The following is a 115,343-nucleotide window of genomic DNA, read 5'->3' as shown; positions in this document are numbered from 1 at the left end:
GCGAGATCCCGGGCGGCCCGGCGCGCCTCAACAACCTCGTGTTCATGGGCATGGGGGAGCCGCTCGCCAACTACAAGGCCGTGATGGGGACAGTGCGCACGCTCGTCGCCAAGGAGCCCGAGGGGCTCGGCATGTCGGCCCGCAACGTGACGGTGTCGACCGTCGGGCTGGTCCCCGCGATGCGCAAGCTCGCGGACGAGGGCATCCCGGTCACGCTCGCGCTGTCGCTCCACGCGCCCGACGACGAGCTGCGCTCCGAGCTCGTGCCGATCAACACCCGCTGGTCGGTCGACGAGGCGCTCGACGCGGCCCGCCACTACTTCGAGGTGACCGGCCGACGCGTGAGCATCGAGTACGCGCTCATCCGGGACATGAACGACCACGCGTGGCGCGCCGACCTGCTCGGCGACAAGCTCAACGCGCGTGGACGCGGCTGGGTCCACGTCAACCCGATCCCGCTCAACCCGACGCCCGGTTCCATCTGGACCGCGAGCGACCCCGCGGTCGAGGCGGAGTTCGTGGCACGATTGCGCGAGCACGGGATCCCGACGACGATCCGGGACACCCGTGGCAGTGACATCGACGGCGCGTGCGGTCAGCTCGCCGCGGAAGAGGAGTGACGTGTCCAGGTTCAGCACCGTGGGGAAGCTCACCACCGGCTACGACCCCGACGAGGTCGACGACTTCTTCGACTACGCGAGGGCGGTCTACGAGGGCCGGGAGGCCGGGCCGTTCTCGAGCGCGGACATCCAGGCCGTCTCGTTCGAGCTGATCCGGGGCGGGTACGACACCCACGAGGTCGACGCGGCGCTCGACCGGCTCGAGGCGGCGTTCTCCGTCCGGGACCGTGGCGCCTTCGTCGCGCAGCACGGGCCGCAGGCCTGGATGGACCGGATCGCCGAGGACGCGCGCACGCTGTACCCGCGGCTGAACCGTCCGGCGTGCGAGAAGTTCGCGCCGGCCGGTCGGGGCGAGGCCGGCTACGACATGGACGACGTCGACGCGCTGCTCGACCGGCTCGTGGACTACTTCGACCGGCAGGTCCCGATCACGGCGTCGGAGATCCGCGCGGCGACGTTCCGGCGGCGCCGCGGGGCCGACGCGTACGCGGAGGGCCCGGTCGACGCCTATCTGTCGCGGGCCGTCGAGGTGCTGCTCGGCGTCGAGTGACCGCGCACCGGTGAACCACCGCACGACGACGGCGCCGTGGGTGCGTGCGGTCGCGCGCGGCCTGGACGGGGTCAACGCCCGGCACCCGTGGAACCACAACGACCACTTCCACGGCTGGGTGCTGCGGCGCCTGCCGCGACGGCGTCGGGCGGCGCTCGACGTCGGGTGCGGGCACGGCGGGCTGCTCGCGCTCCTGGCCGGCCGGTTCGACCGGGCAGACGGGATCGACGCGGACCCGGCGACCGCCGCCTGGGCGGAGGCCCGGTTCGCCGAGGACGGGCGGGTCCGCGTCCGCGAGCTGACCTTCGCCGACGTGCGGGTCCCCGACGGGCTCGACGGCTACGACGCGGTCACGATGGTCGCGGTGCTGCACCATCTCGACCTCGTCCCCGCGCTCGAGCACGTGCGCGAGCTGCTCGCCCCGGGCGGCCGGCTGCTCGTGGTCGGGCTGGCGCGCCTCGGTTCGCGGCGTGACGTGGCCGTCGATCTCGTCTCGGCGGTCGCCAACCCCCTCGTGGGGATGATCAAGCACCCGCGTGCCGTCCGCACCACGCCCGACGACGTCCCGCCAGGCGACCGTCCGGCCGCCGGCTCGGTCCCGACGATGGTCGTGCGCGACGCCACTGCGACGTTCGACGAGGTCGCGCGGGTCGCCCGCTCCGTGCTGCCGGGCGCACGCCTGCGCCGTCGGCTGTTCTTCCGGTACACGCTCGAGTGGACCGCTCCGCGCTGAGCCCGCCCGCCGAGGGTGACGCTGCGTTCGCCGACGGTGACGTTGACCGTCACCGTCGGCGGGTGCGCCGGAGCCTGGGAGGATGTCGGGTATGGCCGTCAGCACCCGTGCACGCACCGTGACCCTCCTCGGCTCGACCGGGTCGATCGGCACCCAGGCCGTCGACGTGATCGGGCGCAACCCCGAGCGGTTCGTGGTCGAGGCGATCAGCGCGGGCGGCGCCGACCCGGCGCTCGTGATCGACCAGGCGCGGGCGCTCGGCGTCCGCGCCGTCGCGGTCGCGGACCCGGAGGCCGCGCGCGTCGTCCGCGCCGCGCTGGGGTCGGTCGAGGTGCTCGACGGCCCGGGCGCCGCGGCCGAGGTCGCGGGGCGGGGGAGCGACGTCGTCCTCAACGGGATCACCGGCGCGGTCGGGCTGCGCCCCACGCTGGCCGCGCTCGGCGTCGGCTCGACCCTCGCGCTCGCGAACAAGGAGTCCCTCGTCATCGGCGGGCGGCTCGTGACGGGTGCCGTCAGACGGCCGGACCAGGTCGTGCCCGTCGACTCGGAGCACTCCGCGATCGCGCAGTCGCTGCGCTCGGGCGCGCCGGGGAGGTACGCCGCCTCGTCCTCACCGCGTCGGGCGGGCCGTTCCTGCGGCGCTCGCGCGACGAGATGAAGCGGGCGACGCCTGCGGAGGCGCTCAGACACCCGAACTTCGCGATGGGTCGCGTCGTCACGACGAACTCCGCGACGCTCGTCAACAAGGGCCTCGAGGTGATCGAGGCGCACCTGCTCTTCGACGTCCCGTTCGACCGCATCGAGGTCGTCGTGCACCCGCAGCAGATGATCCACTCGATGGTCGAGTTCCACGACGGCTCGACGATCGCCCAGGCCGGGCCGCCGCGCATGCTCGTGCCGATCGCCCTGGGGCTGTCGTGGCCCGACCGGCTCGCCGACGTCGACGTGCCGGTCGACTGGACGCAGGCGGCGACGTGGGAGTTCGCGCCCCTCGACGAGCAACGGTTCCCCGCCGTCGCGCTCGCCCGGCGGGTGGGCACCGAGGGCGGCGTCGCGCCCGCCGTCTACAACGCTGCCAACGAGGTGTGCGTCGACGCGTTCCACGACGGCGCGATCGGGTTCCTCGACATCGTCGACACGATCGCACGGGTGGTCGACGCTCACGTGGGCGCGGACCTCGACGCGTCGAGCGTCGAGGGCGTGCTGCACGCCGACGCGTGGGCTCGTGACGAGGCGCGCGCGGTCCTCGCGCGGCGCTGACGCGCCCCCTCACTGCCGGACGAGCGCGACCTCCGTCCCGACGCGCGTCAGCTTCTCGGGGTTGCGGACGTAGTACATGCTCGTCACCCGCGCGTCCTCGACCCGGAAGGCCAGGACGCCGTCGAGCTCGCCGCCGAGGCTGACCGCCAGAGCGGGGCTGCCGTTGACCTGGGTGGTGACGGCGGTGAACGCACTGTTCCTGCGGAGCTGCCCGATCGCGAAGCGGGCCACCTTGTCGGCGCCGACGATCGGGCGAGGTGCCGCCTGCTTGAGCCCCCGCCGTCCGCCATGAGGACGATGTCGGGCGCGAGCAGGTCGAGCAGGCCCTGCAGGTCGCCGCCCTCGATCGCGCGCCGCAGCGCGTCCACGACGGCGCGCGTCTCGCCCGGCGCGACGGGGACCCGGGGTCGGCGGGCGTCCACGTGGCCGCGAGCGCGGTGCGCGATCTGCCGCACCGCGGCCGGGCTCTTGTCGACGGCGGCAGCGATCTCGTCGTAGCCGACGTCGAAGACCTCCCGCAGCACGAAGACGACCCGCTCGGTAGGCGCCAGGGTCTCGAGCACGAGCATGAGCGCGATCGACACGCTCTCGGCGAGCTCGGCGTCGTCGGCCACGTCGGGCGCCGTGAGCAGCGGCTCGGGCAGCCACGAGCCGACGTACGCCTCCCGGCGGCGCCGGACGGTGCGCAGGCGGTTGAGCGACTGCCGGGTCGTGATCCGGACGAGATAGGCGCGCGGGTCGCGCACCGCCGCCAGGTCGACGTCCACCCACCGCAGCCAGGTCTCCTGCAGGACGTCCTCGGCGTCGGCCGCGGACCCGAGCATCTCGTACGCCACCGTGAACAGCAGGTTGCGGTGGGCGAGGAACGACGCGGTCGCCGGGTCGGTCGTGGGGTGTCCCATGCCTCTAGCGTGCCTGTCCGGACGCGGCCGCGACGTCGTCTCGGCGCGCACGCAGCCGCTCGGTCCGCGTGCGGTCGCCCGCCCAGCGGTGCGAACCGGGCCGGCGGGCCTCGTCGCGCAGCTGCTTGACGATCGACGCGCAGATGTACTCCTTGAGCCGCCCACCGGCCGGGCCCCCGACGTACCACGCCGTCGCGGCGTCGTCCCGGTGGGACACCTGGAAGACGCCGGCTCGTCGGCCGAGGCTGAGGCACTGGCCGAAGAACCCGAGCGCGACGGGCTCCGGCTCGGTGCCCGCGACCCGGTGGAGCACGGTGTCGGCCGCGTGGCAGCCCAACGGGCCTGCGGCCTGGCAGGACATCCGGAACGGCACGCCGGAGGGGGCGGCCGCGTCGCCGGCCGCGACGATCCGCGGGTCGTCGACACTCGTCAGGGTCTCGTCCGTGAGCACGCGGCCCGCGTCGTCGGTGCTGAGACCGCTGCGCCGGGCCAGGTCCGGGACGCTGAACCCCACGGTCCGGACGGTCACGTCGCTCGCCAGCTCGCGCCCGTCGGCGAGGAGCACCGCGTCGCGCGTCACGGCCGTCGCGGTCGCCCCGGGTCCCGCGAGCACTTCTACCCCGAGCCGTGCCAGGCGCCTGGCGACCGCGCGTCGTCCGCGGGCGTGCAGGTAGGGGCCGAGGACGCTGCCGCAGACGAGGGTCACGGCCCGGCCCGCCTCGGCCAGCTCGGCGGCGGTCTCGATCCCGCTCGGGCCCGCCCCGATCACGGTGACGCGCGCCGAGCCCGCGAAGCCGTCCAGGGCCGCCCGGAGCCGCTCCGCCTGCTCCAGGCCGGCGATCGGGTAGGCGCGCTCCGCCGCCCCGGGCAGGTCCGGCTCGGCGCTCCCGCTGCCGACCGCGTAGACGAGATAGTCGTAGGCGAGGGCGCCGCCCGACGCGAGCTCCACCCGGCGTCCAGTCACGTCGATCCGGGCCGCGGAGTCGACGGCGAGCCGGACGTCCTCGGCGAGGACGTCGCGGTACTCGACCACGGCGTCGTCGGTGCCGGCGACGAGCTGGTGCAGCCGGATGCGCTCGACGAACGTCCCGCGCGGGTTGACGAGGGTCACGGCGAGGTCGTCGCGCTGGGTCAGCCGGTCGGCGGCCATGACGCCGGCGTAGCCGCCGCCGAGGACGACGACCTGGGTCTTGTCGGTCACGATGTCTCCTTCTGCTCGCAGGGTCGGCCACAAGACACCGCGTGCCCGACACTTGTGACACCGGCCGTCCGTCCCCAGGACGGCTTCAGCGCTCACCCAGGTGCACCATGCATGCTGGGCGTCCCGTCCGACCCCCTGGAGGCTCGAAGCGCATGGCCGTCGTGATCGCGGTGCTCGTCGTGGTGGTGGGCATCATCGTGTCCATCGCGCTGCACGAGCTGGGCCACATGGTCCCGGCCAAGCTGTTCGGGGTGCGCGTGAGCCAGTACATGATCGGCTTCGGGCCGACCCTGTGGTCGCGGACCCGCGGCGAGACCGAGTACGGGTTCAAGGCGATCCCCGCGGGCGGCTACGTGCGGCTCGTCGGGATGTACGCGCCGGCCCCGGAGGGTCACCGCCCGCGCAAGGGCTGGTTCGGGGAGATGACCTCCGCGGCCCGCGAGGCGTCGGCCGAGGAGATCCTGCCGGGTCAGGAGTTCCGGGCGTTCTACCGGCTGTCCGCGCCCAAGAAGGTCGTGGTCATGCTCGGCGGCCCCGTCATGAACCTCGTCATCGCGTTCGTCCTGACCCTGATCGCCCTCACGGCCATCGGGGTGCAGACGCCCACGACGACGGTGGGTACCGTCCCCGCGTGCGTGCCGACCGCGTCCGACGGCGTGTGTCGGGCGGGCGACCCGGCGGCACCGTCGTCTGCTGCGGGGCTCCAGGCCGGGGACACGGTCGTCAGCTACGGCGGGACCGCCGTCAGCAGCTGGGACGAGCTGGCCGACGCCATCGCGCACGGTGGTACGGACGCGACGACGCTCGTCGTCGACCGCGACGGGCACGACGTCACGCTCGACGTGACGCCCGCCGAGCGGCAGACGCAGTCGACGGCCGACGACGGGACCGTGACGACGACGACCGTGCCCTACGTGGGGATCGAGCCGACGTTCTCGCGCGACCACCAGTCGCCCGCGACGGCCGCGAGCCAGACCTGGGACATCACCACGCAGACCGTCGGGCTGGTCGCCCAGCTCCCCGTCAAGGTCGTCGACGTCGCCCGCGCCACGTTCGGTGACGAGCCGCGCGACGCCGACTCCGTGATGAGCGTCGTGGGCGTCGGCAGGGTCGCGGTCGATGTCGCGGGCGCGGACCAGGCGTCGGTGGTCGCCCGGGTGCAGGCGATGCTCCTGCTGCTCGCGAGCCTCAACGTCGCGCTGTTCGTGTTCAACCTCATCCCGCTCGTCCCGCTCGACGGCGGCCACGTCGTCGGCGCGCTGTACGAGGGCGCGAAGCGCACGGTCGCCCGCGTGCGGCGGCTGCCGCGGCCGGGCCCCGCGGACACCGCCCGCATGATGCCCGTGGCGTACGCCATGTTCGGGCTGCTCACGGTCATGGGCGTGCTGCTCATCTACGCGGACATCGTCGACCCGGTCCGCCTGACCTGAGCCGCCCGGTCCGGTTCACCAGAGCCGCCGCAGCCGCACCGCGCGCGCCCAGAGGTCCGGCTCGCCGCGCCGGCGACGAGGCGGCGCGGCGCGGACCCGCGCGAACCCGGCGGGCTCCGTGACGAGGACCCCTTCGCCCCGCGTCAGACCGGGGAGCGCCCGCTCGAGGTCGGGCACGGCCGACGCCGCGACGCGTCCGCACACCACGGCCGCGGCGCCGGGCCGCGGACGCACGTCCGGGCCGCTCTCGAGCGTCGCCCCCGCGCGGGCGAGGGCGGAGACCACGGCCGGGACGCCGTCGTCGGGCGTCTCGGCCTCGAACCGGACGACGGGCTCGCAGACGCGGGTCCCGGCGGCGCGGAGCGCGTCCGCGAGGACGACGGTCGCCAGGTCGCGGAACGCGCCCGCCGTGGCGCCCGTGCCGTACCGGACGTGGGTGAGCGTCACGCGGGCGTCCGTGACGGGCCAGCCGTAGCGGCCCTGACGCAGGAGGAGGTCACGCACGAGCGCGCCTCGGCCCTCGAGGAGCCCTTCGACGAGCGGGAGGGACGGCTCGTCGTCGAGCACCGTCACGGCGCGCGCGACCTCGGCGACGAAGTCCGCGTGCCCCGGCGTGTCGACGAGGTTCACGGTGAGGTCGCCGATGCGCAGCGTCGCGACGGCCGAGCGGATCGTGATCCCGCGACGACGCTCGAGCTCGAGCGTGTCGGTCTGGGTGTCGCCGGCGTCGACACTGCCGGCGTGGTCGATCGCGCCCGCGCGCAGCAGCAGGCGCTCAGTCAGGGTGGTCTTGCCGGCGTCGACGTGCGCGAGCACGCCGATCGTGACGGTCCTCATGGGGACGGGGGCTCCTCGGGCAGGCGACAGGGACGCGGGGGCGGTCGTCGTCTGCCGCATCGCGGGCCTCCAGCCGCGGGATCGAGGGGTCGTGGACGACGCTATGCGGGGGTCGGACGGCGTGGCACGGGCTTTCCGACCGACCGCCTCACCCGGCCGTCTCCACGAGATCCGACGACGATGTGCGTCGAGCGTCCGCCCCGCCCTGCCCGACGGACGGCCCGAGCGAGGGATACTGGACCCGTGAGCGTCCCGATCAACCTCGGCATGCCCGAGGCTCCCGTACCCGTCCTCGCCCCCCGCCGCAAGACACGCAAGATCCGTGTCGGCAAGGTGGAGGTCGGCGGCGACGCCCCGATCAGCGTCCAGTCCATGACGACGACGCTGACCTCGGACATCAACGCCACCCTCCAGCAGATCGCCGAGCTGACGGCGGCCGGCTGCGACATCGTGCGCGTCGCCGTGCCCAGCGCCGACGACGCCGCCGCGCTGCCCGCGATCGCCACCAAGTCGCAGATCCCCGTCATCGCGGACATCCACTTCCAGCCGAAGTACGTGTTCGCCGCGATCGAGGCCGGTTGCGCGGCCGTCCGCGTCAACCCGGGCAACATCCGCAAGTTCGACGACCAGGTCAAGGAGATCGCCCAGGCCGCGAAGGACCACGGCACGTCGCTCCGGATCGGCGTCAACGCCGGCTCGCTCGACCCGCGCCTGCTCGCCAAGTACGGCCGGGCGACCCCCGAGGCGCTCGTCGAGTCCGCGGTCTGGGAGGCGTCGCTGTTCGAGGAGCACGACTTCCACGACTTCAAGATCTCCGTCAAGCACAACGACCCCGTCGTCATGGTGCGCGCCTACGAGCTCCTGTCCGAGCGCGGCGACTGGCCCCTGCACCTCGGCGTCACCGAGGCCGGGCCGGCGTTCCAGGGCACCATCAAGTCGGCCACGGCGTTCGGCGCGCTGCTCAGCAAGGGCATCGGCGACACGATCCGCGTGTCCCTGTCCGCGCCGCCCGTCGAGGAGGTCAAGGTCGGCATCCAGATCCTCCAGTCCCTCAACCTGCGGCCCCGCAAGCTCGAGATCGTCTCGTGCCCGTCGTGCGGCCGCGCCCAGGTCGACGTCTACTCGCTCGCCGAGCGCGTCACCGCCGGCCTCGAGGGCATGGAGGTGCCGCTGCGCGTCGCCGTCATGGGCTGCGTCGTCAACGGCCCCGGCGAGGCCCGCGAGGCCGACCTCGGCGTCGCGTCCGGCAACGGCAAGGGCCAGATCTTCGTCAAGGGCGAGGTCATCAAGACCGTCCCCGAGGCGATGATCGTCGAGACCCTGATCGAGGAGGCCATGCGCATCGCCGACTCCATGCCGGCCGAGGAGCGCACGCCCTCGGGCCCCGTCGTCACCGTGAGCTGACCGCACCCGCTCGGCACGCCGACGCGCGGGCGCGCCCCGCGCGTCGGCCGCACGCCTGAGCGCGCCCGCCAGCCGCATGGGGGAGAATCGGCGCATGGTCCGCCTCTTCGCCCGCGACGACGCGCACGGACTTCGCGCCGCCCCCGCGCGCGTCCTGGGGAGGCACGAGGTCGCGGCGGCGCTCGCGGTGTGCGCCGTCGACCCCGTGACCGCGGCCCTCGCCGCAGCCCGCGTCGCCGACTGGCCCGAGGCCGACGCACGCGGCGGCGGGAGCGTCTGGGCGTACCCCACCGCGGGCGCGCCGACCGCGATCTGCTGGTCCGGCGCCAACCTGTTCCCCGTGGTCCCCGACACCGGCCCCGAGCGCGAGGCAGCCCTCGACGCCTTCGCCGCCGCCGCGCGGCTCGAGGGCCGCCGCAGCTCCTCGATCGTCGGCGACGCCCCCGTGGCCCTCGGCCTCTGGGAGCGGCTCGCGCCCACCTGGCCCCGGCCCCGGGAGATCCGGGCCAACCAGCCCTCCATGGCCATAGCCCGCGACCCCGACGTCGCCCCCGACCCCGCCGTCCGGCGCGGCCTGAACGAGGAGCTCGGCGCCATCCTCCCCGCCTGCGTGCGGATGTTCGTCGAAGAGGTCGGCTACTCGCCCGTCGTCGGCGGCAGCTCCGCCTACGAACGACGCGTCCGGCAGCTCATCGCGACCGGCCGGTCGTTCGTCCGGATGGAACGCGGCGCCGACGGGAGGCCGTTCGTCGCCTTCAAGGCCGAGCTCGGCGCCGTCACCGACCACGTCGCGCAGATCCAGGGCGTCTGGGTGGACCCCGGGCGCCGCGGGCACCGGCTGTCCGAGGCCGGCGTCGCGGCCGTGGTCGTCGCCACGCGGAGAGAGGTCGCGCCGATCGTGTCGCTGTACGTCAACGACTACAACGCGCCGGCGCTCGCCGCGTACCGGAGGGTCGGGTTCGAACAGGTCGGCACGCTCGCGACCGTGCTGTTCTGATCCTCGGTCCGGTTCGCGCGGCCGGTCGGGTTCGCGAAGCACCCCGCCGGGGGCCCACTTCGCGGGCGGTCAGGCGCGGGACGCCCAGCCCTCGAACGACGCCACGAGGCGGCGGACCGCGCGGTCGAAGCGTGCCGCCGGGTCCGGGAACGACAGCCGGCCCGCGGCCGTGACCAGCGGGAAGCGCTCGTGGTCGAGGCGGCGCTCGCGCTCCGTCAGGTCGTAGCGGGCGTCGCCCGACGCGCGGACCTGGCGGACCGACTGCTCCTCGACGGTCGCGCCGACCGTGAACGCGTACAGGACGGTCGAGACCTCGATCGCGGTGTCGAGGTCCAGGCCGTGGCCCACGAGGCTCGCGAGGAGGGGCTCCTGCGCCTCGAGGACGGTGACGTCCGTGAGGTACGTGCCCGCGAACAGGCGCGCACCGTCGCGGTGGGACAGCAGGGTGGCCCGGAGCGTGCGGGCGAAGGCGACGAGAAGCTCGTCCGGCCGGTCGGCGGGGCAGCGCGCGGGGAGGGCTGCGAGCGTCTCGCGCCAGAGCGCGGTCCCCATCTCGTCGACGAGGTCCGCCTTGCTCCGCACGTGCCAGTAGAGCGCCGCCGCCTTGACGTCGAGCCGTGCGGCGAGCGCCCGCATCGTGAGGTCGTCGAGGCCGACCTCGTCGAGCAGCGCGAGCGCCGCGCGCACCACCTGGTCGCGCGTCAGTCCCTTGCTCACACTCTCCTCCTCGGATCCCGGACGCCACGACCCCTTGCGTCCTTAACGATGTTAAGCCATGCTGGAGCGGTTGGTATTGAACAACGTTAAGGAGGAGTCATGCTCGCCGCCGTCGTCACCGGACCGGGCGCCGCCCCGGTCGCCGAGTCCTTCCCCGAGCCGCCCGTCGCCGAGGGGCGCGAGACCGTCACCCTGGTCGCCGCCGGGCTGCACCCGATCGTGCGTCAGCTCGCCTCGGGCGAGCACTACGGCAGCACCGACGGCTGGCCGTCCGTGCCCGGCGTCGACGCCGTCGCCCGGACCGCCGACGGTTCGCTCGTGTACACGGTCTTCACCGCCCACCCGTACGGCACGTTGGCTGAGCGGCTCGCCGTCCCGATGACCTTCCCGCTGCCCGACGGCACCGACCCGCTGCAGGCGGCCGCAGCGCTCAACCCGGGCATGGCGTCCTGGCTGCCGCTGCGTGAGGCCGCGCGGCGCGGACCGCTCGGCACCGTGCTCGTCGTCGGCGCCACCGGCGTCGCGGGCTCGCTCGCGGTCCAGAACGCGCTCGCGCTCGGGGCCGAGCACGTGGTCGCCGTCGGCCGCGACGCCGCGGCGCTCGACCACGTCGTCGCCGGCGGGCGCGGGGCCGTCACGGCCGTCCCGCTGTCGTCCTTGCACGACGACGACGTCCGCGCCCTCACGGGCGCCCTCGCCGAGCACCGCCCGGACCTCGTCCTCGACTTCGTGTGGGGCGCGCCCGCCGAGGCCGTCCTCGACGCGCTCACACGCTCGGGCCTCGACGAGGACGACCACCGGACCGAGTACGTCGAGATCGGGCAGACGGCCGGTCCGCGCGCGTCGGTGCCCGCCGCCCTGCTCCGTTCGAGCGCCCTCACCCTTCGGGGCTCCGGTGCGGGCTCCGGCTCGGTGCAGGACATCCTCGCCGAGATCCCCGTCTACCTGCAGCGGCTCGCGGACGGCGTCGTCCGCGTCGACGTCGAGGCCTACCCGCTGGACCGGGTCGCCGAGGCGTGGGGCGCGACCCCGCGCGGGCGGCGCGTCGTCGTCACGGGCCCCGCGTACGACGGTTGACGCTGACGCGGGCTCGCGACCCGCCGCCGGGCGGGGGTCAGGCCGCCGTCGTGAGCGAGAAGGTCGTGCGGTACTCGGACGGGCTGACGCCGAGGGTGCGCCGCAGGTGGAGCCGCAGGTTCGCGGGCGTGCCGAGGCCCGCGGCCTGTGCGACGCGGTCGACGCCCCAGTCGGTGATCTCGAGGAGCTCGCGCGCCCGGTCGACGCGCGCGGTCGTGAGCCATCGGAGCGGGGACAGGCCCGTGTCGGTGGCGAACGCGCGGGCGAGCGTGCGCACGGACACGTGCGCGTGCCGCGCGAGGTCGGCGACGGTGAGGGGCTCGTCGAGCCGGCCCAGCGCCCACGCGCGGGTCGCGGCGAGCACGTCCTGGCGGGCGGGCTCGTCTGCCCGCGGCACGAACTGCGCCTGCCCGCCGTCGCGGTGCGGAGCGGCCACGATGGCCCGCGCGACCTCGTTGGCCGCCGCGGCCCCGTGGTCCGTGCGCAGCAGGTGGAGGCACACGTCGATGCCCGACGCGACCCCGGCCGAGGTCACGACGTCGCCCTCGTCGACGTAGAGCACGTCCGGGTCGACCCTCACGCGCGGATAGGCGCGGGCGAGCCGCTCGGCGTGCTGCCAGTGGGTCGTCGCGACCCGGCCGTCGAGCAGCCCGGCCTGCGCGAGGGCGAACGCTCCGGCGCAGATCGACACGAGCCGGGCGCCGCGCGCGTGCGCGGCCCGCAGGGCGTCGAGCACGTCGGACGGCAGCGGCCGGTCGACCTCGTGGAACGCGGGCACGACGACGGTGTCCGCCCGGTGCAGGGCCTCGAGTCCGGCGCCGGCCACGACGGGGAAGCCGCCCGTGGTCGGGACCGGCCCGGGCCGCTCGCCGCAGAGCTCGACGTCGTAGGGGTAGGCGCGCCGCTGCAGCACCTGGAACGGGATCCCGACCTCCAGGGGCAGGGCGTCGGCGAGCGCCAGGACGGCGACCCGGTGGGGCACGGCGGGGGAGGGGCTCATGGCAGAAATCTAGCGCAGAGCGGCATTCCTGCCTCTCGTGCGTCTCGCGGCGCCCCGCGACGCTTGCTCCGTGACCACGACGAACCATCCGTCCCCTCCCGCCTCGCCGGCCGCTCCGCCGCGACCCGGCCCCGCCGTGCGACGTCTCGTGACGGCCCAGGGCCTCGCCGTGCTCGGCACGACCGTCGACCTCACGCTGACGGGCGTCGTCGGCGCGCGGCTCGCGCCGACCCGGGTCCTCGCGACCGTGCCGTTCAGCCTGATCCCCGTCGCGGCGGTCGTCGCGACGTTCGTGTGGTCCCGGGCGATCGGTCGCGCCGGCTACCGGCGGGCGTTCGCCGTCGCGCCCGCGTTCGCCGTCGCCGCCGGGCTCGTGTCGGCGCGCGCGGTGCAGCTCGACCTGTTCTGGCTGTTCTGCGTCGGGACGGCCCTCGTCGGCGTCTACCAGGCGGGCACGGGCTACTACCGCTACGCGGCGGCGGAGTCCTGGCCGGCGGCCCGGGCCCGCGCCGTGAGCACGGTCCTCGCGGGCGGACTGGTGGCGGCGCTCGTCGGGCCGTTCCTCGCGACCGCGCTCGCGCACACGACGGCGACCCCGTACGTGGCCTCCTACCTGCTCGTCGCGGCGGCGGGCCTCGCCGCCCTGGCCTGGAACGCGTTCCTGCCGCGCGGGCTCGCGGGGCTCGGTCGGGCCCCTGCCGCGGTCGCCGTGCCCGACGCCGCCACCGCGGACGTCGCGCGGCCGACCGCGGCCCTGTGGCGTCAGCCCGTCCTCCTCGGCGGCGTCGGCGCGGCCTCGCTCGCGGCGTTCGCGATGATGTCGATGATGACCGCCGGGCCCCTCGCGGGCACGGACATGGGCCACAGCGCCGACCAGGCCGCGCTGGCGGTACAGCTCCACATGGTCGGCATGTACGCGCCGGGCTTCGTCGTGGCCCGCTGGATCGGCCGGTTCGGGGAGCGCCGCGTCGCGCTCCTCGGCACCGCGGTCATCGTGGTCGCTGGTGCGGCCGCCGCCGTGAGCCCGTCGATGCCGGCGTTCCTCGTCGCGATGACCGCCGTCGGGGTGGGGTGGAACCTCGCGTTCAGCGGAGGCAGCGCGATGGTCGCGGCGTCGTACCGGCCCGCCGAGCGGGGTCGCGTCCAGCCCGTCGCCGAGCTCGTCACGACGACCGCCCAGGTCGCGGGCGCGCTCAGTGCGGGCGCGCTCGCGACCCGGTCCGGGTGGCCCGCGCTCGGCCTGGCGGTCGCGCTCGCGTCGCTCGCGGTGGGCTCGGCCCTCTCGCGCTCGGGGCGCCGTCAGCGCAGGAGCCGCGACATCCGCCGGTCCGCGAGCACCTGACCGCCCGTCTGGCACGTGGGGCAGTACTGCAGCGAACGGTCCGCGAACGACACCTCGTGGACCGTGTCGCCGCAGGGCACGCCGTCCCAGCCGGGGCACGGCTCGCCCGTCCGCCCGTGCACGCGCATCCCGCGGCGCTTGGCGTCCTTGAGCTCGGCCGCCGGCCTGCCCGACGACGCAGCCACGGCCTCGCGCAGCACGTCCCGGATCGCGGTGTGCAGGGCGACGACGTCGGCCGACGGCTCGGGGGAGCCGGGCGGCGACGCGTAGGTCTTGGTCAGGCGGAACGGGCTCGTCCGCGCGACGAGCAGGATCTCGTCCGAGTAGGCGTTCCCGATCCCCGCGATCGCGCCCTGGTCGCGCAGCAGCCCCTTGACCTGCTGGTTCTTGCGGGCCAGCAGCTCCGCCAGCACGGCCGGCGTGAACGCGTCCGACATCGGCTCGACGCCGAGCGTCGCGATCTGCGGCACCTCGACGGGGTCGGCCACGACGTAGACCGCCAGCCGCTTGCGCGTCCCCGCCTCCGTGAGGTCGAAGCCCGCGCCGTCGTCGAACCGGACGCGCAGCGCGAGCGTCGGTCGGTTGCCGCCCCCGCCGCCCGCCCGGGGACGCACCGGTGTCGTCGGCGCCTGCTCGGACCAGCGCAGCCAGCCGCCGCGGGCGAGGTGGAAGACCAGGTGCAGCGGGTCGCCGTCGGGCCCGTCCGCCGGCACGGCCACCAGGTCGAGCCACTTGCCGTGCCGGACGACGTCGCCCACCCGTCGCCCGACGAGCGCGTCCAGCGGCGGGGCGTACGTCTTGAGCGCGGAGATCTGCCCCAGCGCGACGGACGTGATCTGGTGCCCGCTCGTCCGGTCCCGCAGGAACCCGACGAGCGCCTCGACCTCGGGCAGCTCGGGCATGGGTCCGATCATGCCCGGACCCGCCCACGGGCGCCGCCCGGCGCCCCGGCCGGTCCCGAGCGGCCGCCCGGGGAGCACGGCCGCGCGTCGGCCCGCCGGTAGGCTGTGCCGCATGTCGCACGACCTGACCTCCTCGTCCCCTGCCGTCCTGCGGATGTCCACGCTCTTCGTCCGGACCCTGCGCGAGGACCCGGTCGACGCCGAGGTCGCGAGCCACCGGCTGCTGGTGCGCGCCGGCTACATCCGCCGCGCCGCCCCGGGCATCTACACGTGGCTGCCGCTGGGCCTGCGCGTGCTCGCGAAGGTCGAGGCGGTCGTGCGCGAGGAGATGCAGGCGGCGGGTGCGCAGGAGGTGCACTTCCCGGCGCTGCTGCCGCGCGAGCCCTACGAGGCGACGGGCCGCTGGACCGAGTACGGCCAGGGCCTGTTCCGGCTCAAGGACCGCAAGGAGGCCGACTACCTGCTCGCGCCCACGCACGAGGAGATGTTCACGCTCCTGGTGAAGGACCTGTACTCCTCGTACAAGGACCTCCCGCTCACGCTCTTCCAGATCCAGACCAAGTACCGCGACGAGGCCCGCCCCCGCGCCGGCCTGATCCGCGGGCGCGAGTTCATCATGAAGGACGCGTACTCGTTCGACGTCGACGACGCCGGCCTCGACACCTCCTATGCCGCGCAGCGCGCCGCGTACCAGCGGATCTTCGAGCGCCTGGGGCTCGAGTACGTGATCGTCGCGGCGACGAGCGGCGCCATGGGCGGCTCGCGCTCGGAGGAGTTCCTCACCCCGACGCCCATCGGCGAGGACACGTTCGTGCGCTCGGCCGGCGGCTACGCGGCCAACGTCGAGGCGGTCGTCACGCCCGTCCCGGACGCGATCCCGTTCGACGACGCCCCGGCGGCCCACGTCGAGGACACCCCCGACACCCCCACGATCGACTCGCTGGTGGCGCTCGCGAACGAGCGCTTCCCGCGCCCCGACCGCGCCTGGACGGCGGCGGACACGCTGAAGAACGTCGTCCTCGCCGCGACGCACCCGGACGGGCGCCGCGAGGTGCTCGTCGTCGGGCTTCCGGGCGACCGCGAGGTCGACCTGAAGCGGCTCGGCGCCTCGCTCGAGCCCGCCGAGGTCGAGCCCGCGGGCGAGGGCGACTTCGCCGCGCACCCCGAGCTCGTCAAGGGCTACATCGGCCCGGGTGCGCTCGGTCCGCAGGGCGCCCAGGTGACCGTCGGAGACGGGCCGGAGGCGTCCACCGTCTCCGCGGTGCGCTACCTGCTCGACCCTCGCGTCGTCGAGGGCACGCGCTGGATCACGGGCGCGAACGAGCCGGGGCGGCACGTGTTCGACCTCGTCGCGGGCCGCGACTTCACCGCCGACGGCACGATCGAGGCGGCCGAGGTCCGCGCCGGCGACGAGGCCCCCGACGGCTCGGGTCCGCTCGAGCTCGCCCGCGGCATCGAGATCGGCCACATCTTCCAGCTCGGCCGCAAGTACGCGCAGGCCCTCGGTCTGACCGTGCTCGACCAGAACGGCAAGCAGGTCGTCGTCACCATGGGCTCGTACGGCGTCGGCGTGACGCGCGTGATGGCGTCGCTCGCCGAAGCCAACCACGACGACAAGGGCCTCGCGTGGCCCGCGCACGTCGCGCCCGCGCACGTCCACGTGGTCGCGACCGGCAAGAGCCAGGACGTGTTCGACGCGGCCGACGCGATCGCCTCCGGGCTCGCCGCGCGCGGCATCGAGGTGCTGTACGACGACCGCCCCAAGGTCTCGCCCGGCGTGAAGTTCGCGGACGCCGAGCTCATCGGTGTGCCGGTCGTCGTCGTCGTGGGCCGCGGGCTCGCGGACGGCGTCGTCGACGTACGTGGCCGCGCGGGCGACGACGCCGAGCAGGTCCCCGTCGCGGACGCCGTCGAGCGCGTGTCGGAGCGGGTCGCCGCCCTGCTCTGAGCCGCTCCACCCCGAGAGGTAGGCCTCCGGGAGGCCTCCCTCGCGGGGAGGCGGGTGGGCGCTACTTCGGGGTGCCGCCCGGGAGCGCGGTGATCGCCGCGCCCGCGTCGACCGCGGCCCGGGCGCTGTCCGTCAGCAGGTCCGCGACGGCGGCACGGCCCTTCGGGTCGAGCGTGTCGAGCAGGGCCGCGTAGCCGGTCGTCAGCCGGGACTCGACGGTGCGGGCGACCGCCTTGGCCGGCAGTGCGTACGCCGTCCGACGCGGGTCGCCGTCCGTGCCGGAGACCCCGGCCGCGTCCGCCCAGTCCTGCGCCCGGGTGCGGTGCACGGCCGCACGTGCGGCGGCCGCCTTGCGCGTCGCGCCCTTCGAGCGCGCGGCGACGACCTCGAGCAGGTAGCCGGCGGCGTCCTCGTCCTCGATCACCGTGGCCGCGACGGTGGCACGCGCGCCCTCGGGGAGCGTGGCCGGGACGGTCACGCGGGCTGCAGCCCCAGCGGGAGGCTTGACGTGGGCGAGGCCGGCGAGCGCCCGCGCGTTCAGGTCCTGCGACGCGCTGACCTGAGCGACGAGCCGCGCGAGGTGCGCGTCGTCGGCGTCGGCCAGGCGTCCGCGCGCGGCGCTCGACGCGGCACCGAGCCGGCGGACGACGGCGGCCGCGGTCGGCTTCGTCGCGGTCGCCGTCGGAGGTGCCGGGGTGGTCGGGCTCGTCGTCGGCGCCGGCCCGTCGTAGACGCCGCCCAGCGCGGTGACCTGAGTGCCGGCCTGCTTCACGATCGCCCGGAGCCGTGTCGCGACCGCCTCCGTCGCGCCGTCGTCGAGCACCGCCTGCGCGAGGTCGCGGACCCCGACGACGTCCTCGACGGTCGCGGCTCGCACGACCTCGTCGGCGGTCGGCGTCAGGGCGGGCGGCGGGTCGGACTCGAGCCGGACGCCGCAGCCGCTCAGCACCAGCGCGAGCACGACGGCGGCTGCCGTGGCGAGGAGCGCGGCGGGCCGGCCGGGCAGGGTGCGGGCGGGGTGCGGGTGGGGGTGCATCGCGCCCGATGATCCCACGACCGTGCTCGGGGCGGTGCCACGGCGCGGCCGCCGCGCCGGGCGTCGGGACGCCGACCGTCCGTCGAGTCGGTAGTCTTGACCCGCACAACAGCACACCGGTCGAGACGATCTCGATCGCTGCCCGGCACACCCGGCTCGCGGTCCTCAGAAGCTCGCGTCCCGCAGGTGGGCCGTGAGAACCGACAGGAGAACGCATGCCCAGGCAGCAACCGGCGGACACGGTCCGCGAGGTCGTCGCGCCGGTGGTCGAAGGCGCGGGTCTGTACCTCGAGGACGTCGTCGTGTCCCGCGCCGGCAGCCGCTCGGTCGTCCGCGTCACGCTCGACCTGCCCGAGGACGTCCTCGGCAGCCTCGACCTCGACGCCGTGGCCGACGTCTCCCGCGAGGTCTCGGACGCGCTCGACGCCGCGTCCGACGTCCTGCCCGGGCAGTACACGCTCGAGGTCTCGACCCCGGGACCTCGCGGCCGCTGACCGAGCCGCGGCACTTCAAGCGTGCGCGCGGGCGCCGCGTCAGTCTCGCGCTGCGTGACGGCCGCACCTACGAGGGCCGGCTGACCGACGTCGAGGGCGACGAGCTCGTCCTGACGGAGGTCCCTGCAGGGCAGCCCGAGCGGGTCGACCGGTCGGACGTCGCGCGCGGAAGCATCGAGGTCGAGCTCTCACGCTCTGCTGGAACCACCGACGACGAGGAGGCCTGATGGACATCGACATGAGCGCTCTGCGCGCGATCGAGCGCGAGCGGGACATCAGCCTGGACGTCCTGGTGGGCGCGATCGAGCAGGCGCTGCTCTCGGCCTACCACCGCAGCACCGGCGCGCAGCCCCACGCGCGCGTCGAGCTGGACCGCACGTCCGGGCGCGCGGCCGTGTGGGCGCGCGAGGAGGTCGTGGACGAGGACGGGGTGCGCAGCTTCGGCCCCGAGTTCGACGACACGCCCGCCGACTTCGGCCGGATCGCCACCGCGACCGCGCGCCAGGTGATCGTCCAGCGTCTGCGCGACGCCGAGGACGACGCGATCCTGGGTCAGTTCCGCGGCAAGGAGGGCGAGGTCATCGCCGGCGTCATCCAGCAGGGCCGCGACCCGCGCGTCGTGCTGGTGGAGGTGGGCGGCGTCGAGGCGGTGCTGCCGCCGCACGAGCAGGTGCCGACGGAGGAGTACGTCCACGGGGAGCGTCTGCGCGCCTACGTCCTCGAGGTGACCCGAGGAATGAAGGGTCCGCAGATCACGTTGAGCCGGACGCACCCGAACCTCGTACGCAAGCTGTTCGAGCTCGAGGTGCCCGAGGTCGCGGACGGCTCGGTCGAGATCGTGGCCCTGGCCCGCGAGGCAGGCCACCGGTCCAAGATGGCCGTTCGTTCGACGGTCTCGGGGCTCAACGCCAAGGGCGCCTGCATCGGCCCGATGGGGGCGCGCGTGCGGGCCGTCATGGCGGAGCTGCACGGCGAGAAGATCGACATCGTCGACTACAGCCCGGACCCGGCGCGCTTCGTCGGCAACGCCCTGTCGCCGGCGAGCGTCAATGAGGTCACGATCGTCGACGAGGACACGCGCTCGGCGCGCGTCGTCGTGCCGGACTACCAGCTCTCGCTCGCCATCGGCAAGGAGGGGCAGAACGCCCGTCTCGCCGCGAAGCTCACGGGCTGGCGCATCGACATCCGGTCCGACGAGGGCGCGCCCGAGGGCGGCTCGACCCGCCCGACGGCGGGGTGACCCGGGGGCGACGGGGTAAGATGTCCGACAACGGGTCTCAGGCCCGGCCGATGCCGCACGTCCTCCCCGCATCCTCGTCACCGAGCGCGCCCCCACGGGCGCCGGTGCGGACGTGCGTCGGCTGCCGGTCCCGTGACCTTCGGTCCGACCTCGTGCGCCTCGTGGCGCGGACGGACGACGACCCGGCGGGTGCCGCCCAGGCGGCGGTGCTCGTGGTGGACGTCCGACGCTCGCTCCCGGGGCGTGGCGCGTGGCTGCACCCGCGGATGCGCTGCCTGGAGCTGGCCGAACGCCGCCACGCGTTCACCCGGGCGCTGCGTCTGCGCAGCGCGCCCGACGCGAGCGGGGTCCGCCAGTTCCTCGTCGGCCTCGGTGCCGAGTGACGACCACGTGCGAGAGCACGACATGCCAGACACGTCTATCAGGAAGCGGGTCAGAAACACATGGGCACGCGATGAGCACCCTGCGATGAGCACCCCTCAGTACTAACGACGGTCCTCCCTGTCCGGGCGGGCCGAGACAGGAGAGTTGTGGCTAAGGTCCGCGTCTACGAGCTCGCCAAGGAGCTCGGTGTCGAGAGCAAGACGATCATGACGAAGCTCACCGAGCTCGGTGAGTTCGTCCGGTCGGCGTCCTCGACGATCGAACCACCCGTCGTGCGCAAGCTGCGCGACGCCTTCCCCGCCCGTTCAGGTGCCGGCGCGTCCGCCGCCGGCAACGGTGGCGCGGCGAAGCCTGCCGCGAAGCCCGCGGCGGCGAAGCCTGCAGCCCCCGCCCCGCCGCGCCCCAGGCGCCGGCCGCGGAGGAGACCCCCGCACCCGCACCCGCTGCCGAGCCTGCGGCGCCGCGCCAGTCCGCGCCGACGCCCGGCCCGAAGCCCGCCGCGGCTCCCAAGCCCGCCACGGGCAACGCGTCGCCCGCTCCGCGTCCCGGCGCCCCGCGCCCGGGCGGCGCCGCGCCGCGCCCCGGCAACAACCCGTTCGCGTCGAGCCAGGGCATGCCCCGGCCTCGCCCGGGCAACAACCCGTTCGCGTCGCAGCAGGGCATGCCCCGGCCGCAGTCGCGTCCCGACCGCGGCGAGGGCTCGGCCGAGCGCTCCGGCGGTCCGCGTCCCGCGGCTCCGCGCCCCGGTGGCGCTCCTCGCCCCGGCGGCGCCGCACCGCGTCCCGGTGGTGCCCGTCCGAACCCCGGCATGATGCCGGGTCGCACGTCGCTCGGCCGGCCCGGTGCCGGTCAGGGTGCCGGCGGCGGGGGTCGCCCGGGTGGTGGCGGCGGCGGTCGTGGCGGCTTCGGCGGCGGTGGCGGTGCCGGTGGCGCCGCGCGTCCCGGCGGTGGCGGCGGCTTCGGTGGTCGCCCCGGTGGCGGCGGCCGTGGCGGTGCCGGTCGTGGCAGCACGCAGGGCGCCTTCGGGCGCGCCGGCGGTCGCCCCGTGCGCGGACGGAAGTCGAAGCGCGCGAAGCGGCAGGAGTTCGAGCAGATGCAGGCGCCGTCGCTCGGCGGCGTCACCGTCCCCCGCGGCGACGGCTCGACCGTCGTGCGTCTGCGCCGTGGCGCGAGCCTGTCCGACTTCGCCGACAAGATCGACGCGAACCCCGCGAGCCTCGTGACCGTCCTCTTCCACCTGGGCGAGATGGCCACGGCCACGCAGTCGCTCGACGAGGACACCTTCGGCACGCTGGGCGCCGAGCTCGGCTACATCATCGAGATGGTGTCGGCGGAGGACGAGGACCGCGAGCTCCTCGGCGCGTTCGACATCGACCTCGAGGGCGAGCTGGAGGCCGAGGGCGACGACGTGCTCGAGCCGCGACCCCCGGTCGTCACCGTCATGGGTCACGTCGACCACGGAAAGACGAAGCTCCTCGACGCGGTCCGTTCCTCGGACGTCGTCGCGGGCGAGGCCGGCGGCATCACCCAGCACATCGGCGCCTACCAGGTGCACCACGAGCACGAGGGCGTCGACCGGGCGATCACGTTCATCGACACCCCGGGTCACGAGGCGTTCACCGCCATGCGTGCCCGCGGTGCGCAGGTCACCGACATCGCGATCCTCGTGGTCGCGGCGGACGACGGCGTGATGCCGCAGACGGTCGAGGCGCTCAACCACGCCCAGGCCGCCGGCGTCCCGATCGTCGTCGCGGTGAACAAGGTGGACAAGGAGGGGGCCAACCCCGCCAAGATCCGCCAGCAGCTCACCGAGTACAACCTGGTGGCCGAGGAGTACGGCGGCGACACCATGTTCGTCGACGTGTCCGCGAAGAACCGGGTCGGCATCGAGGACCTCCTCGACGCCGTCCTGCTCACCGCGGACGCCGCTCTCGACCTGCGCGCCAACCCCGACAAGGACGCGCGCGGCGTCGCCATCGAGGCCAACCTCGACAAGGGCCGCGGCTCCGTCGCGACGGTCCTCGTGCAGTCCGGCACGCTCGCCGTCGGCGACTCGATCGTCGCCGGCACGGCCCACGGCCGCGTCCGCGCGATGTTCGACGAGCACGGCGAGAACCTCGACGTGGCGCTCCCGTCGCGTCCGGTCCAGGTGCTCGGCCTGACCTCGGTGCCCCGCGCCGGCGACACGTTCATCGTGGCGCCCGACGACCGCACCGCACGGCAGATCGCCGAGAAGCGCGAGGCCGCCGAGCGTGCCGCGACGCTGGCCAAGCGCCGCAAGCGCATCAGCCTCGAGGACTTCACGCAGGCGCTCGAGCAGGGCAAGGTCGAGACCCTCAACCTCGTCCTCAAGGGCGACGTGTCCGGTGCCGTCGAGGCGCTCGAGGACGCGCTGCTCAAGATCGACGTCGGCGACGAGGTCGAGCTGCGCATCATCCACCGCGGTGTCGGTGCGATCACGCAGAACGACGTCAACCTGGCGACCGTGGACAACGCGATCATCATCGGCTTCAACGTCAAGCCCGCGGACCGCGTCCGCGACCTGGCCGACCGCGAAGGCGTCGACATCCGCTACTACACGGTCATCTACCAGGCCATCGACGACGTCGAGGCCGCGCTCAAGGGCATGCTCAAGCCCGAGTACGAGGAGGTCCAGCTCGGGACCGCGGAGATCCGCGAGATCTTCCGGTCCTCGAAGGCGGGCAATATCGCGGGAACGATCGTCCGCTCGGGCGTCATCACGCGAAACTCCAAGGCTCGCGTGCTGCGCAACGGCGTGGTCGTCGGGGACAACCTGCAGATCGACTCGCTCAAGCGGTTCAAGGACGACGCCACCGAGGTCCGCGAGGGCTACGAGTGCGGTATCGGGCTCGGGTCGTTCAACGACATCCAGCTCGAGGACGTCATCGAGACCTTCGAGATGCGGGAGAAGCCGCGTTCGTGACTCTCGTCCCGCCGGGGTGACGATCCGTCGTCGCCTCCGCCCTGCCCGTCCGGGAGAGGGGTGGCGGGTCTACCGCGGGCCTGGCGGCCCGTGCCAGACCCACCACGACCCGCCACCCCTCTCCCTCCCGGGCAGGGCTCTTCCGTCGGGTCACCTCAGGGTGAGAGCATCACGTCCGCGTTCTTGTGAGGACACTGGGGATCGCGTCGCGATCCCGGAGATGAGGGTTGATGGCTGAGAGTGTGCGGGCCAGGAAGCTGGCCGAGCGGATCCAGCAGGTCGTCGCGACCATGCTGGACCGGCGGATCAAGGACCCGCGGCTCGGGTACGTCACCGTGACCGACGTGCGCGTCACCGGGGACCTCCAGAACGCCACCGTGTTCTACACGGTGCGCGGGACCGACGAGGAGCGGGCCGGGACCGCCGCCGCGCTCGAGAGCGCCAAGGGGGTCATCCGGTCCGAGGTCGGCAAGCAGACCGGGATCCGGCTCACGCCGACCCTCGAGTTCCAGCTCGACGCGATCCCGGAGAACGCCGCCCACCTCGAGGACGCGCTCCGCGCCGCCCGCGAGAAGGACGCCGAGCTCGCCGCGCTGCGCGAGGGCAAGGACTTCGCGGGCGACGCCGACCCCTACAAGCGTCCCGACGAGGATGACGACGAAGACGAGGCCTGAGGGCGCGTAGCGCACCAGGCCCCGCGCCGAACACGGGCCCGCCGCCCGTCCGGGACACCGGACGGGCGGCGGGCCCGTTCTCGTGGGGCGACGATCCCGTGCTCGACGGCGCCGCCACCGACAGCGGTCAGCGCTCCTTGCCCGTGCTGCGCGGCATGAGGAACGACACGATCGCACCTACCCCCAGGACGGCCGTCCCGACCCAGAGGGCGGGCTCGAGCCCGTCCGCGAAGGCGGCGGGGGTGAACGCACCGCCGGCGGCGAGGAAGACCGCCGTCAGCACGGCGACGCCGAGCGCGACACCGACCTCGCGGATCGTCGCGTTGACGCTGCTCGCCGTGGCGTGGTCCGACTCGGGGACCCCGGCCAGGACCGCGGTGGCGACCGGTGCGAACGTGAGGCCCATGCCGACGCCGGCCAGGACGAACGCGGGCACGAAGCTCGGGTAGTCGACCGTCGGGCCGATGAGTGCCGCGATCCAACCGAGCGCGACGGTCTGGAGAACCAGGCCGCCGGCGACGAACGGGCGCACGCCGAACCGCGGCGCGAGCATCCCGGCGACCGGGGCGACGAGCATCGGGGCGGCCGTCCAGGGCAGGGTCCGCAGCCCCGCGGCGAACGGCGAGTAGCCGCCGCCGATCTGCAGGTACTGGGTGAGCAGGAAGACGGCCCCGAACATCCCGACGGAGAACGCGAGGCTGGCCGCGTTCGACACGGAGAAGCTGCGCGAGCGGAACAGCCGCAGCGGGACGAGCGGGTGGTCGGTCCGGCCCTCGCGCACCACGAACGCCACGAGGAGCAGGACGGCGACGACGAGCATCCCGACGGTTGTCGCGGAGCCCCAGCCGCGGTCGTTGGCGCCGACGATCGCCCACACGCCCAGCAGGACGCCGGCAGCGGACAGGACGAGGCCCGTGACGTCGAGGCTGACCGAGACCCGCTCCGACTCCCGCAGCCCGCGCAGCGCGAGCGGGATCGCGACCGCCGCGACGGGGACATTGAGCCAGAAGATCGCCTGCCACGACAGACCGTCGACGACGGCGCCGCCCACGACCGGGCCGAGCGCGACGCCGAGGCCGGAGACGCCGCCCCAGACGCCGATCGCCATGGCGCGCTTCGCGGCGGGCACCGCTCCGGCGAGCAGCGCGAGCGACAGCGGCATGATGGCCGCGCCGCCGCCGCCCTGGAGCGTGCGGGCCGCGATGAGCTCGGCGGGGGTGCCGGACAGCGCGCTCCCGATCGAGCCGAGCGCGAAGACCGCGATGCCGACGACGAACGTCCGGCGGCGCCCGAGGCGGTCGCCGAGGGTGGCGAGCGGGATCATCAGCGTCGCGAACGCGAGCGTGTACGCGTTCACGAACCACTGGAGCTGTTCCACGCTGGGGGACAGGTGCCGGGAGATGACGGGCAGGGCGCCCGTCATGACGAGGTTGTCGAGCGTCGCCATGAACATCGGCAGGGACGCGGCGACGAGGGCGAGCCAGACGGGCGCCGTGCGCCGCCGCCGGGTGTCGAGGCCGGGTGCCGGCGAGGGCCGACGGGTGGGGACCGCGGTGGACATCAGAACCTCCGGACGAGGTGGGCCGAGGACGGGAGGGCTGCGCGGTGCGCGAGCCGAACACGGGAAGGCATCGACTGATTACTTCGACTCGTCGCACGTTAGTAATCGACTGATAACATGTCAAGCATGAGTACCCGGATGACCGCGGACGAGCGCCGCGAGCAGATCCTGGCCGCCGCGACGACGGCGTTCGCCGAGCACGGCTACGCCGGCACGACGACCGACGAGGTGGCGCGCGCGGCGGGGTGTCGCAGCCGTACGTCGTCCGGCTCTTCGGCTCCAAGCACGACCTGTTCGCCGCGGCGCTCGCGCGGATCTGCGACGCGATCGTCGCGAGCTTCGAGCAGGTCGCGCCCGGCCCGGACGCCGCCCGCGACCTCGGCGACGTGTACGTGCGCCTGCTCGGGGACCGGGACAAGCTCCGCGTGCTGATGCACGGCTTCGTCGCGGGCGCCGACCCGACGTTCGGGCTGCAGGCGCGCCGCACCCTGGTCCGCGCCTTCGAGATCTTCAAGGAGCTGACCGGCGAGGACGACGAGGCCGCGCGCAACTTCGTGGCCTCGGGGATGCTCATCAACGTGCTGCTCGCGGCCGAGGCCCCCGAGCACGCGGACGAGCACGGCGTCGGGCACCTGCTCGTGTGCGCCGTCGGCGCGGACGCCGCCGCCGAGCTGATCACGGACGCCGCGTGAGCCCGGCCACCGGCGCGGACGGTCGCGTCCGCCCGCAGCGCCGCCCCACCGCGCCCGACGGACTGGTCGTCGTCGACAAGCCGCAGGGCTGGACGAGCCACGACGTCGTCGGGCGCATGCGCCGCCTCGCGGGGACGAAGAAGGTCGGCCACGCGGGCACGCTCGACCCGATGGCGACGGGCGTGCTCGTCGTCGGCGTGGGCCGGGCGACGCGGCTGCTGACGTACGTCGTCGGGGCCGAGAAGGAGTACGTCACGACGATCCGGCTCGGCGTCGCGACCACCACGGAGGACGCCGAGGGCGACGTCACGGCGACCACGGGCGCGGGGGACGTCACGGCCGAGGCCGTGCGCGCCGCGGCCGCGGCCCTCACCGGGGACGTGCTGCAGGTGCCGAGCGCGGTGTCCGCGATCAAGGTCGACGGCGAGCGCGCGTACGCCCGTGTCCGCGCGGGGGAGCAGGTCGAGCTGGCCGCCCGCCCGGTCACGATCTCGGCGTTCGAGATCGCGGACGTCCGGCCCGGCCCCGACGTCGCGGCGGACGGCGGCACCGTTCCCACGGTCGACGTCGACGCGCGCGTCGTCTGCTCGTCGGGCACGTACGTGCGTGCGCTCGGCCGCGACCTCGGCGCCGCGCTCGGCGTGGGCGCGCACCTCGTCGCCCTGCGACGCACGCGCGTGGGCGGGTACGACCTCGCGGGCGCAAGCACGCTCGAGCAGCTCGAGGCCCAGGCCGACGCGGACGGCGTCCTCGCGACCCTCCCGCTCGCCGACGCCGCGCGCGCGACGTTCCCGGTCCGCGAGCTCGACGACACCGACGCCGCGGCGCTCGGTCACGGCCGCGCGCTCCCGCCGGCCGGCGAGCCCGGGGTGCACGCCGCGATCGGCCCCGACGGGACGCTCGTCGCGCTCGTCGAGGACGTCCAGGGCAAGGGCGGGCTCCTCGCTCGCCCCGCCGTCGTCTTCGCGGCGGCGGGGTGAGCCCCGCCCCGTGAGCGCCCCGCGACGGGCGCCGATTCCGCGCGTACCCCGACGAGGTGGCAGGCTGGTCCCCGTGCTGCGCTGGACCGACCTCGCCGAGGTGCCCTCCGACTTCGGCCCCACCGTCGTCACCATCGGTAACTTCGACGGGGTCCACCGCGGCCACGTCGCGGTCTGCCGGGCGATCGCGGAACGAGCGCGCGAGGAGAACGCCCGTGCCGTCGCGGTGACGTTCGACCCGCACCCCGTCGCCGTGCACCGGCCGGACGAGGCGCCCGAGCTCCTCACGGGGGTCGCCGACCGGCTGGACCTGCTCGCCGAGACAGGTCTCGACGCCGTGCTCCTGCTGCCCTACACGCTCGAGTTCGCGCAGCAGACGGCCGACGAGTTCGTCCGTCGCTACCTCGTCGAGGGTCTGCGCGCGCGGCGGGTCGTCGTCGGGCGGGACGTGCGCTTCGGCCGCGGCAACGCCGGCACGCTCGACACCATGATCGAGCTGGGGGAGCGGTACGGGTTCGTCGTGGAGGTCGTCGGCGACGTCGGGCAGACCCCGCACGACGGGCACGCGCGCTGGTCCTCGACCTACGTGCGCGAGCTGCTCGCCACGGGCGACGTCGCGGCCGCGGCCGCGGTCCTGGGCCGGCCGCACCGGCTGCGCGGCGTCGTCGTGCACGGGGACGCGCGCGGGCGCGAGCTCGGCTTCCCGACGGCGAACCTCGGCCCCGCCCCCGACGGCACCCCCGTCCAGGGCATGGTCCCCGCCGACGGCGTGTACGCGGGCTGGCTGCGGCGTCCGGGCCGCGAGGCCGACGCCGTGCTCCCGGCCGCCGTCTCGATCGGCACCAACCCGACGTTCGACGGCGCCGAGCGCCGCGTCGAGGCGTACGTCCTCGACCGCACGGACCTCGACCTGTACGGCGAGGAGGTCGTGCTCGAGCTCGTCGAGCGCCTGCGCCCGACGCTGCGCTTCGACGGCCCCGACGCGATCGAGCGCCTCGTCGCGACCATGCACGACGACGTCGCGCGCGCGCGCATGGCGCTCGGCGTCGCGCAGCCCGCGTCGCCCGCCGCCGGCTGAGCGGACCGGCGTGGCCGACGGGCTGAGCACGGGGGAGATGGTCCGCGCGTCGGGGCTGTCGCCTAAGGCGCTGCGGCTGTACGACGCGAACGGGCTGCTCGTCCCGGCGCGCGTGGACCCGGTCACGGGCTACCGGGCGTACGCGCCGGCGCAGGTCGTGCGGGCCCGCGCGATCGGGCTGCTGCGCCGCCTCGACCTGCCGCTCGCGCGGATCGGCGAGCTCCTCGACGGCCCGCCGGACGCGCTCCGGCCCGCGCTGCTCACGTGGTGGGGCGAGCGCCGTCGGACGCTGGAGGACCAGCGCGGCGTCGTGGACCCGCTCGCCGCGGCGGCCGACCCGCTCGCCGCGGGTACCGCCGCCCCGGGCGACCTCCCGGACGCGTCGCGGCTCCGCGCCGCCGTCGGGAGGGCGGAGCGCGAGGCGCGGACCGTCGCGTGCGTGACCGACGTCGTCGAGCAGGCCGCGCTCGTCCCGGCGTTCACGTCGGCCGTGCTGACGATCCGCGAGGAGCTCGCGCGCCAGGGTGCCGCGTTCGGCGCCGAGTTCTGGGTCGTGTTCCACGAGCTCGTGCGCCCCGGGGTCCGCGGCCGGATCGAGACCTGCGTCCCCTACGACGGCGCGGCGCGGCCGGCCGGGGCGATCGTGCTCCGGCTCGAGCCGGCACGGCCCGTCGCGAGCGTCCCGGTGCCCTCGGCGGACTGCCGCTACCCGCCGATCGTCGCCTACTACGACGCCGCCTTCGAGGCCGCCCGGTCCTGGGGCGGTCCCGTCGGCCCGCCGCGCGAGGTGTACCCCGTGCCCTGGTCCGACGACGTCGCCGAGGTGGCACGCGTCGAGATCCCCGTCGCGGGCGCTTGACCCTGCCCCAGGGGCAGGGGTGAGCGTAGGGCGCATGGACATCCTCGACACCCTGGAGAGCCTCGACACCCCGGCGGGCGCCGACGTCGCGCCGCCGAGCCTCGACGACTACGCCACCCAGAGCCCGTTCAGCGACCCGGGCGACCACGCCGGCCTGCTCGACGCCGTCGCCACGGACCCGGAGTCGCTCCACCGGGCCGTGACCCGCACGATCCTGCACTACCGCGGCGAGGCCCACCGGCTCACGGACGCCCAGCTGCGCGATGTCGACTCCCGGTGGGTCGCGACGATCCTCGACCGCGCGACCGAGCGGCAGCCCGGGCCGCTCGACGCGACACGGCCCGACGCCTGCGTCGTCGGCGGGTGCTGCCGCGACCACGCGCTGCTGTCCGTCGCGATCCTGCGCCAGCACGGCGTCCCCGCCCGCACGCGCCTCGGGTTCGCGGGCTACTTCGAGGCGGGCTACTCCCACGACCACGTCGTGGCGGAACGGTGGGACGGCGAGCGTTGGGTGCGGTTCGACCCCGAGCTCGGGCAGGACGACTTCCCGTTCGACGTGCACGACCTCCCGACCGGCGAGGGCGCGCCGTTCGAGACGGCCGCCGAGGCGTGGCTCGCCTACCGCGCGGGCCGCACCGACCTCGCGACCTACGGGGTCGCGCCGGGCGCCGTCGGCCTCGAGGGACCGTCGTTCGTGCAGCGGTACGTGCTCGCGGACGTCGCGCACCGGCACCGCTGCGAGACCCTCCTGTGGGACGGCTGGGGCGCCATGGTGCCGCCCGGCGAGGAGCCGGACGACGCGCAGCTCGCGCTCACCGACGAGCTCGCGGTCCTCACCGCCCGGGCCGACGGGGACCCCGACCCGGTCGGCCCGGCCGCGTCGGCGCTCGCGGCCCGCTGGGCGACGGATCCGCGCGTGAACCCGGGCGGGCGGGTCCTGAGCTTCACCCCGCTCGAGCCTGACGCCGCACCCCGCGAGGTGTCCCTCGACACGCCGTAGGCTCGCGCGCGGTCGTCGACCGGGTTCGGGCACGGACCGTACCTGCTGGTAGGCTTGGGGTGCCGTTTCGACCGGCCGCGGACAAAGAGCGCCCAGGTGGACATGCCCTGGTGCACCGCGCAACGAACATCCAAGGAGAACTGTGCCCCTCGACACCGCCACCAAGCAGCGCATCATTTCCGAGTACGGGACGTCCGAGGGCGACACCGGTTCGCCGGAGGTTCAGGTCGCGCTCCTCACGCAGCGCATCAAGGACCTCACCGAGCACCTCAAGGAGCACAAGCACGACCACCACAGCCGTCGTGGCCTGCTCCTGCTCGTCGGCCAGCGCCGCCGCCTGCTCGGCTACCTGCAGAAGGTCGACATCAACCGCTACCGCAGCCTGATCGAGCGTCTCGGTCTGCGCCGCTGATCCACCCCGGCCCGGCCCGGTCCCTCGCGGACCGGGCCGGTCCGGTATCAGGCCCGCGACCTGCGGGCCACGTCCATCCCGCCGCCCCGACGCCACGTTCGGTCCTCGGTAGTGGGCCCCGGACCCGCCCCGTCCTCGGACGGGCCACCGGCTCCGTGGACCTCGATCGAAGACCGCCTGGCACCGGCCGGGAGGAGGGCGCGCGACGCGCGCCCGTCCGTCCGGCCAGGGGTGGCCTTCGAAGATGAGGAGGGCACCCGTGGAGGGTCCCGAGATCCAGTTCGCCGAGGCCGTCATCGACAACGGCCGCTTCGGCACCCGCACCGTCCGCTTCGAGACCGGGCGCCTCGCCCGCCAGGCCGCGGGCTCCGTGGCCGCGTACCTCGACGGCGAGACGATGATCCTGTCGACCACGACGGCCGGCAAGCACCCCAAGGACCAGTTCGACTTCTTCCCGCTGACGGTCGACGTCGAGGAGCGGCAGTACGCGGCCGGCAAGATCCCCGGCTCGTTCTTCCGTCGCGAGGGCCGCCCGTCCACCGAGGCGATCCTCACGTGCCGCCTGATCGACCGCCCGCTGCGCCCGCTGTTCGTCAAGGGCCTGCGCAACGAGGTCCAGGTCGTCGAGACCGTCCTTGCCGTCCACCCGGACGACCCGTACGACGTCGTCGCGATCAACGCCGCCTCGATCTCGACGCAGATCTCCGGCCTGCCGTTCTCCGGCCCGGTCGGCGCGGTCCGCATCAGCCTGATCGACGGCCAGTGGGTCGCCTTCCCGCGCTACTCGGAGAGCGCGCGCGGCGTGTTCGACATGGTCATCGCGGGCCGCATCGTCACGAACGAGGACGGCGAGTCCGACGTCGCGATCGCGATGATCGAGGCCGAGGCCACCGACGAGTCGTGGAAGCTCATCAAGGAGCAGGGCGCAACGGCGCCGACCGAGCAGGTCGTCGCCGAGGGCATCGAGGCCGCGAAGCCGTTCATCCGCGTCCTCGCGGAGGCCCAGGCCGAGCTCGCGTCGAAGGCCGCCAAGCCGACCGCCGAGTTCCCGCTCTTCCCGGACTACCAGCCCGACGCCTACGCCGCGGTCGAGGCCGCTGCCGCCGCACGCCTGGGCGAGGCCCTGTCGATCGCGGACAAGCAGGACCGCGAGAACCGTCTCGACGAGATCAAGGCCGAGGTCCAGGGCGAGCTCGCCGAGGCCTTCGCCGGCCGCGAGAAGGAGATCTCCGCCGCGTACCGCTCGGTGCAGAAGGCACTGGTCCGCCAGCGCATCCTCACCGACGGCTTCCGCATCGACGGGCGTGGTCTGCGGGACATCCGCACGCTGTCCGCCGAGGTCGAGGTCGTCCCCCGCGTGCACGGCTCGGCGCTGTTCGAGCGCGGCGAGACCCAGATCCTGGGCGTGACCACGCTGAACATGCTGCGCATGGAGCAGCAGATCGACTCGCTCGGGCCGGTCACGCGCAAGCGCTACATGCACAACTACAACTTCCCGCCGTACTCGACCGGCGAGACGGGTCGCGTGGGCTCGCCCAAGCGTCGCGAGATCGGCCACGGCGCGCTCGCGGAGCGGGCCCTCGTGCCGGTGCTGCCGTCGCGCGAGGAGTTCCCCTACGCGATCCGGCAGGTCTCCGAGGCGCTGGGCTCCAACGGCTCGACGTCGATGGGCTCCGTGTGCGCGTCGACCCTGTCGATGCTCAACGCCGGTGTCCCGCTGCGCGCGCCCGTCGCGGGCATCGCGATGGGCCTCGTCTCCGACACCGTCGAGGGCAAGACCCGCTACGCCGCGATGACCGACATCCTGGGCGCCGAGGACGCGTTCGGCGACATGGACTTCAAGGTCGCCGGCACGAGCGAGTTCGTCACGGCGATCCAGCTCGACACGAAGCTCGACGGCATCCCGGCCTCGGTGCTCGCGGACGCGCTGACCCAGGCCCGTGAGGCCCGCCTCACGATCCTCGAGGTCCTCGCCGAGGCGATCGACGTCCCGGACGAGATGTCCCCGAACGCGCCCCGCGTCATCACGGTGAAGGTCCCGACCGACAAGATCGGCGAGGTCATCGGCCCGAAGGGCAAGATGATCAACCAGATCCAGGAGGAGACGGGCGCCGACATCTCGATCGAGGACGACGGCACCGTCTACATCGGCGCGACCGACGGGCCGTCGGCCGAGGCCGCCCGGGCCGCGATCAACGCGATCGCGAACCCGCACGTCCCGGAGATCGGCGAGCGCTTCGTCGGCACGGTCGTCAAGACCACGTCGTTCGGCGCGTTCATCTCGCTCTCCCCGGGCAAGGACGGCCTGCTGCACATCTCGCAGATCCGCAAGCTCGTGGGCGGCAAGCGCGTCGAGGCCGTCGAGGACGTGCTCTCGGTGGGCCAGAAGGTCCAGGTCGAGATCGCCGAGATCGACCCGCGCGGCAAGCTCTCGCTCCACGCGGTGACCGAGGACGAGAAGTCCGAGGGCGACGCGACGTCGGACGACGCCTCTGGGCCCGAGTCCGAGAGCACGAACGACTGACGTGCCGCACGCACTCCCGCTCGTCCCGTCCGGCGCCCCTGGCACGGACGGCGAGCTGATCGCCGGGCAGGACGGCGCGACCATCCGTCGCACCGTCCTGCCCGGCGGCGTGCGCGTCATCTCCGAGCACCTGCCCGGCCAGCGGTCCGCGTCCCTCGGGGCGTGGGTCGGGGTCGGTTCCCGCGACGAGACGGACGGGCACTTCGGCTCCACGCATTTCCTCGAGCACCTGCTGTTCAAGGGCACCGTGCGCCGGACGGCGCTCGACATCGCCGAGGCGTTCGACGCCGTCGGCGGCGAGGCCAACGCGGCCACCGGCAAGGAGCACACCTGCTACTACGCGCGTGTGCTCGACACCGACCTGCCCATGGCGGTCGACGTGATCGCCGACATGGTGACCTCCGCCGCGATCGACGCGGACGAGCTCGAGACCGAGCGCGAGGTCATCCTCGAAGAGCTCGCGATGAACGACGACGACCCGTCGGACGTCGTGCACGAGCGCTTCTCCGAGACGGTCCTCGCCGGTCACCCGCTCGGCCGCCCCATCGGCGGCACCCCCGAGACGATCCGTGCCGTCCCGCGCGACGCCGTCTGGGAGCACTACCGCTGGCACTACCGGCCCGAGACCCTCGTCGTCTCGGCGGCGGGCGGCGTCGACCACGACGCCCTCGTCTCGCAGGTCGCCGACGCGCTGGTCGCGGGCGGCTGGGACCTCGACCCCGCCCTCGCCCCCGCGCCCGCCGGGACGCGAGCGCCGTCGTCGGGGTCGGGACCGAGCCCCACGAGCTCACGGTGCGCCGCGCCGTCGAGCAGGCCAACGTCGTCATCGGGTCGACGGGTATCTCCGCGACCGACGACCGCCGCTTCACGCTGTCCGTGCTCAACGCCGTCCTCGGCGGCGGGATGAGCTCGCGCCTGTTCCAGGAGATCCGCGAGAAGCGGGGCCTGGCGTACTCCACCTATTCGTTCGCCTCCGCGCACGGCGGCCTCGGGACGTTCGGCCTGTACGCGGGCTGCGCGCCCGCGAAGGTCGACCAGGTTACGAAGATCCTGGGCGAGGAGCTCGACCGGTTCGCCGACGGCGGCATCACCGACGCCGAGCTGCAGCGCAGCGTCGGGCAGCTCTCGGGCGGCCTGGTCCTCGGGCTCGAGGACTCGGGCTCGCGCATGAGCCGGCTCGGCAAGGCCGAGCTCGTGTACGGCGAGCTCATGACGCTCGAGGAGTCGCTCGAGCGGATCCGTGCCGTGACTGCCGACGACGTCCGCGAGCTCGCCGCGGACCTCGCGTCCCGCCCGCGATCCGTGGTGCGCGTGGGACCGTTCGGCGACTGAACTTCACAAGACGGGCCCCGACCGTGTCTGTCGAGATGCCCGTCGACACCGACCGGAAGGTGACCGCGTGACCGACCAGGGGACCACCCCGTCCGCGCCGCTGCGTGTGGCGGTGCTCGGTGCCGAGGGCCGCATGGGCCGCACCACGTGCGAGGCCGTCGACGCCGCTCCCGGCCTCGAGCTCGTCGCCCGCGTGACGCGCGGCGACGACGTGGCGCAGGCGCTGGCCGACTCGGGCGCTGACGTCGCCGTCGACTTCACGCGCCCCGGCGTGACCGAGGACAACGTCCATGCCGCGATCGACGCGGGTGTGCACGTCGTCGTCGGGACGACGGGGTGGACCGCCGAACGCCAGGAGCGCGTGCGCGAGCACCTGGCGCGCCGTGCCGCCGAAGGGCTCGACCTCGGGGTGATCGTCGCGCCGAACTTCGGGCTCTCCGCGGTCCTCGCGATGACGTTCGCCGCGAAGGCGGCACGTTACTTCGAGTCCGTCGAGGTGATCGAGCTCCACCATCCCGACAAGCTTGACGCCCCGAGCGGCACCGCCACCCAGACGGCCCGCGCCGTCGCCGCCGCCCGCGCGGCGGCGGGCGTCGCGCCGAGCCCCGACGCGACCGAGTCGGGCTTCGAGGCCCGTGGCGCCGACGTCGACGGGGTGCGTGTGCACGCGGTGCGCCTGCGCGGGCTGGTCGCCCACGAGGAGATCCTGCTCGGCAACGTGGGGGAGCAGCTCGTCATCCGCCAGGACTCGTTCGACCGCGTCTCGTTCATGCCGGGTGTCGTGCTGGCCGTGCGCGAGGTCACCCGGCGGCCGGGGCTGACGGTCGGGCTCGAGCACGTCCTCGACGTGGACTGAGGGGCCGACGTGCGCAAGGGACTGCTCGGGGCGCTGCTCGCGACCGCGGTGCTCGTGATCTACGCGTTCGCGATCGGGCGCGCCGTGGTCGCGCTGCTCGGCTCGGGCGAGGCCGTGGGGATCGCGATCGGGGTGTGCCTGATCGTCGTCCCGTTCCTCGCCCTGTGGTACATCGGGCGGGAGTGGTGGTTCGCGGTGCAGGTGCAGCGCCTCGCGAACGAGCTGCACGCCCAGGGCGGGCTCCCCGTCGACGACCTGCCCCGCTCGCCCGGCGGCCGGATCGACCGCGCCGCGGCGGACGCGCAGTTCGTGCTGCGGCAGGCCGAGGCCGAGGCCGCGCCCGACGACTGGCGGGCCTGGTTCAACCTGGGCTTCGCGTACGACGCGTCGGGGGACCGCCGCCGCGCGCGCGAGTCCCTGCGCCGCGCGGTCAGGCTCCACACCACCACACCGACCTCCCCGACGTAGGCCCCGGGAGGCCTACCTCGCGATCAGGGCATGCCCGCGGCGCGCAGCAGCGCGGCGGTCAGGGCGGCCAGCACGACGACGACGATGAACGGCGCGCGCAGCACGAGCGCCACGGCGGCGACGGCGAGCGCGGGCAGTCGCGCGTCGATCACGAGCTCGCGCCCGGATGCGACGGTCTGGACCGCGACGAGTGCGGCGAGGAGTGCGACGGTCACGAGCGCGGCCGTGCGTGCGACCCGCGGGTGCGCCGCCCACGTCCCGGGCACGACGTGCCCTGCGAGCTTGAGCGCCAGGCACCCGGCGCTCGCGGCGAGGACGGTGACCCAGATCGTCGTCGGGCTCATCGCGCCTCACCGTCCTCGGCGTCGGGATGGGCGTGCTCGCGCGCCGTCCACCACCCGACGACGACGGCCAGCACGGCCGCGACCAGCACGGGCACCCCGCTGGGCACCGCGGGCGTGAGGACCACCGCGACGACGACGGCGCCCGTCGCGACGTACCGCGCGAGCGCCGTGCGCAGGCGGGGCCAGAGCAGAGCGAGGAACGCGGCGGAGGCGGCGGCGTCGAGCCCGTAGCGCTTCGGGTCGCCGAGCGCGTTGCCGGCGAGCGCCCCGGCGAGCACGAACGCGTTCCAGAGCACGAACACCCCGGCACCGGTGAGCCAGAAACCGACGCGTGCGAGGCGCACGGTGGGCTGGGCGGTCGCGACGGCGGTGGACTCGTCGATGGTCAGGTGCGCGGCGAGGACGCGCCGCCACGACCTCACCGCGAGCAGCGGCGAGAGCTGGACGCCGTAGAACCCGTTCCGGACGCCCAACAGGCCGGCCGTCGCGATCGCCGACGCAGCGGAGCCTCCCGTGCCGACGATCCCGACGAGCGCGAACTGCGACCCGCCCGAGAACATGAACAGGCTGAGCACGACGGCCTGCCACACGGAGAGGCCGGCCACCACGGCGAGCGCCCCCAGCGAGATCCCGTACAGCCCCGTCGCGACGGACACCGAGAGCGCCTGCCGGACGACGGCCCGCTCGTCGGGCGTCGTCGTCGGGCGGGCGGAGGGCACGGGTCGAGCCTACCGACGACGGCCCGCTCGTCCGTGTGGGCATCCGTTCGGCTGTTTCGTGGGCCTGAAAACAGCCCAACGCATGGCCACACGGCGAGGCGGGGACGCGCTCAGACCTGGACGGCCGCGTAGACCGTCTCCTGGTACTCCTCGATCCCGGCCTCGCCGCCCTCGCGCCCGAGCCCGGACTGCTTGAGCCCCCGAAGGGTGCGCTCGCGTCGGACACCAGCCCGCGGTTGATGCCGATCATCCCGGCTTCGAGCTCGTCGGTGAGCCGCAGCGCCCGCCCGACGTCGCGCGTGTACGCGTAGGCGACGAGCCCGTATTCGGTGCCGTTGGCGAGCGCGAGCGCCTCGGCGTCGGAGCCGAACCGCGTCACCGGCGCGACGGGCCCGAAGATCTCCTCGCCCAGCATCGCCGCGTCGGCGGGGACGTCGCCGAGCACGGTCGGGGCGTAGAAGAACCCGCGCCCCGCGGGTGCCTCGCCGCCCACGAGGACGTGCGCGCCGTCGTCGACGGCGTCCTGGACGAGCCCGCCGACCTTCTCGACGGCCGCCGCCTCGATGAGCGGCCCGACGTCGACGCCGTCCTCGGTCCCGCGCCCCATCCGGCGCTCCCCGACGGCGGTGGCGAGCCGGGACGCGAACTCGTCGGCGACGTCGTCGTGCACGAGGAACCGGTTGGCAGCCACGCAGCTCTGCCCGGTGTTGCGGAGCTTCGCGACGAGCGCCCCCTCGACGGCCGCGTCGAGGTCGGCGTCGGAGAACACGAGGAACGGCGCGTTCCCGCCGAGCTCCATGGACGTGCGCAGCACCTGCCCCGCGGCGGCCTCGAGCAGCGTCCGACCGACGGCCGTGGACCCCGTGAACGACAGCTTGCGCAGCCGGGGGTCGGAGAGCAGCGGGCCCGTCACGGCCGACGCCGACGACGTCGGGACGACGTTCACGACCCCGACGGGCAGGTCGCGGTCGGCGAGCTCGGAACGCAGGATCTCGGCGAGGGCGAGGGTCGTGAGCGGGGTGAGCCGCGCGGGCTTGATCACCACGGGACACCCGGCCGCGAGGGCCGGCGCGAGCTTGCGGGTGAGCATCGCGATGGGGAAGTTCCAGGGCGTCACGAGCAGCGCCGGCCCGACGGGCCGCCGCGACACGAGCTGCCGTGCGCCGCCCGCGGGCGCCGGCCGGTACAGGCCCTCGAACCGGACGGCCTGCTCGGCGAACCAGCGCAGGAAGTCGGCGCCGTAGTCGACCTCGGCGCGCGACTCGGCGAGCGGCTTGCCGCACTCGGCGGTGATCAGGGCGGCGAAGTCCTCGCGACGGTTGGCGACGCGCTGGTACACCGCGCGCAGCAGCTCCGAGCGCTCGCGCGGCGCGACCGCGCGCCAGGCCGGCCAGGAGTCCCACGCGGCGCCCAGGGCCCGGCCCGCGTCCTCGGGCGTCCCGTCGGCGACGTCGAACAAGACCTCCTCGGTCGCGGGGTCCGCGACCTCGAACGTCTGCCCCGACGACGACGGCCCCCACGCCCCGCCGACGAGCAGCCCGGTCGGGACGTGCGCGGCGACGTCGGGCGGCAGAGGCGGGGAGCCGGCGGGCGGCAGGACGGGTGCGGCGACGGGCATGCGCCCACCTCCTCGACGGGGTTGGCACCTGGGCTTCCAGTATGGGCACGGCCCGTCGGCGTCGGCAGGCCGGGGACGGCGCCGGAGCACGGGCGGAGGGCCTCCTCGCGGTAGGTTGGGCCCATGGCCCCCAGCACCGCCCACGCCGCGCCGCGCCGACCGTTCGGCGCCGTCCTGACCGCGATGGTCACGCCCATGACGCCCGACGGCGCGATCGACCTCGAGGCCGCACAGAGCCTCGCACGCCACCTCGTCGACGAGGGCAACGACGGGCTCGTGCTCAACGGCACCACCGGCGAGGCGCCGACGACGCACGCGCAGGAGAAGGCCGACCTCGTGGCCGCGGTCGTCGAGGCCGTGGGGGACCGGGCGTACGTCGTCGCGGGTGCCGGGTCGAACGACACCGACCACGCCGTCCGGATGGCCGAGCAGGCCGCCGACGCCGGCGCCCACGGGCTCCTGGTCGTGACGCCCTACTACTCTCGCCCCACGCAGGAGGGCCTCTACCAGCACATGGTCAAGGTCGCCGAGGCGACCGACCTGCCGGTCATGGTCTACGACATCCCGGGCCGCGCGGGGCTGCGGATCGCCCCCGCCACGTACGAGCGGCTCGCCGAGCACGAGAGCTTCGTGGCGTCCAAGGACGCCACGGGCGACGTCGCGTCCGCGCTCAAGCTCATCGAGGCGACCGGCTGGGCCTGGTACTCCGGCGACGACGGCCTCCTGCTGCCCTTCCTGTCCGTCGGCGCCTCCGGCATCGTCGGGGTCAGCACGCACGTCGTCGCGCCCGAGTACGCCGCGGCCGTCCGCGCGTTCGACGCCGGCGACCACGCGGCCGCGCTCGACCTCGCCCGCCAGGTCGTGCCCGTCGTCGACGCGCTCAACGGCGCGGGCGCGCAGGCCGTCATGGCCAAGGCCGCCGTCGAGGCCCTCGGGCTCCTCGGCAACCGCCACCTGCGTCTGCCCAACGTCCAGGCCACCGACGCCGAGGCCGCCGCCGTGCGTGCCGCGCTCGAGCAGGCCGGTGTCTTCGACCGCACCGCGCACGCCCGCGACGGCGTGCGCCCCCAGAACACTGCCCAGCCCGAACCGGCCCCGGAGGTCGCCCGATGACACACCTGCACACCGAGCTCGCGCCGCCGCCCCCTGCAGAAGGGGGCGCTGCGGATCGTCGCGCTCGGCGGCCTCGGCGAGGTCGGCCGGAACATGGCCGTCCTCGAGTACGACGGCAAGCTCCTCATCATCGACTGCGGCGTCCTCTTCCCGGAGGACAACCAGCCCGGCGTCGACCTGATCCTGCCCGACTTCGGGTACATCGAGGACCGCCTCCAGGACGTCGAGGCGATCGTCCTCACTCACGGCCACGAGGACCACATCGGCGCCGTGCCCTACCTGCTGCGCCTGCGCCGCGACATCCCGCTCGTCGGCTCCCAGCTCACGCTCGCGTTCGTCGAGGCGAAGCTCAAGGAGCACCGGATCCAGCCCCTGACCCTCGCGGTCAAGGAGGGGCAGGTCGAGCAGCTCGGGGCGTTCCGGTGCGAGTTCGTCGCCGTGAACCACTCCATCCCGGACGCGCTCGCGGTCGCCGTCACCACCGGCGCGGGGACCGTCCTGCACACGGGCGACTTCAAGATGGACCAGCTCCCGCTCGACGGACGCATCACCGACCTGCGTGCGTTCGCGCGGCTGGGGAGCGCGGCGTCGACCTCTTCATGGTCGACTCGACCAACGCCGAGGTCCCCGGCTTCGTCACGCCCGAGCGCGAGATCGGCCCGGTCCTCGACTCGGTCTTCGCGGCCAGCGAGAAACGGATCGTCGTCGCGTCGTTCTCCTCGCACGTGCACCGCGTCCAGCAGGTCCTCGACGCCGCGTACGCGCACGGCCGCAAGGTCGCGCTCGTCGGACGCTCGATGGTCCGGAACATGGGCATCGCCGCCGACCTCGGGTACCTGCGCGTGCCCGAGGGGGTGCTGGTGGACCTCAAGCAGGTCGACCAGCTCCGCGACGACGAGATCGTCCTCATGTGCACCGGTTCGCAGGGCGAGCCCATGGCCGCCCTCTCCCGGATCGCCAACCACGACCACCGCGTCAGCGTCGGCCCCGGCGACACCGTGATCCTCGCGAGCTCGCTCATCCCCGGCAACGAGAACGCCGTGTTCCGTGTCATCAACGGGCTGACCCGCCTGGGTGCGCGCGTCGTGCACAGCGGCAACGCGCGCGTCCACGTGTCCGGCCACTCGGGCGCGGGCGAGCTGCTCTACTGCTACAACATCGTCAAGCCCAAGAACGTCATGCCTGTGCACGGCGAGGTCCGCCACCTCGTCGCGAACGGGGCGCTCGCCGTCAAGACGGGCGTCCCGCCGGAGCGCGTCGTGCTGGCCGAGGACGGCGTGGTCGTGGACCTCGTCGACGGCTTGGCGTCCGTCGTGGGCGCCGTGCCCTGCGGGCTGGTCTTCGTCGACGGGTCGAGCATCGGCGAGATCACCGAGGCCGAGCTCAAGGACCGCCGCATCCTCGGCGAGGAGGGCTTCGTGTCCGTCTTCGCCGTCGTGGACTCGGGCACCGGCAAGGTCATCGCCGGCCCGCAGATCCTCGCGCGCGGGCTCGCGGAGGACGACAAGGTCTTCGACGGGATCCTGCCGCAGGTCTCCAAGGCACTCGAGGAGTCGATCGCGTCCGGCGCGAACGACACGTACCAGCTTCAGCAGGTCATGCGCCGCGTCGTCGGCCGGTGGGCGGGCACGAAGCTGCGCCGTCGGCCGATGATCGTGCCGGTGGTCGTGGAGGCATGAGCCCCCGCTCGCCCGTGCGCGGCGCGCCTGACCGGCGATGACGGACCCGGGGGCTAGCGTGGAGCGCACCATGGCAGCACGTACGCCCTCACCCCGTAGCTCGGCCCGATCGGGCGGTTCGTCAGGCGGACGCCCGACGGCGACACGCGCCACCGGCGCGCCCCCGCGCGCCCGGACCGGCACGTCGTCAGGGCGTGCCTCGTCGTCGAAGTCGTCGTCCTCGCGCGGGACGTCCAAGGCCGCGGCGTCCAAGAGCGCGCCCAAGGGCCGCACCACCACCCGCCGTCCCGCGTCTCGTCAGCCCGCCTGGCCCGTGCGTGCCGTCCGCGGCACGTGGATGGGGATCGCGCACGCTCTCGGGGGATGACGCGCGGGATCTCGCACGGCGCCAAGGACCTCGACCCCGCCCACCGTCGCGACGGGGTCGCGTTCTTCCTCGTCGCGCTCGCCGTGGTCGTCGCCGCGCGCGAGTGGTGGGGATCGCCGGCGGCTTCGGTGACGGTGTGCACGCGGTCGTCGCCGGGACGTTCGGCGTGGTCGGCGTCGCGGTGCCCGTGCTGCTGCTCTGGCTCGCGGTCCGGCTCATGCGTCACCCCGAGCGCGTGCAGGCGAACGGCCGTGTCGCGATCGGTGTCATGTTCGTCGTCGCCGCGGTCTGCGCCCTCGTCGCCATCGCCGACGGCCTCCCGGCCCCGCGCGACGGGTTCGAGGGCGTGCGGGACGCGGGCGGCGTCGTCGGCTACCTCCTCGCGACGCCCGTGGCGACCGCCCTCACGCCCTGGTTCGCCGTCCCGATCTTCGTGCTGCTCGGCCTTTTCGGGCTGCTCGTCGTGACCGCCACGCCGGTCAACGCGATCCCCGAGCGCTTCCGCTCGGCGTACCACATGCTCACCGGTTCCGAGCGGGACGAGGAGGTCTGGGAGCCGGACGACGGGCTCGAGCTCGCCGACGGTGTCTCGCGCCACGACGGCACCGACGACGACGCGCGGCCCGTCCGCAAGAAGCGCGAGACCCGCGCACAGCGCAAGGAGCGTGAGCGCGCAGAGGCCGAGGAGACCGCCCGGCTCGCCGGGTACGCGGGCGACGAGGCGTTCGAGCAGGCCGCCGAGGTCGAGCGCGTGCCCGAGGCCCCCAAGCGGCGTCGAGGCGCCGAGGCACGGGCCGCGGCCGTCGACCCGCACGAGGCGCCCACGCAGGCGATCTCGGCGCTGGCGGCCGACGAGGCCGCCGCCGTTCCACCCCGCCCCCGCGCCGCCGACATCCCGCGGCCCGGTGCCGAAGGGCGAACAGCCCATGTTCGACGGCGAGACGGTCTACCTCCTGCCCAGCGAGGACGTGCTCGTCAAGGGGCCACCCCACAAGACGCGCTCCGCCGCCAACGACCGCGTCGTCGAGTCGCTCACGGGCGTGTTCGAGCAGTTCGACGTCGACGCGCAGGTCACGGGCTTCCAGCGCGGACCCACCGTGACCCGCTACGAGGTCGAGGTCGGCCCCAAGGTCAAGGTCGAGCGCATCACGTCGCTGTCCAACAACATCGCGTACGCGGTGGCGAGCGCGGACGTGCGGATCCTGTCACCGATCCCCGGGAAGTCCGCGATCGGCATCGAGATCCCCAACACCGACCGCGAGACGGTTTCGCTCGGCGACGTGCTGCGCTCGAGCGCCGCCCGCCGCACCGAGCACCCCATGGTCATCGGCGTCGGCAAGGACGTCGAGGGCGGGTACGTCGTCGCGAACCTCGCGAAGATGCCCCACATCCTCGTCGCGGGCGCCACGGGCGCCGGCAAGTCCGTCTTCATCAACGCGATGATCACGTCGATCCTCATGCGGGCCACGCCCGACCAGGTGCGGCTCGTCCTCGTCGACCCCAAGCGCGTCGAGCTGACGATCTACGAGGGCATCCCGCACCTCATCACCCCGATCATCACCAACCCCAAGAAGGCCGCCGAAGCCCTCGACTGGGTGGTGCGGGAGATGGACGCGCGCTACGACGACCTCGCCCTGTTCGGCTACAAGCACGTCGACGACTTCAACGCGGCCGTGCGCGCCGGCAAGGTCAAGCCGCTGCCCGGCTCCGAGCGCAAGATCGCGCCCTACCCGTACCTGCTGGTCGTGGTCGACGAGCTCGCGGACCTCATGATGGTTGCCCCGCGCGACGTCGAGGCGTCCATCCAGCGCATCACCCAGCTCGCGCGCGCCGCCGGCATCCACCTGGTGCTCGCGACGCAGCGGCCGTCCGTCGACGTCGTCACCGGCCTCATCAAGGCCAACGTGCCGTCGCGCCTCGCGTTCGCCACCAGCTCCCTCGCCGACTCGCGCGTCGTGCTCGACCAGCCCGGAGCCGAGAAGCTGATCGGCCAGGGCGACGCGCTGTTCCTCCCGATGGGCTCGGCCAAACCCATGCGCGTGCAGGGCGCCTGGGTGGGCGAGTCCGAGGTCCACGCCGTCGTGGAGCACGTCAAGACGCAGCTCAAGCCCGTCTACCGCGAGGACGTCACCGCCGCCGCGGCGTCCAAGAAGCAGGTCGACGAGGACATCGGCGACGACCTCGAGCTGCTGCTCCAGGCCGCCGAGCTCGTCGTCACCACCCAGTTCGGCTCGACGTCGATGCTGCAGCGCAAGCTGCGCGTCGGGTTCGCGAAGGCGGGGCGGCTCATGGACCTGCTCGAGTCGCGAGAGATCGTCGGACCGTCCGAAGGGTCGAAGGCGCGCGAGGTCCTCGTCACGCCCGACGACCTGCCCGGGACCCTCGCGATGCTGCGTGGCGAACCCGCACCCGGCGGAGGCGTGCACGACCAGGCGGGCGGAGACGCCGTCGAGGCGTCCCGGCCGCCCGTGGCGCACGACTACGGCGACGGGGCGGACGACGCGTCCGACGACGACACCGACGCCTGGTCGTTGACCGGCCGCGGCTGAGGTTCGCGCGACCCGGCCGCTGTGTTCGCCGCCGGTGACGTTGGGTTCGCCGATGGTGACGTTCGCGGGTGGGTGCGGCGAGGTGGTTCGGGCTGTCGTGCTTCGGCCCTGGGGGCCGTGCGCACTCCTTGACGCCCTTCACCACCTTCCCGCACCCACCCGCTCGGCCGTCGTCTCACCTTCCCCGTGTCCCGGCATCCGCGCGGCCGTCGTCTCGCCTTCCGCCTTCGTCGCGAGTCAGCGCGTTTCGTTCGAGTCAGCGCGAAGTTCGCGCTGACTCGGGTGATTCGCGCTGACTCGGCGACGCCTGGTGCACTCGGTGCTGGGACGTGAGCCGTCGTGAGCCGGTCACGACCGACATCGGGCCCGCTCCGAGGCTACCGATCCTGACCTCCCGGGCTGGGGCGACGCCGTCGTCGGTGCGGGCCCGACCTCCGAGCATGCGATCTGCCACCGTCGCCCGCGCCGAACACGGGCTTGTGCACCGATGCGTCGCGGCGGATTCTCGTGGTGGTCGCAACACCGTGATGGTTTAGACGCTGGTCAGTAGATCACGGAGGCGCTCGGCTGGGGTGTCCCAGTCGAGGGTCTTTCGTGGTCTGCCGTTGAGCTCTTGGGCGACGTGCTCGAGATCCTCAGGGCTGTAGATCGACAGGTCGGTGCCCTTGGGGAAGTACTGGTGCAGGAGCGCGTTGGTGTTCTCGTTCGATCCGCGTTGCCAGGGCGAGTGCGGGTCGCAGAAGTAGACCGGGACGTTCGTGGCGATCGTGAACTGCTTGTGGGCGGCCATCTCGGTTCCCTGGTCCCAGGTCAGCGAGGCCCGCAGATGGGCGGGCAGGGCCGCGATCAGCGGGACCAGGACGTCCCGGACCTCTTCAGCGCTGTGCCCGCCCGGCAGGTGCCCGAGCAGGACATACCGGGTGCTGCGCTCGACCAGGGTCACGATCGCGGACTTCGAGGCGGTGCCCACGATCAGGTCACCTTCCCAGTGCCCGGGCACGGCCCGGTCTTCGACCTCCGCGGGCCGTTCGGAGATCATGATCATCTCGTCCACGAACCGGGGCGTGCGCTGGTCCGCTTTCTTGTGGGGTTTGCGGCGGGTGCGTCCGGTGCGCAACGCGTTAGCGACCTCGCGGCGCAGGCCGCCGCGGGCCTGGACGTAGATCGCCTGGTAGATCGTCTCCGTACTCACCCGCATGTCCTCCTGGTCGGGGAACTCCTTGGCAAGAGCATGGCTGATCTGCTCCGGGGACCACCGCTCGGCGAGCTTGCCGGCCACGTACTCGCGTAACGGCCCGTCGGTCGCGAGCTTGGACGCCTTGAACCTGGGCCGGGACGCGGCCCAGGCACGCTGGGCCGCATAGGGCAGGTAGACCCCGTCGGTGCTACGGGCATCGAGCTCGCGTTTGACCGTCGAGGCCGGCCGGCCCAGCTCACGCCCGATCGCCCGCAACGACGCACCGGCGCGGTGCAGGTCCGCGATCAGCTCCCGCTCTGCCAACGTCAAGAACCTGCGGTCCAGGACCGCTTCCACCTCGGCGAGCGACGGATCAACAGGGACATCGACGCGGGCATCGACGAGAGCGGTCACGCCACCAGACTCGTCCCCGCCACGGGCCCGGTCCGGGTAGACCCGACCGGCCCCGACCCAACGCACGCCCCGGTCCCACTCCTGGGCCGTGCGCACATGGATCCCGACCCGCCCCGCCGCCTCGGCTCGCGCGACCCCACCCGCCCGCAAACGCTCGTACTCGGCCCGCCCCGGATGAGGCGCCCGCCGCACCCCGAGCTTGGCACCCGAGGGCCCCCGCCCCCGGATACCCAGCTTCTTCGTCCACGTGAACGCCGTCGCCGGGTGCACCCCGACCTCCCGCGCGGCACCCGTGATATTCCCGTCCAACCGATCAAGCGCAGCGAAGAACGCCTTCTTGACCTCCACCGACACCAACGTCCTCTTCGACCCCAACGCAACTCCCAACAGCCAGAGTGTTGCGGGGACCGCTAGAACCCGCCTCGCTCAACGGGTGCACAACCCCGTGCTCGGCGCCACGTCGGTGCACAGCCCCGTGGTCGGACCGGGTCGACGCCCGGGGCCGAGCACGCGATCGAACATCGGCGGGGGCAGGGCCGGCTTTGGTCGCGCCCGGGGGTGGGTGACCGTCTGTGGAGGTGGGCCGACGGCGAAGTGTGGGGCGGGTGGGGTGCGCGCGGTCGTGGCGGGTCTGGCGGGAGCCGAGCGAGGAACGAGCGAGGCGGATGGAAGACCGCGCGCACCCCACCCGCCCCGCCGACCCGACCACGCGGGCGTCACCCTCGGCGAACGCAGCGTCACCGTCGGCGTTCAGCGGTCAGGGGCTTGTCGAGGTGCTCGTCGGGGTGCTCGTGGAGGTCGGGCTCTTCGTCGGCGAGCCGGGGTGCGCCACGACGACGGGCGGCGGCCCCGTCGGGGCCGTGGGCGCGGTGCGTTCGGTCGCCGCCGTGCCGACGGCCTCCTTGACGCGGAAGAGGCGTGCGGCCAGCTCGGCGTGCGAGAGGTCGCCCACACCGCCCTTGCGGTTCAGGACGTCCGGGATCGCGTAGACGCGGTGCCCGCCGGTGCGGTCGACGGTCAGGGGCGTCCACTCGAAGCCGGTGACCTTCGCGCCGCCGTGCCCGGGCGCGGTCACGGTGAGGGTGATGAGCAGGCCCGAGTCGGTCTGCGCGACGCAGCAGTCGGAGTCCTGGTTGGAGATCATGTTCCCGACGCCGTATGCGACCCACATGCCGCGGCCGCCGACGCCCCCGGCGAGCTTGGCGACGGGCTGGGGCACGTGGGCGTGCGCGCCGATCACGGCGTCGATCTGCCCCGACTTGGCGAGGGCCTTCATGACCTTCTGCTGGTCGGTGGTCGGCGCCGTCACGTACTCGGTGCCGTCGTGGATCGAGGCGATCACGAGGTCGGCGCCCGCGGCCCGGGCGGCCTTGGCCTGCGCGACCAGCGTCGTGGTGTCGATCAGCTCGACGGCCCAGGGCTTGCCCGCGGGCAGGGGAGCCCGTTGAGCCCGAACGTGGCCGACAGGTGGGCCACGGTGATGGTCCGGCCCGCGCGCTCCAGCCGGTACAGCTGGGGGCTCGTGGCCTCCTTCTTGGTGCGGCCGGTCCCCGCGTGCCCGAGGTGGTTCGCGTCGAACGCGGCGAGCGTGGCCTCGATCCCGTCGAACCCGCGGTCCACGGAGTGGTTGGACGCGTTCGAACAGCCGTCCCAGCCCTGCCGGGCGAGGTCGCGGACGATGGCGGCGGGTGCGCCGAAGCGCGGGTATCCGCTGAGCGACGTCCCCTGGGGGGCGACGGGGACCTCCATGTGGCACAGGGCGAGGTCCGCGCCTGCGACCCACGCGTCCAGCCCGGAGAGCTCCTTCGAGAAGTCGTAGGTGCCGGGACCCGTCTTCGCGTCGTCGACCACGTCGCCGTGGGGCAGCACGTCGCCGGCCGCAACGATCGTGAAGGTGGCGTCCTGGGCGGTCGGAGTGGGCGTGGGCGTCGGGGTGACCGTCGCCGACGGCGTCCGCGTGGGCGTCGGGAGGGTCGCTGGGTCGTGGGTGCCCCCGCCGTGGGCCGAGACGGCCAGGGTGACGAGGACGACGGTCGCCAGGACGCCGACGGAGCCGGCGAGGAAGCGCTGTCCGGTGCGAGAGGGGCACGTCGCACATGTCGGGGCACCCGCAGACTCTACCTGGGCGATTCACCCTGGTCCCAGCCGCCTCGGGACGTCTGCACGGCCGGGACGAGCCGCTCGCCTAGGCTGTCGGGGTGAGCAACTCCGTCCGTGCGCAGTGGAACGTGGCGAACGCCATCACCGTCGTGCGGATCCTGCTGGTCCCGGTGTTCGTGCTGCTCCTCGCCACCGGCGGGTCCGGCGCCGACGAGCGTCCCGGCTGGCGGTGGGCGGCGTTCGCCCTGTTCGGGGTCGCGGCGCTCACCGACCGGGTGGACGGGCAGATCGCCCGCGCTCGGGGGCTCGTCACGGAGCTCGGGAAGCTGCTCGACCCGATCGCCGACAAGGCGCTCATGGGTGGGGCGCTCGTGACGCTGTCGGTGCTCGGCGACGTGCCGTGGTGGGTCACGGTCGTGATCCTGGTGCGCGAGGTCGGGATCACGGTCATGCGGTTCGTCGTGATCGACGAGGGCGTCATCCCCGCGTCCCGGGGCGGCAAGATCAAGACGTTCGTGCAGACGGTCGCCATCGGGCTGTTCGTCGCGCCCCTCGACCACCTGCCGTACGCGGTCACGGTGGTGGCGTGGTGCTTCATGGTGGTCGCCCTGGTGCTCACGGTCGTGACGGGCCTCGACTACGTGGTGGGCGTCCGGCGGGCGCACCGTGACGCGCGGGGGAGCGCGCTGTGAGCGACCGGCCCGACGCCGCGCGGGTCCTCGAGCTGTGCCGCGCTCGCGGCTGGACGCTGGGCGTCGCGGAGTCCCTCACCGGCGGCGCGCTGACGAGCGCGTTCGTCGAGGTCCCCGGTGCGTCGCTCGTGCTCCGCGGCGGCGTCGTGGCGTATGCGACGGACCTCAAGGCCCGCCTGCTGGGCGTCGACGGCGAGCTGCTCGGCCGGCTGGGGCCGGTCGCCGGCCCGACGGCCCTCGCGATGGCGTCGGGCGTGCGGCGCGCGACCGGCTCGGACGTGGGGCTCGCGACGACGGGCGTCGCCGGGCCGGACCCCCAGGACGGGCACGTGCCCGGGCTCGTCTTCGTGGCGTTCGTCGCGCCCGGGGCGACCGTGGTGCGCGAGCTGCACCTCGACGGCGGCCGTGCGGTCGTACGGGCGGATGCCACGGCGGCGGCGCTCGCGCTCGCGCTCGACGTGCTCCGCGAGCCGCGGGACGGGGTCGGCGAGCCGGAGATTTCGCCCCCGGCGTAGCGGACACCGGGGGAAAAGCGTGAGCGCCCCGTGTTCGCGGAACAACGGACCACCGCTGTGCGTTAGATTGGCCGTGATCAGTAAGAGGCCGATGAGCAGCAACAGGCCAAAGGGCCGCCCGGTCGCCCCGGTGAGCGTCATCTCCGGGTCGCACGGGCACCAGACGAGAGGGGTCGCCCGATGATCGTTCTCCGCCGTGAGATCGGTGACGTCCTCCGCGACGTCCGGCAGCGTCAGGGCCGAACCCTGCGTGAGGTCTCCTCCGACGCGCGGGTCTCGCTGGGCTACCTCAGCGAGGTCGAGCGTGGCCAGAAGGAGGCCTCGTCCGAGCTCCTCGCGTCGATCTGCGACGCGCTCGACGTGCCCCTGTGGCTCGTCCTGCGCGAGGTCAGCGACCGCGTCGCCGTCGCCGAGGGCTTCTCCATCCCCGACACCGTCCCCGCGGACCTCACGATGTCCGCGCTCACGACGCCCGCCGGGCGCCCCGAGGAGCGCGACGACCTGGTCCGCGAGCTCCTGTCCGACGCCTCGCGCGCGTGCTACGGCGCGCCCGAGGACCTCGCCCCGGTCGGCTGACCGGGCGCCTGGCAGACCGGGCACCAGAACACCGGCCGCTCGAACGGCGGCCGGTTCGCGACCCCACCTGGACGGCCGTGCCGCACACGCGGCACGGCCGTCCTTCGCGTCCGTGGACGTACCGCTCCTGCGCCTGGGGTCCCGTCGCGACCGCCGCGAGCTCGAGGCGCCGGGCGGTCAGCAGGAGGTCGCGGACGCCACCCGGCCCGACGGCACGCGCCGGGGTCCAGGGCCAGAGCCGGTGCGCGAACAGGGTCTCCGCCGTGTAGATGGTGCCGAGCCCCGCGACGCCGTGCTGGCTCAGCAGGAGCTCGGCGAGCGGCGCGCCGTCCGCAGGGTCGTGCTCGCGGCGGAAGCCGCCGGCGCCGTCGGCCGCGAGGATCCGATCGGTCGCGAGGTCGACGCCGGCCCGCCCTCCCGGCCTGCGGGCCTCGGGGGTGCCGTCCGCGAACCCGTCCGCGAGCAGGTCCGGCCCGAGGTCCCCGAGGAGCGTGCGCTCGTCACGCGTCCGGACGACGTCGAGCATGCCGAGATCGGTCCCGACGCACGTCCAGGTCGCGTTCGCCAGCACGGCCCGGACCCGTGGGTCTCGGGCCCGCGCCTGCGGCGTGCCCGTGCGGGCGATCCGCCACGTCCCGTCCATGCGCAGGTGCGTGCGGAGCGTCCGGCCGTCGTCGAACCGGGTCAGCAGGTGCTTGCCGTACGCGGCGACCTCGAGCACCGTCCGCCCGACGCGGTCCACCTCGAAGGCGGTCGGCCAGCGCAGCTCGGCCCGGTCGAGCGGGCGCCCGCGCAGCGCGGTGTCGAGTCGCCGGGCCGTGAGCAGGACGACGTCACCCTCGGGCACCGCGCCCCCGTCCGGGGGACCGGCGCAGCCCGCCGGGCGTGGGTGAGAAGCCGGCTGCGAGGAGTGCGCGCGCCGCGGGGGTGGTGCCCGAGCCGGACGCGACGGCGTCGAGCGCGGGCGCGCCGTCGAGCCGAACGACGGTGAGCCGTCCGAGCCTGCCGTCGTCGGTCGCGGCGGCGAGCTCGCGGGAGGCCGACGTGAGCGCCGCGTCGTCGGACGTGAACGTGAGGACGGACCGGCCGCCGCGCTCGACGTACGCGACGAGCGCGCCCCCGACGAGCACGACGACGGCCCCGGCCTTGCGCCCCGGCCGGGCCCCGGCCGCGCGCCGTCCGCCGTCCGCGGGCGTCGTCGTCGCCGTGATCGTGTCCGGCCACGGCAGCGCGGCGCCGTACGGGTTCGCCGGGTCGGTCGCGGCCAGCAGCAGCGACCGCGCCCGCTCCGGGTGGTCCGCGAAGCCCTCGAGGTCGCTCGCGTGCGCACGCAGGGCGTCGACCGCACCGGGGACCGCGAACTGCGAGCCGCCCAGGTGCTCGACGAAGTACCCCCGGCGAACGCGGCCCAGCGACTCCTGCTCGGCGAGCACCCGGTAGACGCCGCGGAAGTAGTCGACGACGCCCTCGGCGCTCGCGACGCCGCGCGTGAGGACCCCGTACCGGTCGAGCAGGACGGAGGCGAGCGCCGTCGTCCGGCGGGTCGGGTCGGGCTCGCGCGACGGGAGCGCCGCCCACCGCCCGGCGCCGCCGCGCAGCTCGGCCGTGGCCGCCGCCCGCCCACCGGCCGCGCGGCCGCCGAGCGTGCCGATGCCGAACCCGCCGAGGCCCGCGCGCCGGACCGGGCGGGCGCGTCCGGCGGCGCGCGGTGCACGGTGTGCGCCGCCGGCGGGGCCGAGGCGCGAGCGCAGCGCCGCGAGCCCGTCGTTGGTCACCCGCCCCGCCCAGACGAGGTCCCAGAGCGCCTCGAGCACCGCGGACTGCGCCGCCTCGGCGAGCTCGGCGACCCGCCCCAGGAAGAGGCCGCCGGCGTGCTCGAGCACGTCGAGGACCGCCAGATGGAGGAGTGCCGGCGCCCGTCTCGTCGAGCGGCTCGGTCGTGGGCAGCGTGAGGTGCGCGGTCTCGGCGAGGTGCAGGCTCACGAGTCCGTCGCCGCCGCCGGACCCCGGCAGGGCAGCGTGCCCGCACCACAGGACCTCGCCCGACGTCGTCAGCTCGTCGAGCAGCGCGGGGGCGTAGTCCCGGACCCGGGCGGGCAGCACGAGCGTCTCGAGCGCCGACGCCGGCACGGCAGCGCCCGAGAGCTGCTCGACGGCGCGCAGCAGACCGGCGACCCCGCGCAGGGGCCCCGAGCCTCCGGCCGTCCCTGTGCCCGTGGCGCCGGCGCCTCCGGTCACGCCTTGCCAGGCCGGGAGGAACAGCCCGAGCGCCCGTCCGGGCACCGGCTCGACCTCGGCCCGCAGTGCGGCGAGCGAGCGCCGCCGGAGCGTCCGCAGCACGTCGGAGTCGCAGAACTCGTCGCCGACCCCGCCGAGCGACGGGGGCCGCAACCGGCCGCGCACGAGGGCGCCGGTCGCCGCGAGCCGGCTCAGCACCTCGACGACGACCGCGCGCGCGAGGCCGTAGCGCGCCGCGACGTCGCCCGCGGGGAACGGACCGTGCGTGCGCGCGTGGCGCCGCACCAGGTCGCCGAGCGGGTCGGGCACGGGCTCGAGGAACACCTCGGGCAGCCCGACCGGGAGCGCGACGCCCAGCGCGTCCCGCAGCCGGGCGGCGTCCTCGACGACGGCCCACTGGTCCTGCTCGTCGTCCGGCGCCCCCGCGACGCGGACGCGCATGACCCGGCGCGCGGCCTCGAGCCCGGCCAGCCAGGTCGCGGCCTCCGCGCCCCGGTCGGGCACGGTGCGGGCGGCGAGCGCCGACGTCGGGAGCGGCCCGAGCCGGCGCAGCACGTCCCACAAGCCCTCGGCGTCTCGCGCCTGGCGACCGGGCGCGAGCGCCTGCAGCTCGGCCTCGGTCCGCTCGACCTGCTCCGGGTCCAGCAGGTCCGCGAGCTGGCTGGTGCCGTCGCCGCCGAGCAGCTCGGACAGCAGCGCCGGGTCGAGCGCGAGCGCGGCCGCGCGCCGCTCCGCGAGCGGGGCGTCGCCGTCGTACAGGAACTGCGCGGTGTAGCCGAAGAGGAGGGACTGGGCGAACGGCGACGGCGTCGGGGTCGTCACCTCGACGACGCGCACCCGGCGGCCCTGGACCGCGCGCATGAGGTCGGCGAGCGCCGCGGTGTCGAAGTCGTCCTGGAGGCACTCGCGCGCGGCCTCGAGGACGATCGGGAACTGGGGGTAGCCGGACGCGACCGACAGGAGCTGCGCCGAGCGCTGGCGTTGCTGCCACAGCGGCTGCCGCTTGTCGGGCCGGCGGCGCGGCAGCAGGAGCGCGCGGGCTGCGGCCTCGCGGAAGCGCGCCGCGAACAGCACCGAGCCGCCGAGCGCGTCGCGGACCTCCTCGACGACCTCGTCGGGCTCCAGTAGGAGGTCCTCGAGCGTGATCGACGCACCCGAGGCGGCGCCGGACGGCTCGCCGTCGCCGGGCTCGCCGAAGGTGGTGTCGAGCCCCGCGTCCATGTCGGGCAGCCGCAGGACGATCCCGTCGTCGGAGTGCATCGCCGCGACGTCCACGCCGAGCCGCTCGCGCAGACGCCGCGCCACGACCAGGGCCCAGGGCGCGTGCACGCGCGCCCCGAACGGGGAGTGCAGCACGACCCGCCAGTCGCCGAGCTCGTCACGGAACCGCTCGACCACGACGGTCCGGTCGTCGGGCACCGTGCCCGTCGCGGTGCGCTGGTCGGCGAGGTAGGCGAGCAGGTTGTCGGCGGCCCAGCCGTCGAGCCCGGCGTCGCGCAGCCGGGCGTGCGCCGCGTCGGCATCGGTCGCGGCCCCGGCAGCGGTCTCGCGCACCCAGGCGCCGATCGCCGCGCCGAGCTCGGCGGGACGGCCGGGGAGTCGCCCTTCCAGAACGGCAGCCGTCCCGGGAGCCCGGGGGCGGGGGAGACGAGGACCCGGTCGGGCGTGATCTCCTCGATCCGCCACGTGCTCGACCCCAGCGTGAACGTGTCGCCCACGCGTGACTCGTAGACCATCTCCTCGTCGAGCTCGCCCACGCGGCGCGGCGCGCGGCCGGTCCCGCCGCGCGGCCCGGACGGGCCCGTGACGGGGTCACCGAGCTCTTCGGCCGTCGCGTCGTCGCCCGACCCGACGAGGAACACCCCGTACATTCCGCGGTCCGGGATGGTGCCGCCGCTCGTCACCGCGAGGCGCCCGGCGCCCGGCCGCGCGGTGAGCGTGCCCGACGCGCGGTCCCACACCACGCGCGCCCGCAGCTCGGCGAACTCCTCGCTCGGGTAGCGGCCGGCCAGCATGTCGAGGACCGCGGTGAGGGCGCCGTCGGTGAGCTGCTCGAACGGCAGCGCGCGCCGGACCACGGCCGCCAGGTCGTCCACCGTCCACTCGTCCATCGCGACCATCGCGACGACCTGCTGCGCGAGCACGTCGAGGGGTTGCGCAGGACGTGCACCTGCTCGATCTCGCCCGCGAGCATGCGCTGCGCCACGACGGTCGCCGGCACGAGGTCCCCGCGGAACGTCGGGAAGATCACGCCGTGGGACTCGGCGCCGACCTGGTGGCCCGCGCGGCCGAGCCGCTGGAGCCCGCTCGCCACGCTGGGCGGCGAGCCGACCTGCACGACGAGGTCGATCGCGCCCATGTCGATGCCGAGCTCGAGCGAGCTCGTCGCGACGACGGCGGGCAGGCGGCCCTCCTTGAGCTCGGTCTCGGTCCGGGTGCGTTCCGCGCGGCTCATCGACCCGTGGTGGGCGCGCGCGACGACCGGCTCGATCCCCGCGCTCGCGCCCGACTGCGCCTGCACCTGGGCCGCGCGGATCGTCCCGGGGTCGAGCACGTCCTCGCCCTGTCGCTCGGCCCACAGCTCGTTCAGACGGGCCGTGAGGCGCTCCGCGCCCCGGCGCGAGTTCGTGAAGACGAGCGTCGAGCGCTGCACCCGCCCGGCCGCCTGGTGCGCGACCTCGTCCGCCCCGGTGTCTGCCGCGACCAGGTCGACGATCCGCTCCTCGACGTGCGGCCAGATCGAGGAGCGCGGGGACCGCCCCGGCCCCGAGCCCGCCGCGTCGCCGGGCAGGGGGAGCGGGACCGCGGCCGGGCCGGAGAGGTCGGGCTCGCCGTCGGGCAGGGGCGGGAGGCCGCCACCTGCGCCGGCCGGTACCGCGAGCGGGGTCGCGCGCAGGTCGGCGAGGTCCGGCACGGGCACCTCGACGTCGATCCGCAGCCGCTTCGTGGCGGGCGGCTGCACGACGACGACGTCGCGGCCCCCGTCCGCGGGCGACCGGGCGCCCGCGAGGAAGGCGGCGACCGCGTCGACCGGCCGCACGGTCGCCGACAGGCCGACACGCTGCGCGGGCCGGTCCAGCAGCGCGTCGAGCCGCTCGAGCGTGACCGCGAGGTGCGCGCCGCGCTTGGTCCCGGCGAGCGCGTGGATCTCGTCGACGATGATCGTCTCGACGCCTGCGAGCCCCTCCCGCGCGCCCGACGTCAGGACGAGGAACAGCGACTCCGGGGTCGTGACCAGCACGTCGGGCGGCGCCGTGGCAAACGTGCGGCGCTCGCGGGCGGGCGTGTCACCCGTGCGCAGGCCCACGCGGACCTCGCGGACGGCCTCGCCGCGCCGTGCCGCGGCCTGCCGGATGCCCGTCAAGGGCGAGCGCAGGTTGCGCTCGACGTCCGCGGCGAGGGCCTTGAGGGGCGAAACGTAGACGATCCGGCAGCGTCGGGCGGGCTCGGGCTCGTCGTCGGACGCCCGCACCAGGCGGTCGATCGACCAGAGGAACGCGGCGAGCGTCTTGCCCGACCCGGTCGGCGCGACCACCAGCGCGTGCCGGTCGCTCCCGATCGCGTCCCAGGCGCCGGTCTGCGCCGCGGTCGGCGCCTCGAACGCGCCCGCGAACCAGTCGCGCGTCGCCGCGCCGAAGCGGTCGAGCCCCTTCCCGGCGGAGCCGGAACCGGGGTGGCGGAGGAGCGTGGCACCGTCTCATTGTGGTCGGGCCCGCCCACACCCGCCCGGGTGGGCGGCACGTGGCAGGCTGGTGCCGTGCGGTACAGCGAGTTCTGGTCCCTGGTGGACGATGTGTTCGGCGACGCCTACGGGCGCACGCTCGCGGGTGTCCAGGTCCTCACCGAGCTGGACTCGCGCACCGCGGTCCAGGCCCTCGACGACGGCGTCGACCCGCGCGTCGTCTGGCACGCCCTGTGCGACGCGATGGACGTGCCGGACGAGCGGCGCTGGGGCTCGGACCGCCGCCGACCCGCGCCGCCCGCGCGCTGATGGCCGCCGAGCCGGCGCGACCCACGAAGGACCGTGCCTCGCGCGTCGCGGACCTGCGCGAGTCGGTGTGGTCGCTCGTCGCGACGACCGCGGGGCTCGCGGTCGCGCTCCTGGTCGTGCCGGGCGTGTCGGTCTCCTCGCCGTGGGCCGTGCTCGTCGTCGCGCTCGCCGTGGCCGTCGGCGACGCGGTCGTGCGCCCGGCGCTGCGGGTGCTCGCGGCCCGGTTCGGGCCGCTCTCGGCGCTCCTGCTCGGGCTCGCGGCGCAGGTCCTGATCGCGTGGGCGGCCCTCGTGCACGTCCCGGGCGTGCACCTGAGCCACGGCACCGACGTCGTCCCGGTGCTCGTGGTCGCCGCCGTCGTGATGGCCGTGGGCCGCTGGCTGCTGGGCCTGCGGGACAACGACTACGTCCTGGGCGACCTGCGCCGTCGGGCCCGCCGCGGGGCCCGACGCCGCGCGCGTGCGGCGGAGCGCGCGGGCGGGAGGTCGGCGCCCGTGCCCGGTGGCGAGCGGGGCGTGCTGATCGTCCAGCTCGACGGGCTCGCCCAGGGGACGCTCGAGCACGCCGTCCAGGCCGGGCTCGCGCCGACGCTCACGCGGTGGCTGCGCGCCGGCACGCACCGGCTCGAGCCGTGGTGGGCGCAGGTGCCGTCGACGACGCCCGCCTCCCAGGCCGGGCTGCTGCACGGCGCCGCGGACCGCGTCCCCGCGTTCCGCTGGTGGGACCGCGAGCTGGGCCGGCTCCTCGTGACCAACCACCCGCGCGACGCCGCGCTCCTCGAGGAGCGTCTCGTGCAGGCGGGCCCCGGGCTGCTCGCCGGGGGCGGCGCGGCGGTCTCCACGATGTTCAGCGGCGGCGCGGCGACGAGCCTGCTCGTCGTCAGCCGCGCGCGGCGGGGGCTCGGGCCGGGCGCGACCTTCGTCGAGTTCTGCTCGAGTCCCTTCGTGCTCGTACGGGCCCTGCTGCTCACGGTCGGCGAGCTCGTCAAGGAGCTGTACCAGGGCTGGCAGCAGACGGCGCGGCGCGTCGAGCCGCGCGTCTCGCGCCTGGGCGCCTACCCGGCCCTGCGCGCGATCACCAACGTGCTGCTGCGCGACCTCAACACGTCGCTCGTCGCCGAGCAGATGGTGCAGGGGGCGCCCGTGATCTTCGTGGACTTCGTCGACCACGACGAGGTCGCCCACCACGCGGGCCCGCTGCGGCCCGAGTCGCTGCGCTCGCTCGAGGGCCTCGACCGCGTCGTCGGGCTGCTCGAGCAGCTCGGCCGGCAGACCGCGCGGCCCTACGACGTCGTCGTGCTCTCCGACCACGGCCAGTCGCTCGGCGAGCCCTTCGCGAAGACGTACGGGCTGACCCTCGAGGCGCTCGTGCGCCGGCTGTCGCGCTCGGCAGCCGAACCTGGCAGCGCTGCCGACGACGAGCGCCGGGGCCTGCGGCGCGACGTCGCGACGGCCCAGGCGCGCGGTGAGCGCGGCGAGCAGTGGCACGAGGTCGCCGAGGCGCTGCGCGCGCTGTCCGGCACGGCCCGGGGCCGCGACGCCGTCGGGCCCGAGAGCGGGCGCGCCACGGGCGACCGTCCGGCGCGGCGCGACGAGGAGCCCGGTCCCACCACCGAGCACGAGCTCGTCGTCGCGGCGTCCGGGAACTTCGCCGGCGTGTGGGTCACCGGCTCCGACGAGCCGCTGGGGCTCTCGCGCCTCGTCGAGCGCTGGCCCGACCTGGTGCCGGGGCTCGCGGCGCACCCGGGGATCGGGGTGGTCGTGGGCCGCGACGACGACGGCCGGCCCGTCGCCCTCGGTGCGTACGGGCTGCGTCACCTCGCGACTGGCGCGGTCGAGGGCCAGGACCCGACGGCGGTCTACGGGCCCCGCGCGGCGGCCGACCTCGCGCGCGCCGCCGGTCTCGACTCGGCGGCCGACCTGCTGGTGGTCTCGTCCGTCGACGACGCGGGGCTCGTGCACCCGTTCGAGGGGCTCGTCGGGTCCCACGGGGGCCTGGGGGCGAGCAGAACCGTGCGGTGCTGCTGCACCCCGCCGCCTGGGAGGTCGACGACGCGCTGCGGTCCGGGCCCGACGGCGCCCGGCTGCTGGTGGGCGCCGACGCCGTGCACCGTCAGCTCGTGGCGTGGCTCGCTGCGCTCGGGCTCGGGCCGGGGGCCGTGCGCGCTGACGACGCGGGCCCCTCGGCCGAGCGCACGCCCGGCGAGCCCGCGACGGGGCGCACCGAGGAGGTGGCGCCGTGAGCCGTCTGCGCGTGACCTGGCTGGGCCACTCGACCGTCCTCCTGGAGCGCGACGGCGTCCGGGTGCTCACGGACCCCCTGCTGCACCGGCACGCGGGGGTCCTGCGGCGGCGCGGCGGGCGGCCCGCGGAGGTCTGGCGCGACGTCGACGCGGTCCTGATCTCGCACCTGCACCACGACCACGCGGAGCTCGGCTCGCTGCGGCTGCTGGGCGACGTCCCGGTCCTGACCGCGCCGGCCAACGCCCGGTGGCTGCGCGCGCACGGGATCGCCGGGGCGCGCGGGCTCGGGCCCGACGACGTCGTCGAGATCGCGCCCGGCGCGCACGTCCGGCTCACGCCCGCCGTGCACGGGCACCGGCCCATGGCGCACCGTCCGAACGCGGCCAACGGGCACCTGCTCCTCCTCGACGGGGACGCGGCGGGCGACGAGCTGGCGGTCTGGGCGGTCGGCGACACGGAGCTCGCCCCCGCGCTGGCCGGCGTGCCGGGGCTCGCCGGCCGTGCGCCCGACGTCGCGCTCGTGCCGGTGGCGGGGTGGGGGCCACGCCTGTCGGGCGGACACCTGGGGCCCCTGCAGGCGGCCGAGCTGTGCGCCGTCGTCGGGGCGGGGACCGCCGTGCCGGTGCACTGGGGGACCCTCCACGCGCCGGGCGGCCGGCACGTGCCGCCGGGCTGGATGGACCGGCCGGGCGCGCTCTTCGCGCACGAGGTCGCGCGGCACGCCCCGGGCACGCGGGCGGTCGTGCTCGCGCCCGGCGAGACCGCCGAGCTGCCCGTGTCGGCCCCCTGACCTGCATCGACACGCCGGGCGCGGCGTGTCGCGACGACGTGCACGCGATCGAACACCTGTTCGGGTAAGGTGATCCACGTCCTCGCGACCACGGGGTGTCGTGCACAGCCGGGGGACCGGCCGGTGACGATGTCGGTGGCCGCACGTAGCGTCTTCACCGATGGCAACGACGAACACGCGCCGCACGGGCGCGAGAAGCGCAAAGGTGGCTGACATGCCCGCACCTGCAGACCGCGAGAAGGCGCTCGAGGCCGCCCTCGCCCAGATCGACCGAAACTTCGGCAAGGGCTCGGTGATGCGCCTCGGGGAGGAGGGCCGTGCCCCGGTCGACGTCATCCCGACCGGCTCCATCGCGCTCGACGTCGCGCTGGGCATCGGTGGGCTCCCGCGTGGCCGCGTGATCGAGGTCTACGGCCCGGAGTCCTCCGGCAAGACGACGGTCGCCCTGCACGCGGTGGCCAGCGCCCAGAAGGCCGGGGGCATCGCGGCGTTCATCGACGCCGAGCACGCGCTCGACCCCGAGTACGCCAAGAAGCTCGGCGTCGACACCGACGCGCTGCTCGTCTCGCAGCCGGACACGGGGGAGCAGGCGCTCGAGATCGCCGACATGCTGATCCGCTCCGGCGCGCTCGACATCATCGTCATCGACTCGGTCGCGGCCCTCGTGCCCAAGGCCGAGATCGAGGGCGAGATGGGCGACAGCCACGTCGGCCTCCAGGCGCGCCTCATGTCGCAGGCGCTGCGCAAGATCACCGGCGCGCTCAACTCGTCCAAGACGACCGCCATCTTCATCAACCAGCTCCGCGAGAAGATCGGCGTCTTCTTCGGCTGCTTCCAGTACTCGACGCGCGTGATGCTCGCGGACGGCACGACCGAGAAGATCGGCAAGATCGTCAACCAGAAGCTCCCGGTCGAGGTTCTCTCGTACGACCCGGAGACCAACGAGGTCGTGCCACGCAAGGTCGTGAGCTGGTTCGACAACGGTCCCGCGGAGCGGTTCCTCCAGTTCACCGTCGAGAAGTCCGGAGGCAACGGGCGGTCGCAGTTCGCCGCGACGGAGAACCACCTGATCAGGACCCCGGGCGGCTGGAGAGAGGCAGGCGAGATCATCGCGGGCGACCGCGTGATGGTCGCGGAGCAGGTGCGTCTGTCCGACCAGCAGTGGCAGACGATCCTGGGTGGACTCATGGGTGACGGACACCTGGCCCCCAACGCCCGTGGTCGCCACGGCGTGCGGTACCGCATGGGACACGGACCGAAGCAGGTGGCCTATCTCGACTGGAAGGCCTCGCTGCTGGGGAACATCGGGCAGACGCGGTCGGTACGCGACAACGGCGCCGTGCACGTCGACCTCACCCCGCTCCCGGAGCTGAGCGAGCTGCGCGAGGTCGTCTACATGGGTGGCGGCAAGAAGCACCTGACCGACGACTACCTCAAGGCGCTCACGCCGCTGGCCCTGGCGGTCTGGTACATGGACGACGCGTCGTTCCTGGTCCGATCGAAGGGGCTCCAGGCGCGGACCGCCGGCGGATCGGGTCGCGCGGAGGTGTGCGTCGACGCGATGAGCGAAGGCTCCCGGGCGCGGCTCGTCGAGTACCTGCGCGACGTGCACGGCGTCGAGACGAAGCTCACGGTGCGGGGCGCGATGCAGCAGAACGTGCTGCAGTTCACCACGGCCGGGACGGCACGCTTCCAGGAGATCATCGCGCCGTACGTCCACCCGTCGATGGACTACAAGCTGCTGCCACGTCTGCGTGGCGCGTTCGATGTCACCCCGGAGTTCGTCGAGCCTCGTACGGTGCCCGTACCGGCACGGGTGCTCGACGTCCACGTGAAGCCGAAGACCCGATCGATGCAGCGGTTCGACATCGAGGTCGAGGGCAAGCACAACTACTTCGTCGACGGCGTGATGGTGCACAACAGCCCCGAGACGACGACCGGTGGCAAGGCGCTCAAGTTCTACGCGTCGGTCCGCCTGGACATCCGCCGCATCGAGACCCTCAAGGAGGGCACCGACGCGGTCGGCAACCGTACGCGCGTCAAGGTCGTCAAGAACAAGATGGCGCCGCCCTTCAAGCAGGCCGAGTTCGACATCCTCTACGGCGTCGGCATCTCGCGCGAGGGCGGGCTCATCGACATGGGCGTGGAGCACGGGTTCGTGCGCAAGTCCGGCTCGTGGTTCACCTACGACGGCGACCAGCTCGGTCAGGGCAAGGAGAACGCTCGCTCGTTCCTGCGGGACAACCCCGACCTCGCGAACGAGCTGGAGAAGAAGATCAAGGAGAAGCTCGGTGTCGGCGCCCGCGTCGACGTGCCCGCGGAGGAGCCGGGCGGTGCGGCCGACGCCGCGGCGCCCAAGGCTGCAGCCGCGAAGGGCGCGGCGGCACCGTTCTGACGGACCCGGCCATGTCTTTCCCCGAAGGGGCTTCCCCCAGGGCCGGTCCAGCACGTCTCGCGGCGGCGCGCGCCGCCGCGACACGGCCTCGTCCGCACGTGGCGAGGTTCGGGCCCGGGCCCCTCGAGAGCGTTCGAACGCGGAGCACGCCCCTGCTTCGCGTGACGAGCAGCTCGAGGCGGCCCGGGCCGTCGCTCTGCGCATGCTCACGGGCGCGCCACGTACCCGCCGTCAGATCGCCGACGGTCTAAGGCGTCGCGGATACCCGGACGACGTGATCGACCAGCTCGTGGAGCGGTTCACCGACGTCGGCCTGCTCGACGACGCGGAGCTCGCCGGCATGATCGCCCGCAGCCAGCTCGTCGAACGCTCGCTGTCGCGCCGCGGCATCGCGGCCGAGCTGCGCCGTCGGGGGATCGACGACGACGACGCGCAGGCCGCGCTCGAGACCATCGACGACGACGCCGAGGACGCTGCCCTCCGCGAGCTCGTGCGCAAGCGTCTCGCGCGGACCGCGGGGCTCGAACGCGACGTCCGCGTCCGACGCGTCATGGGCGTCCTCGCCCGCAAGGGCTACGCGCCGGGCCCGGCGCTCGCCGCGATCAGCGCCGAGCTCGGGGCCGAACGGGACGAGATCGCGGCACGCGAAGACATCGACGCCTGGGCCGACTGACCCAGCCCCGACGCGCTGCGACGGGCCCACGCGGGACTTACTCCGGCTCCCCGGCCGTCGGACCCCACCTCCACCGATGATGCGGTCGTCACCTTCCCGCGAGGTATACCGGCGGCCGTACTACTTCGCGAGGTGGTGTGTCGGGCCGGTACCCGTGACGCAGAAAGGCTGCCCGCCCACCCCGAGGGGTGGGCGGGCCGCCTGTCGTGCTCGGTGCGTCCGCTGCCCGGGGCGCGGTCAGATGCGGCCGCCGTCGCCCAGCCCGGTGATCGGGGTGACGCCGACGTCCGTGGCGACGGCGGTCGTGACGGCGATCGCGCCCTGACCTCCCCGGTGTGGCGACGCCGGCGCCGCACCCGCCCGGCGACGAGCGTGAGGAGGTAGTTGACGATGATGAAGATCACGGCCGCGACCAGCAGCGACTGGAGGATGTTGCCGTCCTTGGCACCAAGACGGCGTGCCTGCTGGAGCAGCTCGGTGTATCCGATCGCAGAGCCGAGAGCCGAGTCCTTGAGCACGACCACGAGCTGGCTCAGCAGCGCGGGCAGCATGGCGGACAGCGCCTGCGGCACCTCGATGGACCGAAGCGACTGGCCGGAGGTCAACCCCGTGGCGAGCGCCGCCTCGCGCTGCCCGCTCGGCAGCCCGTGGACGCCGGAGCGGACGAGCTCGGCGACGACAGCACCGTTGTAGAGCGTGAGCGAGACGACGACGGCGGCGAGCGGCACGTACTCGCTCCGGAAGACGTCGTACACCGCGAAGACGTAGAAGAAGAAGATCATCATCAGCAGGACGGGCACTGCTCGGAAGAACTCGACGATCGTTCCCGACACCCACCGGACGGTCCTGCTCGAGGCCAGACGGCCCAGACCGAAGACGAGGCCGAAGGCGAGGGCCAGGACGATCGACATCGCGGCTGCTTCGAGGGTGTCCACCAGGCCCGGGATGAGGAAGTTCGTCCAGGCGTCGGCGTGCACGAGGGGCGACCAGAGGTCTGCCGCGAACTGGCCCTTGTCGGCAAATCGTTGCACCACGACGGCGAGCACACCGAGCACGACGACGACGCCGACGACGTTGCCGATCAGGATCGTGCGCCGCCCGCGGGGGCCAGGGGCGTCGAACAGGACGTTCTGGGTGCTCATCGCTTCACCGCCAGGCGTCGGGACAGGGCCGTCGTCGCGATGCCGACGGGGATGACGAGGATGACGTAGCCGAGGGCGAACGTCAGGAAGATCGCGACCAGAAGGCTCGAGTGGAACTCGAGCATGGTCTTCAGGAGCCCTGACGTCTCCGTCGAGACGCCGACGACGGACGCGACTGTCGAGTTCTTGGTCAGAGCGATCAGCGTGCTGCCCAGCGGGGCGATCGACCCGCGGAACGCCTGTGGCAGGATGATCAGCCGCGCCGCGGGGAGGAACGAGAGGCCGATGGAGCGCGCCGCCTCGGCCTGGCCGATGGGCACGGTGTTGACGCCCGACCGGATCGACTCGCAGACGAACGACGCCGTGTAGACGGATAGTCCGACGACGCCGAAACGGAAGAAGTTCGTGGTGAAGTCTCCGGACAGCTGGACGCCGAGCTGCGTCCACACGCCGAGGCTCAGCAGGACCATGATGATCGTGAGCGGCGTGTTCCGGAAGATGTTGACGTAGGCGGTCCCGGCCCAGCGCAGGCTGGGGATCGGCGAGATCCGGAACAGTGCGAGGATCGTGCCGAGGATCCCCGCGAACAGCGCGGACCACAGCGTGAGCTGGATGTTCACCCAGAACGCGCCGAGCACGTCGTACTCGTCGAAGAGGTCGGCGAACTGCGAGACGAAGCCGTCGCTTCTCATCGGTGGTCACCTCCGTCGGTGTCGTGGGGACTCGTCGGGGTCCCGGGGTGCGGGCCGCGGACAGCGGCCGGGGCCCGCGCGGCGTGCGCGGGCCCCGGCCGGAGCGTCAGCCGCAGGCGGCGGGCGTGGGCGGGTTCTTCGAGGCGTCGGGCTTGTACCCGGTGCCCTCGAGGTTGGTGTCGAGGAACTTCTGCCACGAGCCGTCCGAGATCATGTCCTTGATCGCGTCGGTGATCTGCTGGCAGGTCTTGTTGTCCTGCGGCAGGCCGACGCCGTAGTTCTCGGTCGTGAACGGCTTGCCGACGACCTTGACCTTGCCCTTGTTGGCGGGCTGGGCCGCGAGGCCGGCGAGGATGATGTCGTCGGTCGTGACGGCGTCGACGGCACCGCCGTTGAGCGCGGTGACGCACTCGGCGTAGCCCGGGTACTCGACGAGGTTCACCTTGTTGGCGTAGGTGTCCTTGATCTTCTGCGCGGACGTCGAGCCGGTGACGGAGCACAGCTTCTTGCCGTCGAGCGACTCGGGCCCGGTGATGTCGGTGTTGTCGTTCTTGACGAGCAGGTCCTGCCCGGCGACGAAGTAGGGGCCGGCGAACGCGACGGTCTTCTTGCGGTCGTCGGTGATCGAGTACGTGGCCAGGATCATGTCGACCTGGTGCGTGGACAGGAGGGTCTCGCGCTGGGCGCTCGGCGCCTCCTTCCAGGTGATCTGGTCGGCGGAGTAGCCGAGCTTCTTGGCAATGTACGTCGCGGCGTCGACGTCGAAGCCGGAGTACTTGTCGCCGTCCTTGAAGCCGAGCCCCGGCTGGTCGAACTTGATGCCGATGGTGATCTTCTTGCCGCCGCCGCCGCTGCCGCCGTCGTCGTCCGAGCCGCAGCCGGCCAGCGCGAGTGCGGTGGCGGCAGCGAGGGCGATCGCCCCCAGGAGTCGTTTGCGCATCGTGTGTTCCCCTTCTGGTTGATGGAAATCGTCCCGGACCTCCCGCGTCGCTTCGTGGCTAGTGCGGGAGGATCTTCGACAGGAAGTCCTTGGCGCGAGTGCTCTGCGGGTTGGTGAAGAACTCCTCGGGCGTGGCCTGCTCGACGAGCCGGCCGTCGGCCATGAACACCACGCGGTTCGCGGCCTTGCGCGCGAACCCCATCTCGTGGGTGACGACGACCATGGTCATGCCGTCGCGCGCGAGCCCGACCATGACGTCGAGCACCTCGCCGACCATCTCCGGGTCGAGGGCCGAGGTGGGCTCGTCGAAGAGGATGACCTTGGGGTGCATGGCGAGTGCGCGGGCGATCGCGACGCGCTGCTGCTGGCCGCCGGAGAGCTGGGCGGGAAGCTTGTCGGCCTGGTCCTTGACGCCCACGCGGTCGAGCAGCGTGAGCGCCTCCTCGCGTGCGTCGGCCTTCTTGGTCCGACGGACCTTGACGGGCCCGAGGGTGACGTTCTCGAGCACGGTCTTGTGGGCGAACAGGTTGAACGACTGGAACACCATCCCGACGTCGGACCGCAGCCGGGCGAGCGCCTTGCCCTCCTGGGGCAGCGGCTCGCCGTCGAGCTCGATGGTCCCGGAGTCGATGGGCTCGAGGCGGTTGATCGCGCGGCACAGGGTCGACTTGCCGGAGCCCGAGGGCCCGATCACCACGAGCACCTCGCCCTTGTCGACCTCGAGGTCGATGTCGCGGAGCACGTGCAGGTCGCCGAAGTGCTTGTTGACCCCGCTCAGCCGGACGAGCGGGGTGGTGGCCGACGTCACATCCATTCACCGAACATAGGCGATGCACGGCCTACCCGCTGGTAACGAAAGGTCACAACCCGGCAACAAGTCGGCGGATGCCCCGTCTTCGCCCAGGATCGGGCAGACCTCGGGCAGACCTCGCGCCGACCGGCGGGCGTGCCCGGGCGTCGCGCGGCGGCACCGTACCCTGGTGGGGATGTCCACGCAGTCCTTGACCCAGCGCGTCGCCGTGCCGTTCCTCGACGCCGCGGCGACCCACCCGCGCACCTACACGGTGCGGACGCTCGGGTGCCAGATGAACGTCCACGACTCCGAGCACATGGCGGGGATGCTCGAGGAGGCCGGCTACGCCCGCGCGTCGGCGGAGGCGGAGGCCGCGGGCGAGGTGGACGTCGTCGTCATCAACACGTGCGCAGTCCGCGAGAACGCGGCCACCCGCCTGTACGGGAACCTGGGCCAGCTCGCGTCGGTCAAGGCCCGCCGGCCCGGCATGCAGATCGCCGTCGGCGGCTGCCTCGCGCAGAAGGATCGAGGCACGATCGTCGAGAAGGCCCCGTGGGTGGACGTCGTCTTCGGCACGCACAACCTCGACGCGCTGCCGGTGCTGCTGGAGCGCTCGCGCCACAACGAGGCGGCCGAGGTCGAGATCCACGAGTCGCTCCAGGTGTTCCCGTCGATCCTGCCGACGCGCCGCGAGTCGGTCTACGCGGGCTGGGTGTCCATCAGCGTGGGCTGCAACAACACGTGCACGTTCTGCATCGTGCCGCACCTGCGCGGCAAGGAGCGGGACCGCCGCCCGGGCGAGGTGCTCGCCGAGGTTGAGGCGCTCGTCGCCGCGGGCGCGGTCGAGGTCACGCTGCTCGGGCAGAACGTCAACTCCTACGGCGTCGAGTTCGGCGACCGCGGCGCGTTCGCGAAGCTCCTGCGCGCGTGCGGGCAGATCGAGGGGCTCGAGCGCGTGCGGTTCACCTCGCCGCACCCGGCCGCGTTCACCGACGACGTCATCGCGGCCATGGCCGAGACGCCCAACGTCATGCCGCAGCTCCACATGCCGCTGCAGTCGGGGTCCGACCGGATCCTGCGGGCGATGCGCCGCTCGTACCGCTCGGAGCGCTTCCTCGGGATCATCGAGAAGGTCCGTGCCGCGCTGCCGGACGCCGCGATCACGACCGACATCATCGTCGGGTTCCCGGGCGAGACCGAGGAGGACTTCGCCGAGACGCTGCGCGTCGTGGAGGCCAGCCGGTTCAGCTCGGCCTTCGCCTTCCAGTACTCGCGCCGCCCGGGGACCCCGGCGGCCGACCTCCGGAGCTGCCGAAGGACGTGATCCAGGAGCGCTTCGACCGGCTGCTCGCCCTGCAGGAGCGGATCAGCGCCGAGGAGGCCGAGCGTCAGGTCGGCCGCACCGTCGAGGTGCTCGTCATGGAGGGCACCGGACGCAAGGACGGCGAGACGCACCGGCTCAGCGGCCGGGCGGCCGACAACCGGCTCGTTCACGTCGCGCTCCCGCCGGCGCTCGCGGACCTCGCCCGCACGGGCACCGACGCGGACGACCCGCGGCTCGCCGACGCCACGCCGCTGCCCCGGCCGGGCGACCTGCTGACGGTCCGGGTCACGCACGGCGCCCCGCACCACCTGATCGCGGACGCCGCGCTCGACGGCGGCCCGTTCGAGGTGCGCCGGACCCGGTCGGGCGACGCCTGGGTCGAGCGTGAGCGCGCACGCGTGGGTCTCGGGAGCGACGAGCACGCCCACGGTGGGGACGCGTGCGGGACGGGCACGGCCCCCGGACCCGTGCTACTCGGCATGCCGTCCTTGACCGCCCGCTGACGGCGGGCGCGTCCGCCCGGACGGACCGTGAGGCCTACGCCTCGGGCTCGGGTTCGTCGTCGGGCGGGGGCAGGAGCGTGCCCAGCGACGAGAAGACCTGCACGCCGGTGCCGAGCCCGCACGAGATCACCTGGCCGAGCTGCGCGTCGGTCGCGCCGTGCTCGAGGTCGACCGACACCTCGGCGTAGACGGCGAGCCGGTCGCCCTCCTCGCGCGTGTAGACCTTCGGCCAGATCCGTTCCCGGTTCCAGTCGTTCATGGCCTGCAGGAGCGCGAGCCGCGCCTCGGGCGGGACGGTGCGGTCCCAGCGGCCGCGGACCTGCAGCACGTGCTGCTCGGGGCCGAGCAGCATGAACCAGAACCGGTGCCCCTCCCAGGTGCCCGTGATGTCGCCGTCCTCGTCGACCCGGAACCGGTAGCCCCGTCGCGTGAGGAACGTCCCGACGCGGTCCATGGTCGCGGCCGCCGGGATCTCGGCGTCGCTCCGCACCCGCGGGACGTCGGGCGCCTTGGGCCGGTTGCCGAACAGCCGGGCCAGCCACCCGGTCTGGTTGGGGCCGCTCACGGTGCGCTCCGCAGCGGGTCGGGGTAGGCGTCGTCGAGCGAGTCGAAGAACACCGAGGCCGTCGAGAGCCCGCACTGCAGGACGTCGCCGAGCTGGTCGTCGTTGGCGCCGAACTCGAGGTCGACGGTGACCTCCGTGTAGACCTGGACGAGGCCGTTGTCGCGCACGCGCGTGTACGCCTTGGGCCAGATCCGCTCCGCGTTCCACTCGTTGCAGAGCTCGAGGACCTCCTCGAGCCGCTCGATGGTGATGTCGCGGTTCCACTGACCGCGCACCTGCACGATCTCGTCGTGCTCGCCGAAGAGGAGGAAGTAGAACAGCCGGCCCTGCCAGAGCCCGCCGACGTCGCCCTCCGAGTCCACGAAGTACGAGAAGCCGTTCGCGAGGAGCCAGTCGACGACGCGCGCCCGGTCCACGGGCGCCGGGGCGAGGTCCACCACGGCCACCTGGGCGGGCTCGTGCTCGAGCGCGGGAGCGGCGTCTGACCGAGCGCTGTCGGCCGTCCTCTGCGAGGCGCTCGCGTCGACGGCGTCGAGCCCGAGGCGCGCGGCCGTCTCGTCGTCGAGCCGTGTGCGCCGCAGCCGGCGCGAGCCCGGGCGAGCCCGGCCGTCGGACGAGCCGGGACCGCCGTCCCTGCGACCGAACGGTCGCCGCCACTCGAAGTGCCCCACGGATCCACCGTACCTGTCGGCACCCTCACCCCGCGCTCGGCGGGAGGTCCGGCGCGAGCCGTGTCGTAGTCTCGCGCCATGACGACCGAGCACGCCCCGGCCCGCCCGCCCGGCGCGGGCCCCGAGGCTCCGCCGGCGACGGGCGTCGAGGTGCCCGGCGACGCGAGCCTCGTCCCGGGCGTCTCCGGACGCGCGCACGACGCCGCGGCCTCCGCCGCGCTCGTCGCCTCCCTGCGGGACGCGCTGCGCGGCGCCGCCCGGGTGCGGGTCGTGGTCGACGGCGTACCGGACGGGACCGCTTCCCCGTCGTGCCGGGCCGTCCCCGACCTCGGGGCGCAGGGCGTCGACGCCGCCCGGGTGGCGTGGCGCTTCACCGGCAACGACGACGCCGTCCGGCCGCCGCGCGCGGGCGTGGCGGCGACCGTGGCGCTCCTCGCGCTGGGTGCGGCCGGCTGGGCCGGGCCCGTCGAGGTCCACGACGTCCCGGTCGTGCGGGGCACGCGCGTCGGGCGGGAGCACTCGACCGTCCTGGTGGAGCGCTCGTGCTGATCGTCGCCGTCGTCGGCCCGACGGCGACCGGCAAGTCCGACCTCGCCCTCGACCTCGCACAGCGGCTGGGGGAGCGGGCGCCCGGCGGCGCGGAGATCGTGAACGCCGACGCCTACCAGCTCTACCGCGGCATGGACATCGGCACCGCGAAGGTCCCGGTGGCCGAACGACGCGGGATCGCGCACCACCAGCTCGACGTGATCGACCCCGAGGACGACGCCTCGGTCGCCCGCTACCAGGAGGCGGCACGGGCCGACCTCGCGGCGATCGCGGGGCGCGAGGCGCGCGCCGTCGTCGTCGGCGGGTCGGGGCTCTACGTGCGCGCGCTGCTCGACGCGATGGACTTCCCGGGCACCGACCCGGAGGTCCGTGCGGCGCTCGAGGAGCGGGCCGAGCGCGAGGGCGCCCGCGCACTGCACGACGAGCTCGTGGGGGCGGACCCCGCGGCCGCGGAGTCCATCGGCCCGCGCAACGTCCGCAGGCTCGTGCGCGCGCTCGAGGTGATCGCGATCACCGGGCAGCCGTACACCGCGAACCTGCCCCGCCAGGAGTACGTGCGGCCGACCGTGCAGGTCGGGCTCGACTGCGACCGCGCGACGCTCGACGCGCGCGTGGCCGGCCGGGTCGCACGGATGTGGGACGAGGGCCTGGTCGACGAGGTGCGCGGCCTCGCGCCCCGCCTCGGCCGGACCGCCGCGCGCGCGGTCGGGTACGCGGAGGTCGTCCCGTTGCTGCGCGGCGAGACCGACGACACCACGGCGCGCGAGGCCGTGACCGCGAACACGCGACGCCTCGCACGCAAGCAGATGGGCTGGTTCGGTCGCGACCCGCGCGTGCACTGGCTCGACGCCCAGGCCCCCGACCTCGTCGAGCGCGCGCTCGCCGTCGTCGACGCGGCCGACGCCGGCGAGGTCCCGGCTCCGGGGACGGCCCCGTGCGCCGTAGTCTGGGGTCATGACCGGACCCGCGGACGCCACGCCCGACGAGCTCGGCTTCGTCAAGGGCCACGGCACACGCAACGACTTCGTCCTCGTCGCCGACCCCGACGGGCGTCTCGACCTCACGCCGGACCTGGTCCGGCGGCTCGCCGACCGCCGCTCCGGGGTCGGCGCCGACGGCGTCATCCGGCTCGCGCCGTCGTCGAGCCTGCCCGAGGGCGAGGCCGTCCTGGCGGAGGACCCCGCGGCGGTCTGGTTCATGGACTACCGCAACGCCGACGGCTCCGTCGCCGAGATGTGCGGCAACGGCGTCCGGGTCTTCGCGGCGTTCGCCGAGCTTCTCGACCTGGCCGACCTCGCGGACGGCTCCACGCTCGCCGTCGGCACCCGTGCGGGCGTCAAACGCGTCGTTCGCGAGCCGAACGGGTGGTACGCCGTCGACATGGGTCCCTGGACCTTCCCGGGCGGCGACGACGCGGTGGCGCGCGGCGCCGACGCGCAGGTCGCCGTGTACGGCTGGAGGGCCGCCCGCCCGGCGCTGAGCGTCGACCTCGGCAACCCGCACACGGTCGTGGCGCTCGCGGACGCGGCCGAGCTGGACGCGCTCGACCTCACGGTCGCCCCGCAGGTGCAGCCGGTCCCGCCGCACGGCACGAACGTCGAGCTCGTGGTGCCGCTCGGCGAGGAGGACACCAGCGACGGTCGTGTCGGCCGCGTGCGGATGCGCGTGTTCGAGCGCGGTGTGGGGGAGACCGAGTCGTGCGGGACCGGAACATGCGCGGCCGCGCTCGCGGTGCGGGCGTGGGCCGGCCCGGGCGCCCCCGACACGTGGTTCGTCGACGTGCCCGGCGGGACGCTGCGCGTGCGCGCGCTGCCCGGCGGTCGCGTCGAGCTCACCGGTCCGGCCGTGCTGGCCTACGCGGGCCGGTTCCCCTGACGGGCGGACCCGACGTCCCCGCGCTCGTGGAGCCCGTCGCGGCGGACGTCACGGCTGGTGCACCCGCAGCACCCTGAACCCCTTGGCGGAGGCCGCGCGCTCGATCGTCGCGCCCGCCTGGTGCTCGGCCAGCCAGTCCGCGAGCCAGCCCTGCAGCGAGTCGGCGCCGAGGTTGCGCTGCACGACGAGCCAGGCGTCGCCGCCGGGGCGCAGCCGCGGCAGCCACCGCGTCAGCAGCCCGTGCAGGGCCTCCTTGCCCACCCGGATCGGCGGGTTCGACCAGATCGCGTCGAACCGCACGTCGTCCGGGACGTCGTCGGGCAGGCGTGCCTCGACCTGGTCGAGACCCAGCCGGGCGGCGTTGCGCCGCACCAGGTCGAGCGAGCGCTCGTTGACGTCGACGGCCCAGATCCGGGTCCCCGGCAGCGCGCGGTCGCGTGCCTCGAGCGCCATCGTCAGCGCCACCGGGCCCCAGCCGCAGCCCAGGTCCAGGACGTGCGCCGCGTCCCCGGGCAGGTCGGGGACCGTGCGCAGCAGCACCTGCGTGCCGAGGTCCACCCGGCTCGGCGAGAACACGCCACCCGCGGTCTCGACGTCGACGCCCCGGCCCGCGAGGCGCACCGTCAGCGTCCGTCGCTCGTCCGATGACGCCGGCCGGGCCGTGAAGTAGTGGTCCGGCTGCTCGCTCATAGCGGACGAGTCTACAAACCGCTGGATCCCGTCCTGCGCGCGTGGGATCCTAGGAGCGACGAGAGGACTGCATGACCACCACCCCTGAGAGCACCCCGGCGAACCGCCCCGACGACGTGGACGCCACCGCGCGCGCCGTCGTCGCCCGAGTCCTGGCCCGCGCCGGCACCGCCGTCGACGAGGGCACGACCCGCCACACCGCCGCCGACGGCGAGCAGCTCGACCTGGAGGAGCGCAGCGCGCTGCGTCGCGTCGCCGGACTGTCGACCGAGCTCGAGGACGTCACCGAGGTCGAGTACCGCTCCCTGCGGCTCGAGCGCGTCGTCCTCGTCGGCCTGTACTCCCGTGATGCCGCCGACGCCGAGGTCTCGCTGCGCGAGCTCGCGGCGCTCGCCGAGACCGCGGGCTCCCAGGTGCTCGACGGCGTCCTGCAGCGCCGTCACAACCCGGACCCCGGCACGTACCTCGGGCAGGGCAAGGCGGCCGAGCTCGCGGCGATCGTCCAGGAGACCGGGGCCGACACCGTCGTGGTCGACGGCGAGCTTGCGCCCTCCCAGCGCCGCTCGCTCGAGGACATCGTCAAGGTCAAGGTCGTCGACCGGACGGCACTGATCCTCGACATCTTCGCCCAGCACGCGAAGTCCAAGGAGGGCAAGGCCCAGGTCGAGCTCGCCCAGCTCGAGTACCTGTTGCCGCGCCTGCGCGGCTGGGGCGACTCCATGTCCCGTCAGGCCGGCGGGCAGGTCGGCTCGGGCGGCGCCGGCATGGGCTCGCGCGGCCCCGGCGAGACCAAGATCGAGCTCGACCGGCGCCGGATCCGCAACCGGATGGCCAAGCTGCGTCGCGAGATCAAGGCCATGGCCCCCGCGCGCGTCGCCAAGCGCGCGTCGCGCAAGCGCAACGCCGTCCCGTCCGTCGCGATCGTCGGCTACACCAACGCCGGCAAGTCGTCGCTGCTCAACGCGCTCACCGGCGCGGGCGTGCTCGTCGAGAACGCGCTGTTCGCGACGCTCGACCCGACGGTCCGCCGGGCGCGCACGCCCGACGGCCGCGCGTACACGCTCGCCGACACCGTCGGGTTCGTGCGGCACCTGCCGCACCAGCTCGTCGAGGCGTTCCGCTCGACGCTCGAGGAGGCCGGCGACGCCGACCTGCTGCTGCACGTGGTCGACGCGAGCCACCCCGACCCGGAGGGCCAGATCGCCGCGGTGCGCGAGGTCCTCGCCGACGTGCCGGGCGCGCTCGACGTGCCCGAGATCGTCGTGCTCAACAAGGCCGACGCCGCCGACCCCGAGGTCGTCGCGCGCGTGCGTCGCCGCGAGGCCGACGCCGTGCTGGTCTCGGCCCACACCGGCCAGGGGATCGACCACCTGCTCGACCGGGTCGCGGCCGCGCTGCCGCAGCCGGGAGCGCGCGTGGACGTCGTCGTGCCCTACGACCGCGGGGACTTGGTGAGCCGGGTGCACGCGGACGGCCAGATCGAGCACGAGGAGCACACGGCCGACGGCACGGTGCTGCGCGCGCGGGTCGACGCGGCGCTGGCCGCGGAGCTGCGCGCCGCGAGCGTCGCGGGCGTGGTCGGCGTGCCCGCACCCGCCGAGTAGCGGCGGCCCGACCGACCACAGGGCATCCGCCGTGCGTCCCTGTGCACAGCTCCCGGCGCGCGACGGCGTCCCGGTCGGTGGGCGCTCGTAGACTCGCCGGGTGCCCCCGACCCTGCCTGCCGACGTGACGCCCAGCCCGACCACGCGCGCGGCGGCGTCGGCCGAGCCCGCGGAAGGCACCGACCCGGAGATCGACGCCCTGCTCGACCTCGCCGTCGGCGCCTTGGGCGGGGCGCCCCGCGAGGGCCAGAAGCGCATGGCGCAGGCCGTCGCCGCGGCCGTGCGGACGGGCGAGCACCTCCTGGTCCAGGCGGGCACGGGCACCGGCAAGTCGCTCGGGTACCTCGTCCCCGCCGTCCGGCACGCGGTCACGACCGACGAGCGCGTCGTCGTCTCGACCGCGACGCTGGCGCTGCAGCGGCAGGTGCTCACGCGTGACCTCCCGCTCGTCGCCGACGCGCTCACCCCGCGGCTGCCCCGGCCGCCCCGCATCGCCCTGCTCAAGGGGTGGCACAACTACGCGTGCCGTCACAAGGTCGAGGGCGGGTACCCGGCCGACGAGGGCGGCACGCTCTTCGACCTCGAGCCCGCCGGTGCGGCGGACCACCCCGCGCCCGAAACCGACGCCGCGGGCAGCCCTGCGCCGCAGGGGCGCGCACGGCGCGGTGGCCGGTCGCTCGCGGACGAGGTCCGCGCGGCACGCGCGTGGATCGAGGAGACCGAGACCGGGGACCGCGACGAGCTCGTGCCCGGTGTGAGCGACCGCGCCTGGCGGCAGGTGTCCGTGACGGCCCTCGAGTGTCTCGGCACGCGTTGCCCCCTGCTCGCGGAGTGCTTCCCCGAGCGCGCGCGCCACTCGGCGCGCGAGGCCGACGTCGTCGTGACGAACCACGCGATGCTCGGTGTCGCGGCGTCCGGGTCGCCCGGGGCGCTGCCCGAGCACGACGTGCTCGTCGTGGACGAGGCCCACGAGCTCGCGGACCGCGTGACCGCGAGCGCGACCGTCGAGCTGTCGGTGCCCGCGATCGAGCACGCCGCGCGGCTCGCGCGCCGCCACGGCGGCATCGCCACGGAGGCCCTCGACACGGCGACCCAGACGTTCGGTGCCCTCGTCGCCCAGCTCCCGGCCGAGCGGTACCCGCACGGCCTGCCCGACGACGCACGGCTGGCCGTCGCCGCGGTCCGCGACGCGCTGCGGACGCTGCAGTCGGCCCTCAAGCCGGACCCCCAGGCCAAGGGCGAGGCCGGTTCGGGCGTCAAGATGGCGCAGGCCGCCGTGCTCGCGGTCTTCGAGGTCGCGGAACGGCTCGCGGCCGACCCCGACGGACGTGACGTCGTCTGGTGCGCGCGGGCGGGCGAGTTCGGGTCAGGCCCGGCGGTGTCGACGCTCTACGCCGCGCCGCTCGGGGTGGCGGGGCTGATCCGCAGCCAGCTCCTGGCCGAACGCACGGGGGTCTTCACCTCGGCGACGCTCGAGCTGGGCGGCTCGTTCGACCCCGCCGCCCGCTCGCTGGGTCTGGTGGCCGACGACGTCGCCTGGCGCGGCCTCGACGTCGGCAGCCCGTTCGACTACCGGCGGCAGGGGATCCTCTACGTGGCGCGCCACCTCGACCCGCCCGGCCGGCAGGCGAGCGAGGCACACCTCGCCGAGCTCGAACGTCTGGTCCGCGCCGCCGGAGGACGGACGCTCGGGCTCTTCTCGTCGCGGCGCGCGGCCGAAGAGGCCGCGGACGCGCTGCGGGGCAGGCTCGACGTCCCGATCCTGTGCCAGGGCGACGACCAGCTCCCGACGCTGGTCCGCGAGTTCGCGGCCGACGAGGAGACCTGCCTGTTCGGCACGCTCTCGCTCTGGCAGGGCGTCGACGTGCCCGGGCCGTCGCTGTCGCTCGTCGTGATCGACCGGATCCCGTTCCCGAGGCCGGACGACCCGGTCCGCTCGGCCCGCTCCGAGGCCGTCGACTCCGCGGGCGGCAACGGGTTCATGCAGGTCGCGGCCACGCACGCGGCACTCCTGCTGGCGCAGGGAGCCGGCCGTCTGGTCCGGGCGACCACCGACAGGGGCGTCGTCGCGGTGCTCGACTCCCGTCTCGCGCGGGCGCGCTACGGCACCTTCCTGCAGCGGTCGATGCCCGCCTTCTGGCCGACGCAGGACCCCGCGGTCGTTGCCGCTGCGCTCGAGCGCCTGCGCTCATAGTCTGAACCCGCACCACCCGAGCGGCACCGGATCGAGAGGCGGCACGATGGCACCGAGCGCAGCACCAGGGATCACCGGCGGACACCCCGAGAACGCCGCCGCGTCGGGCACCCGGCCCGAGGGGCGGCCGTCGAAGGTCTCGATCGTCGGGGCCGGTGCCGTGGGCGCGACGACCGCGTACGCGATGCTCATGCGGGGCGCCGCGCGGAACGTCGCGCTGCTCGACATCAACAAGGCCAAGGTCGACGCCGAGGTCCTCGACCTCCAGCACGGCATCCAGTTCATGCCTCAGGCGGCCGTCGAGGGCTCGGACGACGTCGCGGTCTGCGCGGGCTCGGACGTCGTCGTCGTGACGGCCGGGGCGAAGCAGAAGCCCGGCCAGACGCGCATGGACCTGGCCGGCGACACGATCACCCTGATGAAGCGCATCCTCCCGGGGCTTCTCGAGGTCGCCCCGAACGCCATCTACCTCATGGTCACGAACCCCGTCGACGTCGTGACGTATGCGGCGCTGCGGTTCTCGGGGCTCCCCGCGAACCAGCTCTTCGGCTCGGGGACGGTGCTCGACTCGTCCCGGCTGCGGTTCCTTGTCGCCGAGCGCGCGGGAGTCGCGGTCCAGAACGTCCACGCGTACATCGCGGGCGAGCACGGGGACTCCGAGATCCCGCTGTGGAGCTCCGCCACGATCGGCGGCATCCCGCTGCGCGACTGGCCCGGCGTGGGCGGCCTCTCCCCGCTGACGGACGAGGACCTCGAGAGGATGCACCACGAGGTGGTGCACTCGGCGTACGAGATCATCGCGGGCAAGGGCGCCACGAACTACGCGATCGCGCTCGCCGCGACGCGCATCGTCGAGGCGGTCCTCGACGACCAGCACACCGTCCTGCCGGTGAGCTCGCTGCTCGAGGACTACGACGGCATCAGCGACGTGTGCCTGTCAGTCCCGTCGGTCGTCGACCGCACCGGCGTACGCGAGACCATCCCGACGCCGATGTCCGACGAGGAGCGTGCCGGCCTGCGGGCGTCGGCCGACGCGCTGCGGGCCGCAGCGCAGCAGTTCGGCGTCTGAGCGGCCGCGTCAGACGCTGCGCAGCACGCTGACGACCCGCCCGAGGATCTGCGACTCGTCGCCCGGGATCGGCGCGTACGCCGCGTTGTGGGGCAGGAGCCAGACGTGCCCGTCGGCGCGCTTGAAGGTCTTGACCGTCGCCTCGCCGTCGATCATCGCGGCGACGATCTCCCCGTTCTCCGCGACGTTCTGCCTGCGGACGACGACCCAGTCACCGTCGCAGATCGCGGCGTCCACCATGGAGTCGCCGACGACGCGCAGGAGGAAGAGCTCGCCCTCGCCCACGAGCTGGCGGGGGAGGGGAAGACGTCCTCGACGACCTGCTCGGCCAGGATCGGGCCGCCGGCCGCGATCCGCCCGACGACGGGGACGTAGGCGGGCGTCTGCGGCAGCTCGGTGACGTCGGCGACTGCAAAGGCCGAGTCATGCGTGAGGGGCGGGATTGCCCGTGAGTCGTCGGGCTGGACGACCTCGATCGCGCGGGGACGGTTCGGGTCGCGCCGGAGGTAGCCCTTGCGCTCGAGCGCCGTGAGCTGGTGCTTGACGCTCGAGGGGCTCGTGAGCCCGACGGACTCGCCGATCTCCCGCATGCTCGGCGGGTAGCCGCGCTCCTCGACCGACGCGCGGATGGTGTCGAGGACCAGGCGCTGTCGCCTGGTCAGCCCGTCCGGGCCGGTGGGGGTCTCCGCGAGGGAGCGGACCGTGGCGAGGGCGCCGTCGTCCGCCTTGTCCGGTCCGGGTGTCGCGCCCGTCGTGCCGCTGGCCATGCCGTCCTCCTCGTTGGCGTCCTACGCCCACCTCGACGCGCGGTGCCTCGAAGCTCGCTTCCGGTCCTCTGCCTGCTCGGGGCCGCCTCGCGCGTCGCGTCCGGCCCTGCGTCCTACCGTAGGCCACCTGACGTGCAGTTTCAAACATGTGTTCGAGCGTGTCTCGACATCTGTCGGACCGTCGTGCTACAACTCGTACAGGCGTTCGACGTACAGGTGTTCGAAGATGCGGACGAGGTCGGTGCGGACGAGCGGCGCGAACGGCACGGTCGGGACGAGCGGTGAGGTGCGGCATGAGTGCGATGGCGAGCTGGACTCCGGCGGTGACCGCGGAGCGTGGTCGGGTGGAGCGGGCGCCTCGCCCGGGGCGCCCGGCCCCCGTCCGCACGGGCAGCTCCGGCTCACGCGACGAGGTCGTGTCGTGGTCGCGCTGATCGCGTTCGCGCTCGCCGCGACGGGCGTGGTGGCGACCGGGTCTGCCCAGGCGGGCTCGCCCCACCAGGGCGTCGAGGTCACGCGGCACGTGGTCGAGCGCGGGGAGACGCTGTGGGGTCTCGCCGGGACCGTGGCGAACCCGCGCGAGGACCTGCGCGACGTCGTGCAGGAGATCGAGCAGCTCAACGACCTCGACGGTGCCGGCCTGCGGGCGGGCGACGTCCTTCTCCTGCCGGTCGCGCGGCACTGAGGGCCCGTGGGTGAGGTCGGACGAGTTCGTCCCGTCCTCTTGCGCGGGGCGGTTAGGTTCGCCTAAGTTAGTCATGCCTCACCTGCTGGCTGGGGGTCAGGAGAGAGGTGTCGGTCCACGGACCGGCGTGCACGTCCGCGTGCCGCGAGGCGAGTCGCGGCACGCGCAGGGGACGGGGGCGTCCCGACGGGGACGGCCGCTCTGGCGGCCGTCCCCGTTCTGCTCCCCCGCCCCCGCGCGGCTCCTTGCAGCCGGACGGTGCCGCCGCCTAGGTTGAGCAGCGTCCCCGGCCTCCCTGGAGCTCGCATGCACTGCCCCTTCTGTCGGCACCCCGACTCGCGCGTCGTCGACTCGCGCACGTCCGACGACGGCCAGTCGATCCGCCGCAGGCGTCAGTGCCCGCACTGCGGGCGACGCTTCACGACCATCGAGACCGCGAGCCTGTCGGTCGTGAAGCGGTCGGGCGCGACCGAGCCGTTCAGCCGGGACAAGATCGTGGGCGGCGTCCGCAAGGCGTGCCAGGGACGGCCCGTCTCGGAGGACGACCTGGCGCTCCTGGCCCAGCGGGTCGAGGAGACGCTGCGGAGCTCGGGCTCGGCCGAGCTCGACGCGTACGAGATCGGCCTCGCGATCCTGGGCCCGCTGCGCGAGCTCGACGAGGTCGCGTACCTGCGGTTCGCCAGCGTCTACCAGGGCTTCGACTCCCTCGAGGACTTCGAGGCCGCGATCACGTCGCTCCGGGTCGACCGGGAGCGTCGCGACGCGACCGCGGAGGACGACGGCAGGCAGGTCGAGAGCCGGGCGGACCGCGGACGCGGTCCCGAGACCGAGGCGGCCCGCTCGTAACCGGCGGCCTTTTCCCGTGGCGTCGGAGTCGGCGCCACGGCAGGCTGGGAAGATCCGACACAGGAGGAGCACCATGAGCGACCCCGCACACCGGCCCGACGAGGAGGTCGACGCGGTCAAGGCCAAGTTCCGCGAGGCACTCGACCGCAAGAAGGCGGCCCAGCACGCGAGCAGCTCGGACGGCGCGCGCGACCACGGTGCCGTGCACGGGTCGGAGACCCAAGGGCCCGTGCGTCGTGAGTTCCGGCGCAAGTCGGGCTGACGCACTCGGCTGTCCCGCCCTGCCCCGTGAGCGGGGCGTCCCGCGGCGGACCGGGTGCTGCGAAGGCCCCGAACCTGTCCAGGTTCGGGGCCTTCGAGGTTGTCGTGATGCGTCAGGCGAGCACGCGCAGCCGGACCGTCTGGTCCATGGCCGCGAGGGCCTCGGTGACGCCGTCGGGCAGCGGCGAGCCGATGTCGGTGACGACGTAGCCCAGCTCGCCGCGCGTCGCGAGGAGCTGACCCTCGATGTTGACGCCGTGCTGCGCGAGCGTGTTGTTGACCGCGGCGAGGACGCCCGGGGTGTTGCGGTGCAGGTGCGCGATGCGGGCGACGCCGGTCGTCTGCTCGAGCGCGAGGTTCGGCAGGTTGACGGACAGGGTGGTGGAGCCCGTGGTGACGTAGTCGCGCAGCTTGTTCGCGACGAAGGTGCCGATGGCCTCCTGCGCCTCTTCGGTCGATCCGCCGATGTGGGGCGTGAGGATGACGTTGGGCAGGCCGCGCAGGTCGGACTCGAAGGGGTCGCCCTTGCGCTTGGGCTCCTGGGGGAAGACGTCGATCGAGGCGCCACCGAGGTGACCCGACAGGATGGCCTCGCGCAGGGCCGCGGTGTCGATCACGAACCCGCGCGACAGGTTGAGGAACAGGGCGCCCGGCTTCATCCGCGCGAACTGCTCGGCGCCGAACAGGCCGGCGTTGCCCTTGCGGCCGTCGACGTGGAGCGTGACGACGTCGGAGACCTCGAGGAGCTCCTCGAGCGAGCCCATGCGCCGGGCGTTGCCGAGCGCGAGCTTCTCGGAGGTGTTGTAGAACGCGACCGACATGCCGAGGCTCTCGGCGACGACCGAGAGCTGGGTGCCGATGTTTCCGTAGCCGACGATGCCGAGCGTGCGGCCGCGGACCTCGTGCGCGCCCTCGGCCGACTTGTTCCACACGCCGGCGTGCATCTCGGCGTTGCGGTCGGTGAGTCGTCGGGTGAGCGCGATGATCTCGGCCAGGGCGATCTCGACGACCGAGCGGGTGTTCTGGAAGGGGGCGTTGAACGCCGCGACGCCGCGCTCGGCGGCGGTGCGCAGGTCGATCTGGTTCGTCCCGATGCAGAACGCACCCAGGGTGATCAGCGACGGCGCGGACTCGAGGACCTTTGCGGTGACGTTGGTCTTGGAGCGGATGCCGAGCAGGTGGACGCCGTCGAGCGCGTCGATCAGCTCGGACTCGTCCAGGGCCCCGGTCGGGTCTCGACCTCGAACCCGGAGGCTTCGAGGATCGTGCGGGCGTGGGGATGCAGGTTCTCGAGGAGGAGGGCGCGTAGCACGCGTCTATGGTGCGCCGCCGTCTCGCCTGGTGTCGAACGAGTTCCGCCAGCCGGACAGTTGCGTCCGGCGGCTGGCGGCCCGGGCTCCGCGCCCGTTCACCCGGCGTCGAGCCCCGCGGGGAGCGCCGCGTGGTGGACGGCGACGAGCCGACGCGTCGGCCGGGTCAGCGACACGTACAGGTCCGACGCGCCCGAGCGTCCGTCCGCCACGATCTCCGCCGGCTCGACGACCACCACCGCGTCGAACTCGAGCCCCTTGACCTCGACGGGCGTCAGCACGACGACGCGCGCGTCCGCGCCGCCCCGCAGCAGCTCGCCCGCGCGCTCCGGCCCGACGTCGCCGGTCAGCGCCGCCGTGAGCGCGTCGGTGACCCCGCGGCGACGGCCCGGCACCACGACGACGGCGACGCGTCCCGTCCCGTCGGGCCGCACGACTTCCGCGACCTGCTCGGCCGCGTGCGTCGCCGCCGCCGCTGCGACGTCCCCCGCGCGCTCGACGTGGACGGCGTGGAGCGCGTCGTCGACGTCGCGCGCCGAGCTGAGCCGCGACACGGGCAGGCGGGCGGCGCGGGCGAACCGCAGCGCGGCGTCGGCCACGGTGGCGGGCGTCCGGTAGTTCACGGTGAGCTCGGAGACCGACCACGCGTCGCGGAAGTGCGGCCGCAGGGCCGCGGCCCACGAGCGGGCGCCCCCGAGCGCCGTCGTCTGCGCGACGTCCCCGACGACCGTGAACGACCGGGTGGGGCAGCGGCGCACGAGCGCGCGCCACGCCATGGGCGTGAGCTCCTGGGCCTCGTCGACGACGACGTGCCCGTACGCCCAGCGGCGGTCGGCCGCGGCCCGCTCGGCGGTCGTGAGGACGGGGCCGCCGTCGGCGAACCGCCCGGCCAGGGTCTCGGCGTCGACGAGACCGCCGCCCGCGCCGGACGACTCGAGGACCTGCCGGGCGTACTCGAGGTCGGCGGCGGCCTGCTCGGCGCGCTCACGGGCCTCGGCGCGCTCGAGGGCGTCGTCCTCGCCGAGGAGCTCGGCCGCCTCGTCGAGCAGGGGCACGTCGGAGGCCGTCCACCCGGAGCCGGCGGGGCGGGCGAGCCGCGCACGGTCCTCGGCCGTGAGCTCGGGGGCCGCCTCGGCGAGCCGGTGCGGCTTTGTGAACAGGTCCTCCACGAGGCGGGCCGGCGTGATGGGCAGCCAGGCGAGGTTGACCGCGACCCTGACGTCGCGGCTGCGGCGCAGGTCGTCGAGGAGCTCGGCGCGGTCCGCCTCGGGGTCGCCCAGGGCCTCGGCGTACTGCGTGGCGAGCCGGCCCAGCAGGTCGCGGGCGAACCCGGCGCGGGCCTCGTTGTGCGGCCGGTGCGTGCGACGGGCGCGCCCCAGCGCGTCCCGCACGTCCCCCGGCGCAGGACGAGCACCTGGCCCTCCACGACGAGCCGCACGTCCTCGGCGGGGACGCGCTCGCGGGCCCGGACGGCCCGCGTGAGGATCCGGGACCAGACGGCCCGGCCCTTGATCTCCGCGACCGTCGCGTCGTCCGTCGCCGTCACGGTCACCCCGGGAGCAGGTCCGCGACGGTCGTCGAGACGACGCCCGTCTCGCCGAGCGACGGCAGGACCTGGTCGATGTAGTGCAGGAACGCCCGGCTCGGCCCCACCAGGAGCACGCCCGTGCGCTCGAGCTGACGGCGGTGGGCGTAGAGCAGGTACGCGGTGCGGTGCAGCGCGACCGCCGTCTTGCCGGTGCCCGGGCCGCCCTGGACCACGAGCGTGCCCGCGAGGGGCGCGCGGATGATCTCGTCCTGCTCGCGCTGGATGGTCGCGACGATGTCGTGCATGCGCGCGGTGCGCCCGGCGCCGAGCGACGCCAGGAGCGCGCCCTCGCCCGCGAGCGTGCGCAGCCCGAGCCGCTCGGTGGCGTCCAGGTCGAGGACGTCGTCCTCGATCCCGAGCACCTGCCGGCGGCGGGTCGTGAGGTGGCGGCGCCGGGCGACGTCGTCGGGGTGGGCCGCGGTCGCCCGGTAGAACGACTGGGCCGCGGGTGCGCGCCAGTCGGTCAGCAGCGGCGTCTGGTCGGGGTCGGTCAGGCCGATGCGGCCCACGTAACGGGTCGTGCCCTCGGCCAGGTCGAGCCGGCCGAACACGAGCCGGTCCTCGACCGAGCGCAGCTGCGCGACCCGGTCCTCGTAGAGCGTGGCGAACGCGTCGCGCTCGGACCGGTTCTGCGGCGACCCGCTCGGGCCCTCGCGGCGGACGGCCCGCAGCCGGTCCCAGGTCGCCTCGCGCAGCTCGTCGAGCCGGCCGTACAGCGAGCCGACGACCCCCTGCTCTCGTGCGAGCTCGGCCTCGAGGGGGTTGTCGGCCTGGGACCGGGCCGGCGTGCCGGTCCGGGGTGCGGCGTCCTGCGTGTCCGGCACGAGCCCTCCGTTCCTGGCCGCGCGGACGGGCGCGGCGGCCATCAAGTATGGCGCACCGGGAGGACGCCGTCGGCCCCGGGAAGCGGTGGCGGCCTCCGTGTGTTGGGGACGAAGAGAAGGTGGAGACGGGCGGCGACGCCCGGGCTCCGCGACGACCGAGCGCTGGAGGACGACGCGTGCTGGATCCCCGAGGCATCTACGAGATCGACGAGCAGGCCGTCGCGGAGCTGCTCGGCGTCCCGGGCGAGCGCGGTACGGGCCCCGTGCTCGTGCACGTGCTGCACGGGTTCATCGACGCCGGGGGCGTCGGCGAGGTGGTGCGCGAGCACCTGCTGGAGCACTCCGAGCCGCGCCGCCTCGTGACGTTCGACGTCGACCAGCTCCTCGACTACCGGTCCAAGCGTGCGTCCATGACGTTCGAGAGCTCTCGCTGGTCCGCGTACGACGAGCCCGCCCTGGCGATCGACCACCTGCGCGACGCCGAGGGGACCGGCTACCTGCTCCTGCACGGCCCCGAGCCCGACCTGCAGTGGGAGCGGTTCGTGGCGGCGGTCCAGGACGTGGCCGGGCAGCTCGGCGTCTCCCTCGTCGCCACGGTCCACGGTGTGCCGATGGCCGTGCCCCACACGCGCCCCAGCACGCTCACGGTGCACGCGACGCGCGGCGAGCTCGTCGGCTCGCACCCGTCGTGGTTCGGGAAGGCGGAGGTGCCCGCGAGCGCGGCGGCCCTGCTCGAGTACCGGTTCGGCCAGGCCGGGCACGACGCTGTCGGGTACGCGGTCCACGTCCCGCACTATGTCGCGCAGACGGCGTACCCGCCGGCGGCGCTGCACGCGCTGCGCATGCTCCAGGGCGCCACGGGTCTCGAGCTCGCGAGCGAAGACCTCGAGTCGGCCGCGCACGAGACCACCGAGGAGGTGGCCCGCCAGGTGGAGGGCTCGGACGAGCTGCGTGCCCTGGTCCGCGGTCTCGAGCAGCAGTACGACGCGTTCGCGCGGTCGCTCGGGGCGACGAGCCTGCTGGCCGACGACGCCCCGCTGCCGACCGCCGACGAGCTCGGTGCCGAGTTCGAGCGCTTCCTCGCCCAGCGTTCCGACGACTGACGAGGCGCTCGTGGGCTGCACCACGGGGGTTGACCTGCGGCGACGCCCAGGTCGCGACACTCCGGCGGATCTGTGGCCGCCTCGACCGGTTCGTGCCAGACTGTCCGCGTTGCCGTGCTCGGCACGGCGGCACGAGGGCGGGCGAAAGGTCCGGCCACCGAGGTCCCGGACGGGCAGAAGGACAGAGGAACAGCATGGCGCAGGGTTCTGTGAAGTGGTTCAACGCGGAGAAGGGCTTCGGCTTCATCGCCCAGGACGGGGAGGTGCCGACGTCTTCGTGCACTACTCGGCGATCGAGACCCAGGGCTACCGCTCGCTCGACGAGGCGCAGCGGGTCGAGTTCGAGATCACCCAGGGCCCCAAGGGCCCCCAGGCCGAGAAGGTCCGTCCGCTCTGACGGACCGCTGACCGCCGCCCCGCGGCGGTTCATCCGACGCCGCGTCCTCCTCCCGAGGGCGCGGCGTCGTCGTGCGCGGGACGCCCCGCGGCCCGGAACGACGCCAGCTCCCCGCCGCCCAGGACGTGCGCCGGGACCGGCAGGGACCGCAGACGCCGGGCGAGCGGGGCGTCGTCGGCGAGGGGGAGCGGGCCGTCGTCCCCGTCCCTGTCCCCGTGGCCGGCGGGCCGCCGCGCCGCGAGCACGAGGTTCCCGTACCGCCGTCCGCGCAGGAGCGCGGGCTCGGACACGACGACGACGTCGTGCGCCCCGGCGTCCGCGAGGGTCGCCGCCTCCGCCCGGGCCAGGGGCAGCGGGGGCCGGTCGGCGCAGTTGGCGAGGTAGAGCCCGCCGGGCCGGAGCACCCGCCAGACGTCGGCGAGGAACTCGACGGTCGTGAGGTGGGTCGGTGTGGTGTCGGGGGCGAACACGTCCCGCACGACGACGTCGGCCCAGCCGTCGCGGAGCGTGCCGAGGACCGCTCGGGCGTCTCCCGGGCGCAGGCGCAGGCGCGGGGCGCGGGGGAGCGCGAACCAGGTCCGCACCAGCTCCAGCAGCCGCGCGTCGAGGTCGACCGCGACCTGCTCGGAGCCGGGGCGCCCGTGCTCGACCCAGCGGGCGAGCGAGCAGCCCGCCGCGCCGAGGTGCACGACGCGCAGTGGCCCGGGGGGAGCGTCTCGACGACGGCAGCCATCTCCTGCATGTACTCGAACGTCAGCAGACCGGGGTCGTCCAGGTCGACGTAGGAGCTCGGGACGCCGTTCACCAGCACCGTGACGGCGTTGCGGTCGGGGTCGGGCTCGAGCTCCACGACGCCGGTCGACGTCGGGACCGGGCCGGCCGGCAGCCCGGCGGGGAGCGCGGCCGCGCCGCGGCTGCCGCGCCGACGTCGCCCGCCCGCCTCGGCCCCCTCGTCGCGCCCGGGTGTGGGTGGCTCGGGGGATCGTGGGTCGTGTCGGGTCCGTCGGGTCCGGCGTGCGCTCACTGCCCCAGTGTGGCAGCGGTTGACAGGTTCGAACAGGTGTTCGATCCTGGTGCTCGGGAGGTGCGGATGATGGAACGGACGCAGCGGGACGCCCAGGCCGGGGACGCGCGACGCGCACGAGCCGTCGTGGGCTCGTCGCCCGTGCCTGCTCCCGTCGAGGCCCTCCGGCTGCTGTCGCGCGCCGACCACGAGCTGGCCGCGGCCTACGCCGCGACCGATCCGGCCGAGCGGTTCGTGCACGCGCACCTCGCGGCCCTGCGCTCGGCCGCCGCGGTGGTGGCGCTGCGCGGACGGCCGTCGGGTCGGCGAAGCGGTCGATCGGTCTGGGCGCTCGTCGAGGCCGTCGAGCCGGCGCTCGCCGCGTGGTCGGTCTACTTCGCGGGCGGGGCGCGGACCCGGGCCGCGATCGACGCCGGTCGGTTCGACGTGGTCGACCGCGCGCGCGCCGACGAGCTGGTGCGCTGCGCGGAGGACTTCCGCGACGAGGTCGGCATCCTCGTCGACCCCGCCGCGTCCTTCAGCCTGCTTCCCGGCTCCCGGGCGAGGGCCTCGTGAGCCGTGGCCCCCGAGCGGCGTCGGCCCGGCGTGACTGGGGCGACGTGGAGGACGGCTGCGACGTCCTCCACGTCGACATGGACGCGTTCTTCGCGTCCGTCGAGCTCGCCCGCAGGCCCGAGCTCCGCGGGCTGCCCGTGATCGTGGGTGGCCGGTCGCGGGGCGTGGTGCTGTCCGCGACCTACGAGGCGCGCGCGTTCGGCGTCCGGTCGGCGATGCCCATGGGCCGCGCGCTCGGCCTGTGCCCGCAGGCCGTGGTGGTCCCGCCCGACCACACCGCGTACCGCGACGTGTCCCGCGCGGTCATGCAGGCGTTCCGGGACGTCACGCCCATCGTCGAGCCCGTGAGCGTCGACGAGGCGTTCCTCGACGTCTCGGGCGCCCGCCGGCGGCTCGGCCCGCCCACCCGGATCGGGGCCGCCCTGCGTGAACGGGTCCAGGCCGAGCACGGCATCACGTGCTCGGTCGGCGTGGCGTCCACGAAGCTCGTCGCCAAGCTCGCGTCGACGCACGCGAAGCCCGACGGCATGATGCTCGTCCCCGCCGCGGCGAGCGTCGGCTTCCTGCGCTCGCTGCCGGTCGGCGCGCTCTGGGGCGTCGGGGAGCGGACCGAGGAGGCGCTCGCGCGCCGCGGCATCCGCACGGTCGCCGAGCTCGGGGACGTCGACGTCGCGTGGCTGCGCTCGTTCCTCGGCCCGAGCCTCGGCGGCCACCTCCACGACCTCGCGTGGGGGCGTGACCACCGGTCCGTCACCCCGGCGCACGAGGAGAAGTCGATCGGGAACGAGACCACCTTCCCGCAGGACGTCCGCGACCGGGAGGTCGTCGCCACGACCGTGCTGGAGCTCGCCGACCGGTGCGCGGCACGCCTGCGCGCGCAGTCCCTCGTCGCTCGCGTCGTGACGGTGAAGGTCCGCACGAGCGACTTCCGGACGGTGACGCGTGCCCGGACGCTCGTGTCGCCGACGGACACGGGCCAGGAGATCGGCAGCGTGGCGCGCGAGCTGGTCGCGGCCACCGACCTGCGCGGCCTCGCCGTGCGGCTCGTGGGCGTACGCGCCGAGCAGCTCGAGGAGCGGCGGCGCGCCGCGGTCCAGCTGACGCTCGACGACGCGACCACCGAGGCGACGGAGGTCGTGCGGGCGGCGGAGGAGGCGCTCGACGCGGTGCGGGCGCGGTTCGGCGCCACGTCGGTACGTCGTGCCTCAGCTGTGACCCGCTCGACTACCACCCGGCCCACGGGGGAACTATCCTCGGAGTAACAACACGTCAAGCGAGCGACCGGAGGTCGTCATGCCTCTGTCTGAGTACGAGCAGCGAGTCCTGGAGCAGATGGAGCAAGCTCTGACCTCGGACGATCCACGGCTCGCGAACACGCTGCAGTCCGCCGAGCGGCATCCGCTCTGGCGCTACGTGGTCGGCTTCCTCGCCGCCGCCGTGGGCCTGCTCGTGCTCGTGCTGGGTGCCGCGGCTTCGCAGTGGTGGCTGGGCATCGGCGGGTTCGTCCTCATGTTCGCCGGCGTGGCGTTCGCGCTGCTGCGTCGCCGCGCCAAGCCGGGGCCGATCGGCGTCGTCGGCGGGCCGGCCCGCGCGTCGGGCCCGTCGCGGCCCACCGCCCGGGCTACGAAGCGCGAGTCGTTCCTCGCCCGCCTCGAGGAGCGCTGGGAGCGGCGCCGCCACGAGGGTGGCCGCTGACCTCTCGCTGAGCAGCCGCGACGACGTCGTCGACCAGGTTCGCCCAGCGCACCGCGGCGGAGTCCGCGGTGGGTCCGCCGTCGTCCGCCGAGCTCCCCGGGCGGGCGTAGCGGTCCGCCTCGAGGACCCGCGCCAGCTCGCGCAGCGCCGCGTCCGGCTCTTCGGTCCACCTGCCACCCGCCTCACGCACCGCCTCGGCGACGAGGTCCGGCACCTGTCGCGGTGTGGCCGAGTCGGGCCACGTGACGCCGACCGACGCGAGACGCCGGCGCAGGCGGCTCCACGCCGCCTCCGCGTCGTCGATGGGGCGGGCGCGCCGGCGCCGGGCCAGGACCAGCGTGGTGGCTGCTGCGGCCAGCACGAGCAGGAGAGCCACGCTCACGACGACGGCGAGATGGCCGTCGCGCCGGGTCGCCGCGGTGCCGATGCTCTGGGGCTGGGAGGTCGCCGTGTCCTCGGCCTCCGCGAGCTGCGGGTCGGAGGTGGCGCGGCCCGTCGGGACGTCGGCCTGCTGGGAGCTCGACGACTGCGAGCTTCCGTACAGGTCGGTGTAGCTCGGTGCGATCCCGGACTGGACGGCCGGCGTCGGTTCGAAGCGCACCCAGCCGGACTGCTCGAAGTACACCTCGGGCCACGCGTGCGCGTCCTCGCCGGTGACGCTCGTGACGCCGTCGGCGCCGGGCGCGCGGGTCAGGTAGCCGACACCGACCCGCGAGGGGATCCCGAGGGTCCGCAGCATGACCGCCATCGCGGTGGCGAACTGGACGCAGTAGCCCTCCTTCGTCTGCAGGAACGACCACACCGCGTCGGAGCCGCCCTTGGGCGCCTTCGTCGAGTAGGTGAAGCGCTGTGCGTCCCGGAAGTACGTCTGGAGATCGAGCGCCTTCTGGTAGTCCGTGGTGTCGCCCGCGGTGATCTTCTTCGCGAGCGCGCGGACGTCGGTGAGGTGGGCCGTGTCGGGCAGGGCGAGCGACGCCTCCCGGAGGTTCTCGGGCAGCCCGCTGTCGGAGCCGAACGTGGCGTCCTCCTGCTCGAGCTGAGCGGCCGTGAGATCGCGGGGGTGGACCGTCAACGTGTACGGCGCGCGGGCGTCGCCGGACACCCGGTACACCTCGTCGCGGTCGGCGTCGTAGCGCAGGGGGCTCGCCGACGAGCTGTGCACGCTGCGCGGGTCGGTGGTGACCGCGAGCCGGTACCGGGGGAGGAGCTTCGGGTTCACGCTGACGCTGACCGTGTCGTCGTCGGGCGCGGCCGACGTCCTCGGCCCGAGGAGCTGGCCGGGGGCGACGTCGTCGGCGTCGCTCAGCACGTCGTCGGGCTTCCACGCCGAGCCGTCGAAGTTCGTGAGCGTGTAAACACGCAGCGGCCCGACCTCGGGGGTGCCGGTCGCGTCATCCGAACCGGCCTCGGACGCCTTGATGGTCATGACCACCGTGTCGGGCCGGTCCCCGAGGTCCCGCAGCACGTCGAGGTTGTTGCCGAGCCGCGCGGAGGTCCCGCCCGAGCCGAGCAGCTGCGACAGAGGGCGGGTGCCGCTCGCCTGGACCGCGACCGCTCCGGCCCCGACGACCAGCGAGACGACCGTGACGACCGCGGCGACGCCGACGGCGGCCGCCGTGGTCGTGCCGGCGTCGCGTGCGCCCGGCCGGGCGTCGACGCGCGAGACCGCGAGCAGGACGAGCAGCACGAGCAGCGTGACGCCCACGCACACGACCGGCACCCGGCCGACGATGACGAGCGCCGGCAGCCACAGCACGAGCGCCGGGACGGCGGCGGCCACGGGCGCCCGCAGGGTGACCGCGAGCACGTCGCCGAGGAGGTACAGCACGAGGGTGGCGCCCAGCGTCGCGCTGAGCACGGGCGCGGCCGCGTCGACCGGCGCGACGGACTGGGCCGCGAGCTCGTGGAGCCGGCCGAGCGCGGTGAACGCCGCCGACACGGGATCGTCGGGCAGCGGCGCGGCGGCGGGGTCCTCGACGGCCTGCGAGGTGCTGAGCGTGACCCACAGGAAGCCCGCGACGGCGGCGCCGACGAGCGTGGGCGCCACGGCCACGAGGGCACCCGAGCCCCGGGTCTGGGCGGCCCAGCGCACGCCGCCCACCGCCGCGGCGACGAGCGCCAGGCTCCCGAGAACGACGGCGACCCAGGCGCCCGGCCAGACGACCTTCGTGAGGGTGAGGGCGCCGGCGCCCACGGCGACGGCGACGAGCGAGCTCTGCGCGAGCGAGCGCCGACGGACGGTGATCGGGGTCATGACCAGACCGCCTCCTGCACGAGGTTGAGCCACGTCGCCTCGAGCCCGCTGCCCTCGACGACGGCCAGCGCACGCCATCCGGCGGCGCGCAGCGCGGCGACCGTGTCCTGCGCCGCACGGTGCTGGACGGGCGGAGCGGCCCGCCCGACCACGACGACGGCGGCGTGGTCGCCCTCGCCGCCCAGGTGGGCCAGCGCATGCAGCGCGGCCCCGGACTGCGGGCGGAGCACCGCGAACGTCAGCTCGTCCGCGTGGCGGTCGGTCCGCAGCGCCGCCGCGGTCGTCGCGACGGCCCGGTCGGCGTCGGCGGCGTCCTTGAGACCGGTGAGGTCGACGGCCTGCTCGAGGATGCCGGAGCGGCCCTCGCCGCGGCCGCCGGGGACGTGGGGGACGGGTGCGACGGCCCCGTCGGACGACGTGCCCACGATCCGTCCCGCGTGCCCTGCCTCGACGAGCGAGACGGCGATCGACGCGGCGCACTCCACGGCCCACTCGCCGCGGTTCGCGCGGACGTGGTCCCAGCTCTTCCCGCCGTCGTGCGGCGGCAGGAGGCCGCGGTCGAACAGCACGGTCACGGGCGGTAGGCCGGCCCCCTCGTCGGAGCGCACCATGAGCTGCCCGCGGCGCGCGGCGCTGATCCAGTGGACCCGACGCGGGTCGTCGCCCGCGACGTACTCGCGCAGGACCGCGTCGTCGGGCGAGGCCGCGCGGGTCCCGCTGGCGGCGTCGCTCGCGACGGCGAGGCTGCGTGCCGCGCGCACGGGCAGGGGGTAGGTGCTCGGCCAGACGGTGACCGTGGTCGTCGATCCGAAGGGCTGGACCGTGCGCACGAGCCCGAACGGGTCCTCGACGGTCGCGCTCGCGGGACCGAGCAGCCAGCGTCCGCGCGCGGACGGCTGGAGCTGGTAGGTCACGACGATCTCGTCGGTGCCGGTGCGCTGGGTCCCGCGTGGCGGCCGGTGGGACAGCTGGGTCGAGACGTTCTCGGCGACGCGCGTCCGTGCGAGCTGCGCGGTCGCGGCGGACGACCGGTGGGCGGGGCGGACGGCGAGCCGGGCCTCGGTGACCTGGCCGCGGACCACGGGGTTGGGCAGCACGCGGCGCGTCGTGGTCAGGGCCGTGCGGCCCCGGTCGACGCCCACCAGCCGCATCCACACCACGGCTGCCGCGACCGCGACGAGCGGCGCCACACCGATCCCGACGACGTCGGGGAGGTGGAGGCCCACCCCGGCGAGCGCGAGGATCCCGCCCCCGACGACGAGCACGATCCCCCGGTCGGTGAGCCGGACCCGTGTGGTGCGCGCCCTGGCCACGGCGCCCTCAGCGGCGGTCGGCGCGCGCCGGCACGGCGGTGCGCTCGACGATCGCGGTGACGATGTCGGCGGGAGTCTGACCGGCGAGCCGTGCCTCGGTCGTCGTGATCAGACGGTGGGCCAGGACCGGCACCGCGAGCCGCTGAACGTCGTCGGGCAGCACGTGGTCGCGCTGGTCCATGGCGGCGACGGCCTTCGCGGCACGCAGGAGCTGGATGGTCGTGCGCGGCGAGGCGCCGAGGCGCAGGGCCGGGTGGTCGCGCGTGGCCGACACGATCGCGAGGACGTACTGCTTGACGGCGTCCGAGGCCCAGACGCCGCGGACGGTGGTGACGAGACGCGCGACGGTCGCGACGTCGACGACGGGCGTGACCTCGCTGAGCGGGTCGCGCGTCTCCATCCGGTCGAGCAGCTCGAGCTCGGCCGCGGGCTCGGGGTAGCCGACGGACAGGCGCGCCATGAACCGGTCCCGCTGCGCCTCGGGCAGGGGGTAGGTGCCCTCCATCTCGACCGGGTTCTGGGTGGCGACGACGAAGAAGGGCTGGGGGAGCGGGTGCGTGACGCCGTCGACGGTGGTCTGGCCCTCCTCCATGCACTCGAGCAGCGCCGACTGCGTCTTGGGCGAGGCGCGGTTGATCTCGTCGCCGATCACCACGTTCGAGAACACCGGGCCGGGCCGGAACTCGAACTCGTGGGTCTGATTGCGGTAGATGCTCACGCCGGTGAGGTCGCTCGGCAGGAGGTCGGGGGTGAACTGGATGCGCCCGACGCTGCCGTCGATCGCGCGGGCGAGCGCCTTCGCGAGCGTCGTCTTGCCGACGCCGGGCACGTCCTCGATGAGCAGGTGCCCGCCGGCGAGGAGCACGGCGAGCGTGACGTCGACCGCGTCGGAGCGTCCCGTCACGACCGACTCGACCGCGGTGCGGATCCGTCCGGTGACGGTCACGAGGTCGTCGAGGGCGGTGCCGGGCAGGGGCGCGCCGTCGTCCGTGCTGGAGCGGCCAGTGGAGTCGAGGAGCACGCGGGACCTCCGTCGGTCGAGAGCGGCGGACCGCCCGGGCGGGACGACCGTCGGGTGACGCGCGGCGGCACGGTGGCCGCCGCGGTCCGCGACGTCGTAGCACGAGCCTAGAGCACGTGTCGCACGTCACTCCACATCGCTCCACCGTCGTGCCGCCCGGCGCCGGCCGAGGCGCCGTCGTCGGGCTCGACGCCGCCGCCGCGCGGCCCGCGACCCGCCGGGGCGCTCCCGCGCCCTCCACCACGCTCCACCGCTCTGACCTGCGGCGACGGCGTCGTACGGGGGTGAAAGACCGGATTCGACGAGCGAACGGTGGAGGGAAGTGGAGTAATGTGGGGGCAATGGGAGGCAGGAGGAGGTGCGTGCCGTGCTCGAGTCGTTCAGCGGGGTCCCGAGCCTTCTTCTCGGTACGTACACGCCCCGGCTCGACGACAAGGGGCGGCTCATCCTCCCGGCCAAGTTCCGGGCCCAGCTCGCACCGGGTCTCGTCCTCACCCGAGGGCAGGAGCGCTGCCTGTTCCTGCTCCCCATGGACGAGTTCCGCCGCATGTACGACCAGATCCGGGAGGCTCCCGTGACGAGCAAGCAGGCGCGGGACTACCTGCGGGTGCTGCTGTCCGGCGCGAGCGACGAGGTCCCGGACAAGCAGGGCCGGATCTCGATCCCCGCCGCGCTGCGCGAGTACGCGGGCCTCGACCGGGACGTCGCCGTGATCGGCGCCGGCACCCGGGTCGAGGTCTGGGACCTCGCCGCCTGGCAGACCTACCTCGCCGAGCAGGAGAGCGAGTACGCGCGCACCGCGGAGGAGGTGGTCCCGGGGCTGCGGCTCTGACTGCGAGGCGCAGGACGAGCAGACAGCACGACCAGACCAGAAGTGTTCGGACGGCCCGCACGACCAGGCCTCCTCCCGCCCGTTCTGACGCCACTTCCCCGGCGTCAGAGGGTCGCGGAGGGAGACCTGACCGGGTGGCCCGGTCGGGCACCATCGGCGAGCACGACGCGACGAAGGAGGGGGACGATGACCGGGACGCCACGCGACGGTGACGCCGCGGGCCGACACCTGCCCGTCCTCCTCCAGCGGTGCGTCGACCTCCTGGCCCCCGCCCTGCAGGAGCCCGGTGCGACCCTCGTGGACTGCACCCTCGGGATGGGCGGGCACACCGAGGCCGTGCTCGAGCAGGTCCCGACGGCGCGCGTGGTCGGGATCGACCGCGACCCCGAGGCGATCGCCCTCGCCTCCCAGCGCCTCGCGCGCTTCGGTGACCGGTTCGTCGCCGTGCACGCGGTCTACGACGAGATCGAGGACGTCGTCGCGGACCAGGGGCTCGAGAACGTCCAGGGCGTCCTCATGGACCTCGGCGTCTCGTCGCTCCAGCTCGACGAGGTGCACCGCGGCTTCTCGTACGCGCACGACGCGCCGCTCGACATGCGGATGGACCCCACCACGGGCCCGACCGCGGCGGACGTGCTCAACACCTACGACGAGGCCGCGCTCGTGCGGATCCTGCGGGAGTACGGGGAGGAGCGGTTCGCCCCTCGCGTCGCGCGGGCGATCGTCCGGCGTCGCGAGCAGCGGCCGTGGGAGCGCAGCGCCGAGCTCGTCGACGTCGTGCGGTCCGCGATCCCCGCGGCCACCCGGCAGACGGGCGGCAACCCCGCCAAGCGCACGTTCCAGGCCCTGCGCATCGAGGTCAACGGCGAGCTCGCCGTCCTCGAGCGCGCGGTGCCCGCCGCGGTCGCGGTGCTGGCGGTCGGCGGCCGGATCGTCGTCGAGTCGTACCACTCGCTCGAGGACCGGCTGGTCAAGCGCGAGCTGAACCGGGGCGCGACGTCCAGCGCGCCTCCTGACCTGCCCGTCGAGCCCGAGACCCACCGCCCGTACCTGCGGCTCCTGACCCGTGGCGCGGAGGAGGCGGATCCCGCCGAGCTCGAGCGCAACGCCCGTTCCACGTCCGTGCGGCTGCGGGCGGCGGAGCGACTCCGGCCCACGCCCGAGCACGTGCTCCGCGAGCTCGCGGCGCGCGCCCGGGCGCCGCGCCGCGGCACCGGGCCACGCGCCGCCACCACGTCCGCTCCCGTCCCCTCGTCGTCCCATCGTTCCCAGGAGGCACGCCCATGACCGCGTCCGCCGGCGCGACCGCGCGTGTGCTGCGCCAGTTCGAGCCCGCCACCGACCCGAAGGCCGGCGCCCCGCGCGTCGTCGAGGCACCCCGCCCGCGCCTGCGCGTCGTGCGCGCCCCCGCGACGGGGCGCTCGCGCGTGCCCTTCGTGGCGCTGTGCGTCGCGATCGTGGCGGGCGCGCTCGTCACGGCGCTCCTCCTGAACATCCAGATGGCGCGCGACTCGTTCGAGCGCAACACCCTCAACGCCCAGGTCGCCCAGACGGCCCAGGACACGCAGGACCTCACCTCCCGGCTCGACGCGGCCTCGGCCCCGAGCACGCTCGCCCGCACGGCCCGGTCGCTCGGCATGGTGCCGGGCGGGGGTCAGGGCTTCCTGCGGCTGTCGGACGGCAAGGTGATCGCGACGCCCGAGGCGGCAGGGGCCAAGGGATGAGCCCCCGCCCGTCCGAGCGACCCGGCGCGCGGAGCGCGCCGCGCGGGACGACGGGCCGCCCGACGGCGTCCGCCCGGGCGGGCGGCACCGCCCGGGGAGCTCGCCCGACGCCCGGAGTGCTGCCCGCGAAGGGCAGGCTGCCCGCGAAGAGCAACGCGAACCCGCCGCGTCCCGGCACCCGCACGGCGGCGCCCCGACGGCCGGCCCCGGCGGCCCGCCGACCCGCGCCACGCCCCTCGCGCTTCCGCAAGGCGGGCCGGCCCGAGAAGCGGCTGCGCTGGGTCGCGGCGCTCGTGGCGCTCGTGCTCGTCGCGTTCGTGCTCCGGCTCGCGTACGTGCAGCTCTACGACGGCCCGGCACTCGCCGCCCGAGGCCAGCACCAGCGTCTGACCACCGCCGAGCTCCCCGCGACGCGTGGCGACATCACGGACAGCAAGGGTGTCGTGCTCGCCACGAGCCAGACCCGGTACACGCTCCTCGCCAACCCCAAGAACGTCGCGGCCTTCGTCCCCACGGACGCCCAGGTGGCGGCCTACCGGGGCACCGGGGAGCTGGGGACGGGCGCCGTCGCGGCCGCGAAGCTCATCGCCCCCTGGTCCACCAGGACGCGAGCACGCTCGGCGCCGCACTCAACGCGTCGTCGAAGGGGAAGCTCCTGCAGTACAAGGTCCTCGCCAAGGACCTGCTGCCGGAGACCTGGCGGGCGATCGACGCGCTTGGGATCGCGGGCATCTCGTCCGAGCAGACGTCGGAGCGTGTCTACCCGGCGGGCGCGACCGGCGGGAACCTCCTGGGCTACGTCGACGCGAGACAGCAGGGCGCGGGCGGCCTCGAGAAGGTCCTCGACCCCCAGCTCTCCGGCACGCCCGGCCAGGAGACCTACGAACGGGGCCTCAACGGGCAGCGGATCCCCACGGGGACGGACCAGGACAAGGCCGCGGTGCCCGGCTCCGACGTCGCCCTGACGATCGACCAGGACATCCAGTGGTACGCCCAGGACGCGGCGGACAAGGCGAAGAAGGACACCGGCGCGACGTGGGCGATCGTCGTCGTCGAGGACGTCAGGACGGGCGCGCTGTACGCGCTCGCGAACTCCGGCACGACGGACCCGAACGACTCGTCGGTGCCGGTCTCGCAGCGCGGCTCGGTCGCGGTCGAGGGGACGTTCGAGCCCGGCTCGACGGGCAAGATCATCACGATGGCCGGGCTGCTCGAGTCGGGCCTGGCGAAGCCGACGTCGCACTACGAGGTGGGGTACACGTACACGACGCCCAACGGCCAGGTGTTCCACGACTCCCACGAGCACGGCCTCGAGACGCTCACGCTCGCCGGCATCCTCGCGGAGTCGTCGAACGCGGGCACGGTCCAGGCGGGCTCGGCGCTGACCGACCAGACGCAGTACGACATGATGCGCGCGTTCGGGCTCGGCCAGCACACCGGGCTCGGCCTGCCCGGCGAGTCCGCTGGCGTGCTCCGCGAGCCCCAGGACTGGGACGGCCGGACGCGCTACACGGTGAAGTTCGGCCAGGGCCTCACGCTCAACGCGGTGCAGGCCGCGTCGGTCTACTCGACGATCGCGAACGGCGGCGTCCGCGCGCCGGCGCACGTCGTCGCGTCGACGACGTCGCCCGACGGCGTCACGACGCCCGCGGACCTGGCGGACGGCAAGCGCGTGGTCTCGGAGACGACGGCCAAGCAGCTCACCCGGATGCTCGAGGGCGTGGTCAAGGGCGACGACGGCACCGGCGCGAAGGCCGCCGTGCCCGGGTACCAGGTCGCGGGCAAGACGGGCACCGCCGAGGCCGCGGGTGCGGGCGGGCGGCTCACCTCGATCGTGTCGTCGTTCGTGGGCTTCGCTCCCGCGGACAACCCCCGGCTGACGGTCGGCGTCTTCCTCAAGGACCCGAAGACCTCGATCTTCGGCGGCGAGACGGCCGCGCCGGTGTTCAGCAAGGTCATGGGCTTCGGCCTCCACGACCTGGGCGTCGCGCCGAGCTCGGGCTCCGCCAAGCCGTACAAGTCGACGTGGTGACGGTCCAGGCCCGCCCGGTCGCCACCCGCCCGCACGATAGGTTTCTTCCCGTGACGTCCCCCGCTCCTCGGCTGCGCCCCCGCACGTCCGCCCGGCTCACGCTGGCGCAGCTCATGGACGGGATCGTGGAGATCGCGGGGATCACCCGAGTCGCCGGGCACGGCCGGACCGCCGCGGGCGACGTGGTCGTGACGGGCGTCGGCGCGGACAACCGGACCGTCGGGTCCGGTGACGTGTTCGTCGCGCTGCCCGGCGCGCACGTCCACGGCGCGCGGTTCACGCCCGACGCCGTGGCCGCGGGCGCCGTGGCCGTCGTGACCGACGACGCGGGGAGCGGCTGCTCGCGGAGCGCGGGACCACCGTGTCGGTGCCGGTCGTCGTCGTGCCGGATCCTCGTGCGGTACTGGGCGTCCTCGCGGCGCGGGCGTACGGCGACCCGACCGCGCGCCTGGCGACGTTCGCCGTCACGGGGACCAACGGCAAGACGACGACGACGTACGCGCTCGACGCCGTGCTCGCGGCGCTGGGCCGCACCACGGGCCTCGTGGGGACCGTGGAGATCCGCTCGGCGGGCCGGGTCGTGCCGAGCGCGCTCACGACCCCCGAGGCCGCCGACCTGCAGGCGATCCTCGCGACCATGGTCGACGACGGCGTGGACTCGCTCGCGATGGAGGTCTCCTCGCACGCGCTCGCGCTGCACCGCGTGGACCCCGTGGTCTACGACGTCGCCGGCTTCACGAACCTCAGCCAGGACCACCTCGACTTCCACGGCACGCTCGACGCGTACTTCGACGCGAAGGCCACGCTCTTCACCCCGGCTCACGCGCGGCGCGGCGTGGTCGTCGTGCCGGCCGACGGCCCGGGGCGCGCGTGGGCACTGCGGCTGCTCGACCGTGCCACCGTGCCCGTCGTGCCGCTGCGGCTCCCGGGTGCGCAGGCGCAGGGCCGCGGGTGGACCGTCGAGGACGTGGCCGCCGCGCCCGACGGGCAGCGCCTTGCCCTCGTGCACGACGACGGGCGCCGCCTCACGGCACGCACCACGCTCCCGGGCGCCTTCAACGTCGCGAACGTCGCGCTGGCCCTCGCGATGGTCCTGGAGTCGGGCGTCGACGCCGACACGCTCGCGGGCGCCGTGGAGCGCGCGGGCGGCGTCGCGCCCGCGGTGCCCGGTCGGATGGAGACGGTCTCGGACGGGTCGGGTCCCCGCGTCGTCGTGGACTTCGCGCACAACCCCGACGCGCTCGCGCTCGCGCTCGACGCGCTGCGCCCGACGACGCCGGGCCGTCTCGTCGTGGTCTTCGGCGCGACCGGGGAACGTGACACGGGCAAGCGCCCGACGATGGGTAGGGTTGCCGTCGAGCGTGCGGACGTGGTCGTCGTGACCGACGACGACCCGCACGGCGAGGACCCCGCCCCCATCCGCGCGGAGGTCCTGGAAGGCGCCCGAGGCGCGCAGGACGCGCAGGCCCGGGTGACGCTCGTCGAGGTGGCGCCGCGCGCGGCGGCCATCCGGGAGGCCGTGCTGGGTGCGGCCGACGAGGACACGGTGCTCGTGGCGGGGCGGGGCCACGAGGTCTGGCAGGAGATCGACGGCGTGAACCATCCGTTGGATGATCGCGTCGAGGCGCGCGCGGCGCTCGCCGCCCGGCAGGCCGGGACCCGGCCCGTCCGGGACGACGCCGCGCCGACAGGAGAGCAGGACGCATGATCGAGCTGACTGCGGCCGACGTGGCCGCAGCGACCGGCGGCGCCGTGAGCGCCGCCCACGCCGGTGCCCGCGTGACGGGCCCGGTCGTCATCGACTCCCGGGACGCGACCGCGGGGGCGTTGTTCGTCGCGCTGCCCGGTGAGCACGTCGACGGGCACGACTACGCGGCGACGGCCGTCGCGGCCGGCGCCGCGCTCGTGCTCGCCGCACGCGAGCTCGAGGACGTGCCCTGCGTCGTCGTCGACGACGTCCAGGCCGCGCTCGGCGAGCTCGCGCGGTACGTCCTCGCGACCCTGCGCGAGGAGGCCGACGTCCGGGTCGTGGCGGTCACCGGCTCGGTCGGCAAGACGACGACCAAGGACCTGCTCGGCGCGCTCGTCACGCCGCTGGGCCCGACGATCGTGCCGCGCGGCTCGTTCAACAACGAGATCGGGCTGCCGCTCACCGTCCTCGGTGCGGACCGCGCCACGCGGTTCCTCGTGCTCGAGATGGGCGCCGACCACGAGGGCAACCTCACGTACCTCACGCGGATCGCGCCGCCCGACGTGTCCGTCGTGCTCGTCGTGGGCTCGGCGCACCTCGGGCACTTCGGGTCCGTCGAGGCGGTCGAGCGCGCCAAGGGCGAGCTCGTGCAGGGGCTGCGCCCGGGCGGCGTGGCCGTCCTCAACGCGGACGACCTGCGGGTCGCAGGCATGGTGCGCCTCACGGACGGCCCGGTGGTGACGTTCGGCACGATCCCGTCGGCCGACGTGCGCGCGAGCGACGTGCGCCTGGACGTCGAGGGCCGCGCGTCGTTCACGCTGCACGCGCCCGGCAGCGAGCCGCTCCCGGTGACACTGCGGCTCGTCGGCGAGCACCACGTGACCAACGCGCTCGCCGCGGCCGCCGGGGCGCTGCAGCTCGGCGCGGACGCCGCCGACGTCGCGCGCACCCTCTCCGAGGCAGGTCCGGCGAGCCCGCACCGCATGCACGTGGTCGACCGGCCCGACGGCATCCGCATCATCGACGACTCGTACAACGCCAACCCCGACTCGATGCGGGCCGGCCTGCGCGCGCTCGCCGTCATGGCCAAGCAGACGGGCCGCCGCTCGGTCGCGGTGCTCGGCGAGATGCTCGAGCTGGGCCCCGACTCGCGGGCCGTGCACGACGAGCTCGGCGAGCTCGTCGTGCGGCTCAACATCCGCTGGCTCGTCGTCGTGGGCGCCGGCGCGGGAGGCATCGTCGACGGCGCCCGCCGCGAGGGGTCGTGGGGGAGCGAGGTCGTGCACGTCGCGGACGTCGCGGAGGCGACCGCGCTGCTGCGCACGGAGCTGGAGGAGGGTGACGTCGTGCTCGTGAAGTCGTCCAAGGGGGCGGGCCTGTGGCGGCTCGCGAACGAGCTCACGGGTGAGCAGGTGCCCGCATGATCGCGATCGTCCTCGCCGCGCTCGTCGCGCTCCTCGTCTCCCTGTTCGGGACGCGGTCCTTCATCCGCTTCCTCGTCAAGCACCACTACGGACAGTTCATCCGCCAGGACGGCCCGACGTCGCACCTGACCAAGCGCGGCACGCCCACCATGGGCGGCGTCGTGATCCTGGTCGCGGCACTCCTCGGTTGGGGCGCCGGGTCGCTCGCGACCAGCCGCGCGCCCAGCGCGAGCGCGTGGCTCGTCATGTTCCTCACGTGCGGGCTCGGGTTCATCGGGTTCCTCGACGACTACACGAAGATCCGCCGGCAGCGCAGCCTGGGCCTGTCGCCGCTCGCGAAGATGGTCGGCCAGGGCGTCGTCGGCGTGGTGTTCGCGATCCTCGTGCTCCAGTTCCCCAACGGGAACGGCCTGAAGCCGGCCTCCACGAAGATCTCGTTCCTCCGGGACACCCCCGTCGATCTCGCGTTCGCGGGCACTGCTCTCGGCGTGATCCTGTTCGTGGTCTGGGCGAACTTCCTCGTGACCGCGTGGTCGAACGCCGTGAACCTCACCGACGGTCTCGACGGCCTGGCGACGGGCGCCTCGATGATCGTGTTCGGCGCCTACCTCATGGTGACCGTCTGGCAGATCAACCAGAACTGCCAGCGCTTCGTGGAGTCGACGACGGCCTGCTACGAGGTCCGGGACCCGCGCGACCTCGCGATCATCGCGGCCGCGCTCATGGGCGCCTGCTTCGGGTTCCTGTGGTGGAACGCGAGCCCGGCGAAGATCTTCATGGGTGACACCGGTGCGCTCGCGCTCGGCGGCGCCCTCGCCGGCATCTCGATCGTGTCGCGCACCGAGATCCTCGCCGCGATCATCGGCGGGCTGTTCGTCATCATCCTCATGTCGGACGTCATCCAGATCGGGTACTTCAAGGCCACCGGGAGACGCGTCTTCAAGATGGCGCCGCTGCACCACCACTTCGAGCTCACGGGCTGGGGCGAGGTCACCATCGTGATCCGGTTCTGGCTGATCGCCGCCCTGTGTGCCGGGCTGGGCATGGGCCTGTTCTACGGCGAGTGGGTCGTCACGTGACGTCCGGTACGGAGGGCGCGACACCCGAGCCGGCGCCGCCGTTCGACCCGTCGGGCCTGCGGGTGCTCGTCGCCGGGCTGGGCGTGAGCGGCCGGGCGGCGGCCGAGGTGCTCGCCGCCCGCGGCGCCGACGTCGTGACCGTCGACGCCCGGGCCGAGGACGCCGACGTCAAGGACGCGGAGGGTGCGCGCCTCGACGACGTCGAGCTCGTCGTCGTGAGCCCCGGCTGGCACCCGGCCCATCCGCTGCTCGTGCGGGCTCAGGAGGCGGGGATCCCCGTCTGGGGCGAGGTCGAGCTGGCGTGGCGGCTGCGCGTGCCCCGCGACCACGGGGAGGGCGCGGGCACGCCCGCGCCCTGGCTCGCGGTCACGGGCACCAACGGCAAGACCACGACCGTCGAGATGCTCGCGTCGATCCTCGCCGCCGCCGGGCTCGACGCGCCTGCGGTCGGCAACGTGGGCGACCCGGTCGTCCGGGCGGCCACGGACCCGGCCCACGACGTGCTCGCCGTGGAGCTGTCGAGCTTCCAGCTCCACTTCACGCACTCCCTGTCGGTCCTCGCGGGCGCGGTGCTCAACATCGCCGCCGACCACCTTGACTGGCACGGCTCGCTCGACGCCTACGCCGCGGCCAAGGGGAAGATCTACGAGCGCGCTCAGGTCGCGTGCGTCTACAACGTGTCGGACGCGCGCACGGAGCGCCTCGTGCGCGAGGCGGACGTCGTCGAGGGTGCGCGGGCCGTCGGGTTCACGCTCGGTGCACCCGGACCCGGACAGGTGGGCCTGGTCGAGGACGTGCTCGTCGACCGTGCCTTCCACCTCCCCGTCGACGACCCGGCGCGGCACGCCTCGGCGGCGGAGCTCGGCACGCTCGACGACCTTGCGCACCTCGCGGGGCTGGGCGGGACCGTCGCGCCCCACGTCGTCGCCGACGCGCTCGCTGCGGCCGCGCTCGCCCGGGCCGGCGGGGTCCCCGCGCACGCCGTCCGCGACGGGCTCCGGGCGTTCCGGCCGGGTGGGCACCGGATCGAGACGGTCGCCGCCGTCGACGGCGTCGCCTACGTCGACGACTCCAAGGCCACGAACGCGCACGCGGCGGCCGCCTCGCTCGCCTCGTTCGCGCCCGGCACGGTCGTGTGGGTGGCCGGCGGCCTCGCGAAGGGTGCGACCTTCGACGAGCTCGTCGAGCGGCGCGCCGACCGCCTGCGCGGCGTCGTGCTGATCGGTGTCGACGCGGGAGCGCTGGCCGACGCGCTCGCACGACACGCGCCCGAGATCCCCGTGGTACGAGTCGACCCCGGCGAGACTGAGGACGTGATGACCCGAGCCGTCGCCGCCGCGCGCACCCTCGCCCACCCGGGCGACACGGTGCTGCTCGCGCCCGCCTCGGCGTCGATGGACCAGTTCCGGTCCTACGCCGAGCGCGGAGAGCTGTTCGCGGACGCCGCCCGCGCGCTCGCGCCCGCCCCCGGCGAGGCCGCGGGCGAGGGGACGGTGGCATGACGGGAGCGCCGGGCGTCACGCGGGCGCCGCGTGCCTCCGGCGCCCGCGCGCAGGCGGTCCCCGCCGCGAAGCCTCGCGCCGCGGCACCCGGGTCGCGGGCCGCGACCCGGCCCGCGAAGGCCGCGAGCAAGGCGGCGAAGCCGGGACGGTCGACGCTCGCCACGGTCTGGGACAGCCCCTCGCGACGTACTACCTCGTCGCCGGGGTGACGGCGACGCTCCTGGGCATCGGGCTGGTCACGGTGCTGTCGAGCTCCGCCGTCACCGAGATCGCGAAGGGCAGCTCACCGTTCGGGGTCTTCCTCCAGCAGGCGCAGTACGCGCTCATCGGTATCCCGCTCCTGCTGGTCGCGGCGCGCGTGCCCGTGCGGATCTACAAGCGGTTCGCGTGGGTCGGTCTGCTCGGCGCGCTCGCGCTCCAGTGCCTCGTGTTCGTGCCAGGTCTGGCGCACGAGGTCGGCGGCAACAACTCCTGGGTGTACCTGGGCCCGCTGCGCTTCCAGCCGGCCGAGATCGCGAAGCTCGCGCTGGTGGTGTGGCTCGCGACGGTCCTCGGACGCAAGCAACGGCTCCTCGGCCAGGCACGGCACGCGATCATCCCTGCCGTGCCCGGGGCGCTGCTCGTCGTCGCCCTCGTGCTCGCCGGCAAGGACCTCGGCACCGCGCTCGTCGTGATGATGCTCGTCGTCGGCGCCTTCTTCGTCGCCGGGGTCTCGATGCGGGTGCTGATGGCGGGGATCGGGATCGGTGGCATCTTCGTGTGGCAGCTGTTCCTGCACGGCAACTCCAACCGCGGCGGGCGGATCTCCGTCCTGCTGAAGGGCTGCGACCCGAACGCGGCGAACGCGCAGGACCTCTGCTACCAGACGATCCACGGTCTGCAGGCGCTGGGATCCGGCGGTCTCACGGGCGTCGGACTCGGGGCGAGCCGCCAGGCGTGGGGTTACCTCCCGGCGGCGTCGAACGACTTCATCTTCGCGATCATCGGCGAGGAGCTCGGGCTCCTCGGTGCCGGTCTCGTCCTGGTGCTCATCGGCCTGCTCGGCTATGCCTGCTTCCGGGTCGTGCGCCGTCACGAGGACCCGTTCGCGAAGGTCGCCGCCGCGGCGATCGGCTGCTGGATCGTCGGGCAGGCCCTGGTGAACGTTGGCGTCGTGATCGGGGTCATCCCCGTCATCGGCGTCCCGCTCCCGCTCATCTCGGCGGGAGGCAGCGCGCTCGTCACGACGCTCGTCGCGATGGGCATCCTGCTGTCGCTCGCGCGGACGGAGCCGGGCACGGCGGAGGCCCTGGCGGCCCGGCCCTCGGTCGCGCGCCGCACCCTCGGCGTCGTCGCGGGCGGCAGCCGGCGGAGCCGCGGCGGCGCCGTACCATCAGGGCGGAAGTCCCCGCGCAAGCCCCCGTCAGGACGCACGACCCCCGTGGGCGTGAGCGGGCGGCGCGCTAGCCGCGCCATCGTCGCTCCCGCCCGCACGACACCGGCCCGCCGGGCCCGAACCAGGAAGCACCAAGGTCCTCGTGGTCATCACCTCCTCACCGGTCCAGGCCGTCGTCCTCGCGGGCGGCGGGACGGCCGGGCACGTCAACCCGTTGCTCTCCGTCGCGGACGAGCTGCGCCGTCGTCGACCCGACGCGAGCATCGTCGCGCTCGGCACCCGCGAGGGGCTCGAGTCGCGGCTCGTCCCGGAGCGCGGCTACCCGCTCGAGTTCCTCCCGCGCGTCCCGCTCCCGCGGCGGCCGTCCGGCGAGTGGGCCCGGCTGCCCGGCCGGCTCAAGGCGGCCGTCGACGCCGCGGGCGAGGCGATCGACCGGATCGGCGCCCAGGCGGTCGTCGGGTTCGGCGGGTACGTCTCGACGCCCGCGTACCTCGCGGCCCGGCGGCGCGGCGTGCCGGTCGTCGTGCACGAGCAGAACGCCCGCCCGGGGCTCGCGAACAAGCTCGGGGCGCGGTGGGCCGCCCAGGTCGGTGTGACGTTCCCGGGGACGCCGCTCGCGGGCGCCGTCGTGACGGGCCTGCCGCTGCGTCGCGAGGTCGCGGAGCTCGTCGAGCGGCTGGGCCACGACCGCGCGGGCACGCGTGCGGCCGCCGCGGAGGTGCTCGGCCTCGACCCGGCGCTGCCCACGCTCCTCGTGACCGGCGGCTCGCTGGGCGCGCAGAGCCTCAACATGGCCGTGTCCGGGGCGGCGCGCGAGCTGCTCGGCGGGGGCGTGCAGGTGCTGCACCTGACCGGCACGGGCAAGGCGGAGCCCGTGCTCGGGGCGCTCGCGGGTCTCGCGGGCACCGAGCGGTACCACGCGCTCGAGTACCTCGGCGAGATGCACCTGGCCTACGCGGTCGCGGACCTCGTGCTGTGCCGGTCGGGGGCAGGCACCGTGAGCGAGCTCGCGGCGCTCGGGATCCCCGCGGTCTACGTCCCGCTGCCCATCGGCAACGGCGAGCAGCGGCTCAACGCGGCGCCTGTGGTCGACGCAGGCGGCGGCCTGCTGGTCCCCGACGCCGAGCTGACTCCGGCCTGGGTCGCACGCGAGGTCCCGGGCTTGCTGTCCGACGGCGCGCGCCTCGGCGGCATGGCGCAGGCGGCCGCGACGGCGGGCGTGCGCGACGGCGCGGCGCGGGTCGCGGACCTCGTCGAGCGCGCGGCCCGCCGTGCGGCGCCGAACGGGGCGACGGCGTGAGCGCAGTCGACCGGTACGACGCCACGCCGGACCTCGAGGAGCTGGGCCCGACCCACCTGGTCGGCATCGGCGGCGCGGGCATGTCCGTGGTGGCCGAGCTGCTCGCGGCGCGCGGCGTGCCGGTCCAGGGCTCGGACGCGCGGGACAGCGCGGTCGTGGTGCAGCTGCGCGAGGCCGGGATCCCGGTGACGGTCGGGCACGACGCCGGGGCGGTCGACGGCGCCCGGACCGTCGTGCTCTCGAGCGCGGTCCGGGACGACAACCCGGAGCTCGTCGCGGCCCGCGCGCAGGGGCTGCGCGTGCTGCACCGCTCCCAGGCGCTCGCCGCGCTCATGGTGGGACGCCGGGGCGTCGCGGTCGCGGGTGCGCACGGCAAGACGACCACGTCCGCCATGGTCGCCACGATCCTGCGCGGTCTCGGCGAGGACCCGTCGTTCGCCGTCGGCGGCAGCGTCCTGACCGACGACGGCGCGCTGCCCGGAGGGCATCTCGGCCGCGGCGACGTCCTGGTCGCCGAGGCGGACGAGTCGGACGGCTCGTTCCTCGCGTACGCCCCGACGGTGGCGCTCGTGACGAACGTCGAGCCCGACCACCTCGACCACTACGGCACGCGCGAGGCCTTCGACGACGCGTTCGTGGCGTTCGCGGCCCGCGTGGTCCCGGGCGGCGCGCTCGTGGCGTGCGCGGACGACCCGGGCTCGGCGTCGCTCGCGGCGCGCCACCGGGAGGGCGGCGGGACGGCCTGGACCTACGGGACCGACCCGGCGAGCGACCTCGTCGTCGAGGACGTGCGCACGGGTACCGAGGCGACCGCGACGCTCCGCGTGCACACCCCGGGCCTGGGCGGCCGGGCGGACCTCGGAGCCGGGACGGCCTCCCGGCTCGTGCTGCGCGTGCCCGGCGCCCACAACGTGCTGAACGCTGCCGGCGCCGTGCTCGCGACCGTCGCGCTCGGCGCCCCGCTCGAGGGGCAGCCGCTGCCGCCGAGGCGTTCCGGGGGACCGGGCGACGGTTCGAGGCACGCGGAGAGGCGGACGGCGTGCGCGTCGTCGACGACTACGCCCACCACCCGACCGAGATCACCGCCCTGCTGGCGGCTGCGCGCGACGTGGCGGGCGACGGCCGGATCGTCGCGCTGTTCCAGCCCCACCTGTACTCGCGGACCCGCACGTTCGCCCAGGCCTTCGCGGACGCGCTCGCGCTCGCGGACGAGGTCGTCGTGACGGGTGTGTACGCGGCCCGCGAGGACCTCGACCCCACGACGACGGCCCGCACCATCACCGACCTCCTCCCGGCGACCCGGTCGGGCGCCGCGCCGCACGCGGTGGAGGACCGGCTCGAGGCGGCGCACGTCGCGGCACGCCTCGCCCGCCCCGGGGACCTCGTGCTCACCGTCGGCGCGGGCGACGTCACCGAGCTCGGCCCGGTGGTCCTCGACGCGCTGCGCGTCCGGGCGGGGAGTAGCCCGTGCCGTCGCGTCCGCCGTCCCGACCGTCCCGCCCGCGGCCCGCGCCGCTGCGGGACCGCGACCGTCCTGGCGGCCCGGAGCCGGTCGAGCCGAGGACGCGCGAGGAGGGGCCGCGGAGCGCGCCGCCGACCGCCCCGAAGCCCTCCCCGGGCCGGCGGCCGCCGGCGACGTCGTCGGTGCCGCGGGTCGAGCCGCGGACCGGCCCGGTGCCGGCGCGGCGCGACCCGCCGAGCGCGCCCGTCCCCGCCGTCGGTGCGCGCGGGTCGGTCGTCTCGACGGGCATGGTCGACCGGCTGGCCGAGCGTGCGGCGATGCGACGGCACCGGCGGTGGCGTCGGCTCGGGTGGACGCTGCTCGTCGTCCTGCTCGCGGGAGCACTCGTCTGGCTCGTGTTCTTCTCGCCGGTGCTGGCGACGCGTGCGGACGACGTCCGCGTCGTCGGGGCGGGCAGCCTCGTGGACACGTCCGAGGTCGAGCGGATCGCGGCGCAGGCCGACGGCGTGCCGCTGCCGCGCCTCGACACGGTCTCGCTCCGCACGCGGATGCTCGACGTGCGCGGCGTCAAAGACGTGGCGATCGTGCGCGAGTGGCCGCACGGTCTCACGGTGCGGGTGACGCCGCGCGAGCCCGTCGCGGCCGTGCCGGACCAGGGCCGGTACGCGCTGCTCGACACCGACGGCGTGCGGGTCGCGACGGTCTCGAAGGCCCCGAAGGGCGTCCCGGTCGTGACCGTGCCGCTCGCCGCCGCCGACCACCGTGCGCTCGACGCGGTGCTGGCCGTGCTGGGCGCGCTGCCCGAGAAGCTGTCGACGCAGGTCACGGCCGCCGAGGCCGCGACGCAGGACACCGTCGAGCTGACCCTCGAGGGTGGGGCGCAGGTGGTCTGGGGGAGCGCTCAGGACTCGCCCCTCAAGGTCCGGGTGCTCGAGGCGCTGAGGGCCGCGAAGCAGACGCGGAGCGCGCACGTGTTCGACGTCTCGGCGCCCGCGTTGCCGGTGACGCGGTGACCGTAGCGCGGCCGGCCGGACGGGTGGTTCGGCACGGATCTCGCGACACGCGCGGGCGGGTCGTTGCCGAGGCCGTCCGCGCCCCCTACGTTCGCAGCAAGACGAGGATGACATAACTCTAACCCTCAACTTGAGGGTGAAGGTTGAGACCCGGGCCACGGCGCGGGGGCAGCGACCGCACGACACCACACGCAAGGATCGAGAGGCACACCGTGGCAACTCCGCAGAACTACCTGGCAGTCATCAAGGTGGTCGGCATCGGCGGTGGCGGCGTCAACGCCGTGAACCGGATGATCGAGGTCGGTCTCAAGGGTGTCGAGTTCATCGCGATCAACACCGACGCGCAGGCCCTGCTCATGTCCGACGCCGACGTCAAGCTCGACGTCGGCCGCGAGCTCACGCGCGGCCTGGGCGCCGGCGCCGACCCCGAGGTCGGACGCAAGGCCGCCGAGGACCACCAGGACGAGATCGAGGACGTCCTGCGGGGCGCCGACATGGTCTTCGTCACCGCGGGCGAGGGCGGCGGGACCGGGACGGGCGGCGCGCCCGTGGTGGCCCGCATCGCGCGGTCGCTCGGCGCGCTCACCGTGGGCGTCGTGACGCGACCCTTCACGTTCGAGGGGCGCCGTCGCTCGGTCCAGGCCGACCAGGGCATCGACACGCTGCGCAGCGAGGTCGACACGCTCATCGTCATCCCGAACGACCGACTGCTGTCGATGTCGGACCGCGCGGTGACCGCGCTGCAGGCGTTCCACTCGGCCGACCAGGTGCTGCTCTCCGGTGTGCAGGGCATCACCGACCTCATCACGACGCCGGGTCTCATCAACCTCGACTTCGCCGACGTGAAGTCCGTCATGCAGGGCGCGGGCAGCGCGCTCATGGGGATCGGCTCGGCCCGCGGCGAGGACCGTGCCGTCCAGGCGGCCGAGTTCGCGATCTCGTCGCCGCTGCTCGAGGCCAGCATCGACGGCGCCCACGGCGTCCTGCTGTCCATCCAGGGCGGCTCCGACCTCGGGCTGTTCGAGATCAACGAGGCCGCCCGCCTCGTGCACGAGGCGGCGCACCCGGAGGCGAACATCATCTTCGGTGCGGTGATCGACGACGCCCTCGGCGACGAGGTGCGCGTGACCGTGATCGCGGCCGGCTTCGACGGCGGCGGCCCGCAGACGCGCAAGGAGGGCCAGGCGCTCGGCCAGGTCCAGGGCGCGGTGTCCGGCACGGTGCCCCAGGTCCCGGTGCTCGGCTCGTCTGCCGCGGTCGCCCCTGCGGCACCGGCGTCGCCCGCGGCCACGCCGCGCCCGTTCGCCCCGCAGCCCGCACCGGCGGGCGGCGTCCGTCCGCTCGTCCCGCTCGACGCGGACGACGCCGACGACGACTCCGCGGTGATCGTCGAGACCGAGACCACGGCGTCGAGCTCGCCGGTCTCCGTGCCGCGCCTGGTCGAGGAGGAGCCGCTGCGCCGCGCCGTCGACGAGCTCGACGTGCCGGACTTCCTCAAGTAGTGGGGGACGTACCGCTGCTCGAGGTGGACCTCGGGCCGGGCGTCCGGGCCGGGTTCACCACACGTGCCGGCGGGGTGTCCCCGGCGCCCTGGGCGAGCCTCGACCTCGGCCTGGGGGTCGGTGACGACCCGGCCCGCGTCCGTGCCAACCGTGCGGCCGTGTCCGCGATCCTCGGGGCACCCGTGAGCTTCATGACGCAGGTCCACGGCCGCGAGGTGATCGTCGTCGAGGGCGCTCCCGACGCTGCGACGCCCCCGCACGACTCGGTCGGCGAGGCCGACGCGCTCGTGACCGCAGACGGACACGCGCTCGCGGTGCTCGTCGCCGACTGCGTGCCGGTGCTCCTCGCCGACCCCGAGCGCGGCGTCGTCGGCTGCGTGCACGCGGGCCGGCACGGCGTCGAGCTGGACGTCGTCGGGGCCACCGTCGACGCGCTCGTCGGCCTCGGCGGGCGACGCGAGGCGCTGCGCGCCGTCGTCGGGCCGAGCGTGTGCGGCGCGTGCTACGAGGTCCCGGAGCAGATGCGCGCCGACGTCGCGGCGCGCGTCCCGGCCACGTGGGCGCGGACCCGCGCCGGCACGCCCGCGCTCGACCTGCCCGCGGGTGTGACCGCCCAGCTCGCCGCCGCCGGGGTGGGCGGCGTCGAGGTCCTCGGGCTCTGCACGCTCGAGGACGAGCGGTTCTTCTCCCACCGGCGCGACGGGCAGCGGACGCCCACGGGCCGGTTCGCGGGCGTCGTCGTGCACCGGCGCGAGGCCGAGACCGGTGGGCCGACAGCGCCGTCTGAGGCCGGATGAGGCCGGCGACACGCCGGGCGTGTCGGTGCCGGGCTGTCGCGCGGGCTGGGCTAGCGTGAATCACACGACGGTCGTTCGACCGGGGAGGAGCTCAGGCCATGGCTGGAACGCTGCGCAAGACCATGCTGTACCTGGGGCTCGCCGACGACCGCGGCGAGGCCGAGGAGCAGGAGTACATGGACGACTACGACGACGCCGACGGTGGCGTGGGGGAGGACTTCGCACCCGTGACCCCGATCGGACGGGCGCCCGCGTACTCGCCGGTGCGCGAGGTCCGCGAGACCCGCCCCGCACCGTCGCAGGGCGTCGACCTGCGACGGATCGTCACGGTGCACCCTCGCTCGTACAACGACGCGCTCGTCATCGGCGACGCGTTCCGTGCGGGCACCCCCGTGATCATCAACCTGTCGGACATGGACGACGCGGACGCCAAGCGGCTCGTCGACTTCTCCGCCGGTCTGACGTTCGGTCTGCACGGCGCGATCGAGCGGGTCACCAACAAGGTGTTCCTGCTGTCGCCCGAGCACGTCGAGGTCACCGGCGAGGAGCGCGCCGCCGCGGGCCAGCCTCGCGGCGCCGGCATCTACAACCAGAGCTGATCGCGTGGGCGTGAGCCGCGCGCGCGCCGAGGGCGCGGGAGATGGCACAGTTCAGCCGTGGTGATCTTCTCCGTCATCGGCATCCTGCTCTTCGTCTACCTGCTGCTCCTGATCGGGCGCCTGATCCTCGACTGGGTCCAGGTGTTCGCCCGGGACTGGCGGCCGCGCGGCGCCGTGCTCGTCGTGGCCGAGGCCGTGTACACGGTCACGGACCCGCCGCTGCGGCTGCTCCGGCGCATCATCCCGCCGATCCGGCTGGGCTCCGTCCAGCTCGACCTCGGCTACATCATCCTGTTCTTCGTCGTGTCGTTCCTGTGGCGGCTCTTCACCAGCCTGGGGCGGTGACACCGCTCCCAGGCCGTGGCCGCCGCGCCCGGGAGGCCCGGCCTCTTTGGCGGTCCCCGGCCCGACTCCGCTACCGTGGAACGCACGACCCTGCCCGACTGCCCAACTCATCGAGGTGACGCGATGGCACTGCTGACCGCCGAGGACATCCTCAGCAAGACCTTCTCGACCGTGAAGTTCAAGGAGGGCTACGACATCGAGGAAGTCGACGACTTCCTCGACGAGGTCGTCCGGACCCTCAACTCGGTCCAGGAGGAGAACGAGTCCGTCAAGGCCAAGCTGGCCGCCGCGGAGCGCCGGATCGCGGAGCTGAGCCGTGCCGACGCGGCCACGGGCTTCCAGCCCGAGCCGGTCGCCGTGCCCGAGCCGCAGCCCGAGCCCGTGGCCGCCACCGAGCCGCAGCAGCCCGCGGAGCCCGCGTCCGCGACAGGCATGCTCCAGCTCGCCCAGAAGGTCCACGACGACTACGTCAACGCGGGCAAGGCCGAGGGCGAGCGCCTGCTCGCCGAGGCCCAGGAGGAGAGCACCCGCATCGTCCGCGAGGCGGAGAATCAGTCGCAGCGCACGCTGTCGCAGCTCGAGCAGGAGCGGACGCTCCTCGAGCGCAAGATCGACGAGCTGCGGATCTTCGAGCGCGACTACCGCACCCGGCTCAAGAGCTACCTGCAGAACCTCCTGGGCGACATCGACGCCCGGGGCAGCGCGCTCCCGGCACGCGGCGGGTCCAGCTCGGACATCACCGCGGGCATCTGAGCCGTCAGGGCAGGGTCGGGCAGACCGGAGACCATCACCGGACCGTCGGGCACGTTCCTTCGGCGCCACGAGCCGCCACTCGCCTCCGGGCGGGTGGCGGCTCGTCCGTCTCGGGGTGACGCCGCAGGTCGAGCGCCCGTTCGGCGAGCGAAAATCTGCGGCGTGGTGTGTTGTAGTACCTCGCGCGGGCGTCTAGCCTCGCGTGAATCCGAACGAGGGAGGTTCATGATGGCCAAGCGTGACGTCGCGGTCCGTGCCGCGACCCGCAAGCAGTTCCCCCACCTCGTCCGGGACGTCAAGTCGTTCCCGGTCCGTGACGGCGAGGAGCCGTGGACCGTGGAAGAGGTCGAGGAGCTCGCTCACGGCCTCATCGAGGAGAACGCCCGGCTCCAGGTCGAGTTCGCCGCCGCCGACCAGGAGCTCTCCGCGCTCCTGCGGGACTCGGGCGACGGCTCGGGGGACGACCAGGCGGACTCGGGCTCGAGCGCGCTCGAGCGCGACCAGGAGCTCACGCTCGTCAACAACACCCGGGACCTCCTCGCGCAGAACTCCCGCGCGCTGGACCGGATCGCCGCCGGCACGTACGGCGTGTGCGAGTCGTGCGGCAAGGCCATCGGCAAGGCCCGGCTCCAGGCGTTCCCGCGCGCGACGCTCTGCATCGACTGCAAGCAGCGCGAGGAGCGTCGGTAGACCGACGAGGACGCGCGTCGCTGCGTGAGACACTGTGCGGCGATGAGCAACCCACCCGAGCGGGCCGCGTCCGGCGACCGCGAGCCCGAGCACGTGCCCGCCTCCGAGACCGGCGAAGGCTCCTCGCCGCGCACGCCGCGGCGACGCGGCCGAGCCGCCGTCTCGTGATCCTCCTGGCCGCGATCGCTGCCGTCGTCCTCGTGGTCGACCAGCTCACCAAGGCGTGGGCGCAGCACGCGCTGCGCGACGGCAAGGTGATCGACGTACCGGGCGGGTTCTTCCACCTCCGGCTCGTCTACAACCCGGGCGCGGCGCTCTCGATCGCGACGGGCATGACGTGGCTGCTCACGATCATCGTCGTGGTGGTGGTGGTCTTCATCGTCCGCTCCCTGCGCCGTCTCCGCTCGACCGGCTGGGCCGTCGCGCTCGGGCTGCTCCTCGGCGGCGCCGTCGGCAACCTGGCCGACCGCCTGCTGCGGGCCCCGGCGTGGCCCGCGGCTACGTCGTCGACTTCATCGGCTACGGGGACTGGTTCGTGGGCAACGTCGCGGACATCGCGATCGTCGTCGCGGCGGTCCTCATCGCGCTGCTCGCGCTGCGCGGCATCGGCATGGACGGACGGCCGATCGCCGACGACGCCGCCGCGGCACCGCGTCACGAGGCGGACGACGAGAGCGCCGAGAGCCCCGAGGGGCGCTGACCGTGGCGAGCCGAAGCTTCCCCGTGCCGGACAAGCTGGCAGGCGAGCGCGTCGACGCCGCCCTCGCGCGCATGCTCGGGCTCTCGCGGACACGGGCGGCCGAGGCGGCCGCGGCGGGCGGCGTCCTGCAGGACGGCGTCGCGCTCGGCAAGTCGGACCGCCTGCGCGCCGGTGCGTGGCTCGACGTCGAGCTGCCCGACGAGGATCGGGACGAGGTGCAGGTCGTGGCCGAGCCCGTGCCCGGCATGCGCATCGCCTACGAGGACGACGACGTCGTCGTCGTGGACAAGCCGGTCGGGGTCGCGGCGCACCCGTCGCCGGGCTGGACCGGGCCGACGGTGGTCGGCGCGCTGGTCGCGGCCGGGTACCGGATCTCGACGTCGGGCGCGGCCGAGCGGCAGGGCATCGTCCACCGGCTCGACGTCGGCACGAGCGGCCTCATGGTCGTCGCGAAGAGCGAGCGCGCGTACACCCTCCTCAAGCGGGCGTTCAAGGAGCGCACCGTCGAGAAGGTCTACCACGCGCTCGCGCAGGGCCACCCCGAGCCGACGAAGGGGACGATCGACGCGCCGATCGGGCGGCACCCGGGCGCCGACTACAAGTTCGCGGTGACGGCGGACGGCAAGCCGTCGGTCACGCACTACGAGGTCCTCGAGATGGTGCCGTCCGCGTCCCTCGTGGAGGTCCACCTCGAGACGGGGCGCACGCACCAGATCCGGGTGCACTTCCAGGCGGTCCGCCACCCGCTCGTCGGCGACCTCACGTACGGGGCGGACCCGCGGCTCGCCGCGCGCGTCGGTCTCTCGCGCCAGTGGCTGCACGCCGTCCGGCTGGGGTTCGAGCACCCCACGACGGGCGAGTGGCTCGAGGTCACGAGCGACTACCCTGACGACCTGCAGCACGCGCTCGACGTCGTGCGCGGGGCCGACGCAGGCCGCTGACGGAGGAGCACGCATGAAGATGCCCGAGGGCCCGGCGGCCCAGCACGTGACGGTCGAGCGGGTCCGGACGCCGGACCAGCTCGCCGAGGCGCAGGCCCTGCGGATCCGCGTCTTCGTCGACGAGCAGGGCGTGCCGGCCGAGGAGGAGGTCGACGCGCTCGACACCGACCCGACCACCACCCACCTCGTCCTGCGAGACCCGGACGGCGCCGTCGTCGCGACGGGTCGCCTGCTCACCGACCCCGCCCACCCGGGCGAGGTGCACGTGGGCCGGGTCGCGGTCGACGCGGGTTGGCGCGGCACGGGCCTCGGTGCGCTGCTCATGCGCGAGCTCGAGGCCGTGGCGCTCGCCGAGCACGCGGACGCGGGCCGCTGCCGCGTCGTCCTGAGCGCGCAGCTGCAGGCGTCGGGGTTCTACGAGCGGCTCGGCTACGTGGTCGAGGGTCCGGTCTACCTGGACGCCGGCATCGAGCACCGCGACGCCGCGAAGACCCTGCTCGACCGCTGACCCTCGCGTCTTCAGGCGTCGAAGTCGCGCCGGGGAAGAGTCGACGTTCGCTGCGTCCGAAGTCTTCCACCTGCTCCGAGACGATCTCGCGGCCGTCGAGGACACCGCGGGCATGGCGTCGCACGATCTCGTCGGGATCGTCGGCGAGCAGCCGTGCGACCTCGTGCCACGTCCCGGCCCGGAGCAGGACGGCCCACCGCACGTCGACCGATCGATCCGCGGCTGTGCGGAGGAGCTGCTCCTCGTCCGGGTAGTGGAGCCCGGCCGCGACGGCGGTGCCGCGTGCGATCCTCGCTCGGTCCCCGAGCAGGTGGTCGACGTCGGCACGGGTGGCCCGGGGGCTGGCGGCGCACGCTCCCCGGACATGGGGGTCCGGGTCGTGGAGCAACAGGTCGAACAGGTCACGGTACGACGTCGTCCCGGCGGTCCGGACGCGCACGTCCCGGAACGTGTCGCGCGCGAGCAAGGCTTGCGTCTCGCGCAGCAGCGACCGCTCGGGGTCGCGGGCGTACGCGTCCGCGAGGATCGCGCGCACCCAGCGGTGCGGCGAGGTGGCAAGCTCGTGCTCGACCCCGGGCCGGCCCCGGGCGCCTACTGCGGCGGTGGCGCGGACGAGCTCCCGCGCGTCGCGAGCGAGCAGCAGCAGGGTGTCTTCCTCGATCGCGGGGCTCTCGGCCACCGCCTGCCGCACGGTCGCGGACGGGTGCCGCGCGAGCTGGGCTGGCCGCGCCGTCGTCGTACCGGGATCCTCGGCCTCGGCGACGAGCGACGCGACGGGTCCCGGACGACGTGCGGCCATGTGAGGATCGTCGCATCCGCTACCGACGAGGCTGAGGCGCCGCACACGCGCGCCACGCCCCCGATCGCCCCCGCCCGACACACCCGTTCGGCGGGTCCGAGTGTCAGAGGGTGGCACCTAGACTCGACCTCATGCCGACCGGGGAAGACTTCGTCCACCTCCACGTCCACACCGAGTACTCGATGCTCGACGGCGCGGCCCGCCTCGACTCGTTGTTCACGGAGGTGGAGCGCCTCGGCCAGAAGTCGATCGCGATCACCGACCACGGCTACCTGTTCGGTGCGTTCGACTTCTGGAGCAAGGCGACGGCGAAGGGGATCAAGCCGATCCTGGGCGTCGAGGCGTACGTCACCCCGGGCACGAACCGGTTCGACC

Annotated in this window: 86 protein-coding genes and 24 pseudogenes (2 of these 110 cut by a window edge); 81 read left to right on the top strand and 29 right to left on the bottom strand. The window is 74.4% G+C overall.

Translation table 11 applies throughout. The features are described 5' to 3' along the window. The 4 genes and pseudogenes from rlmN to dxr form a co-directional block, all read left to right on the top strand. Positions 1–620, top strand: partial view of a dual-specificity RNA methyltransferase RlmN gene (gene rlmN / locus QQK45_RS20380; RefSeq protein WP_284295129.1) — the 3' portion only. 526 nt of this gene lie to the left of the window's left edge; 620 of the gene's 1,146 nt are visible here — the last part of the coding sequence; its start codon lies off the left edge, out of view; the stop codon is at positions 618–620. A 1-nt stretch (position 621) separates the two neighbouring features. After that, on the top strand, positions 622–1,170 hold the full coding sequence (locus tag QQK45_RS20375) for a DivIVA domain-containing protein (RefSeq protein WP_284294755.1): 549 nt from the start codon (positions 622–624) through the stop codon (positions 1,168–1,170). Positions 1,171–1,180: 10 nt separating this feature from the next. Beyond that, entirely contained in the window at positions 1,181–1,903 is a 723-nt protein-coding gene (locus QQK45_RS20370; protein ID WP_284294753.1) for a class I SAM-dependent methyltransferase, read from the top strand. A gap of 91 nt (positions 1,904–1,994) precedes the next feature. Further along, a pseudogene (dxr, locus tag QQK45_RS20365) lies at positions 1,995–3,163 on the top strand (1-deoxy-D-xylulose-5-phosphate reductoisomerase). Between the two features lie 83 nt (positions 3,164–3,246). Here the strand turns inward: dxr and QQK45_RS20360 are convergent. Further along, positions 3,247–4,065 (bottom strand): sigma-70 family RNA polymerase sigma factor, encoded by an 819-nt coding sequence (locus QQK45_RS20360; RefSeq protein ID WP_348525310.1) that lies wholly within the window; start codon positions 4,063–4,065, stop codon positions 3,247–3,249. Positions 4,066–4,069: 4 nt separating this feature from the next. Then, entirely contained in the window at positions 4,070–5,266 is a 1,197-nt protein-coding gene (locus QQK45_RS20355; RefSeq protein WP_284294752.1) for an NAD(P)/FAD-dependent oxidoreductase, read from the bottom strand. Between the two features lie 152 nt (positions 5,267–5,418). On the opposite strand from QQK45_RS20355, the gene QQK45_RS20350 reads away from it, so the two are divergent. Continuing rightward, positions 5,419–6,696, top strand: coding sequence for a M50 family metallopeptidase (locus QQK45_RS20350; protein ID WP_284294751.1), 1,278 nt, complete (start codon positions 5,419–5,421; stop codon positions 6,694–6,696). 15 nt (positions 6,697–6,711) lie between these two features. Here QQK45_RS20350 and QQK45_RS23525 read toward each other — a convergent pair whose 3' ends face one another. After that, complete coding sequence (locus QQK45_RS23525) at positions 6,712–7,533, bottom strand: GTP-binding protein (protein ID WP_431310308.1); 822 nt, start codon at positions 7,531–7,533, stop codon at positions 6,712–6,714. A gap of 243 nt (positions 7,534–7,776) precedes the next feature. On the opposite strand from QQK45_RS23525, the gene ispG reads away from it, so the two are divergent. Both ispG and QQK45_RS20330 read left to right on the top strand, forming a co-directional pair. Next, positions 7,777–8,937: a flavodoxin-dependent (E)-4-hydroxy-3-methylbut-2-enyl-diphosphate synthase gene (gene ispG, locus QQK45_RS20335; protein ID WP_284294750.1), complete on the top strand. Its 1,161-nt coding sequence runs from the start codon at positions 7,777–7,779 to the stop codon at positions 8,935–8,937. A gap of 94 nt (positions 8,938–9,031) precedes the next feature. Beyond that, positions 9,032–9,934: a GNAT family N-acetyltransferase gene (locus QQK45_RS20330; protein WP_284294749.1), complete on the top strand. Its 903-nt coding sequence runs from the start codon at positions 9,032–9,034 to the stop codon at positions 9,932–9,934. 69 nt (positions 9,935–10,003) lie between these two features. On the opposite strand, the gene QQK45_RS20325 is transcribed toward QQK45_RS20330, so the two are convergent. After that, positions 10,004–10,651, bottom strand: a complete 648-nt coding sequence (locus QQK45_RS20325; RefSeq protein ID WP_284294748.1) for a TetR/AcrR family transcriptional regulator C-terminal domain-containing protein — start codon at positions 10,649–10,651, stop codon at positions 10,004–10,006. Between the two features lie 99 nt (positions 10,652–10,750). Between QQK45_RS20325 and QQK45_RS20320 the strand changes: the two genes are divergently transcribed. After that, entirely contained in the window at positions 10,751–11,728 is a 978-nt protein-coding gene (locus QQK45_RS20320; RefSeq protein ID WP_284294747.1) for a quinone oxidoreductase family protein, read from the top strand. A gap of 37 nt (positions 11,729–11,765) precedes the next feature. Here the strand turns inward: QQK45_RS20320 and QQK45_RS20315 are convergent, their stop codons facing one another. Continuing rightward, positions 11,766–12,728 carry a GlxA family transcriptional regulator gene (locus QQK45_RS20315; protein ID WP_284294746.1) on the bottom strand — a complete coding sequence of 321 codons (963 nt, stop codon included), beginning with the start codon at positions 12,726–12,728 and terminating at the stop codon, positions 11,766–11,768. Between the two features lie 70 nt (positions 12,729–12,798). Between QQK45_RS20315 and QQK45_RS20310 the strand changes: the two genes are divergently transcribed. After that, positions 12,799–14,070: an MFS transporter gene (locus QQK45_RS20310; protein WP_284294745.1), complete on the top strand. Its 1,272-nt coding sequence runs from the start codon at positions 12,799–12,801 to the stop codon at positions 14,068–14,070. Here QQK45_RS20310 and QQK45_RS20305 read toward each other — a convergent pair. Further along, on the bottom strand, positions 14,028–14,972 hold the full coding sequence (locus tag QQK45_RS20305; RefSeq protein ID WP_284294744.1) for an Fpg/Nei family DNA glycosylase: 945 nt from the start codon (positions 14,970–14,972) through the stop codon (positions 14,028–14,030). The two genes, QQK45_RS20310 and QQK45_RS20305, sit on opposite strands and share 43 nt — an antisense overlap. A gap of 112 nt (positions 14,973–15,084) precedes the next feature. On the opposite strand from QQK45_RS20305, the gene QQK45_RS20300 reads away from it, so the two are divergent. Further along, positions 15,085–16,920: a proline--tRNA ligase gene (locus tag QQK45_RS20300; protein ID WP_284294743.1), complete on the top strand. Its 1,836-nt coding sequence runs from the start codon at positions 15,085–15,087 to the stop codon at positions 16,918–16,920. A gap of 61 nt (positions 16,921–16,981) precedes the next feature. On the opposite strand, the gene QQK45_RS20295 is transcribed toward QQK45_RS20300, so the two are convergent. Continuing rightward, complete coding sequence (locus QQK45_RS20295; RefSeq protein WP_284294742.1) at positions 16,982–17,956, bottom strand: DUF4439 domain-containing protein; 975 nt, start codon at positions 17,954–17,956, stop codon at positions 16,982–16,984. Positions 17,957–18,171: 215 nt separating this feature from the next. Between QQK45_RS20295 and rimP the strand changes: the two genes are divergently transcribed. From rimP to rbfA, 6 genes and pseudogenes are all read left to right on the top strand, one after another. After that, on the top strand, positions 18,172–18,450 hold the full coding sequence (gene rimP, locus QQK45_RS20290; RefSeq protein ID WP_284294741.1) for a ribosome maturation factor RimP: 279 nt from the start codon (positions 18,172–18,174) through the stop codon (positions 18,448–18,450). Next, on the top strand, positions 18,447–18,677 hold the full coding sequence (locus QQK45_RS20285; RefSeq protein WP_284295127.1) for an LSm family protein: 231 nt from the start codon (positions 18,447–18,449) through the stop codon (positions 18,675–18,677). Before rimP ends, QQK45_RS20285 begins: the two co-directional genes overlap by 4 nt. Further along, positions 18,677–19,690, top strand: coding sequence for a transcription termination factor NusA (gene nusA / locus QQK45_RS20280; RefSeq protein WP_284294740.1), 1,014 nt, complete (start codon positions 18,677–18,679; stop codon positions 19,688–19,690). The genes QQK45_RS20285 and nusA overlap by 1 nt, the downstream gene beginning before the upstream one ends. Before the next feature lie 20 nt (positions 19,691–19,710). Then, complete coding sequence (locus tag QQK45_RS23520) at positions 19,711–20,073, top strand: YlxR family protein (protein WP_431310307.1); 363 nt, start codon at positions 19,711–19,713, stop codon at positions 20,071–20,073. A gap of 147 nt (positions 20,074–20,220) precedes the next feature. Further along, a pseudogene (gene infB / locus QQK45_RS20270) lies at positions 20,221–23,018 on the top strand (translation initiation factor IF-2). Positions 23,019–23,248: 230 nt separating this feature from the next. Next, positions 23,249–23,692, top strand: coding sequence for a 30S ribosome-binding factor RbfA (rbfA, locus tag QQK45_RS20265; RefSeq protein ID WP_284294738.1), 444 nt, complete (start codon positions 23,249–23,251; stop codon positions 23,690–23,692). A gap of 127 nt (positions 23,693–23,819) precedes the next feature. Here rbfA and QQK45_RS20260 read toward each other — a convergent pair whose 3' ends face one another. Then, positions 23,820–25,253 (bottom strand): MFS transporter, encoded by a 1,434-nt coding sequence (locus QQK45_RS20260; RefSeq protein WP_284294737.1) that lies wholly within the window; start codon positions 25,251–25,253, stop codon positions 23,820–23,822. 117 nt (positions 25,254–25,370) lie between these two features. Here QQK45_RS20260 and QQK45_RS20255 point away from each other — a divergent pair. The 11 genes and pseudogenes from QQK45_RS20255 to QQK45_RS20205 form a co-directional block, all read left to right on the top strand. Beyond that, a pseudogene (locus QQK45_RS20255) lies at positions 25,371–25,463 on the top strand (TetR/AcrR family transcriptional regulator); the annotation flags it as partial. Between the two features lie 35 nt (positions 25,464–25,498). Then, complete coding sequence (locus QQK45_RS20250) at positions 25,499–25,945, top strand: TetR/AcrR family transcriptional regulator (RefSeq protein WP_284295154.1); 447 nt, start codon at positions 25,499–25,501, stop codon at positions 25,943–25,945. Beyond that, the gene (gene truB, locus QQK45_RS20245) at positions 25,942–26,925 is read left to right on the top strand and encodes a tRNA pseudouridine(55) synthase TruB (protein WP_284294736.1); all 984 of its coding nucleotides are present in this window, start codon (positions 25,942–25,944) and stop codon (positions 26,923–26,925) included. Before QQK45_RS20250 ends, truB begins: the two co-directional genes overlap by 4 nt. Before the next feature lie 73 nt (positions 26,926–26,998). Further along, complete coding sequence (locus QQK45_RS20240; RefSeq protein WP_284294735.1) at positions 26,999–28,003, top strand: bifunctional riboflavin kinase/FAD synthetase; 1,005 nt, start codon at positions 26,999–27,001, stop codon at positions 28,001–28,003. A 10-nt stretch (positions 28,004–28,013) separates the two neighbouring features. Further along, entirely contained in the window at positions 28,014–28,862 is an 849-nt protein-coding gene (locus QQK45_RS20235) for a MerR family transcriptional regulator (RefSeq protein WP_284294734.1), read from the top strand. 34 nt (positions 28,863–28,896) lie between these two features. Beyond that, positions 28,897–29,862 carry a transglutaminase-like domain-containing protein gene (locus QQK45_RS20230; protein ID WP_284294733.1) on the top strand — a complete coding sequence of 322 codons (966 nt, stop codon included), beginning with the start codon at positions 28,897–28,899 and terminating at the stop codon, positions 29,860–29,862. A gap of 142 nt (positions 29,863–30,004) precedes the next feature. Further along, positions 30,005–30,274: a 30S ribosomal protein S15 gene (gene rpsO, locus QQK45_RS20225; protein WP_284294732.1), complete on the top strand. Its 270-nt coding sequence runs from the start codon at positions 30,005–30,007 to the stop codon at positions 30,272–30,274. Between the two features lie 259 nt (positions 30,275–30,533). Beyond that, positions 30,534–32,798, top strand: a complete 2,265-nt coding sequence (locus QQK45_RS20220) for a polyribonucleotide nucleotidyltransferase (protein WP_284294731.1) — start codon at positions 30,534–30,536, stop codon at positions 32,796–32,798. 1 nt (position 32,799) lies between these two features. Then, a pseudogene (locus tag QQK45_RS20215) lies at positions 32,800–34,130 on the top strand (M16 family metallopeptidase). A gap of 67 nt (positions 34,131–34,197) precedes the next feature. Then, positions 34,198–34,986 carry a 4-hydroxy-tetrahydrodipicolinate reductase gene (dapB, locus tag QQK45_RS20210; RefSeq protein ID WP_284294730.1) on the top strand — a complete coding sequence of 263 codons (789 nt, stop codon included), beginning with the start codon at positions 34,198–34,200 and terminating at the stop codon, positions 34,984–34,986. A gap of 9 nt (positions 34,987–34,995) precedes the next feature. After that, positions 34,996–35,454: a hypothetical protein gene (locus QQK45_RS20205; protein WP_284294729.1), complete on the top strand. Its 459-nt coding sequence runs from the start codon at positions 34,996–34,998 to the stop codon at positions 35,452–35,454. A 23-nt stretch (positions 35,455–35,477) separates the two neighbouring features. Here the strand turns inward: QQK45_RS20205 and QQK45_RS20200 are convergent, their stop codons facing one another. The 3 genes and pseudogenes from QQK45_RS20200 to QQK45_RS20190 form a co-directional block, all read right to left on the bottom strand. After that, a complete protein-coding gene (locus QQK45_RS20200) occupies positions 35,478–35,798 on the bottom strand; it encodes an AzlD domain-containing protein (RefSeq protein WP_284294728.1) in 321 nt (106 codons plus the stop codon). After that, positions 35,795–36,517, bottom strand: coding sequence for an AzlC family ABC transporter permease (locus tag QQK45_RS20195; RefSeq protein ID WP_284294727.1), 723 nt, complete (start codon positions 36,515–36,517; stop codon positions 35,795–35,797). Before QQK45_RS20195 ends, QQK45_RS20200 begins: the two co-directional genes overlap by 4 nt. 110 nt (positions 36,518–36,627) lie before the next feature. Further along, positions 36,628–38,135, bottom strand: a pseudogene (locus QQK45_RS20190) (NAD-dependent succinate-semialdehyde dehydrogenase). A 123-nt stretch (positions 38,136–38,258) separates the two neighbouring features. On the opposite strand from QQK45_RS20190, the gene dapA reads away from it, so the two are divergent. The 3 genes and pseudogenes from dapA to QQK45_RS20175 all read left to right on the top strand — a co-directional run bounded on the left by dapA (position 38,259) and on the right by QQK45_RS20175 (position 43,843). Continuing rightward, a complete protein-coding gene (gene dapA / locus QQK45_RS20185) occupies positions 38,259–39,248 on the top strand; it encodes a 4-hydroxy-tetrahydrodipicolinate synthase (protein WP_284294726.1) in 990 nt (329 codons plus the stop codon). Further along, positions 39,245–40,927: pseudogene (locus QQK45_RS20180) on the top strand (ribonuclease J). The gene dapA and the pseudogene QQK45_RS20180 overlap by 4 nt, the downstream one beginning before the upstream one ends. A gap of 337 nt (positions 40,928–41,264) precedes the next feature. Next, positions 41,265–43,843 (top strand): annotated as a pseudogene (locus QQK45_RS20175) (FtsK/SpoIIIE family DNA translocase). Positions 43,844–44,375: 532 nt separating this feature from the next. Here the strand turns inward: QQK45_RS20175 and QQK45_RS20170 are convergent. Together QQK45_RS20170 and QQK45_RS20165 are read right to left on the bottom strand one after the other, a co-directional pair. Further along, positions 44,376–45,513 (bottom strand): annotated as a pseudogene (locus tag QQK45_RS20170) (IS30 family transposase). 678 nt (positions 45,514–46,191) lie between these two features. Then, positions 46,192–47,285 (bottom strand): annotated as a pseudogene (locus QQK45_RS20165) (CapA family protein). A gap of 347 nt (positions 47,286–47,632) precedes the next feature. Between QQK45_RS20165 and pgsA the strand changes: the two are divergent. The 3 genes from pgsA (at position 47,633) to QQK45_RS20150 (ending at position 49,317) form a co-directional block, all read left to right on the top strand. Next, complete coding sequence (gene pgsA, locus QQK45_RS20160; protein WP_284294725.1) at positions 47,633–48,226, top strand: CDP-diacylglycerol--glycerol-3-phosphate 3-phosphatidyltransferase; 594 nt, start codon at positions 47,633–47,635, stop codon at positions 48,224–48,226. After that, a complete protein-coding gene (locus QQK45_RS20155) occupies positions 48,223–48,741 on the top strand; it encodes a CinA family protein (protein WP_284294724.1) in 519 nt (172 codons plus the stop codon). The genes pgsA and QQK45_RS20155 overlap by 4 nt, the downstream gene beginning before the upstream one ends. A gap of 180 nt (positions 48,742–48,921) precedes the next feature. Continuing rightward, entirely contained in the window at positions 48,922–49,317 is a 396-nt protein-coding gene (locus QQK45_RS20150; RefSeq protein ID WP_284294723.1) for a helix-turn-helix domain-containing protein, read from the top strand. Here QQK45_RS20150 and QQK45_RS20145 read toward each other — a convergent pair. Together QQK45_RS20145 and QQK45_RS20140 are read right to left on the bottom strand one after the other, a co-directional pair. After that, positions 49,205–50,164 (bottom strand): DNA-formamidopyrimidine glycosylase family protein, encoded by a 960-nt coding sequence (locus tag QQK45_RS20145; RefSeq protein ID WP_348525309.1) that lies wholly within the window; start codon positions 50,162–50,164, stop codon positions 49,205–49,207. The genes QQK45_RS20150 and QQK45_RS20145 overlap by 113 nt on opposite strands. Continuing rightward, positions 50,151–55,201, bottom strand: a pseudogene (locus QQK45_RS20140) (Lhr family helicase); the annotation flags it as partial. The pseudogene QQK45_RS20140 and the gene QQK45_RS20145, both read right to left, overlap by 14 nt. A gap of 111 nt (positions 55,202–55,312) precedes the next feature. On the opposite strand from QQK45_RS20140, the gene QQK45_RS20135 reads away from it, so the two are divergent. The 5 genes and pseudogenes from QQK45_RS20135 to QQK45_RS23510 all read left to right on the top strand — a co-directional run bounded on the left by QQK45_RS20135 (position 55,313) and on the right by QQK45_RS23510 (position 61,647). After that, positions 55,313–55,546, top strand: coding sequence for a DUF3046 domain-containing protein (locus QQK45_RS20135; protein ID WP_083890560.1), 234 nt, complete (start codon positions 55,313–55,315; stop codon positions 55,544–55,546). Further along, positions 55,546–56,988 (top strand): annotated as a pseudogene (locus QQK45_RS20130) (alkaline phosphatase family protein); the annotation flags it as partial. The gene QQK45_RS20135 and the pseudogene QQK45_RS20130, both read left to right, overlap by 1 nt. Positions 56,989–57,784: 796 nt before the next feature. After that, positions 57,785–58,579 carry an MBL fold metallo-hydrolase gene (locus QQK45_RS20125; protein ID WP_348525376.1) on the top strand — a complete coding sequence of 265 codons (795 nt, stop codon included), beginning with the start codon at positions 57,785–57,787 and terminating at the stop codon, positions 58,577–58,579. Positions 58,580–58,793: 214 nt separating this feature from the next. Beyond that, on the top strand, positions 58,794–60,974 hold the full coding sequence (recA, locus tag QQK45_RS23515; protein WP_431310306.1) for an intein-containing recombinase RecA: 2,181 nt from the start codon (positions 58,794–58,796) through the stop codon (positions 60,972–60,974). Next, positions 60,871–61,647, top strand: coding sequence for a regulatory protein RecX (locus QQK45_RS23510; protein ID WP_431310305.1), 777 nt, complete (start codon positions 60,871–60,873; stop codon positions 61,645–61,647). Before recA ends, QQK45_RS23510 begins: the two co-directional genes overlap by 104 nt. On the opposite strand, the gene QQK45_RS22675 is transcribed toward QQK45_RS23510, so the two are convergent. The 4 genes from QQK45_RS22675 to QQK45_RS20085 form a co-directional block, all read right to left on the bottom strand. Beyond that, positions 61,548–62,789: an amino acid ABC transporter permease gene (locus tag QQK45_RS22675; protein WP_348525308.1), complete on the bottom strand. Its 1,242-nt coding sequence runs from the start codon at positions 62,787–62,789 to the stop codon at positions 61,548–61,550. The genes QQK45_RS23510 and QQK45_RS22675 overlap by 100 nt on opposite strands. Further along, positions 62,786–63,481 carry an amino acid ABC transporter permease gene (locus tag QQK45_RS20095; protein WP_284294721.1) on the bottom strand — a complete coding sequence of 232 codons (696 nt, stop codon included), beginning with the start codon at positions 63,479–63,481 and terminating at the stop codon, positions 62,786–62,788. The genes QQK45_RS22675 and QQK45_RS20095 overlap by 4 nt, the downstream gene beginning before the upstream one ends. Positions 63,482–63,587: 106 nt before the next feature. Beyond that, complete coding sequence (locus tag QQK45_RS20090) at positions 63,588–64,421, bottom strand: glutamate ABC transporter substrate-binding protein (protein ID WP_284294720.1); 834 nt, start codon at positions 64,419–64,421, stop codon at positions 63,588–63,590. Between the two features lie 58 nt (positions 64,422–64,479). After that, complete coding sequence (locus QQK45_RS20085; protein WP_284294719.1) at positions 64,480–65,235, bottom strand: amino acid ABC transporter ATP-binding protein; 756 nt, start codon at positions 65,233–65,235, stop codon at positions 64,480–64,482. Positions 65,236–65,407: 172 nt separating this feature from the next. Between QQK45_RS20085 and miaB the strand changes: the two are divergent. Then, positions 65,408–67,041 (top strand): annotated as a pseudogene (miaB, locus tag QQK45_RS20080) (tRNA (N6-isopentenyl adenosine(37)-C2)-methylthiotransferase MiaB). Positions 67,042–67,075: 34 nt separating this feature from the next. Here miaB and QQK45_RS20075 read toward each other — a convergent pair. Together QQK45_RS20075 and QQK45_RS20070 are read right to left on the bottom strand one after the other, a co-directional pair. Then, a complete protein-coding gene (locus QQK45_RS20075) occupies positions 67,076–67,606 on the bottom strand; it encodes a type III secretion system chaperone family protein (RefSeq protein WP_284294718.1) in 531 nt (176 codons plus the stop codon). Further along, positions 67,603–68,277 (bottom strand): type III secretion system chaperone family protein, encoded by a 675-nt coding sequence (locus QQK45_RS20070; RefSeq protein ID WP_284294717.1) that lies wholly within the window; start codon positions 68,275–68,277, stop codon positions 67,603–67,605. Before QQK45_RS20070 ends, QQK45_RS20075 begins: the two co-directional genes overlap by 4 nt. 78 nt (positions 68,278–68,355) lie before the next feature. Between QQK45_RS20070 and QQK45_RS20065 the strand changes: the two genes are divergently transcribed. From QQK45_RS20065 to dapF, 3 genes and pseudogenes are all read left to right on the top strand, one after another. Next, entirely contained in the window at positions 68,356–68,826 is a 471-nt protein-coding gene (locus tag QQK45_RS20065) for a hypothetical protein (protein ID WP_284294715.1), read from the top strand. Continuing rightward, positions 68,820–69,784 (top strand): annotated as a pseudogene (gene miaA / locus QQK45_RS20060) (tRNA (adenosine(37)-N6)-dimethylallyltransferase MiaA). Before QQK45_RS20065 ends, miaA begins: the two are co-directional and overlap by 7 nt. Then, positions 69,781–70,701, top strand: a complete 921-nt coding sequence (dapF, locus tag QQK45_RS20055; protein WP_284294714.1) for a diaminopimelate epimerase — start codon at positions 69,781–69,783, stop codon at positions 70,699–70,701. The pseudogene miaA and the gene dapF overlap by 4 nt, the downstream one beginning before the upstream one ends. A 48-nt stretch (positions 70,702–70,749) precedes the next feature. On the opposite strand, the gene QQK45_RS20050 is transcribed toward dapF, so the two are convergent. Further along, positions 70,750–71,391: a class I SAM-dependent methyltransferase gene (locus QQK45_RS20050; protein WP_284294713.1), complete on the bottom strand. Its 642-nt coding sequence runs from the start codon at positions 71,389–71,391 to the stop codon at positions 70,750–70,752. Between the two features lie 71 nt (positions 71,392–71,462). Between QQK45_RS20050 and hflX the strand changes: the two genes are divergently transcribed. The 3 genes from hflX (at position 71,463) to QQK45_RS20035 (ending at position 76,258) form a co-directional block, all read left to right on the top strand. Beyond that, complete coding sequence (gene hflX / locus QQK45_RS20045) at positions 71,463–72,995, top strand: GTPase HflX (RefSeq protein WP_284294712.1); 1,533 nt, start codon at positions 71,463–71,465, stop codon at positions 72,993–72,995. Positions 72,996–73,095: 100 nt separating this feature from the next. Then, complete coding sequence (locus QQK45_RS20040; protein ID WP_431310304.1) at positions 73,096–75,189, top strand: ATP-dependent DNA helicase; 2,094 nt, start codon at positions 73,096–73,098, stop codon at positions 75,187–75,189. 46 nt (positions 75,190–75,235) lie between these two features. Next, complete coding sequence (locus tag QQK45_RS20035; RefSeq protein ID WP_284294711.1) at positions 75,236–76,258, top strand: L-lactate dehydrogenase; 1,023 nt, start codon at positions 75,236–75,238, stop codon at positions 76,256–76,258. Positions 76,259–76,267: 9 nt separating this feature from the next. On the opposite strand, the pseudogene lexA reads toward QQK45_RS20035, so the two are convergent. Further along, positions 76,268–77,025: pseudogene (lexA, locus tag QQK45_RS20030) on the bottom strand (transcriptional repressor LexA). A 421-nt stretch (positions 77,026–77,446) separates the two neighbouring features. Here lexA and QQK45_RS20025 point away from each other — a divergent pair. The 3 genes from QQK45_RS20025 (at position 77,447) to QQK45_RS20015 (ending at position 78,818) form a co-directional block, all read left to right on the top strand. After that, positions 77,447–77,710, top strand: a complete 264-nt coding sequence (locus QQK45_RS20025) for a LysM peptidoglycan-binding domain-containing protein (protein WP_284294710.1) — start codon at positions 77,447–77,449, stop codon at positions 77,708–77,710. A gap of 306 nt (positions 77,711–78,016) precedes the next feature. Next, a complete protein-coding gene (gene nrdR / locus QQK45_RS20020) occupies positions 78,017–78,556 on the top strand; it encodes a transcriptional regulator NrdR (protein WP_284294709.1) in 540 nt (179 codons plus the stop codon). 73 nt (positions 78,557–78,629) lie between these two features. Continuing rightward, a complete protein-coding gene (locus tag QQK45_RS20015; protein WP_284294708.1) occupies positions 78,630–78,818 on the top strand; it encodes a DUF5302 domain-containing protein in 189 nt (62 codons plus the stop codon). Between the two features lie 112 nt (positions 78,819–78,930). Here QQK45_RS20015 and serA read toward each other — a convergent pair. Continuing rightward, positions 78,931–80,129, bottom strand: a pseudogene (gene serA / locus QQK45_RS20010) (phosphoglycerate dehydrogenase). Between the two features lie 96 nt (positions 80,130–80,225). Next, positions 80,226–82,584: pseudogene (locus QQK45_RS23505) on the bottom strand (HelD family protein). A 131-nt stretch (positions 82,585–82,715) separates the two neighbouring features. Between QQK45_RS23505 and QQK45_RS20000 the strand changes: the two are divergent. Together QQK45_RS20000 and QQK45_RS19995 are read left to right on the top strand one after the other, a co-directional pair. After that, positions 82,716–83,642, top strand: a complete 927-nt coding sequence (locus QQK45_RS20000) for a proteasome assembly chaperone family protein (protein ID WP_284294707.1) — start codon at positions 82,716–82,718, stop codon at positions 83,640–83,642. Positions 83,643–83,836: 194 nt separating this feature from the next. Next, a pseudogene (locus QQK45_RS19995) lies at positions 83,837–84,039 on the top strand (cold-shock protein). A 29-nt stretch (positions 84,040–84,068) separates the two neighbouring features. Here QQK45_RS19995 and QQK45_RS19990 read toward each other — a convergent pair. Next, positions 84,069–84,728 (bottom strand): spermidine synthase, encoded by a 660-nt coding sequence (locus tag QQK45_RS19990; RefSeq protein ID WP_348525305.1) that lies wholly within the window; start codon positions 84,726–84,728, stop codon positions 84,069–84,071. 404 nt (positions 84,729–85,132) lie between these two features. On the opposite strand from QQK45_RS19990, the gene QQK45_RS19985 reads away from it, so the two are divergent. The 3 genes from QQK45_RS19985 to QQK45_RS19975 are packed head-to-tail and all read left to right on the top strand — an operon-like array spanning position 85,133 to position 87,313. After that, complete coding sequence (locus tag QQK45_RS19985) at positions 85,133–85,618, top strand: SAV_6107 family HEPN domain-containing protein (protein ID WP_284294706.1); 486 nt, start codon at positions 85,133–85,135, stop codon at positions 85,616–85,618. After that, the gene (locus QQK45_RS19980) at positions 85,615–86,880 is read left to right on the top strand and encodes a DNA polymerase IV (RefSeq protein WP_284294705.1); all 1,266 of its coding nucleotides are present in this window, start codon (positions 85,615–85,617) and stop codon (positions 86,878–86,880) included. The genes QQK45_RS19985 and QQK45_RS19980 overlap by 4 nt, the downstream gene beginning before the upstream one ends. 31 nt (positions 86,881–86,911) lie before the next feature. Further along, complete coding sequence (locus QQK45_RS19975; RefSeq protein ID WP_284294704.1) at positions 86,912–87,313, top strand: SCO2097 family morphological protein; 402 nt, start codon at positions 86,912–86,914, stop codon at positions 87,311–87,313. On the opposite strand, the gene QQK45_RS19970 is transcribed toward QQK45_RS19975, so the two are convergent. From QQK45_RS19970 to QQK45_RS19960, 3 genes are read right to left on the bottom strand one after another with little or no spacing between them, the layout of a single operon-like run. Continuing rightward, positions 87,240–89,567 (bottom strand): transglutaminase TgpA family protein, encoded by a 2,328-nt coding sequence (locus tag QQK45_RS19970; RefSeq protein ID WP_284294703.1) that lies wholly within the window; start codon positions 89,565–89,567, stop codon positions 87,240–87,242. The two genes, QQK45_RS19975 and QQK45_RS19970, sit on opposite strands and share 74 nt — an antisense overlap. Beyond that, a complete protein-coding gene (locus QQK45_RS19965; protein ID WP_284294702.1) occupies positions 89,564–90,880 on the bottom strand; it encodes a DUF58 domain-containing protein in 1,317 nt (438 codons plus the stop codon). The genes QQK45_RS19970 and QQK45_RS19965 overlap by 4 nt, the downstream gene beginning before the upstream one ends. Positions 90,881–90,887: 7 nt before the next feature. Then, positions 90,888–91,901 (bottom strand): AAA family ATPase, encoded by a 1,014-nt coding sequence (locus tag QQK45_RS19960; RefSeq protein WP_431310303.1) that lies wholly within the window; start codon positions 91,899–91,901, stop codon positions 90,888–90,890. 367 nt (positions 91,902–92,268) lie between these two features. Here QQK45_RS19960 and mraZ point away from each other — a divergent pair, with 367 nt between their 5' ends. The 28 genes and pseudogenes from mraZ to dnaE form a co-directional block, all read left to right on the top strand. After that, positions 92,269–92,733, top strand: a complete 465-nt coding sequence (mraZ, locus tag QQK45_RS19955) for a division/cell wall cluster transcriptional repressor MraZ (RefSeq protein ID WP_284294701.1) — start codon at positions 92,269–92,271, stop codon at positions 92,731–92,733. A 186-nt stretch (positions 92,734–92,919) separates the two neighbouring features. Further along, positions 92,920–94,020, top strand: coding sequence for a 16S rRNA (cytosine(1402)-N(4))-methyltransferase RsmH (gene rsmH, locus QQK45_RS19950; RefSeq protein WP_284294700.1), 1,101 nt, complete (start codon positions 92,920–92,922; stop codon positions 94,018–94,020). After that, entirely contained in the window at positions 94,017–94,457 is a 441-nt protein-coding gene (gene ftsL / locus QQK45_RS19945; RefSeq protein WP_284294699.1) for a cell division protein FtsL, read from the top strand. The genes rsmH and ftsL overlap by 4 nt, the downstream gene beginning before the upstream one ends. 277 nt (positions 94,458–94,734) lie before the next feature. Next, positions 94,735–95,361: pseudogene (locus QQK45_RS23500) on the top strand (hypothetical protein); the annotation flags it as partial. A 36-nt stretch (positions 95,362–95,397) separates the two neighbouring features. Continuing rightward, entirely contained in the window at positions 95,398–96,489 is a 1,092-nt protein-coding gene (locus tag QQK45_RS19935) for a peptidoglycan D,D-transpeptidase FtsI family protein (RefSeq protein WP_284294697.1), read from the top strand. 113 nt (positions 96,490–96,602) lie between these two features. After that, a pseudogene (locus QQK45_RS22660) lies at positions 96,603–96,761 on the top strand (hypothetical protein); the annotation flags it as partial. A 95-nt stretch (positions 96,762–96,856) separates the two neighbouring features. Further along, positions 96,857–98,197 carry a Mur ligase family protein gene (locus tag QQK45_RS19930; protein ID WP_348525304.1) on the top strand — a complete coding sequence of 447 codons (1,341 nt, stop codon included), beginning with the start codon at positions 96,857–96,859 and terminating at the stop codon, positions 98,195–98,197. After that, entirely contained in the window at positions 98,194–99,603 is a 1,410-nt protein-coding gene (locus tag QQK45_RS19925; RefSeq protein ID WP_284294696.1) for a UDP-N-acetylmuramoyl-tripeptide--D-alanyl-D-alanine ligase, read from the top strand. The genes QQK45_RS19930 and QQK45_RS19925 overlap by 4 nt, the downstream gene beginning before the upstream one ends. Further along, positions 99,600–100,682 carry a phospho-N-acetylmuramoyl-pentapeptide-transferase gene (gene mraY / locus QQK45_RS19920; RefSeq protein WP_284294695.1) on the top strand — a complete coding sequence of 361 codons (1,083 nt, stop codon included), beginning with the start codon at positions 99,600–99,602 and terminating at the stop codon, positions 100,680–100,682. Before QQK45_RS19925 ends, mraY begins: the two co-directional genes overlap by 4 nt. Then, positions 100,679–102,184, top strand: a complete 1,506-nt coding sequence (murD, locus tag QQK45_RS19915; RefSeq protein WP_284294693.1) for a UDP-N-acetylmuramoyl-L-alanine--D-glutamate ligase — start codon at positions 100,679–100,681, stop codon at positions 102,182–102,184. Before mraY ends, murD begins: the two co-directional genes overlap by 4 nt. Beyond that, positions 102,181–102,393, top strand: coding sequence for a hypothetical protein (locus QQK45_RS19910; RefSeq protein WP_284294692.1), 213 nt, complete (start codon positions 102,181–102,183; stop codon positions 102,391–102,393). Before murD ends, QQK45_RS19910 begins: the two co-directional genes overlap by 4 nt. Continuing rightward, positions 102,390–103,391: pseudogene (locus QQK45_RS19905) on the top strand (FtsW/RodA/SpoVE family cell cycle protein); the annotation flags it as partial. The gene QQK45_RS19910 and the pseudogene QQK45_RS19905, both read left to right, overlap by 4 nt. 316 nt (positions 103,392–103,707) lie before the next feature. Further along, entirely contained in the window at positions 103,708–104,859 is a 1,152-nt protein-coding gene (gene murG, locus QQK45_RS19900) for an undecaprenyldiphospho-muramoylpentapeptide beta-N-acetylglucosaminyltransferase (RefSeq protein ID WP_284295121.1), read from the top strand. A gap of 80 nt (positions 104,860–104,939) precedes the next feature. Then, positions 104,940–105,740: pseudogene (locus QQK45_RS23495) on the top strand (Mur ligase domain-containing protein); the annotation flags it as partial. 158 nt (positions 105,741–105,898) lie between these two features. Beyond that, positions 105,899–106,204: pseudogene (locus QQK45_RS23490) on the top strand (glutamate ligase domain-containing protein); the annotation flags it as partial. A 299-nt stretch (positions 106,205–106,503) separates the two neighbouring features. Beyond that, on the top strand, positions 106,504–107,334 hold the full coding sequence (locus QQK45_RS19890) for a cell division protein FtsQ/DivIB (RefSeq protein ID WP_284294691.1): 831 nt from the start codon (positions 106,504–106,506) through the stop codon (positions 107,332–107,334). 212 nt (positions 107,335–107,546) lie between these two features. After that, positions 107,547–108,836 carry a cell division protein FtsZ gene (gene ftsZ / locus QQK45_RS19885; RefSeq protein WP_284294690.1) on the top strand — a complete coding sequence of 430 codons (1,290 nt, stop codon included), beginning with the start codon at positions 107,547–107,549 and terminating at the stop codon, positions 108,834–108,836. After that, a complete protein-coding gene (locus tag QQK45_RS19880; protein WP_284294689.1) occupies positions 108,836–109,633 on the top strand; it encodes a purine nucleoside phosphorylase YfiH/LACC1 family protein in 798 nt (265 codons plus the stop codon). Before ftsZ ends, QQK45_RS19880 begins: the two co-directional genes overlap by 1 nt. Before the next feature lie 98 nt (positions 109,634–109,731). Beyond that, positions 109,732–110,232 carry a cell division protein SepF gene (locus tag QQK45_RS19875; RefSeq protein WP_284294688.1) on the top strand — a complete coding sequence of 167 codons (501 nt, stop codon included), beginning with the start codon at positions 109,732–109,734 and terminating at the stop codon, positions 110,230–110,232. Positions 110,233–110,292: 60 nt separating this feature from the next. Then, the gene (locus QQK45_RS19870) at positions 110,293–110,577 is read left to right on the top strand and encodes a YggT family protein (protein ID WP_284295120.1); all 285 of its coding nucleotides are present in this window, start codon (positions 110,293–110,295) and stop codon (positions 110,575–110,577) included. A gap of 123 nt (positions 110,578–110,700) precedes the next feature. Continuing rightward, a complete protein-coding gene (locus tag QQK45_RS19865; protein ID WP_284294687.1) occupies positions 110,701–111,330 on the top strand; it encodes a DivIVA domain-containing protein in 630 nt (209 codons plus the stop codon). 228 nt (positions 111,331–111,558) lie between these two features. Next, a complete protein-coding gene (locus tag QQK45_RS19860) occupies positions 111,559–112,020 on the top strand; it encodes a TraR/DksA family transcriptional regulator (RefSeq protein WP_153022698.1) in 462 nt (153 codons plus the stop codon). Between the two features lie 42 nt (positions 112,021–112,062). Continuing rightward, positions 112,063–112,188, top strand: coding sequence for a hypothetical protein (locus QQK45_RS19855; RefSeq protein WP_284294686.1), 126 nt, complete (start codon positions 112,063–112,065; stop codon positions 112,186–112,188). After that, positions 112,185–112,439 (top strand): annotated as a pseudogene (locus QQK45_RS19850) (signal peptidase II); the annotation flags it as partial. The gene QQK45_RS19855 and the pseudogene QQK45_RS19850, both read left to right, overlap by 4 nt. A 68-nt stretch (positions 112,440–112,507) precedes the next feature. After that, a complete protein-coding gene (locus QQK45_RS19845; protein WP_284294685.1) occupies positions 112,508–112,720 on the top strand; it encodes a signal peptidase II in 213 nt (70 codons plus the stop codon). Between the two features lie 2 nt (positions 112,721–112,722). Then, positions 112,723–113,661: an RluA family pseudouridine synthase gene (locus QQK45_RS19840; RefSeq protein WP_284294684.1), complete on the top strand. Its 939-nt coding sequence runs from the start codon at positions 112,723–112,725 to the stop codon at positions 113,659–113,661. 13 nt (positions 113,662–113,674) lie between these two features. Further along, a complete protein-coding gene (locus tag QQK45_RS19835; RefSeq protein ID WP_284294683.1) occupies positions 113,675–114,169 on the top strand; it encodes a GNAT family N-acetyltransferase in 495 nt (164 codons plus the stop codon). 930 nt (positions 114,170–115,099) lie between these two features. After that, positions 115,100–115,343: pseudogene (gene dnaE, locus QQK45_RS19830) on the top strand (DNA polymerase III subunit alpha) (it continues 3,289 nt past the right edge of the window).

Origin of the sequence: Luteimicrobium album (assembly GCF_030161555.1) — a bacterium.
In the GTDB taxonomy this organism is placed as follows: Bacteria; Actinomycetota; Actinomycetes; order Actinomycetales; family Cellulomonadaceae; genus Luteimicrobium; species Luteimicrobium album.
Note: the sequence above shows the minus strand (reverse complement) of the source record. Positions and strands in the feature narration are given on the sequence as shown.

What these genes read in the sequence shown, in the direction of transcription:
- QQK45_RS20090 (WP_284294720.1), bottom strand. Translation starts at nt 64,421, where the DNA reads ATGCGCAAACGACTCCTGGGGGCGATCGCCCTCGCTGCCGCCACCGCA.
- mraY (WP_284294695.1), top strand. Translation starts at nt 99,600, where the DNA reads ATGATCGCGATCGTCCTCGCCGCGCTCGTCGCGCTCCTCGTCTCCCTG.
- QQK45_RS19925 (WP_284294696.1), top strand. Translation starts at nt 98,194, where the DNA reads ATGATCGAGCTGACTGCGGCCGACGTGGCCGCAGCGACCGGCGGCGCC.
- rimP (WP_284294741.1), top strand. Translation starts at nt 18,172, where the DNA reads ATGCCCAGGCAGCAACCGGCGGACACGGTCCGCGAGGTCGTCGCGCCG.
- ftsL (WP_284294699.1), top strand. Translation starts at nt 94,017, where the DNA reads ATGACCGCGTCCGCCGGCGCGACCGCGCGTGTGCTGCGCCAGTTCGAG.
- QQK45_RS23520 (WP_431310307.1), top strand. Translation starts at nt 19,711, where the DNA reads ATGTCCGACAACGGGTCTCAGGCCCGGCCGATGCCGCACGTCCTCCCC.
- QQK45_RS19860 (WP_153022698.1), top strand. Translation starts at nt 111,559, where the DNA reads ATGGCCAAGCGTGACGTCGCGGTCCGTGCCGCGACCCGCAAGCAGTTC.
- QQK45_RS20350 (WP_284294751.1), top strand. Translation starts at nt 5,419, where the DNA reads ATGGCCGTCGTGATCGCGGTGCTCGTCGTGGTGGTGGGCATCATCGTG.
- QQK45_RS20360 (WP_348525310.1), bottom strand. Translation starts at nt 4,065, where the DNA reads ATGGGACACCCCACGACCGACCCGGCGACCGCGTCGTTCCTCGCCCAC.
- QQK45_RS20230 (WP_284294733.1), top strand. Translation starts at nt 28,897, where the DNA reads ATGGACATCCTCGACACCCTGGAGAGCCTCGACACCCCGGCGGGCGCC.
- QQK45_RS23525 (WP_431310308.1), bottom strand. Translation starts at nt 7,533, where the DNA reads ATGAGGACCGTCACGATCGGCGTGCTCGCGCACGTCGACGCCGGCAAG.
- QQK45_RS19875 (WP_284294688.1), top strand. Translation starts at nt 109,732, where the DNA reads ATGGCTGGAACGCTGCGCAAGACCATGCTGTACCTGGGGCTCGCCGAC.
- rbfA (WP_284294738.1), top strand. Translation starts at nt 23,249, where the DNA reads ATGGCTGAGAGTGTGCGGGCCAGGAAGCTGGCCGAGCGGATCCAGCAG.
- QQK45_RS20305 (WP_284294744.1), bottom strand. Translation starts at nt 14,972, where the DNA reads ATGCCCGAGCTGCCCGAGGTCGAGGCGCTCGTCGGGTTCCTGCGGGAC.
- QQK45_RS20330 (WP_284294749.1), top strand. Translation starts at nt 9,032, where the DNA reads ATGGTCCGCCTCTTCGCCCGCGACGACGCGCACGGACTTCGCGCCGCC.
- QQK45_RS20015 (WP_284294708.1), top strand. Translation starts at nt 78,630, where the DNA reads ATGAGCGACCCCGCACACCGGCCCGACGAGGAGGTCGACGCGGTCAAG.
- dapF (WP_284294714.1), top strand. Translation starts at nt 69,781, where the DNA reads ATGACCGGACCCGCGGACGCCACGCCCGACGAGCTCGGCTTCGTCAAG.
- recA (WP_431310306.1), top strand. Translation starts at nt 58,794, where the DNA reads ATGCCCGCACCTGCAGACCGCGAGAAGGCGCTCGAGGCCGCCCTCGCC.
- QQK45_RS19970 (WP_284294703.1), bottom strand. Translation starts at nt 89,567, where the DNA reads ATGACCCCGATCACCGTCCGTCGGCGCTCGCTCGCGCAGAGCTCGCTC.
- QQK45_RS19910 (WP_284294692.1), top strand. Translation starts at nt 102,181, where the DNA reads ATGACGGGAGCGCCGGGCGTCACGCGGGCGCCGCGTGCCTCCGGCGCC.
- QQK45_RS20150 (WP_284294723.1), top strand. Translation starts at nt 48,922, where the DNA reads ATGATCGTTCTCCGCCGTGAGATCGGTGACGTCCTCCGCGACGTCCGG.
- QQK45_RS20295 (WP_284294742.1), bottom strand. Translation starts at nt 17,956, where the DNA reads ATGCACCCCCACCCGCACCCCGCCCGCACCCTGCCCGGCCGGCCCGCC.
- QQK45_RS20085 (WP_284294719.1), bottom strand. Translation starts at nt 65,235, where the DNA reads ATGGATGTGACGTCGGCCACCACCCCGCTCGTCCGGCTGAGCGGGGTC.
- nusA (WP_284294740.1), top strand. Translation starts at nt 18,677, where the DNA reads ATGGACATCGACATGAGCGCTCTGCGCGCGATCGAGCGCGAGCGGGAC.
- QQK45_RS19985 (WP_284294706.1), top strand. Translation starts at nt 85,133, where the DNA reads ATGGAACGGACGCAGCGGGACGCCCAGGCCGGGGACGCGCGACGCGCA.
- QQK45_RS20050 (WP_284294713.1), bottom strand. Translation starts at nt 71,391, where the DNA reads ATGAGCGAGCAGCCGGACCACTACTTCACGGCCCGGCCGGCGTCATCG.
- QQK45_RS20035 (WP_284294711.1), top strand. Translation starts at nt 75,236, where the DNA reads ATGGCACCGAGCGCAGCACCAGGGATCACCGGCGGACACCCCGAGAAC.
- QQK45_RS20260 (WP_284294737.1), bottom strand. Translation starts at nt 25,253, where the DNA reads ATGTCCACCGCGGTCCCCACCCGTCGGCCCTCGCCGGCACCCGGCCTC.
- QQK45_RS20300 (WP_284294743.1), top strand. Translation starts at nt 15,085, where the DNA reads ATGTCGCACGACCTGACCTCCTCGTCCCCTGCCGTCCTGCGGATGTCC.
- QQK45_RS20320 (WP_284294747.1), top strand. Translation starts at nt 10,751, where the DNA reads ATGCTCGCCGCCGTCGTCACCGGACCGGGCGCCGCCCCGGTCGCCGAG.
- dapA (WP_284294726.1), top strand. Translation starts at nt 38,259, where the DNA reads ATGGCCCCCAGCACCGCCCACGCCGCGCCGCGCCGACCGTTCGGCGCC.
- rsmH (WP_284294700.1), top strand. Translation starts at nt 92,920, where the DNA reads ATGACCGGGACGCCACGCGACGGTGACGCCGCGGGCCGACACCTGCCC.
- QQK45_RS20315 (WP_284294746.1), bottom strand. Translation starts at nt 12,728, where the DNA reads ATGAGCCCCTCCCCCGCCGTGCCCCACCGGGTCGCCGTCCTGGCGCTC.
- QQK45_RS19975 (WP_284294704.1), top strand. Translation starts at nt 86,912, where the DNA reads ATGCCTCTGTCTGAGTACGAGCAGCGAGTCCTGGAGCAGATGGAGCAA.
- hflX (WP_284294712.1), top strand. Translation starts at nt 71,463, where the DNA reads ATGACCACCACCCCTGAGAGCACCCCGGCGAACCGCCCCGACGACGTG.
- nrdR (WP_284294709.1), top strand. Translation starts at nt 78,017, where the DNA reads ATGCACTGCCCCTTCTGTCGGCACCCCGACTCGCGCGTCGTCGACTCG.
- QQK45_RS20065 (WP_284294715.1), top strand. Translation starts at nt 68,356, where the DNA reads ATGACGACCGAGCACGCCCCGGCCCGCCCGCCCGGCGCGGGCCCCGAG.
- QQK45_RS19865 (WP_284294687.1), top strand. Translation starts at nt 110,701, where the DNA reads ATGGCACTGCTGACCGCCGAGGACATCCTCAGCAAGACCTTCTCGACC.
- QQK45_RS19835 (WP_284294683.1), top strand. Translation starts at nt 113,675, where the DNA reads ATGAAGATGCCCGAGGGCCCGGCGGCCCAGCACGTGACGGTCGAGCGG.
- QQK45_RS22675 (WP_348525308.1), bottom strand. Translation starts at nt 62,789, where the DNA reads ATGAGCACCCAGAACGTCCTGTTCGACGCCCCTGGCCCCCGCGGGCGG.
- QQK45_RS20095 (WP_284294721.1), bottom strand. Translation starts at nt 63,481, where the DNA reads ATGAGAAGCGACGGCTTCGTCTCGCAGTTCGCCGACCTCTTCGACGAG.
- QQK45_RS19855 (WP_284294686.1), top strand. Translation starts at nt 112,063, where the DNA reads ATGAGCAACCCACCCGAGCGGGCCGCGTCCGGCGACCGCGAGCCCGAG.
- QQK45_RS20200 (WP_284294728.1), bottom strand. Translation starts at nt 35,798, where the DNA reads ATGAGCCCGACGACGATCTGGGTCACCGTCCTCGCCGCGAGCGCCGGG.